General features: G+C 62.0%; 109 protein-coding genes (2 of these 109 cut by a window edge). 44 read left to right on the top strand and 65 right to left on the bottom strand.

Going from position 1 to position 113203, the window contains the following annotated elements:
* On the bottom strand, positions 1-22 hold the 5' end (the start) of the coding sequence (locus tag AB4072_RS14695) for a glycoside hydrolase family 2 protein (protein WP_441969055.1). The gene continues 2729 nt to the left of window position 1, outside the view; the window shows 22 of its 2751 coding nt (coding positions 1-22); it begins with the start codon at positions 20-22; the stop codon falls past the left edge of the window.
* Between the two features lie 577 nt (positions 23-599).
* On the opposite strand from AB4072_RS14695, the gene AB4072_RS14690 reads away from it, so the two are divergent.
* The 3 genes from AB4072_RS14690 to AB4072_RS14680 all read left to right on the top strand — a co-directional run bounded on the left by AB4072_RS14690 (position 600) and on the right by AB4072_RS14680 (position 5655).
* Positions 600-3188 (top strand): DUF3772 domain-containing protein, encoded by a 2589-nt coding sequence (locus tag AB4072_RS14690; RefSeq protein ID WP_441969053.1) that lies wholly within the window; start codon positions 600-602, stop codon positions 3186-3188.
* The gene (locus tag AB4072_RS14685) at positions 3185-3679 is read left to right on the top strand and encodes a CAP domain-containing protein (RefSeq protein WP_441969051.1); all 495 of its coding nucleotides are present in this window, start codon (positions 3185-3187) and stop codon (positions 3677-3679) included. Before AB4072_RS14690 ends, AB4072_RS14685 begins: the two co-directional genes overlap by 4 nt.
* 155 nt (positions 3680-3834) lie before the next feature.
* Positions 3835-5655: a glucan ABC transporter ATP-binding protein/ permease gene (locus tag AB4072_RS14680; RefSeq protein ID WP_441969049.1), complete on the top strand. Its 1821-nt coding sequence runs from the start codon at positions 3835-3837 to the stop codon at positions 5653-5655.
* Here AB4072_RS14680 and AB4072_RS14675 read toward each other — a convergent pair.
* The 3 genes from AB4072_RS14675 to AB4072_RS14665 are packed head-to-tail and all read right to left on the bottom strand — an operon-like array spanning position 5618 to position 8693.
* Complete coding sequence (locus AB4072_RS14675; protein ID WP_441969047.1) at positions 5618-6919, bottom strand: HlyC/CorC family transporter; 1302 nt, start codon at positions 6917-6919, stop codon at positions 5618-5620. The genes AB4072_RS14680 and AB4072_RS14675 overlap by 38 nt on opposite strands.
* A 5-nt stretch (positions 6920-6924) precedes the next feature.
* Complete coding sequence (gene aroB / locus AB4072_RS14670; RefSeq protein WP_441969045.1) at positions 6925-8067, bottom strand: 3-dehydroquinate synthase; 1143 nt, start codon at positions 8065-8067, stop codon at positions 6925-6927.
* A gap of 2 nt (positions 8068-8069) precedes the next feature.
* Positions 8070-8693, bottom strand: coding sequence for a shikimate kinase (locus tag AB4072_RS14665; protein ID WP_441969043.1), 624 nt, complete (start codon positions 8691-8693; stop codon positions 8070-8072).
* Between the two features lie 148 nt (positions 8694-8841).
* On the opposite strand from AB4072_RS14665, the gene AB4072_RS14660 reads away from it, so the two are divergent.
* Positions 8842-8988, top strand: a complete 147-nt coding sequence (locus tag AB4072_RS14660; RefSeq protein WP_441969041.1) for a histidine kinase — start codon at positions 8842-8844, stop codon at positions 8986-8988.
* Complete coding sequence (locus tag AB4072_RS14655) at positions 8985-9917, top strand: site-specific tyrosine recombinase XerD (protein WP_441969039.1); 933 nt, start codon at positions 8985-8987, stop codon at positions 9915-9917. The genes AB4072_RS14660 and AB4072_RS14655 overlap by 4 nt, the downstream gene beginning before the upstream one ends.
* 354 nt (positions 9918-10271) lie before the next feature.
* Here the strand turns inward: AB4072_RS14655 and metW are convergent, their stop codons facing one another.
* Both metW and metX read right to left on the bottom strand, forming a co-directional pair.
* Positions 10272-10892, bottom strand: a complete 621-nt coding sequence (metW, locus tag AB4072_RS14650; protein WP_441969038.1) for a methionine biosynthesis protein MetW — start codon at positions 10890-10892, stop codon at positions 10272-10274.
* Positions 10889-12058 carry a homoserine O-acetyltransferase MetX gene (metX, locus tag AB4072_RS14645; protein WP_441969036.1) on the bottom strand — a complete coding sequence of 390 codons (1170 nt, stop codon included), beginning with the start codon at positions 12056-12058 and terminating at the stop codon, positions 10889-10891. The genes metW and metX overlap by 4 nt, the downstream gene beginning before the upstream one ends.
* Positions 12059-12210: 152 nt before the next feature.
* Here metX and AB4072_RS14640 point away from each other — a divergent pair, with 152 nt between their 5' ends.
* The 3 genes from AB4072_RS14640 (at position 12211) to AB4072_RS14630 (ending at position 15183) form a co-directional block, all read left to right on the top strand.
* Positions 12211-13041, top strand: coding sequence for a chorismate mutase (locus AB4072_RS14640; RefSeq protein ID WP_441969035.1), 831 nt, complete (start codon positions 12211-12213; stop codon positions 13039-13041).
* A 101-nt stretch (positions 13042-13142) separates the two neighbouring features.
* Complete coding sequence (hisC, locus tag AB4072_RS14635) at positions 13143-14246, top strand: histidinol-phosphate transaminase (RefSeq protein ID WP_441969033.1); 1104 nt, start codon at positions 13143-13145, stop codon at positions 14244-14246.
* Positions 14239-15183, top strand: a complete 945-nt coding sequence (locus tag AB4072_RS14630; RefSeq protein WP_441969031.1) for a prephenate/arogenate dehydrogenase family protein — start codon at positions 14239-14241, stop codon at positions 15181-15183. The genes hisC and AB4072_RS14630 overlap by 8 nt, the downstream gene beginning before the upstream one ends.
* Here AB4072_RS14630 and AB4072_RS14625 read toward each other — a convergent pair.
* Positions 15180-16238 carry a DUF2125 domain-containing protein gene (locus AB4072_RS14625; protein WP_441969029.1) on the bottom strand — a complete coding sequence of 353 codons (1059 nt, stop codon included), beginning with the start codon at positions 16236-16238 and terminating at the stop codon, positions 15180-15182. The two genes, AB4072_RS14630 and AB4072_RS14625, sit on opposite strands and share 4 nt — an antisense overlap.
* Positions 16239-16400: 162 nt before the next feature.
* Here AB4072_RS14625 and AB4072_RS14620 point away from each other — a divergent pair, with 162 nt between their 5' ends.
* A complete protein-coding gene (locus tag AB4072_RS14620) occupies positions 16401-16928 on the top strand; it encodes a gamma-glutamylcyclotransferase (RefSeq protein ID WP_441969027.1) in 528 nt (175 codons plus the stop codon).
* Positions 16929-17037: 109 nt separating this feature from the next.
* Here the strand turns inward: AB4072_RS14620 and AB4072_RS14615 are convergent, their stop codons facing one another.
* The 4 genes from AB4072_RS14615 to AB4072_RS14600 all read right to left on the bottom strand — a co-directional run bounded on the left by AB4072_RS14615 (position 17038) and on the right by AB4072_RS14600 (position 20376).
* The gene (locus AB4072_RS14615; protein ID WP_441969025.1) at positions 17038-17802 is read right to left on the bottom strand and encodes a lysophospholipid acyltransferase family protein; all 765 of its coding nucleotides are present in this window, start codon (positions 17800-17802) and stop codon (positions 17038-17040) included.
* 152 nt (positions 17803-17954) lie between these two features.
* A complete protein-coding gene (locus tag AB4072_RS14610; protein WP_441969213.1) occupies positions 17955-18725 on the bottom strand; it encodes a YdcF family protein in 771 nt (256 codons plus the stop codon).
* A gap of 62 nt (positions 18726-18787) precedes the next feature.
* Positions 18788-19747: a cell division protein FtsX gene (locus AB4072_RS14605; protein WP_441969023.1), complete on the bottom strand. Its 960-nt coding sequence runs from the start codon at positions 19745-19747 to the stop codon at positions 18788-18790.
* A 5-nt stretch (positions 19748-19752) separates the two neighbouring features.
* The gene (locus tag AB4072_RS14600) at positions 19753-20376 is read right to left on the bottom strand and encodes a cell division ATP-binding protein FtsE (RefSeq protein WP_441969212.1); all 624 of its coding nucleotides are present in this window, start codon (positions 20374-20376) and stop codon (positions 19753-19755) included.
* 369 nt (positions 20377-20745) lie between these two features.
* Between AB4072_RS14600 and hpt the strand changes: the two genes are divergently transcribed.
* The gene (hpt, locus tag AB4072_RS14595; RefSeq protein ID WP_441969021.1) at positions 20746-21312 is read left to right on the top strand and encodes a hypoxanthine phosphoribosyltransferase; all 567 of its coding nucleotides are present in this window, start codon (positions 20746-20748) and stop codon (positions 21310-21312) included.
* A gap of 3 nt (positions 21313-21315) precedes the next feature.
* Here hpt and AB4072_RS14590 read toward each other — a convergent pair whose 3' ends face one another.
* Positions 21316-21822 carry a TspO/MBR family protein gene (locus AB4072_RS14590; RefSeq protein WP_441969019.1) on the bottom strand — a complete coding sequence of 169 codons (507 nt, stop codon included), beginning with the start codon at positions 21820-21822 and terminating at the stop codon, positions 21316-21318.
* A gap of 73 nt (positions 21823-21895) precedes the next feature.
* Here AB4072_RS14590 and AB4072_RS14585 point away from each other — a divergent pair, with 73 nt between their 5' ends.
* Positions 21896-23041 (top strand): trans-sulfuration enzyme family protein, encoded by a 1146-nt coding sequence (locus tag AB4072_RS14585; RefSeq protein ID WP_441969018.1) that lies wholly within the window; start codon positions 21896-21898, stop codon positions 23039-23041.
* A 322-nt stretch (positions 23042-23363) separates the two neighbouring features.
* Positions 23364-25310 carry a bifunctional 2',3'-cyclic-nucleotide 2'-phosphodiesterase/3'-nucleotidase gene (locus tag AB4072_RS14580; protein WP_441969016.1) on the top strand — a complete coding sequence of 649 codons (1947 nt, stop codon included), beginning with the start codon at positions 23364-23366 and terminating at the stop codon, positions 25308-25310.
* A 164-nt stretch (positions 25311-25474) separates the two neighbouring features.
* Here AB4072_RS14580 and AB4072_RS14575 read toward each other — a convergent pair whose 3' ends face one another.
* Positions 25475-26308 (bottom strand): YihY/virulence factor BrkB family protein, encoded by an 834-nt coding sequence (locus AB4072_RS14575; protein WP_441969210.1) that lies wholly within the window; start codon positions 26306-26308, stop codon positions 25475-25477.
* Positions 26309-26565: 257 nt separating this feature from the next.
* Here AB4072_RS14575 and AB4072_RS14570 point away from each other — a divergent pair, with 257 nt between their 5' ends.
* Positions 26566-27429 (top strand): DMT family transporter, encoded by an 864-nt coding sequence (locus AB4072_RS14570; RefSeq protein ID WP_441969014.1) that lies wholly within the window; start codon positions 26566-26568, stop codon positions 27427-27429.
* 367 nt (positions 27430-27796) lie between these two features.
* Here the strand turns inward: AB4072_RS14570 and AB4072_RS14565 are convergent, their stop codons facing one another.
* The 3 genes from AB4072_RS14565 to clpB all read right to left on the bottom strand — a co-directional run bounded on the left by AB4072_RS14565 (position 27797) and on the right by clpB (position 32959).
* Positions 27797-28885: a TRAP transporter substrate-binding protein gene (locus AB4072_RS14565; protein WP_441969013.1), complete on the bottom strand. Its 1089-nt coding sequence runs from the start codon at positions 28883-28885 to the stop codon at positions 27797-27799.
* 171 nt (positions 28886-29056) lie between these two features.
* The gene (locus AB4072_RS14560; RefSeq protein ID WP_441969011.1) at positions 29057-29932 is read right to left on the bottom strand and encodes an alpha/beta fold hydrolase; all 876 of its coding nucleotides are present in this window, start codon (positions 29930-29932) and stop codon (positions 29057-29059) included.
* A 402-nt stretch (positions 29933-30334) separates the two neighbouring features.
* The gene (clpB, locus tag AB4072_RS14555; RefSeq protein WP_441969009.1) at positions 30335-32959 is read right to left on the bottom strand and encodes an ATP-dependent chaperone ClpB; all 2625 of its coding nucleotides are present in this window, start codon (positions 32957-32959) and stop codon (positions 30335-30337) included.
* A gap of 189 nt (positions 32960-33148) precedes the next feature.
* On the opposite strand from clpB, the gene AB4072_RS14550 reads away from it, so the two are divergent.
* Both AB4072_RS14550 and AB4072_RS14545 read left to right on the top strand, forming a co-directional pair.
* Positions 33149-33400 (top strand): hypothetical protein, encoded by a 252-nt coding sequence (locus tag AB4072_RS14550; RefSeq protein ID WP_441969007.1) that lies wholly within the window; start codon positions 33149-33151, stop codon positions 33398-33400.
* Between the two features lie 50 nt (positions 33401-33450).
* Complete coding sequence (locus AB4072_RS14545; protein ID WP_441969005.1) at positions 33451-34239, top strand: MOSC domain-containing protein; 789 nt, start codon at positions 33451-33453, stop codon at positions 34237-34239.
* A 50-nt stretch (positions 34240-34289) separates the two neighbouring features.
* Here AB4072_RS14545 and AB4072_RS14540 read toward each other — a convergent pair whose 3' ends face one another.
* The 6 genes from AB4072_RS14540 to AB4072_RS14515 all read right to left on the bottom strand — a co-directional run bounded on the left by AB4072_RS14540 (position 34290) and on the right by AB4072_RS14515 (position 41579).
* Positions 34290-35273: a DUF4167 domain-containing protein gene (locus tag AB4072_RS14540; protein ID WP_441969003.1), complete on the bottom strand. Its 984-nt coding sequence runs from the start codon at positions 35271-35273 to the stop codon at positions 34290-34292.
* A 383-nt stretch (positions 35274-35656) separates the two neighbouring features.
* Positions 35657-36502: a peptide chain release factor N(5)-glutamine methyltransferase gene (gene prmC, locus AB4072_RS14535; RefSeq protein ID WP_441969001.1), complete on the bottom strand. Its 846-nt coding sequence runs from the start codon at positions 36500-36502 to the stop codon at positions 35657-35659.
* Positions 36499-36912, bottom strand: coding sequence for a FosX/FosE/FosI family fosfomycin resistance hydrolase (fosX, locus tag AB4072_RS14530; protein WP_441968999.1), 414 nt, complete (start codon positions 36910-36912; stop codon positions 36499-36501). Before fosX ends, prmC begins: the two co-directional genes overlap by 4 nt.
* Entirely contained in the window at positions 36909-37982 is a 1074-nt protein-coding gene (prfA, locus tag AB4072_RS14525) for a peptide chain release factor 1 (protein ID WP_441968997.1), read from the bottom strand. Before prfA ends, fosX begins: the two co-directional genes overlap by 4 nt.
* A complete protein-coding gene (ptsP, locus tag AB4072_RS14520; RefSeq protein ID WP_441968996.1) occupies positions 37982-40249 on the bottom strand; it encodes a phosphoenolpyruvate--protein phosphotransferase in 2268 nt (755 codons plus the stop codon). Before ptsP ends, prfA begins: the two co-directional genes overlap by 1 nt.
* A 91-nt stretch (positions 40250-40340) precedes the next feature.
* Positions 40341-41579 carry an aspartate kinase gene (locus AB4072_RS14515; RefSeq protein ID WP_441968994.1) on the bottom strand — a complete coding sequence of 413 codons (1239 nt, stop codon included), beginning with the start codon at positions 41577-41579 and terminating at the stop codon, positions 40341-40343.
* A gap of 141 nt (positions 41580-41720) precedes the next feature.
* Here AB4072_RS14515 and ubiG point away from each other — a divergent pair, with 141 nt between their 5' ends.
* Positions 41721-42464: a bifunctional 2-polyprenyl-6-hydroxyphenol methylase/3-demethylubiquinol 3-O-methyltransferase UbiG gene (ubiG, locus tag AB4072_RS14510; RefSeq protein ID WP_441968992.1), complete on the top strand. Its 744-nt coding sequence runs from the start codon at positions 41721-41723 to the stop codon at positions 42462-42464.
* On the opposite strand, the gene nhaA is transcribed toward ubiG, so the two are convergent.
* Positions 42437-43636 (bottom strand): Na+/H+ antiporter NhaA, encoded by a 1200-nt coding sequence (gene nhaA, locus AB4072_RS14505; protein WP_441968990.1) that lies wholly within the window; start codon positions 43634-43636, stop codon positions 42437-42439. The genes ubiG and nhaA overlap by 28 nt on opposite strands.
* Before the next feature lie 157 nt (positions 43637-43793).
* Entirely contained in the window at positions 43794-44309 is a 516-nt protein-coding gene (locus AB4072_RS14500) for a metallophosphoesterase family protein (protein WP_441968988.1), read from the bottom strand.
* A gap of 249 nt (positions 44310-44558) precedes the next feature.
* Here AB4072_RS14500 and AB4072_RS14495 point away from each other — a divergent pair, with 249 nt between their 5' ends.
* Positions 44559-45083 carry a DUF4142 domain-containing protein gene (locus AB4072_RS14495; RefSeq protein WP_441968986.1) on the top strand — a complete coding sequence of 175 codons (525 nt, stop codon included), beginning with the start codon at positions 44559-44561 and terminating at the stop codon, positions 45081-45083.
* On the top strand, positions 45080-45409 hold the full coding sequence (locus tag AB4072_RS14490; RefSeq protein WP_441968984.1) for a cupredoxin domain-containing protein: 330 nt from the start codon (positions 45080-45082) through the stop codon (positions 45407-45409). Before AB4072_RS14495 ends, AB4072_RS14490 begins: the two co-directional genes overlap by 4 nt.
* An 88-nt stretch (positions 45410-45497) precedes the next feature.
* On the opposite strand, the gene AB4072_RS14485 is transcribed toward AB4072_RS14490, so the two are convergent.
* From AB4072_RS14485 to AB4072_RS14470, 4 genes are all read right to left on the bottom strand, one after another.
* Positions 45498-45938: a DUF1178 family protein gene (locus tag AB4072_RS14485; RefSeq protein WP_441968983.1), complete on the bottom strand. Its 441-nt coding sequence runs from the start codon at positions 45936-45938 to the stop codon at positions 45498-45500.
* 82 nt (positions 45939-46020) lie between these two features.
* Complete coding sequence (locus AB4072_RS14480; RefSeq protein ID WP_441968981.1) at positions 46021-46881, bottom strand: carbon-nitrogen hydrolase family protein; 861 nt, start codon at positions 46879-46881, stop codon at positions 46021-46023.
* Between the two features lie 19 nt (positions 46882-46900).
* Positions 46901-47158: a glutaredoxin 3 gene (gene grxC / locus AB4072_RS14475; protein WP_441968979.1), complete on the bottom strand. Its 258-nt coding sequence runs from the start codon at positions 47156-47158 to the stop codon at positions 46901-46903.
* Positions 47159-47196: 38 nt separating this feature from the next.
* Positions 47197-47925, bottom strand: coding sequence for a ComF family protein (locus AB4072_RS14470; protein ID WP_441969208.1), 729 nt, complete (start codon positions 47923-47925; stop codon positions 47197-47199).
* A gap of 164 nt (positions 47926-48089) precedes the next feature.
* On the opposite strand from AB4072_RS14470, the gene AB4072_RS14465 reads away from it, so the two are divergent.
* On the top strand, positions 48090-48971 hold the full coding sequence (locus AB4072_RS14465; protein ID WP_441969206.1) for a methyltransferase domain-containing protein: 882 nt from the start codon (positions 48090-48092) through the stop codon (positions 48969-48971).
* A 58-nt stretch (positions 48972-49029) separates the two neighbouring features.
* On the top strand, positions 49030-49395 hold the full coding sequence (locus tag AB4072_RS14460; RefSeq protein ID WP_441968977.1) for a DUF427 domain-containing protein: 366 nt from the start codon (positions 49030-49032) through the stop codon (positions 49393-49395).
* On the opposite strand, the gene AB4072_RS14455 is transcribed toward AB4072_RS14460, so the two are convergent.
* From AB4072_RS14455 to mutT, 3 genes are all read right to left on the bottom strand, one after another.
* The gene (locus AB4072_RS14455) at positions 49385-49876 is read right to left on the bottom strand and encodes an Mpo1 family 2-hydroxy fatty acid dioxygenase (RefSeq protein WP_441968975.1); all 492 of its coding nucleotides are present in this window, start codon (positions 49874-49876) and stop codon (positions 49385-49387) included. The genes AB4072_RS14460 and AB4072_RS14455 overlap by 11 nt on opposite strands.
* A gap of 78 nt (positions 49877-49954) precedes the next feature.
* A complete protein-coding gene (locus AB4072_RS14450) occupies positions 49955-50878 on the bottom strand; it encodes a DMT family transporter (protein WP_441968973.1) in 924 nt (307 codons plus the stop codon).
* A 7-nt stretch (positions 50879-50885) separates the two neighbouring features.
* Positions 50886-51311 (bottom strand): 8-oxo-dGTP diphosphatase MutT, encoded by a 426-nt coding sequence (mutT, locus tag AB4072_RS14445; protein WP_441968971.1) that lies wholly within the window; start codon positions 51309-51311, stop codon positions 50886-50888.
* Between the two features lie 104 nt (positions 51312-51415).
* Between mutT and AB4072_RS14440 the strand changes: the two genes are divergently transcribed.
* Positions 51416-51799: a hypothetical protein gene (locus AB4072_RS14440; RefSeq protein ID WP_441968970.1), complete on the top strand. Its 384-nt coding sequence runs from the start codon at positions 51416-51418 to the stop codon at positions 51797-51799.
* On the opposite strand, the gene argJ is transcribed toward AB4072_RS14440, so the two are convergent.
* Together argJ and AB4072_RS14430 are read right to left on the bottom strand one after the other, a co-directional pair.
* Positions 51800-53041 (bottom strand): bifunctional glutamate N-acetyltransferase/amino-acid acetyltransferase ArgJ, encoded by a 1242-nt coding sequence (gene argJ, locus AB4072_RS14435; protein ID WP_441968968.1) that lies wholly within the window; start codon positions 53039-53041, stop codon positions 51800-51802. It abuts the gene before it with no gap.
* Positions 53042-53239: 198 nt separating this feature from the next.
* Complete coding sequence (locus AB4072_RS14430) at positions 53240-54124, bottom strand: peptidylprolyl isomerase (RefSeq protein ID WP_441968966.1); 885 nt, start codon at positions 54122-54124, stop codon at positions 53240-53242.
* A gap of 247 nt (positions 54125-54371) precedes the next feature.
* Between AB4072_RS14430 and secA the strand changes: the two genes are divergently transcribed.
* From secA to AB4072_RS14415, 3 genes are all read left to right on the top strand, one after another.
* Entirely contained in the window at positions 54372-57155 is a 2784-nt protein-coding gene (gene secA / locus AB4072_RS14425; RefSeq protein WP_441968964.1) for a preprotein translocase subunit SecA, read from the top strand.
* 127 nt (positions 57156-57282) lie between these two features.
* The gene (locus AB4072_RS14420) at positions 57283-57414 is read left to right on the top strand and encodes a hypothetical protein (protein ID WP_441968962.1); all 132 of its coding nucleotides are present in this window, start codon (positions 57283-57285) and stop codon (positions 57412-57414) included.
* Positions 57415-57594: 180 nt separating this feature from the next.
* The gene (locus tag AB4072_RS14415) at positions 57595-58551 is read left to right on the top strand and encodes a transcriptional regulator GcvA (RefSeq protein WP_441968960.1); all 957 of its coding nucleotides are present in this window, start codon (positions 57595-57597) and stop codon (positions 58549-58551) included.
* 28 nt (positions 58552-58579) lie between these two features.
* Here AB4072_RS14415 and AB4072_RS14410 read toward each other — a convergent pair whose 3' ends face one another.
* From AB4072_RS14410 to AB4072_RS14395, 4 genes are all read right to left on the bottom strand, one after another.
* Entirely contained in the window at positions 58580-59377 is a 798-nt protein-coding gene (locus AB4072_RS14410; protein ID WP_441968958.1) for a L,D-transpeptidase family protein, read from the bottom strand.
* 71 nt (positions 59378-59448) lie between these two features.
* Positions 59449-60777, bottom strand: a complete 1329-nt coding sequence (locus AB4072_RS14405) for a L,D-transpeptidase family protein (RefSeq protein WP_441968956.1) — start codon at positions 60775-60777, stop codon at positions 59449-59451.
* Positions 60778-60976: 199 nt separating this feature from the next.
* Entirely contained in the window at positions 60977-62074 is a 1098-nt protein-coding gene (locus tag AB4072_RS14400) for a D-alanine--D-alanine ligase family protein (RefSeq protein WP_441968955.1), read from the bottom strand.
* A 73-nt stretch (positions 62075-62147) separates the two neighbouring features.
* Positions 62148-63101, bottom strand: coding sequence for an acetyl-CoA carboxylase carboxyltransferase subunit alpha (locus AB4072_RS14395; RefSeq protein WP_441968953.1), 954 nt, complete (start codon positions 63099-63101; stop codon positions 62148-62150).
* A 273-nt stretch (positions 63102-63374) separates the two neighbouring features.
* Here AB4072_RS14395 and AB4072_RS14390 point away from each other — a divergent pair, with 273 nt between their 5' ends.
* Complete coding sequence (locus AB4072_RS14390; RefSeq protein ID WP_441968951.1) at positions 63375-63521, top strand: hypothetical protein; 147 nt, start codon at positions 63375-63377, stop codon at positions 63519-63521.
* Positions 63522-63584: 63 nt separating this feature from the next.
* Here AB4072_RS14390 and AB4072_RS14385 read toward each other — a convergent pair whose 3' ends face one another.
* Complete coding sequence (locus AB4072_RS14385) at positions 63585-63842, bottom strand: hypothetical protein (protein WP_441968949.1); 258 nt, start codon at positions 63840-63842, stop codon at positions 63585-63587.
* Between the two features lie 46 nt (positions 63843-63888).
* Here AB4072_RS14385 and AB4072_RS14380 point away from each other — a divergent pair, with 46 nt between their 5' ends.
* Positions 63889-64398 carry a TetR/AcrR family transcriptional regulator gene (locus AB4072_RS14380; RefSeq protein ID WP_441968947.1) on the top strand — a complete coding sequence of 170 codons (510 nt, stop codon included), beginning with the start codon at positions 63889-63891 and terminating at the stop codon, positions 64396-64398.
* Here the strand turns inward: AB4072_RS14380 and AB4072_RS14375 are convergent.
* Complete coding sequence (locus AB4072_RS14375) at positions 64383-65138, bottom strand: class I SAM-dependent methyltransferase (protein ID WP_441968945.1); 756 nt, start codon at positions 65136-65138, stop codon at positions 64383-64385. The two genes, AB4072_RS14380 and AB4072_RS14375, sit on opposite strands and share 16 nt — an antisense overlap.
* An 86-nt stretch (positions 65139-65224) precedes the next feature.
* Between AB4072_RS14375 and gloB the strand changes: the two genes are divergently transcribed.
* Together gloB and AB4072_RS14365 are read left to right on the top strand one after the other, a co-directional pair.
* Positions 65225-65992, top strand: coding sequence for a hydroxyacylglutathione hydrolase (gloB, locus tag AB4072_RS14370; protein WP_441968943.1), 768 nt, complete (start codon positions 65225-65227; stop codon positions 65990-65992).
* Between the two features lie 89 nt (positions 65993-66081).
* Positions 66082-66834: a GNAT family N-acetyltransferase gene (locus AB4072_RS14365; RefSeq protein ID WP_441968941.1), complete on the top strand. Its 753-nt coding sequence runs from the start codon at positions 66082-66084 to the stop codon at positions 66832-66834.
* 53 nt (positions 66835-66887) lie between these two features.
* Here the strand turns inward: AB4072_RS14365 and yddG are convergent, their stop codons facing one another.
* From yddG to AB4072_RS14350, 3 genes are all read right to left on the bottom strand, one after another.
* Positions 66888-67781, bottom strand: a complete 894-nt coding sequence (gene yddG / locus AB4072_RS14360; protein ID WP_441968939.1) for an aromatic amino acid exporter YddG — start codon at positions 67779-67781, stop codon at positions 66888-66890.
* 128 nt (positions 67782-67909) lie between these two features.
* Positions 67910-68635, bottom strand: a complete 726-nt coding sequence (gene phbB, locus AB4072_RS14355; protein ID WP_441968937.1) for an acetoacetyl-CoA reductase — start codon at positions 68633-68635, stop codon at positions 67910-67912.
* Between the two features lie 231 nt (positions 68636-68866).
* Positions 68867-70045, bottom strand: a complete 1179-nt coding sequence (locus tag AB4072_RS14350) for an acetyl-CoA C-acetyltransferase (protein WP_441968935.1) — start codon at positions 70043-70045, stop codon at positions 68867-68869.
* A gap of 260 nt (positions 70046-70305) precedes the next feature.
* Here AB4072_RS14350 and phaR point away from each other — a divergent pair, with 260 nt between their 5' ends.
* Positions 70306-70881: a polyhydroxyalkanoate synthesis repressor PhaR gene (gene phaR, locus AB4072_RS14345; protein WP_441968933.1), complete on the top strand. Its 576-nt coding sequence runs from the start codon at positions 70306-70308 to the stop codon at positions 70879-70881.
* A gap of 5 nt (positions 70882-70886) precedes the next feature.
* Here the strand turns inward: phaR and AB4072_RS14340 are convergent, their stop codons facing one another.
* The 3 genes from AB4072_RS14340 to mtgA all read right to left on the bottom strand — a co-directional run bounded on the left by AB4072_RS14340 (position 70887) and on the right by mtgA (position 73824).
* Positions 70887-72536 carry an EAL domain-containing protein gene (locus AB4072_RS14340; RefSeq protein ID WP_441968932.1) on the bottom strand — a complete coding sequence of 550 codons (1650 nt, stop codon included), beginning with the start codon at positions 72534-72536 and terminating at the stop codon, positions 70887-70889.
* Between the two features lie 190 nt (positions 72537-72726).
* The gene (gene rpmF / locus AB4072_RS14335) at positions 72727-72912 is read right to left on the bottom strand and encodes a 50S ribosomal protein L32 (protein ID WP_441968930.1); all 186 of its coding nucleotides are present in this window, start codon (positions 72910-72912) and stop codon (positions 72727-72729) included.
* A 123-nt stretch (positions 72913-73035) separates the two neighbouring features.
* Complete coding sequence (mtgA, locus tag AB4072_RS14330; RefSeq protein WP_441968928.1) at positions 73036-73824, bottom strand: monofunctional biosynthetic peptidoglycan transglycosylase; 789 nt, start codon at positions 73822-73824, stop codon at positions 73036-73038.
* On the opposite strand from mtgA, the gene AB4072_RS14325 reads away from it, so the two are divergent.
* Both AB4072_RS14325 and AB4072_RS14320 read left to right on the top strand, forming a co-directional pair.
* Positions 73823-74749: a polyprenyl synthetase family protein gene (locus AB4072_RS14325; protein ID WP_441968926.1), complete on the top strand. Its 927-nt coding sequence runs from the start codon at positions 73823-73825 to the stop codon at positions 74747-74749. The two genes, mtgA and AB4072_RS14325, sit on opposite strands and share 2 nt — an antisense overlap.
* 3 nt (positions 74750-74752) lie before the next feature.
* Positions 74753-75262, top strand: coding sequence for a GNAT family N-acetyltransferase (locus AB4072_RS14320; RefSeq protein ID WP_441968924.1), 510 nt, complete (start codon positions 74753-74755; stop codon positions 75260-75262).
* On the opposite strand, the gene AB4072_RS14315 is transcribed toward AB4072_RS14320, so the two are convergent.
* The 6 genes from AB4072_RS14315 to AB4072_RS14290 all read right to left on the bottom strand — a co-directional run bounded on the left by AB4072_RS14315 (position 75238) and on the right by AB4072_RS14290 (position 81789).
* Positions 75238-75795 (bottom strand): GNAT family N-acetyltransferase, encoded by a 558-nt coding sequence (locus AB4072_RS14315; RefSeq protein ID WP_441968922.1) that lies wholly within the window; start codon positions 75793-75795, stop codon positions 75238-75240. The two genes, AB4072_RS14320 and AB4072_RS14315, sit on opposite strands and share 25 nt — an antisense overlap.
* A 39-nt stretch (positions 75796-75834) precedes the next feature.
* Complete coding sequence (locus tag AB4072_RS14310) at positions 75835-77766, bottom strand: potassium transporter Kup (RefSeq protein WP_441969204.1); 1932 nt, start codon at positions 77764-77766, stop codon at positions 75835-75837.
* A gap of 187 nt (positions 77767-77953) precedes the next feature.
* Complete coding sequence (gene ispG / locus AB4072_RS14305) at positions 77954-79240, bottom strand: flavodoxin-dependent (E)-4-hydroxy-3-methylbut-2-enyl-diphosphate synthase (RefSeq protein WP_441968920.1); 1287 nt, start codon at positions 79238-79240, stop codon at positions 77954-77956.
* Positions 79241-79323: 83 nt separating this feature from the next.
* The gene (locus tag AB4072_RS14300; protein WP_441968918.1) at positions 79324-79839 is read right to left on the bottom strand and encodes a Fur family transcriptional regulator; all 516 of its coding nucleotides are present in this window, start codon (positions 79837-79839) and stop codon (positions 79324-79326) included.
* A 142-nt stretch (positions 79840-79981) separates the two neighbouring features.
* Entirely contained in the window at positions 79982-80644 is a 663-nt protein-coding gene (locus tag AB4072_RS14295; RefSeq protein ID WP_441968916.1) for a class I SAM-dependent methyltransferase, read from the bottom strand.
* Positions 80641-81789, bottom strand: a complete 1149-nt coding sequence (locus AB4072_RS14290; RefSeq protein WP_441968914.1) for a glycosyltransferase family 4 protein — start codon at positions 81787-81789, stop codon at positions 80641-80643. Before AB4072_RS14290 ends, AB4072_RS14295 begins: the two co-directional genes overlap by 4 nt.
* 684 nt (positions 81790-82473) lie before the next feature.
* Between AB4072_RS14290 and AB4072_RS14285 the strand changes: the two genes are divergently transcribed.
* The 9 genes from AB4072_RS14285 (at position 82474) to AB4072_RS14245 (ending at position 95384) form a co-directional block, all read left to right on the top strand.
* Positions 82474-84234, top strand: coding sequence for a type I secretion system permease/ATPase (locus AB4072_RS14285; RefSeq protein ID WP_441968912.1), 1761 nt, complete (start codon positions 82474-82476; stop codon positions 84232-84234).
* The gene (locus AB4072_RS14280; protein ID WP_441968910.1) at positions 84234-85556 is read left to right on the top strand and encodes an HlyD family type I secretion periplasmic adaptor subunit; all 1323 of its coding nucleotides are present in this window, start codon (positions 84234-84236) and stop codon (positions 85554-85556) included. Before AB4072_RS14285 ends, AB4072_RS14280 begins: the two co-directional genes overlap by 1 nt.
* A 169-nt stretch (positions 85557-85725) precedes the next feature.
* Positions 85726-87960: a trehalose-6-phosphate synthase gene (locus tag AB4072_RS14275; protein WP_441968908.1), complete on the top strand. Its 2235-nt coding sequence runs from the start codon at positions 85726-85728 to the stop codon at positions 87958-87960.
* Positions 87953-88738 carry a trehalose-phosphatase gene (gene otsB / locus AB4072_RS14270; RefSeq protein WP_441968906.1) on the top strand — a complete coding sequence of 262 codons (786 nt, stop codon included), beginning with the start codon at positions 87953-87955 and terminating at the stop codon, positions 88736-88738. Before AB4072_RS14275 ends, otsB begins: the two co-directional genes overlap by 8 nt.
* Complete coding sequence (locus tag AB4072_RS14265) at positions 88735-90543, top strand: glycoside hydrolase family 15 protein (RefSeq protein ID WP_441968904.1); 1809 nt, start codon at positions 88735-88737, stop codon at positions 90541-90543. The genes otsB and AB4072_RS14265 overlap by 4 nt, the downstream gene beginning before the upstream one ends.
* Before the next feature lie 60 nt (positions 90544-90603).
* Positions 90604-91584 (top strand): glucokinase, encoded by a 981-nt coding sequence (locus AB4072_RS14260; RefSeq protein WP_441969202.1) that lies wholly within the window; start codon positions 90604-90606, stop codon positions 91582-91584.
* Between the two features lie 91 nt (positions 91585-91675).
* Positions 91676-92791 (top strand): deacylase, encoded by a 1116-nt coding sequence (locus tag AB4072_RS14255; protein WP_441968902.1) that lies wholly within the window; start codon positions 91676-91678, stop codon positions 92789-92791.
* Positions 92792-92954: 163 nt separating this feature from the next.
* Positions 92955-93461: a hypothetical protein gene (locus AB4072_RS14250; RefSeq protein WP_441968900.1), complete on the top strand. Its 507-nt coding sequence runs from the start codon at positions 92955-92957 to the stop codon at positions 93459-93461.
* A 339-nt stretch (positions 93462-93800) separates the two neighbouring features.
* The gene (locus tag AB4072_RS14245; RefSeq protein WP_441968898.1) at positions 93801-95384 is read left to right on the top strand and encodes a peptide chain release factor 3; all 1584 of its coding nucleotides are present in this window, start codon (positions 93801-93803) and stop codon (positions 95382-95384) included.
* A 49-nt stretch (positions 95385-95433) separates the two neighbouring features.
* Here the strand turns inward: AB4072_RS14245 and AB4072_RS14240 are convergent, their stop codons facing one another.
* The 11 genes from AB4072_RS14240 to AB4072_RS14190 all read right to left on the bottom strand — a co-directional run bounded on the left by AB4072_RS14240 (position 95434) and on the right by AB4072_RS14190 (position 106989).
* Positions 95434-95781 (bottom strand): DUF3088 domain-containing protein, encoded by a 348-nt coding sequence (locus AB4072_RS14240; protein ID WP_441968896.1) that lies wholly within the window; start codon positions 95779-95781, stop codon positions 95434-95436.
* 27 nt (positions 95782-95808) lie between these two features.
* Entirely contained in the window at positions 95809-96711 is a 903-nt protein-coding gene (locus AB4072_RS14235) for a sugar kinase (RefSeq protein WP_441968894.1), read from the bottom strand.
* Positions 96712-96800: 89 nt separating this feature from the next.
* A complete protein-coding gene (locus tag AB4072_RS14230; RefSeq protein WP_441968892.1) occupies positions 96801-97592 on the bottom strand; it encodes a bestrophin-like domain in 792 nt (263 codons plus the stop codon).
* A 79-nt stretch (positions 97593-97671) separates the two neighbouring features.
* A complete protein-coding gene (locus AB4072_RS14225) occupies positions 97672-98787 on the bottom strand; it encodes a DUF1513 domain-containing protein (RefSeq protein ID WP_441968890.1) in 1116 nt (371 codons plus the stop codon).
* Positions 98774-99823: an imelysin family protein gene (locus AB4072_RS14220; RefSeq protein WP_441968888.1), complete on the bottom strand. Its 1050-nt coding sequence runs from the start codon at positions 99821-99823 to the stop codon at positions 98774-98776. Before AB4072_RS14220 ends, AB4072_RS14225 begins: the two co-directional genes overlap by 14 nt.
* An 8-nt stretch (positions 99824-99831) precedes the next feature.
* The gene (locus tag AB4072_RS14215) at positions 99832-101004 is read right to left on the bottom strand and encodes a di-heme oxidoredictase family protein (RefSeq protein WP_441968887.1); all 1173 of its coding nucleotides are present in this window, start codon (positions 101002-101004) and stop codon (positions 99832-99834) included.
* Positions 101004-102464, bottom strand: coding sequence for a multicopper oxidase family protein (locus AB4072_RS14210; protein WP_441968885.1), 1461 nt, complete (start codon positions 102462-102464; stop codon positions 101004-101006). The genes AB4072_RS14215 and AB4072_RS14210 overlap by 1 nt, the downstream gene beginning before the upstream one ends.
* 4 nt (positions 102465-102468) lie before the next feature.
* Positions 102469-103746, bottom strand: coding sequence for an imelysin family protein (locus AB4072_RS14205; protein WP_441968883.1), 1278 nt, complete (start codon positions 103744-103746; stop codon positions 102469-102471).
* A 240-nt stretch (positions 103747-103986) separates the two neighbouring features.
* Complete coding sequence (locus tag AB4072_RS14200) at positions 103987-104889, bottom strand: N-acetylglucosamine kinase (RefSeq protein WP_441968881.1); 903 nt, start codon at positions 104887-104889, stop codon at positions 103987-103989.
* A 42-nt stretch (positions 104890-104931) separates the two neighbouring features.
* The gene (locus AB4072_RS14195; protein ID WP_441968879.1) at positions 104932-105816 is read right to left on the bottom strand and encodes an N-acetylmuramic acid 6-phosphate etherase; all 885 of its coding nucleotides are present in this window, start codon (positions 105814-105816) and stop codon (positions 104932-104934) included.
* 102 nt (positions 105817-105918) lie between these two features.
* Positions 105919-106989, bottom strand: coding sequence for a serine hydrolase domain-containing protein (locus AB4072_RS14190; RefSeq protein WP_441968877.1), 1071 nt, complete (start codon positions 106987-106989; stop codon positions 105919-105921).
* A gap of 140 nt (positions 106990-107129) precedes the next feature.
* On the opposite strand from AB4072_RS14190, the gene AB4072_RS14185 reads away from it, so the two are divergent.
* Genes AB4072_RS14185 through AB4072_RS14170 form a run of 4 tightly spaced genes read left to right on the top strand, consistent with a single transcriptional unit; the run spans position 107130 to position 110900 of the window.
* Complete coding sequence (locus AB4072_RS14185; protein WP_441968875.1) at positions 107130-108632, top strand: ABC transporter substrate-binding protein; 1503 nt, start codon at positions 107130-107132, stop codon at positions 108630-108632.
* Positions 108633-108686: 54 nt separating this feature from the next.
* Complete coding sequence (locus AB4072_RS14180) at positions 108687-109634, top strand: ABC transporter permease (RefSeq protein WP_441968873.1); 948 nt, start codon at positions 108687-108689, stop codon at positions 109632-109634.
* A 7-nt stretch (positions 109635-109641) separates the two neighbouring features.
* Positions 109642-110466 carry an ABC transporter permease gene (locus AB4072_RS14175; RefSeq protein ID WP_441968871.1) on the top strand — a complete coding sequence of 275 codons (825 nt, stop codon included), beginning with the start codon at positions 109642-109644 and terminating at the stop codon, positions 110464-110466.
* Positions 110463-110900: a GNAT family N-acetyltransferase gene (locus AB4072_RS14170; RefSeq protein WP_441968869.1), complete on the top strand. Its 438-nt coding sequence runs from the start codon at positions 110463-110465 to the stop codon at positions 110898-110900. The genes AB4072_RS14175 and AB4072_RS14170 overlap by 4 nt, the downstream gene beginning before the upstream one ends.
* Before the next feature lies 1 nt (position 110901).
* Here AB4072_RS14170 and nagA read toward each other — a convergent pair whose 3' ends face one another.
* The 3 genes in view from nagA to AB4072_RS14155 are tightly spaced (each overlapping or abutting the next) and all read right to left on the bottom strand, a layout consistent with a single transcriptional unit that may run on beyond the window.
* On the bottom strand, positions 110902-112032 hold the full coding sequence (gene nagA, locus AB4072_RS14165) for an N-acetylglucosamine-6-phosphate deacetylase (protein WP_441968867.1): 1131 nt from the start codon (positions 112030-112032) through the stop codon (positions 110902-110904).
* Entirely contained in the window at positions 112032-113081 is a 1050-nt protein-coding gene (locus AB4072_RS14160; RefSeq protein WP_441968865.1) for an SIS domain-containing protein, read from the bottom strand. Before AB4072_RS14160 ends, nagA begins: the two co-directional genes overlap by 1 nt.
* Positions 113071-113203, bottom strand: the 3' end of a protein-coding gene (locus AB4072_RS14155; RefSeq protein WP_441968863.1) for a GntR family transcriptional regulator. The gene runs 653 nt beyond the window's last position; only the last 133 of its 786 coding nucleotides appear in the window; the start codon falls outside the window, past its right edge; its stop codon occupies positions 113071-113073. Before AB4072_RS14155 ends, AB4072_RS14160 begins: the two co-directional genes overlap by 11 nt.

Genomic DNA, 113203 nt, shown 5'->3' with positions numbered 1-113203 from the left:
GATTGATGCGATTTTCGTGCATGAGACATCGTCCTTGAACAAGTGCTCAAACCACGCGGTCAAAGCGGCGAAAACATGACTGCGACGCGCGCCGTCGCACACGGTTCCGTTTTCGTTCAACGATGTTGGGCGATGTTTGATCCCAACAGCTCAGGCCAGCATGCGCAGCGAGCGGAACCGGGTTCCCGCTTTCGCGTTGCCCGGACATCGGCCCGCAGGGGCGTTGCCGGATTTTCGAGATCTCAGAGATTGGATTGTTATGCCAAAAATCGTGTCGGACAAGCGTGCGCGTCAGGGGCCTCTCGGTCGCCCCGTCCTCGGAGTCCTGCTTGGCGGGCTGATTTTGTGCGCCGTCGCGTTCGGGGGGTACATGGTATGGGTCAAGGTCTCTTCCCCTGAGGAGAACCGCGCAGCCTCGCAACCGCGCACGACCGATCCTTCGGCAACCGGGACGACACCTCGTTAAAATTAAGCCATTTTCTCAAGCCCTACGGAATAAGTCGTGCTGAACGGCCCCTCGCTTGCACTTTGGGGCCTCGGCGGTGACTTTTCTGAAAGTGATTCGCGATAACGATCGCGGGTCGAAAAGGGCCGATTGAATGAAAATCCTTAAGCAGTGGTGGTTTCTGGCGGGGATCTTGATCCTCAGTCTTGGCTTTGGCGGGCTTGCCGAGGCGCAGCAAGGGCCCGTGCAAGTGCCCGTGCAAGTGCCGTCATCGACGGCCGCGCCGCAAAATCCTGCCTCTGCGCCCGTTGCCGCGCCCGCACCGGCCGCGCCAGCCCCGGAAGCCGCCGCGCCGCCCGTGTCGAATGAGACCAAAGCCACGCGGTCGAAGCTTGACGGTTTCAAGGCCGATCTCGATCAGAAGGAGGCGAGCCTGCAAGGGCGCAGGCTTTCCGATGCCGAATTGCAGATCTTGCGCAGCGAGCTCGAACCGCTCGGCGCGAGCATCCGCACGATCATCGACGAGCAGGCCCCCAAGCTTGAGGCGAGCCGCGCCCGTCTGGCTCAATTGGGACCAAAGCCGAAAGAGGGGCAAGACGAGAGCGCCGATGTCGCAAAGGATCGGACCGAGCGCGAACAAGCTGTGGCCGAGCTCGACGAGACGCAGCGCCTCGCGCGCGCCTTGCTCGTCCAGGTCGACCAGATCGGGGCCCAGATCAGCGACCGCCGAAGGGCTTCGTTCACCCGCGCTCTGTTCGAACAGAGCGACGGTTTGCTGAGCCCAAGCCTCTGGATGAACGTCTTGCAGGCGATCCCGCGTGAATTGCGGGTTCAGCGTCTGACGGTTTCCGATACGGCTGAGCATTTCGCGCGCAACGCCACTTTCGGAACCCTGTTCTTCCTTGGCCTCGCCATCGGCGTTGCCGTGGCACTTTACGGTGGACGTCGCTACATCGCGCCGCGCCTCGTGAAGCGCGATCCGGCGATCAGCGAACCCAGTCGCCGCAGTCGCCTGCTCGCCGCGCTCGTTGTTCTCCTCCTGGGCACGCTGCCCGCCGTTGCCGGAAGCTGGATCGTCTGGATCGCGTTCGATTCCGCCGATCTGTTCCCGCCGCGTCTCGAGCAGGTCGTCGCGGCGCTTCTGCGCGGCATTGCCTTCGTGGCCTTTGTCCGCGCCTTGATCGATGCCATTCTTGCCCCCGATCACCCCTCCTGGCGGTTGGTTCCGGTCGGCAACGTTGGGGCAACGCGGATCATGCGGTTCGGCGTGATCCTGGCCTCGGTCATGGTCGCCGGAAAGATGCTCGAATCCTTCAATCAGGCGATTGCGGCGGTGTTGCCGATCACGGTCATGACGCGTTCGATCTTTGCGCTCGCCGGCGTCCTGATTTTCGCGGAACTGCTGCGCCGTTTCGCAACGCGGGATACGAGCGACGAAAACTGCCTCGGGCCTTATGTGGCGACCGAGGTCGATGTCAGCGGCCCGTTGCGGACGCTCGGCTGGATCGTCGGCGGCGTGGTTCTCGTCAGCGTCGTCACCGGCTACGTGGCGCTCGCCTCGTTTCTGGTCGATCAGGTGGTGTGGATTTCGATCCTCATCGCGCTGCTCATTCTCGGCATTGCGCTGGTGGACGAGTTCATCGGCGGCACGCTCACGAGCGACAGCAAATTCGCCACGACCCTGCAGGCGAATACGGGCCTTCGCAAACGCTCCATCGAGCAGATCGGCGTTCTCGCGACGGGTGTTGCGCGGTTGTGCCTCATCGTGCTCGCGATTCTTCTCGCGCTGGCGCCGTGGGGCATCGAATCGACCGACATCCTCGGCTCGGTGCGCGCCGCCTTCTTCGGCTTCAGCGTCGGCGACATGACGATCTCGATTTCGTCGATCCTGATCGCAGCGTTGCTGTTCGCCATCGGCTTTGTCGTCACGCGTGTGATCCAGCGCTGGCTCGACCAGACTTTCCTGCCGGCGACTGATCTCGATGCGGGGTTGCGAAACTCCATCAGCACGGCGACGGGCTATGTGGGCATCATCATTGCGGGCATGGTGTGCTTCACCTATCTCGGCCTGAGCCTGGAGCGCCTGACGCTAGTCGCCGGTGCCCTGTCGGTCGGTATCGGTTTCGGTCTGCAATCCATCGTCAACAACTTCATTTCCGGCCTGATCCTGTTGTGGGAACGGCCGATCCGCGTCGGAGATCTCGTGGTCGTCGGCGATGGTGAAGGCTATGTGCGGCGCATCAACGTGCGCTCGACGGAGATTCAGACCGGCGATCGGTCGACCCTGATCGTTCCGAACTCGAACCTGATTTCGGGCATCGTCCGCAACCGTGTGCGCAACGATCGCACAGGGCGCGTGCTCGTCTCCGTGCCGGTGCCGCGCGCGTCCGATCCGGATCTCGTGGCGGATATCATGCGCAAGGCCGCGCTTGCCCATCGCGAAGTGCTGAGCGAGCCGACCCCGCGCGTGCTCTTCAAGAAAGTGACCGAGAACACGATCGATTTCGATCTCATCTGTTTCGTCGATGAGATCGACACGGCGGGCCGTGTCGCCAGCGACCTCTATTTCGAGATCTTCCGCGACTTGCGAAAAGCCGGGACCGGTGTGCCGGAACCGGCGCAGCCCTCGCTCGCGCTCAAGGGGCCGGATGAGCTCGAAGAGGCGGTGGACAACGTTGCGCACGCGATTCAGAACGAGGATGAAAACGTCCTCGTGATTCCGAAGGACAAGTCAGCCCCATGAAACGCATCGTCACGTTGAGCCTCATGGCAGCAGCTCTCTGCGCCTGCGCGACCGGGCCCCGGCCGTCCAATCAGGTTCCGAGCTTCTACCGCTCCATGGCAAGCGCAAACGCCGTGGTCGATGCCGCGACCGCGCAGGACATGTTCAGCTCCTACCGCCGCAACAAGGGTCTGGGCGTGTTGGCCGTCGATCCGGAATTGCAGGCGCTTGCTGAGGCGGAAGCCGATGCCATGGCGGCCGCCGACAAACCGACATCGGCCGATGCGGTGAAGGCGCGCCTCGCGACTGCCGGCTTTGCCGCCCCCGCCGCCAATCTCTCGGCCGGGTATCACACTCTTGCCGAAGCCTTTTCCGGGTGGCGCGAGAGCGCGCAGCACGACCGGGTCCTGCTCGATCCGCGCGCGACCCGCATGGGCATCGCCACCGCCTATACGCCGAACTCCAAGTACAAGGTCTATTGGGTGCTCGTGGTCGCATCCGCCAAGCGGTGAACGCCTGACAGGCTTGTCCAACGGATCATGGGGCTTAGAACTTGATTTCGCATGATCCGGGCGAACAATCGGTTTCCACTTGTTCTGATCATGTTCTGGCTCTGTAGTAGGATGGCGCAGCAAGCTGAAAAACGCCGATGGATAGGTAATCCTTCATGTGGCTGATCCGCCTTTATGCACGTGTCCTCGGTCAGCTCGGCTCCGATCTGAGAATCGGTGCCGTTCTCGCACTGGCCAACGTGGCGCTGGCGATTTCGGCCTTTGCCGAGCCGATCCTGTTCGGGCGCATCATCGACGTGCTGACGCGGGCGCAGAGCGTCGGCGGGCGGCCTGTGACCTTCGGTGTGCTGACGCCCCTGATCGCGGCCTGGGTCGCCTTCGCTTTCTTTTCCATCGGTGCGGGTGTTCTGGTGGCGCTCTATGCGGACCGATTGTCCCATCGTCGGCGGCTGGCCGTCATGGCGAGTTATTTCGAGCATGTGCTCGAATTGCCGCTCGCTTTTCACACGTCGACCCATTCGGGCCGCGTTTTGAAGGTCATGCTCGATGGGTCGAGCGGCATGGCGTGGCTTTGGCTCGGCTTCTTCCGCGAGCATTGCGCCGCGCTCGTCTCTCTCATCGTGCTTCTACCGCTGACGGTATTCCTGAACTGGCGGCTCGGCCTTTTGCTCCTCGTGCTCGTCGTTGTCTTCGCCGTTCTCACGACGCTGGTGCTCCGCAAAACCGAGAGCCTGCAAGGCCGGGTCGAGCGCTACCATTCGAGCCTTGCCGAACACGCCTCCGACGCGCTCGGCAACGTTCCGGTGATTCAGTCCTTCACCCGCATCGAGGCGGAATCGCGGGCGCTGGGCAGCATCATCCAGCAGCTTCTCCAAGCACAAAATCCGGTTTTATCCTGGTGGGCCATTGCCTCTGTCGCCTCCCGTGCCGCGGCGACGATCACGATCACCGCAGTTTTTCTCGTCGGGACGGGGCTTCACCTGAAGGGCCTTGCCACCATCGGTGAGATCGTCATGTTCATGAGCATCGCGAACATGCTCATTGCGCGGCTCGAGCAGTCGGTGAACTTCATCAACCAGTTGTTCATGCAAGCGCCGAAGATGCGGGAGTTCTTCGAGATCCTCGATACGGCGCCTGCGGTTCACGACCGACCGAACGCCAAGAACATCGAACGCTTCAACGGCGAAGTCGCCTTCGAGAACGTGAGCTTCTCCTATGACGGCAAGCGGACGGCGGTGCAGGATGTCACGTTCCGCGTTTTGCCCGGCGAGAACGTAGCGCTCGTCGGCGCGACGGGATCCGGCAAGTCGACCACGCTCGGTCTTCTTCATCGCGCCTTCGATCCGCAATCCGGCGTGATCCGCATCGATGGCGACGATATCCGCGATCTGACGCTCGCCTCGCTTCGGCGCAATATCGGCGTAGTCTTCCAGGAGCCGATGCTCTTTGCCCGCTCGATCCGCGAGAACCTGCAGGTCGGGCAGCCTAATGCCACGGATGCCGAGATGATTGATGCTCTCGAGCGCGCGCAGGCGGCCGAATTCATCGCCCGTCAACATGATGGGCTTGATACCGTCATCGGCGAGCGCGGGCGCTCTCTTTCGGGCGGCGAACGCCAGCGCCTGTCTATTGCCCGTGCCTTGCTCAAAAATCCGCCCATCCTCATTCTCGACGAGGCGACGAGCGCGCTCGATGCCGCCACCGAGCAGAAGCTGCAAAGGGCACTCGACGAGGTGATGAGGGGGCGCACCACCTTCGTCATCGCGCACCGGCTCGCGACGATCCGCAATGCCGACCGCATCCTTGTCTTCGATCAGGGGCGTGTGGTGGAAACCGGCACCTTCGACGAACTCGTCGCCAGGGGCGGCCGCTTTGCCGAACTCGCCAAGGCGCAGTTCATGGCAACGGCGCAAGCGCCTGCTGCCACGGAATCCGTGGTCAAGCTCGCTTCCGCGGGACAGGCAAAACCGGCGTGATCCGCAAGGCGGTGATGCGGTTGCGGGATTTGCGCAGGACCTGAAAACGGAAGCCGTGGAAGGTGAACGCCTGACCCGTATCGGGAATGGTCTGCGCCTCGTGAATGACGAGACCGGCGATGGTAGTGGCCTCCTCATCCGGCAGGTTCCAGTCCATCACCCTGTTGATATCCCGGATCGGAACCGAACCATCCACGTTCACCGACCCGTTCGGCTGCAGGCGCACACCCTGAACCGAGAGATCGTGCTCGTCCTTGATGTCGCCGACGATCTCTTCGAGGATGTCCTCGAGGGTCACAAGACCCATCACCTCGCCATATTCGTCGACCACGAGGGCGAAGTGGGTCTTCTTGGCGAGGAACGCCTTGAGCTGGTCGCGAAGCGAGGTCGTGTCGGGCACGAACCAGCTCTCCAGTGCGATGTCCTCGACAGTCAGCTTGCCGGCGTCTCCGCCGACCGCGTCGAGCGCGCGTAAGAGATCCTTGGCGTGCAAGACGCCGATGATGTTCTCCTGGCTGCCGCGCCAGAGGGGCATGCGCGTATAGGGTGAGGCCAGGACCTCGCGCACGATTTCTTCCGAGGGCAAGTCGGCGTTGATCGTGCGCATCTTCGTGCGATGGACCATCACGTCGGAGACGGAAAGCTCCTCCAGGTCGAGAAGGCCGCCGAGCATGTCGCGCTCCACCTTCGCGACGCCGCCTTCCTTGTGGAGCAGGTTGACCTGCCCGCGCAGTTCGTCCGCCGCTGAGAGGATCGCCACGTGCTCGCCGATCCGGATGCCGAAGGGGCGCAGGATCAGGCGCACGAGGCGTTCCGTGGCATGTGTGAGGGGGCCGAAGAGCGCCACCGTCCACGAGACCGGGCGCGCGATCAGAAGGGAGAGGCGTTCCGGCGCGCTGATCGCAAGCGTTTTCGGCAACACTTCGGCGAAGACGATGACGAGGATCGACATCCCGATCGTGGCGTAGACCACGCCTTCCTTGCCGAACACGCTGACGAGCACGCTCGTCATGAAGGAGGATGCCCCGATGGCGACGATATTGTAGCCGATCAGCATCGCGCCGATGAAGCGCTCGCGCTGGCTGAGCAGGCGATTGACGATGCGTGCGCGCGTGTCGCCCGCGTCTTCGAGGCCGAGCATTCGCGCGCGAGACGCGGCGGTGAACGCCGTCTCCGCCGCCGCGAAAAACGCGGACAGAACCAGGGAGAGAATGACGATCCCGGCTGCAAGCCAGAGAGAGATGGAAATATGGTCCTCGGACATGGACACTACCGGGCTTGGAGTTGCTCCACCAGGAAGGCGCGAACCTTCTCCGCTTCAACGCCTTTGGCGATGAAGCTCTTGCCGATGCCCTTCGCGAGAATGAAGGTCAGCGCGCCGCCGCTCACCTTCTTGTCCTGCGCCATGGCATCGAGAAGTTCGTCCGGCGTACCGCATCCGCCGGGGACCTGATCGAGACGGGTGGGAAGGCCGACCTCCACGAGATGAGCCTCGACGCGATCCGCATCGGCTTGCGGGCACAGGCCGAGCGCCGCGGAAAAGCGGAAGGCGAGCGTCATGCCGATGGCGACGCCCTCGCCATGGACAAGTCGCGTGGAATCGTAGGCCGTGATGCGCTCCAGCGCATGGCCGAAGGTATGGCCGAGATTGAGAAGGGCGCGGTCGCCATTCTCATGCTCGTCGCGCACGACCACAGCCGCCTTGGCGCAGCAGCTCTGCGCCACGGCCTCGTCACGCTCGGGGCCGCCCGCAAACACGCCGCGCCAGTTCTTCTCGCACCAGCTAAAGAAAGCCTCGTCGTCGATGAGGCCGTATTTCACCACCTCGGCGTAACCGGCGCGCATTTCGCGTAAAGGCAGGCTGTCGAGAAGGGCCGTGTCGGAAAGAACGAGGCTCGGCTGATGGAAGGCGCCGACGAGATTCTTGCCCAAGGGCGAGTTGATACCGGTCTTGCCGCCGACGGAGGAATCGACCTGCGAGAGCAGGGTCGTCGGCATCTGCACGAAACGCACGCCGCGCCGCACGATGGCCGCCGCGAAACCGGAGAGATCGCCGATCACGCCGCCGCCGAGGGCGATCACGAGATCGCCGCGCTCGATCTTCGCCGCAAGAATGGCATCGCAGACTTGTTCCAGCCGGGCATAGGATTTCGTGGCCTCGCCAGGCGGTAATGTGAGAACCGAAGCGTTGAGGCCGCTGGCGCGCAGCGATCCTGCCAGCGCCTCCGCATAGAGCGGGCCCACATGGGCATCCGTCACGATGACGACCGCACGTGCCTTGAGGGCCGCGATGCGCGCTCCCGCTTCGACAAGAAGTCCTCGTCCCACCAGAATGTCATAGGCCCTGTCCCCGAGGGGGACCGGCACGGTGGTGAAGGTTGAGACCGTCTCTCGCGCCGCTGCGCCGCTCATGGTCATGCTTTTCCTGTCCGCTCGAACCAGTCGGTCAAGGCATCGATGACGTCGATGACGACCCGGTCATGGGGCGCTTCGTGCGAATCCACCGTCAGGTCCGCCGTGGCATAGATCGGATGGCGTTCCTCCATGAGCTTCCTCATGGTGCCTTCCGGATCGGGACTTTGCAGCAGCGGCCGGTTCGTCCGCTTGCGCACCCGCTTCATCAGCACATCGAGATCGGCGCGCAGCCAGATCGAGATGCCGGATTGCGCGATCCCGGCGCGGGTTTCCGCGTTCATGAAAGCGCCGCCGCCGGTGGCGAGCACCATCGGCCCATCCTGCAAGAGCCTGCCGATCACGCGCCGTTCGCCATCGCGAAAATGCGCTTCCCCGTGAATGGCGAAGATGTCCGGAATCGTCATGCCCGCCGCGGCCTCGATCTCGTGATCGGCATCGCGGAAGGGAAGGCCGAGTTTTTGGGCGAGCCGGCGTCCGACCGTGCTTTTTCCGGCACCCATCAGGCCGACGAGCACGAGGGACCGCGCGCCGAGACGGCGGCTGATGGGGTGGCCGCCCTCGGGTGTCTCCGTTTCATGCTCGCCGCCATGGTCCAGTGGATTGAAGCGGCTGATATTGTTCATGGACTTTTTCTAGCACGGGAGGGCCGCCCCTGTCACAACCTTCCCTCGGGTTGGCGCGTTCAAGGTAAAGGCGCCAGATCGGGGCAGTTGCAGGACTTGCCTCGGAGAGCCGGTCATGATGTATCGATAGCGAGCTCCTGAGGATCACGTGCCGACCCTGTTCCGGTTTCTCACTATCGTCGCCATTCTCGCCGGTCTCGGTTTCGCGGCGATGTACGCGCTGGCGACCCTTGTTCAGCCCGATACCCGCGAGATGACCGTCACGGTCCCGGCGAACCGTCTGCCGACCAAATGAGCGGAGCCCGCCACGCCGGACTTTTTCTCGATATGCTGGCCGCCGAGCGCGGAGCATCGAAGAACACGCTCGATGCCTACCGGCGCGATCTCGACGATTACCTGGATTTCCTGCGCGAGCAGAAGGCCGAGCCCGCAACGGCGCTTGCCGCCACCGTGCGCGGCTTCATGGGAAGCCTGGAGGAGCGGGGCCTGAAGGCCTCCTCCGCCGCCCGCCGCCTTTCGGCCGTGCGGCAGTTCCACAAGTTCCTCTACGTGGAAGGCTATGCGCCGGAGGACCCGACCGCCGCCGTCTCCGCCCCCAAGCGTGGGCGGGTGCTGCCCAAAATACTCTCCGTCGATGAAGTGGACCGCCTTCTGCGGGTGGCGTTGGAGGGCATGGACAACGCCAAGGCATCCCCCCTCGAGCGCCTGCGGGCGGCGCGCATGGCGTGCCTCCTCGAACTGCTCTATGCGACGGGTTTGCGCGTTTCCGAATTGATCTCGCTCCCCCGCAGCGCCGCCAAGACGCGGGATCGGTTTCTCGTGGTGCGCGGCAAGGGCGCGAAGGAGCGCCTGGTGCCGTTGACCGACGCGGCGCGCGAGGCGGCGGGGACTTACCTTGCGTTACTGGAAGAGAAGGGCAAGGTGAGCGGGCCCTGGCTCTTTCCCGCCGACAGCGAGAGCGGCCACCTGACGCGGCAGGCGTTCGCTCGCGATCTCAAGGCGACCGCCGCCGCCGCGGGATTGCGTGGCGACAAGGTGAGCCCGCACGTGCTGCGCCACGCTTTCGCGAGCCATCTGCTTCAGAACGGGGCGGATTTGCGCGTCGTGCAGGAGCTGCTCGGCCATTCCGATATTTCGACGACGCAGATCTATACGCACGTCCTCGACGAGCGTTTGAAAAGCATGGTGCGCGACCTGCACCCGCTGGCGTCGAAGGCAGGGTGAGAGGCAAGTCCGCATCGCTACGGAATTATCGCTGCCGTCATTCCGGGGCGCGCAACGCGCGAACGGTCCATCCGGAAAGGGCGTAACCCTCTCCCATAGGGAGAGGGAGCGCGTCGCGCATGTGATCCCGGTATTCCACCTCATCCTGAGGAGCCGCGTAGCGGCGTCTCGAAGGAGGGTCCAGCGGGCACTGGAGACGCCTCGCCCTTCGAGACGCTTCGCTCCTCAGGGTGAGGCTGCGTATAGGCTCGTCATTCCGGGGCTGCGCCAGCGGAACCCGGGATCGTCAACCGAGTTTGGCGCTCCTCATCCCATGCGATCCCGGATCGCCTTCGGCGTCCGGGATGACGCGGTTTATCCCCGCTTGAGCAGAAACACCCCCTGTGCTCCGAACAGGTTCCACACCCACCAGGGCAGGGCGACGCGGATCGGGTGTCCGCCGGCGTCGAGGGCGACGGCCTTTTCCATCTTCGCGCCTACCCCGTCGCACAATTCCACGAAGTCGCGGATGGTGCAGAAATGGATGTTGGGCGTGTCGTACCAGGAGAACGGCATGTTCTCCGTCACCGGCATGCGGCCGCGAAAGGTGAGGTCCAGACGCACGCGCCAATGGCCGAAATTCGGGAACGAGACGATGGCGCGGCGGCCGATGCGCAGGAGATGCTCTAAAACTACCTTCGGCTGACGCGTGGCCTGAATCGTCTGCGACAGGATGACATAATCGAAGGCATCGTCGGGATAATCGGCAAGGTCCGTATCCGCATCGCCCTGGATCACCGGCAGGCCCTTGGCGAGACAATCGTTCACGCCCTCGCGGGAAATCTCGATGCCGCGTCCATCGACGTCGCGGCGCTCGCGCAGGAGCTCCAGCAGCGAGCCGTCGCCGCTGCCGATGTCGAGCACGCGCGACCCTTTCGCCACCATGTCGGCGACAAGGAGAAAATCGAGGCGGGGTGTCGCGAATTGATCGGTCATGACAGGCCTCGAACGCGAGCGGCGGCATCGATGAAGCCGCGCGCCGCCGAAAACATTTCCGGCTCCTCGAGCAGGAACGCGTCATGCCCCTTGTCACTCTCGATCTCGACGAAACCGACGGAGGCTGCCGCGGCGTTCAGCGCGTGAACGATGGCGCGGGAATCGGAGGTTGGAAACAGCCAGTCAGAGGTGAAAGAGATAATGCAGAACCGCGTCGCCTTCCCGCGAAAGGCGTTGGCGAGCGAGCCGCCATGTTCGGCGGCGAGATCGAAATAGTCCATCGCGCGCGTCACGTAGAGATAGGAATTGGCGTCGAACCTCTCGACGAAGGAAAGACCCTGGTAGCGCAGATAACTCTCGATCTGGAAATCGGCGTCGAAAGAGAAGGTCGGTGCGGCGCGATCCTGCAGATTGCGTCCGAATTTACGATGAAGCGCCGTTTCCGAAAGATAGGTGATGTGCGCGCCCATGCGCGCCACGGCAAGTCCCTTGGAGGGGCGTGTATCCTCGATGAGATAGCGTCCACCGCGCCAATCGGGATCGGCCATGATCGCCTGGCGGCCAACCTCGTGGAAGGCAATGTTCTGGGCCGAATGGCGCGCGGCTGTGGCAATGGGCAGAGCCGCGAAAACCCGCTCCGGATAGCTCGCGGCCCATTGCAGCACCTGCATGCCGCCCATGGAGCCGCCGACGACGCAAAACAGGCTCTCGATGCCGAGCCGGTCGATGAGAGCGGCCTGCGCCCGCACCATGTCGTGGATCGTCACCACCGGAAAATCGAGGGCGTAAGGCTGTCCCGTCGCCGGGTCGATCGAAGCGGGGCCGGTCGTGCCCATGCAACCGCCGAGGACGTTGGCGCAGATCACGAAAAACCGGTCCGTATCCACCGGGCGACCGGGACCGACCATAGTGGTCCACCAGCCGGGCTTACCCGTCACCGGATTGACGTTCGCCACATGCTGATCGCCGGTGAGGGCATGGCAGATCAGAACGGCGTTGGTCTTGTCGGCGTTCAGCGTTCCATAGGTCTGGTAGGCGATCTGCCAGGGGCCGAGCGGCACACCTGCATCCATCATCAGCGGCTCGTCCGCACCGAAGCGCGCCACAAGGCTCGACGGATCGTCGACCTGACTTCTTGGTTCTGCGGGAACGGATGAGCTGGACATGAATACCGAAATCGTTCGTCCTTTCGAACACCGGTAATTCGCGACAGGGCGGGCGTCAACGAGGATGGATGCAAACCTGCCGGTCGAAGCTCCCTCTTGGCAGCAGGGCGTGGGACTGCGAAAGAAGGGCGGTCTTCGTCAGGATCACGCCTATGACCGCTCAACAGCCCCCCTCGCTTGCCGAACTCCGCCAGGAGATCGACCGGATCGACGAGACGATGCATCGGCTCCTGATGGAGCGGGGCACCATCATCGACCGTCTGATCAAGGTGAAGAAGACTTCCGAATCCGGTTCCGCCTTCCGGCCCGGCCGCGAGGCTTCGATGATGCGTCTGCTCGCCGAGCGGCATGGGGGCCTTCTGCCTCTCGATACGGTGGAGAGCATCTGGCGCGTGATCATCGCGACGTTCACTTATGTGCAAGCGCCCTATACCGTTCATGCGGATGTTTCCGCGGGCGATGCGCCCATGCGCGATTCCGCCCGGTTCCATTTCGGCTTCACGGTGCCCTATGTCAGCCATCCGAGCGCCGGGGCGGTGATCGAGGCGGTTGCGGGTGCGCGGGGCGACCTCGGCATTTTCCGGATCGACCAGGGGGCGTCGAGTGGGGCGTGGTGGCGGACTCTGGCCGCAGCCGACCGACCAAAGATCATTGCTCGCCTGCCCTTCATCGAGCGCCCGGACCATCCGGCGGGGACGCCGGTCTTCGTCATTTCGAAGCCCCTGGCGGATGCGGCGGTGCGGGATGTGGTGCTCTATGCCGCCCAGTTCGAGCGATGGCACAAGGGCGTCAGCACAACCTTGGCCGATCTCGGCGGCGAAGTCGTCGCCAGCGCCGCCGACGCGGAGGGGCTCTCGGCCCTCATGGCCATGCCCGGCCACGTGGAGCGGGACGAACTGCACGGCGCGCTCACGAGAGCCGGAGCGAGCCTCACCGGCCTTACCGAAGTCGGCAGCCATGCCGAACGTTTCCACGTGAAATAAGACCGAACCTGCGCTAGAGCATGATCAGAACAAGTGGAACCCGGTTATTCCTCCGGATCAAGCTCTAGAGCGTTTCCTACCAAGTCCTATCAGGAAGACCCATGTCCATTCGTCCCCAGCCGCGTTCCGGCGTGATGAAGATCGAAGCCTATGTGCCCGGCAAGAGCGCCGCCACAGGGGTTGCGAAGATTCACAAGCTCTCCTCCAACGAGACGCCGCTCGGCCCGTCGCCGAAGGCCATCGACGCGATCCGGCACGCGAACCATTTCGAACTCTATCCGGACGGATCGGCGTCCAAGCTGCGTGAGGCGATTGCCGCGAAATACGGACTCGATCCACACCGCATCCTGTGCGGCGCCGGCTCGGACGAGCTGCTTTCGCTGATCACCAATGCTTATGTGGGGCCGGGCGACGAGGGCATTTTCTCGGAACACGGCTTCCTCGTCTATCGCATCGCGATCCTCGCCGCGGGCGGTACGCCGGTGGTGACGAAGGAGCAGGGCTACAAGGCTGATGTGGATGCGATTCTGGCTGCGGTGACGCCCAAGACCAAGATCGTCTTCCTCGCCAATCCGAACAACCCGACCGGCACCTACATCCCCTTCGACGAGGTGAAGCGCCTGCATGCGGGCCTACCGCCGCACGTGCTTCTCGTGATCGACGCGGCCTATGCGGAATATGTCCGCAAGAACGACTACGAATCCGGTCTCGAACTCGTCGCCACCTCCGAGAACGTGGTGATGACGCGCACGTTCTCGAAGGTCTACGGCCTTGCCAATCTACGTCTCGGCTGGATGGTGGCTCCCGCGCACATTATCGATGCGGTCAACCGCATTCGCGGCCCCTTCAACATCAACGGTCTCGCCATGGTCGCCGGTATCGCCGCGATCCAGGACGATGTCCATCTCGCCAAGGCGCTTGCGCATAACGATCAATGGCTCGCCTGGCTCACCAAGGAAATCGAGGCGCTCGGGCTCACAGTGACGCCGAGCGTCGGCAATTTCCTTCTGATCCACTTCCCGAAGGAAGCGGGCCGCACCTCGAAGGATGCCGATGCGTTCCTGACGAGCCGGGGTCTGATCCTTCGCCGGATCGACGCCTATGGCCTGCCCGATGCCCTTCGCCTCACGATCGGCGACGAAGAGGCGAACCGCCTCGTGGTCGCGACCTTGCGTGAATTCATGAGCGGCAAGCCCAATGCCTGAGCGTCTCGGCCCACCCCGCAAGGAGCCCTTGTTCGACCGCGTCGCCATCATCGGCCTCGGGCTCATCGGCTCCTCGATCATCCGCGCCGCGCGCCATCTCAACCTGGCGCGCGATCTCGTGGCTATCGACGCCAATGAGGCGGTGCTGGCGCGGGTGCGGGAACTCAAGCTCGCGGATGAGGCGACGTCTGACGCCGCTGCCGGCGTCAGACAAGCCGATCTCGTCATCCTGTGCGTTCCGGTCGGTGTGTGTGGTGTGGTGGCTCAGGCCATGAAGAGCGGGCTCAAGTCCGGCGCCATCGTCTCCGATGTGGGCTCGGTGAAAGCTTCCGTCATGGCGCAGGTCGAACCGCATCTGCCGCCTGGCGTGCATTTCGTGCCGGCCCATCCGGTGGCGGGCACGGAGCATTCCGGTCCCGATGCCGGATTCTCCACGCTGTTCTTCAATCGCTGGTGCATCCTCACGCCGGCCGAAGGGACAGACGAGAAAGCCATCGAGCGCGTGCGCGGCTTCTGGGCTGCCATGGGCTCGAATGTGGAAGTGATGAGCGCGCAGCATCATGATCTGGTGCTCGCCATCACGAGCCACGTGCCGCATCTCATCGCCTACAACATCGTTGGCACGGCGGCGGATCTTGAAACCGTGACGCAATCCGAGGTCATCAAATTCTCGGCGGGCGGCTTTCGCGATTTCACCCGCATCGCAGCGTCCGATCCGACCATGTGGCGCGACGTGTTCCTGCACAACCGGGAAGCTGTGCTGGAAATGCTCGGGCGACTGAACGAGGACATCGCGCTGCTCGCCCGCGCCATCCGGTGGGGTGAGGGCGACAAGCTGTTCGACCTCTTCACCCGCACCCGCGCCATCCGGCGCGGCATCATCTCGGAAGGGCAGGACGCGCCCGAACCCGATTTCGGTCGCCGTCGCGAGGGTTAGTAGAGGGGCAGGAGCCTTACGCCCGGAATCACGAACGGTCCCATCGCCAGTTTGCCGTTATCAATCCGCAAGGGTGGCAGGGGTATGAGCTTCGGCTTGTCCCCATTCTGTTGGCGCTGGCCTTGGCCTAGCAGCGCACCGAGCAGCGCTCCTGTCGCCCGGTTACCCGTGGCGTTGCCGAGAAGACCGTCGAGCCCTGCCGCCGCGATCTCGAATTGCCCTGTGGGGCGGTGCAGATCGTCGAGCCGCAATTCGCCCTTGCCTTCGAGCCTGCGATTGCCCTTGGTGAGGGACAGCATCAGGATATCGACCTTGCCGTTCGCCGCTCTCCAACGTTCCAGCTCCTCGATGACGGGGCGTCCGCGAAAACCCTGTGCCTGGGTTGCTGTCGCGTCGAGTTGCAGATCGGTTGGTTCGCCTCCGCCGATGAGGTTGTCCAACGCCGGGATCCGGGCCTGACGGGTGTTGATCGCCACGTCGTAGGCACCTTCGGCTGCCCGTGTCGGGTTGGGCCGTAGATGCGCTTCGAAATGGGCGCTCGACGTGCCGAGTTCCGTCGGGCCGAGGCCGGTGATGGTGAAATTGGGAGCCTCCGCGACCAGAGAAGCGCGCTGCAAGCCGTCCGGCGTGGCATGAACGCTGGTCTGCAACAGATCCCATGTGCCCTTCAATGTCACGATGCCGTCCGTGACGTTGAGCGGACCGTCGATCTCGGTGATCACGAAACGCGGTTGGTAAACCTGCGCCACGGATTCGACTCGGCCCAAGGAGGCGCTCACATTGCCCTGCTTCAGGGACAGGCTTTCGCAGATGATTTCGACGCGGAAGGGGAAGCCGCCGACCTTCCGATCCAGGCAGGTCCATTGCCGTCCGCCTCTCGCCTCAGCAGCGAGCCAGGCGTCGAGGCCATCATTTGTACGATTGCGGATGACGAACCAGGCGATGCTCCAGGCGATGCCGACCAGAACCAGAAGAGCGATGGGCGTGTAGAGCCAAAAGCGGTTGCTGCGGGTGCTCGCGTTGGCTTCCGCTTCCTCCATGCCCACCTCATCCATATCCAACTCTCCTGTTGTCTGGCGCCTTGGTAGCTGTTAGCGCATGATCGGAAAAGCGGAATCCGGTTTTCCGAAAAGGTCGTGCAAAGTCAAAAGTTTAGCGACTAGCCGTATGACCTCTAGCGCCGGAAACAGGCAAGGTTCGGGCAGGTCATCGGCAAAATGACGGACGAAATCGGCGATTTATGGGTTTTCGGATACGGCTCGCTCATGTGGCGACCGGGTTTTCCCTTCGAGGAGCGCCGTCACGCGCATCTTCACGGCTATCATCGCTCGCTTTGCGTTCTCTCCCATGTCCATCGCGGAACGCCGGAAAAGCCGGGGCTCGTGCTCGGTCTCGACCGGGGTGGCCGTTGCCATGGCGTTGCCTTCCGGGTGATGCCGCAGGAGGCCGAAGCGACGGTGGACTACCTGCGCGAGCGCGAACAGGTAACCTCCGTTTATCTGGAGCGGCATTTGCCGGTGCGGCTGGATGATGGCCGCAGCGTCACCGCGCTTGCCTACATCGTCGACCGCAATCATCCGCAATATACGCGCCGCCCGAGGCTGGAAGATGTGCTACCCCTCGTACGACAGGGCCATGGCGTCTCGGGTCCGAATACGGAATACGTGCGCTCGACCCATGACCACCTCGTCGCCATGGGCGTGACAGACCTGCTGCTCGACCAGGTGGTCCGGGCGCTGGCTTGAGAGAGCCTTAGAGCATGATCGGAACAAGTGGAAACCAATTGTTCGTCCGGATCATGCGGCAATAAGGAATCGTGAGTTTGATCGTGTTTCAAGGAGATACGATCAAACTTTAGATCTCCGACAGACTTGTTTGCGAGGTCGCTGCATCGATCCCCAATTCGCGACGACCCTCTTCCAGAATACGGTCGGAGGCCGTTTCGATCTCTTCCTGAACCCGGTTGAAGAAGTCGGTGCGCGAGAGACCTTGCGGGATGAGATCGAGGATTTCGACAATGATCGTTCCCGGCCGACGTATGAATTTTCGGCGCGACCAGAAGAGACCTGAATTCAGGGCGATGGGCAGGCAGGGCGCGTTGAGGCCGTGATAGAGATGCGCTACGCCGTATTTATAGTCGGGCGGAGCGCCCGCAGGGCGGCGCGTTCCTTCCGGAAAAATCAGGATCTGATGGCCCTGCTCGATCGCCTTCTTGGCGCGCGCGGCCATTTGCAGAAGGGCTCTCGAGCCGCCCTTGCGATCGATCGGCACGCAGCCCGCCTTCCACGTGTACCAGCCGAAAAACGGGATCCACATCAGTTCGCGCTTCAGGATGAAGATCGGCGCCTCGAAGAGTGCCAGGAGCGCGAAGGTCTCCCAAAGGGATTGATGCTTGGCCGCGACGAGGAGGCCGCCCTGCGGAATCTTCTCGAGACCGCGGTACTCCACATGCGTTCCGGCGATAACCTTTTGAAGCCAGATGCTGGTCCGCGCCCAGAGCTGCGGCCCGCGAATGAAGAGGCGGCGCGGCAGGACAAATGTCGGGATCAGCACCACCATCCAGAAGACCATGTTGGCATAGAACGCGACATTGAAGAGGAACGAGCGAAGGATCAGCATGAGACCGTGACAGGGTAGGCGGGAGAAACCCGCGAGCGGCCCCTTCTAGAGCATGATCCAAAAAAGAGGAAACCGGTTTGCCGAAAGATCATGCGGCAACACAGCCTGGGCAAAGGCCCCGCTTGGCGGGCCTAGGCTCCGGGTCGTCCTCTCTACCGGGTCGTTGGGTCCGCGATCATCATCGGCGCCCCGCCGCTCATGATCTTGGCGGCAGCGGAGTACTCGGGGTCGCGTTCGAAGCGGGTACGGACCCAGACGGCGACGAACTTCACGTATTCGGAGAAGAGCACCCGGGTAGTGCCAAAGCTGTGCCACCAATTGTGCGGATCGATGGTGGCTGCGACCGAATAGGGGATTTTCTGGATCTTCGGTAAAGCGTGTTCCAGCTCCACCAGCGCGCGTGGCATGTGATAGTTCGAGGTCACGACGATCAGAGAGGCGAAGCGGTTCCGTTCGGTCCAGCGCCGAATCTCGATGGCGTTGCCGATGGTGTTGCGGGCGCGATAATCGAGATCGACGCAGCAATTGAACAGGTGGCGCTGCCCTGGGTTGAGGCGGGAAATCTGCTCCCGGTTCGTTCTCTCGTTGACGCCCGAGATCAGCAGGCGGTTGGCATAGCCCTTGGCCAGAAGGTCGATGGCGTCGTCGATCCGCTGCGCCCCGCCCGTCAGAACCACGATTCCGTCCGCCCTGGTCTGTGGCGACTGCTCGAAGCGATCGAGGGAATAGACGAAGCCGATGAAGCCGAAAAAGCCGATGATGATCGCGGCCACGCTGGAGCAGAATCCGGCGAAAAAGCAGCGTAGCAGCCAGGATTTGCGGGTCGGATTGTCATGATTGGCATGAGCGGCCCAGCCCCAGCCGAAAGCCTCCGAGGCTTCCAGGGTGCTCGTATTTGCCGTTCTCTGCGCGCGAAACATCATCCTGACCGACGATAATGCAGAATAAGGCAAGGCAGAGGCGATCCTTTGAGACCGCTTGAGTATTAACCAGCTTCGTTAAGAAAACGTCTCACTGTCAAGCGGGACACGGCCGCTGTGACGAGGGCGACGATCAGAGCGATGAAAACGACAGTGGCATAGCCGCGCCAACCGATGCTGAAGGACCCGAACAGGGCTTCCAGTTGGTCCCCTGCCGGACTGGCTCGCCACGACCGCGTGAAGAAGCCGAGGACAATCGTCACGATGAGAGCGGCGCCGGCTCCCAGGGCGCTGCCGCGCAGGCCGAGGCGGAAGAAGCGGCGCTGGAACTCGCGGGCGATGTAATCGTCGTTCGCGCCCACGAAATGCAGCACGTCCACCACTTCCCGGTTTCCGGCCATGGCGCCACGGGTGGCGAAGGTCACGGCAAGGCCTGCCGCGACGAGAACGAGGATGACGAGGACGAGACCCACGCCGATGACCGTATTGGCCATGGTCGAGAGCCTGGAGAGCCAGAGCGCATGATCGTCGAGGCTCGCGGTGGGCACCTTGTCCTTCAAAGCCTGTCTGAGGCCTGAGAAATCCGGTTTGGCATCGTCCTGGAGCTTGATCACGATGAGCCGCGGCACGGGCAGATCGCCGAAATCGAGGCCGGTGCCGAGCCAGGGCTCCAGAAGGCGCTCGGATTCCGCCTTGGTGAAGGTTCGAACCTCTTCGACTCCGGGCGCGCGCTTGGCGAGGCTGACGGCCTGATCGATATCCGCGTCGATGGAGCGTTGCGCCTGCGGGCGCACCTGAATCGTCACCTCGCGGGAGACGGCCGATTGCCATTGGGTGGAACTCGCCGCTACCAACTCCGCACCGCCAGCGCAGAGTGCCGCGAGGAAAGTGAGAATTGCGATGACGGCGGCCAACGCCCGTCCACCCGCGGATTCGACCGGGACGAGCGGCGCGTTGCGCCGAAGCGAAGCGGGAAGGGGGCGCTCCGGCGGTGCTCGGTGTTGATTGGAGGAGGAATCGCTCATGCCGGTCACGCGTCGATATGCAGGTGCCCGTCGCCGAGGACGAGGCGACGTACGTTGAGCTGGTCCATCAGCGAGAAATCGTGGGTGGCGATGACGACGGAGGTGCCGAGCCGGTTCAATTCGATGAAAAGGCGAAGCAAACGCTTTGCGAGCGATGGATCGACGTTGCCGGTCGGCTCGTCGGCGAGAAGAAGATCGGGCCGCACGATCAGCGCCCGGGCGATGGCCGCGCGTTGCTTCTCGCCCCCCGAGAGAACGGGGGGCAGCACATGCATGCGGTCGCCGAGACCGACCCAGCGCAGGAGTTCCACCACTTCGGCCCGGTAGCTCGCCTCCTCCTTGCCCTGAACGCGCAGCGGCAAGGCCACGTTCTCGTAGGTGGTGAGATGGTCGAGGAGACGAAAATCCTGAAACACCACGCCCATGCGCCGGCGCAGGTCGGTCAAGGCGTCCTTCGAGATTTTCGAGACATCCTGCCCGAAGAGCGAGACGAGTCCGCGCGTCGGGCGCACCGAGAGAAGAATCAGGCGCAGCAGCGTCGTTTTGCCCGCCCCCGAGGGCCCGGTGAGAAACTGGAAGGAGCGCGGTTCGATGGAAAAGGTGAGGTCGCGAAGCACTTCGGGGCCCATGCCATAGCGCACGCCCACATTCTCGAAATGCACGGAGGGGACGAGACCTTCATCGAATTCGTTTTCGTAAAACGCTTTCACGCGCCGCTGAACCAACCTTGTGACAAAACCAAATTGACGAAAGACATGAGAAGCCGATCCCCGTCTATCCCCGCATGAAGGCTGAGGCAAATGCAATGCGAGCCGAGCCGAAATTCGAATTGATCCTAGACAATATCGGCCAAGGGATGAACACCCTGGATGAACACCCTGGTGGACAGATCGCAACGAGACGTTTGACTTCTCCTGCGCTTTCGTGGTCGTGAGTGTAATCGCATAATGGTTCGCGGGCCGAATGGTGCCGCCCTTTCTTTCTTTGACGGAACGACCATGACCCCTCCTCCCCGCATCCGGGTTCTCTTCGACGAAACTGCCATCGCTCGCCGCAACGAGGAGCTGGCGCAGGAAGTCGCCAAGCAAAAGCCGGAGAACCTGCTGGTCGTCGCCGTGCTCAAGGGCAGCTTCATGTTCGCGGCGGATCTGATTCGCGCGCTCCACAGGGCCGGTCTCGAACCGCAGGTGGAATTCGTGCATCTGTCGAGCTACCTCGATGGTACCGTATCGTCCGGTCAGGTCGCGATCCTGCGCGATGTGGAGAGCGATGTGCGCGGCCGTGACATCCTGCTCGTCGACGACATTCTCGAATCCGGCCGAACGGTGGCTTTCGCCAAGGACCTGCTGATGGCGCGTGGCGCAAAGCGCGTCCTGACCGCGGTTCTTCTGGAAAAGCCGCACAAGCGCGCCGTGACCATTGACGCCGAGTTCGTCGGGTTCACTTGCCCGGATGTCTTCGTCGTCGGCTATGGCATGGATGTGGCCCATTCATACCGTCAACTGCCTTATGTGGGCGTGATCGATCACATGGACACGGAACCCCATCTGTTCGACGAACAATGAGACTCAATTGAGCTCCCAGACGGCGAGATTGAGGGCGGTCGCGAAGACGACCCAGGCGAGATAGGGCACCAAGAGCAAGGCTGCGACGGAATCGAGCGGCTTGAAACGGTAGATCGTGATGACGATCGCCACGATCAGGGCCAGGATCACGACAAGTCCGGCGAGCGGGCTATGGCCTGCGAAAAACGCCCATGACCAAAGGGCGTTGATCGCGAGTTGGACGAAGAAGGCCGCAATCGCCCCTGCGCGTCCCGGTTCCTCACGCGGTAGTGAGAGAATGCGCCAGAGGGCATAGGCCATCAGGGCATAGAGAATCGCCCACGCCGGACCGAAGACCCAGTTCGGCGGCGTGAAGCTCGGCTTTGCAAGGCCCGCATACCAGGTCGGAATATTTGGGATCGTCGCCAGATTGCCGAGAACGGCTACCAGAACGACCGGCAAGATCGTTAACGCGAGGCGTGGCAACGGAGGTGTGGGCAATCCCGTCAAAGACGGCTGGCCAGTAGGCATGATGGGCTAAATCCCTTTAAATAGATGAGCTTCGTCAGCTCCCCGAAAACCCGTTTCGTCCCTGGAGGTTCCCATGTCGCCGCAAAGCTGGTCCAAACGCACCCTGGCCGCGCAGGCGCTCGGGCACGTTGACCCGATCACGAAGGCGGTGGTGCCGCCGATCCACGTGGCGACGACCTATATTCGCGATGAGGACAACGCCTATTCCTCCGGCTACGTCTATGGCCGCCCCGACAACGCGACGATCCGCGAAACCGAAGCTGTCCTGGCGATGCTGGAGGAGGCGGAAGCCGGAGCCCTGCTCTTTTCCTCCGGCATGGCCGCCGCGACGGCCGTGTTCCAGGCACTCGATCCCGGCGATCATGTGGTCGCTTCGAAGGTCATGTACTGGGCGCTCCGCAACTGGCTGATGACGGAGGCGACGCGCTGGGGCCTCAATGTCGATTTCGCGGAGACCGATGATCTCGATGCCTTGCGCAAGGCGGTGATTCCGGGCCGCACCAAGCTGGTCTGGATCGAAACCCCTTCGAACCCCCTCTGGACTATCACCGATATCGCGGGCGCGGCCGAGATCGCGCATAAGGCCGGGGCGCGGCTCGCGGTCGATTCCACGACGGCCTCGCCCTATCACACGCGTCCGCTGACGCTCGGCGCGGATATCGTCATGCACGCCGCCACCAAGATCCTCAACGGCCATTCGGATGTGGTCGCGGGCGTTCTGGCGGGGGCGAAAGTCGATGAGTTTTGGACGAAGGTTTCCGGCATTCGAAAGATGCAGGGGGCCATTCTCGGACCTTTCGAGGCTTATCTGCTCATGCGCGGCATGCGGACCTTTCCCTTGCGGGCAGCCGCTCAGGCCAGAAGCGCTCAGGGTCTCGCCGAGCGGCTCGCTGCTCACTCGAAAGTGGCTCGGGTGCTCTATCCCGGCCTGCCGCAACATCCCGGTCACGATCTCGCGGCCCGGCAGATGGAAAACGGCTTCGGCTTCATGATGTCGATTCAGGTGACGGGCGGAGAAGCGGCGGCCATCAGGGCGGCGGCCCATGTCAAACTCTGGAAGAGGGCGACTTCGCTCGGCGGGGTGGAGAGCCTGATCGAGCACCGCGCCTCCATCGAAGGGCCGGGAACGCCATGCCCGCCGGACCTTCTGCGGCTGTCCACAGGAATCGAGGATCCGGAAGATCTGTTCCGGGATCTGGATGAGGCGTTGAGGGCGTAGCGTAAAAAAGCAGCAGGGGATGCAACGAGACGGTCACTACGTGACCTCCTCAGAATGAGGCTTCGAGACGCGGCTGCGCCGCTCCTCAGGATGAGGTGAGAAGTCGAGCACCCGGTGTCGTTCCCGGCTGCCGGGGATGACACGGAGCGCTATACAGCCTCACCCTGAGGAGGCCATCAGGCCGTCTCGAAGGGCGAGGCGCTTCCGGTGACGCGCGATAGAGCGCAATAACCGTCTTCTTAGATGGCTATTATTGATCTTGTCACAAAACTCGTGTTCCCTCTGCGGCGGCTAATACTGTTTCACCAGGGGAACCAAGAAAATGTCAGGGACTTCCATTACCCGCCGTCGCGCTCTTCAAACCGGCGTGGCCGCGGTGGCCGTCGCGGGGCTGCCGAAATTCGCCTTCGCGGCGGATCCGGTCGTCAAGCTCCGCATCCTCGAGACGACCGATATTCACGCCAACATCTTCCCTTACGATTATTATCGCGACGCCAGCGACGACACGGTCGGCCTTGCGCGCACCGCGAACCTCGTGAAGGCCGCGCGCGGCGAGGCGAAGAACAGCCTGCTCTTCGACAACGGCGATCTGATCCAGGGTTCCCCGCTCGGTGACTTCATCGCGTATCGGCGCGGTATGAAGGAAGGCGACGTTCATCCCATGGTCGCCGCCATGAACACGCTCAATTACGATTGCGGCACGTTCGGCAATCACGAATTCAACTACGGTCTCGATTTCCTGCAGAACGCGATGGGCGCGGCGAAATTCCCGCTGGTCTGCGCGAACGTCATCAAGGCCGACGGCAAGACCCTGCGCCAGCCCTGGATCATTCTCGATCGCGAATTCGCCGATGAGAGCGGCGCGAAGCACAAGATCAAGGTCGGCGTCATCGGCTTCACGCCGCCGCAGATCGTGCAATGGGACAAGGCCAATCTCGACGGCAAGGCGACGACCATCGATATCGTCGATGCAGCGAAAAAGCATGTGCCTGATCTGAAGAAGGCCGGTGCCGATATCGTCGTGGCGCTCTGCCATTCCGGCATCGCGGGCGGTGAGCGTAGCGGCGGCGAGGAGAATGCTGCACTGCATCTCGCCAAGGTCGACGGCATCGATGCCATCCTCACCGGGCACCAGCATTTCGTGTTCCCCGGCGGCAAGGAATTCGCCAACATTCCGGGTGTCGACGTGCAGAAGGGCACGCTTCACGGCAAGCCCGCCGTCATGGCCGGCTTCTGGGGCAGCCACCTCGGCGTCATCGATCTCGAACTCACCAAGGAAGGCAACGCCTGGAAGGTCGCGAACTTCAAGACTGACGCGCGCCCGATCTACGATCGCGTCGACCGCAAGATCGTGCCGAAGGCCGAATCCGAAGCGCTCGTTCTCGCGGCCGCGCAAACGGATCACGACGCGACGCTGAAATACGTACGCGAGCCGGTGGGCCAGACCTCCGTTCCGATCCACTCCTACTTCTCGCTGGTCGCCGATGATGCGTCTGTGAAGATCGTTGCCGAGGCGCAAGCTTGGTATGTGGCCGATCTTCTCAAGAACACGCCTTACAAGGATCTGCCGCTTCTCTCGGCGGCTGCTCCCTTCAAGGCAGGCGGACGCGGCGGCCCGAACTACTTCACCGAGATCAAGCCCGGTCCGCTCGCGATCAAGGACATGGCCGATATCTACATCTATCCGAACACGGTGCGCGCGGTGAAGGTGACCGGCGCGCAGGTGCGCGAATGGCTGGAGCGCTCGGCCGGCATCTTCAACCAGATCGACCCGACGAAGAGCGGTGAACAGGATCTCATCAATCAGAAGTTCCCGGCCTATAACTTCGACGTCATCGCGGGCGTGCAGTACAAGATCGATCCGACCCAGGCCTCGCGCTACGACGACAACGGCAAGGTCATTGCGCCCGATGCTCACCGCATCAAAGATCTGACCTATAACGGCAAGCCCGTTACCGACGATCAGGTCTTCATCGTTGCGACGAACAATTATCGCGCAGGTGGCGGCGGCAATTTCCCCGGCGCCGACGGCAAGACCATCGTGTTCGAGGCTCCCGATCTGACGCGCGACGCGATCATGCGCTTCATCATCGAACGCAAGACCGTCGCGCCGAAGGCCGACGGTTCGTGGACGCTCGCGGTGCCTTCGAGTGTCGTTGCGACGTTCACCACCGGCCCGAACGCCGCCGCTTATCAGCCGGCCGGCATCAAGGCCGAGAAGATGGGCGATGCGCCGGAAGGCTTCGTGAAGTATCGCATCGCCAACTAGAGCGTGATCAGAACAAGTGGAAACCGGTTGTTCGCCCGGATCATGCGACAATAAAGAATCGAGAGTTTGATCCTGTTTCGATCTGAAACGATCAAACTCTAAGCGAGCGCATTTCTAAATCGAGAGAACGGCCGGGCTCGACCCGGCCGTTTTCGTTTGCGCACTCAGCCTTCCTTCACGCTGTCGTCGAAGGCCACGACTTCTTCTTCCTTGTGCCAGCGTCGTCGCTTGATGATGCGCATCGTGCCGTTCAGCTCACCGCCGAACAGGAAGATCGCACCGAGCGTGTACAGAAAGATCAGCACCACCATTGCGGTGGCGAGGCCCCCGTAGGTCGAGGCGTAGGAACCTGGATAGAACTCCAGATACCAGCCGAAGCCGATGCCGCCGAGGAGCCAAAGAATGAGCGTGACGCCGATTCCCGGCAGGATCGAGAGGAACGAGCGTTGGCCGGCCGGAAGAAACCGATGCGCGCCGATCAGACCGGCGACGATGATCAAGGTCGCGACGCCGAGACGGAGAAGATCGGCGATATCGCCAAAGGCGTTGAGCGCCGGGAAGACACGGACCATGCCACGCCAGATGAAGGGGCCGAGCACGACGAGAAACGCGAGCGCTAGAATGACGAAGGCTCCGCCGATGACGAAGGCGATGGATTCAAGGCGTGTCAGCCACCAGGCCCGTGTTTCGCGCACGCCATAAGCGCGGTTGAGGCCGACGCGCAGGCTTTCGACCCCGCTCGACGCGAAATAGAGCGAGAGCACGAGGCCGAGCGTCAGCACGCCACTGCGCCGCCCAGTCAGGATGCGGTGCACCTCGCCGGCAATGGGCTCCGCTACTTCGCGCGGCCACGAGTCGAGGATGAGATCCGCCGCCTCGTCCGAGAGCGATGCGGTGCCGAAAAGGCTTGCCAGGGCGGTCAGCAGGATGAGAAAGGGAAAGAGCGAGGTCAGGACCGAGAGCGCGATATGGCTCGATATGGCCCAGGCGTCATGCATGATGAAGCGCCGGACGGTGAGGCCGAGAATCTCGAAGATGGTCCACAAGCGCTTCAAACAAGTTCTCCGACGCACCTGACATGGCGCGGAACAGATGATCGGCAAGCTACCTTCGTTTTGGACCTTGCGGGTAAACATATTCTTCTCATGGTTCTTCCCATACTTGGCCCCTCTAACGATGGCACGGTTGGTCCGCCGGTCGGAAATGCGCTATGGCGATGATGCGTCTTCCCTATCGAAGGCTTCGGCTCTCTTTCATGACATCCTCTCTTTTGACACGCCTTGCGCCGCCGCTCTTCGTCGTGATCTGGGCGACTGGCTTCATCGTGGCGCGAACCATCGCGCCCTATGCGGAGCCGCTGACCTTCCTCCTTGTCCGTTACCTGCTTGCCATTCTGGTGCTTGTCCTCGTCGTCCTGGCGATGCGGGCGTCCTGGCCGAAGACGGGCCGGGAATGGCGCGACGGCTTGGTCGCTGGCGTTCTTCTGCATGGGTTCTATCTCGGCGGGGTGTTCTGGGCCGTGAAGCATGGCCTGCCGGCCGGGATCATGGCGCTCGTCGCGGGACTTCAGCCGCTGGTGACGGGCGTTCTCGCGGAGCCGCTTCTCGGAGAACAGGTTTCGCAGCGCCGTTGGATCGGCATCGGCCTCGGCTTCATCGGAGCCGGGCTCGTGGTGCTGCCTAAACTCGGGGCCGGTGTTCCACCTCTGGCGCTTGGCGTCGGCCTTCTCGCCATGCTTTCGATCACGCTCGGCACCATCTGGCAGAAGCGCACCGGCGCCAGCGCCGATCTGCGCGTCAACGCCCTCGTGCAATATATCGGCGCGGCGGTCGTGACCGTACCGATGATGTTGCTGAGCGAGCAGGGACACATGGAATTCACGCTCCCGCTCTGGCTCTCGCTGATCTGGGCCGTGCTCGGCCTTTCCATCGGCGCCATCGGGCTTCTGCTTTATCTCATCCGCCACGGGGCCGTTGTTGGGGTGGCGACGCTGCTTTACCTCGTGCCGCCGGTCTCCGCGCTCATGGCCTATGCCCTGTTCGGCGAGACCTTGAGCGCGATCCAGATAGTTGGCATGGGTTGCGCCGCGCTTGGTGTCGCGGTCGCCAGCCGAACGTGAAAAAGGGTATCGCTCCAGCCACCTTGGGTGGCGAAGCGATACCAAAAGCGGCTGCTTCTATTTCGTGATTTTTACGGATACCGGATCGCTCGCGGGAAAGGATTCTTCCCCGGCTTCATCGAGTTTCCGGTCAAGATTTTCTTTTGTGTTCTCGGGCAACTTACGATCCTTCTCGCCGGCCTTCTTATGCTCCGCGTCGCGATGTCGATTATGTTCCTTCATGCGGTGTCTCCATTGCTTCGGGGCTCGATTGGAACCCACTCGATGAGGACAACGCCTACGCTCAAGCCTTGATCCCGATTTTCATGAAAAAGGCGGCGCGCCGGGATGACACGCCGCCTTCGCTGATGAAAATTCGCCTTTTATATCAATTCTTTTGCTGGTTCTGCGTCGTGGTGAAGATATCGAAGGGAAGTTCGGCGATGCGGAACCAAGTGTTCTCCTTTTCGCGGAACGCATTCCACGAATCGTAGATTTTCTTGAATTTGGGATTCGATGCCGCGATCTCGTTGTAATGGGCGTAAGCTGTCTTGTAGCTCGCCTCCATCACATCTTTGGGGAAAGCGCGCAGCAACGCTCCCTGAGCGACGAGACGGCGGATCGCCTCCGCATTCTGCGCATCGTATTTCATCACGCATTGCGCGTTGGCTTCCGCGCAGGCTGCCTCCAGAATGGCTTGATAGGCAGGTGGCAGCGAATTCCATTTGTCGAGGTTGATGTAGAGTGAGGGTTGCGCCGAGCCCTCCCAGAAACCGGGATAGTAATAGTACTTGGCGACCTTCACGAAACCGAGCTTCTCGTCGTCGTAAGGTCCGGAGAACTCCACCGCGTCGAGGGTGCCACGCTCCAGCGCCGGATAAATGTCGCCGCCGGCGAGCACCTGAGGCACCACGCCGAGCTTCGCCATGATCTGGCCGCCCATGCCGGCGATGCGGAATTTCAGGCCCTTCAGATCTTCGACGGAATTGATTTCTTTGCGGAACCAACCGCCCATCTGCGCGCCGGTCTGTCCGGCCTGGAAGGTCTGGATGTTGTAGTCCTTGAGGAATTCGCGCACGAGATCGAGGCCACCGCCGAAATTCATCCACGCATTGTGATGGCGCACGTTCATGCCCCACGGCACGGAGGTCTCGAACATGAAGGTCGGATCCTTGCCGATATAGTAACTCGACAAGGTGTAGCCGCATTCGACGGTGCCGTTCTGCACCGCGTCCATGACCTGCAGGCCGCTGACGATCTCGCCCGCCGCGAAAACCTGGATCTGGAACTTGTTGTCGGTCGCCTCCGCCACGCGCTTGGCGATCTGCACGCCGGCGCCATAGAGCGTATCGAGGCTCTTGGGATAGCTCGACGGCATGCGCCAGCGGATCTCGGGCTGCGATTGCGCGATGGCGGGAGAGGCCACGCCTGCGGCTGCCGCGAGACCGGCGCCCTTGAGCATAGTTCTTCTATCCATGGGTGTTTCCTCGAAATGTTATGGCCGACGATGCGGTGCACAATGGATAGGGCGAAAAACGCGAAAGGACATCTGATCCAAGGTAGGGTGAGCCATACCGTGGTTGCTTGGATTTGGTCCGGGGAGCCAAATGAAAGGCCGCCAACGGCGGCCTTTCCCGGTGAGACCCCGCTATTGGCGAGACGAGAGCCATCCCAACAATTCGGAATCGAACACGTCGGACTCCTCGAATTGCGGCGTGTGGCTGCTTTTGTCGAAGATCCGCACAGTCAGATCGTGGAAATGTGGCCGATAGGCGTCCCATGTGGGGGAGGGCGCGACGAGATAATCGAACCGGCCGAGCCCGAGGAACACGGGAGCGTTCAGCTTGTCGAGACCTTTCGCAATATCGATGTCGCGAAAGACCTCGCCCCACATGAAGTCGAACAGGGGCATGTTCACGTGAACGCCGTCCCATAGCGGGCCTGCATCGAAGGTGTGATCGAACCAGCTGCGCGCGCCCATCTTCACGCAATAGGCGATGAAGCGCCTTTCAGGTGTGGCGGCGATGGCTGCACCTAGCGTCGCCATGTCCGCATCGAGCCGCGCCTTGCGCTCCGGGCACGCGGCCTCCTGCCAGGAACGCTCCAACACGGCCATATGAGCTGCGCTATGGCTTGGCCCGGTCGCGAGCATGACCACATGCGACACATGCTGTGGATACGCCTTGGCGTACTCCAGCGCCATATAGCCGTGGCCGGAATGGCCGAGGATCACGATCTTGTCGAGGCCGAGGCGGGACCGTACCAGATCGATATCGGCAAGCACGCGCTCAAGGGAATAATCGGGGTTTTCCTCGCCGGATGAGGGCGCAAAACCGCGATGATCGGCAAAGATCAGTTTGAGCGAGCGCCGCAGATCCTGCGAGAACACGCGCGGATAATAAACCGCGCTCCCGATCACGAGAACGGGTGTACCCGCCCCTTCGATGGAATAGCCGAGAGAGAAGGATCCGGATTGGATCGTGCCGCGCTCGATCGTGAGCGGCATCTGTTCGAGATGAGACATTCTTTTGTCCTGACATGCGTTAGCTTTGGCCGAAGCACAGGCGCTTCGGCGCGCAAAAAGACATGACGCTCCGGCCGCTGGGTGCGGGTCGGTCGTCTTCAAATTCTTCTTGCGAGAGCGTCGCTAACGAATGAGCTTCACGGGAATGTTCTCTGTGTGGCGAACTGGGACGAGAGCTTTTGCCAGAATTCTGTCCGAATGGGAACAGGCCGACGTCGTTCCGGCGTGCGCCTTGGCGCGAGTCCGAAACCCATACCCTGCCATTGCAATGTAAGGCGCATCTACGGAACCGTTGCGGTATGGATTCCGCGCTCCGGAATGTCGGCGGGGAGGGTTCCTCTTCAAATGAATATGGCCGGGGCGAACCCGGCCATATCGCAATTTACTGTAAGGCGGTGCGGCTCAATTCAGCCGCACACCCTCCGGAGCCCGTTCCGCCTTCCGGTTCGCCGTGAAATCTCCGATCATCAGACCTTCCGGCCCGACGGTGACACGCACGGTTTCACTATCATGGATCTCGCCGCCGAGAATCAGTTCGGCGAGCGGGTCCTGCACGTTCTTCTGGATCACGCGTTTCAAGGGCCGCGCGCCGTAAGCCGGATCGTAGCCTTTGTCCGCGAGCCAGTCGCGGGCTTCCGGTGCGAGTTCGAGGGTGATCTTGCGATCGTCCAGAAGCTTCTGAAGGCGCTTGATCTGGATGTCGACGATGGCGCCCATCTCACTGCGCTTCAGACGGTGGAACAGGATGATCTCGTCCACGCGGTTGAGGAATTCCGGACGGAAATGCGAGCGCACCACCGCCATCACCTCGCCGCGAACGGCGTCGGTATCCTCGCCCTCTTTCTGCGTCACGAGATATTCCGCGCCGAGATTCGACGTCATGATGATCAGCGTGTTGCGGAAATCGACCGTACGGCCTTGGCCATCGGTGAGACGTCCATCGTCGAGCACTTGCAGCAGCACGTTGAACACGTCCGGATGCGCCTTCTCGATCTCGTCGAACAGCACGACCTGATAAGGCCGGCGCCGCACTGCTTCCGTCAACGCGCCGCCTTCCTCGTAGCCCACATAGCCGGGAGGCGCGCCGATGAGGCGGGCAACCGAGTGCTTCTCCATGTATTCCGACATGTCGATGCGCACGAGCGCAGTGTCGTCGTCGAACAGGAACGCGGCAAGCGCCTTCGTCAACTCGGTCTTGCCGACGCCGGTGGGGCCGAGGAACATGAACGAGCCGATGGGCCGGTTCGGATCCTGCAAGCCCGCGCGCGCACGACGCACGGCAGTCGAGACGGCTTCCACCGCCTCTCGCTGACCGATGACGCGCTTGGAGAGTTCCTGCTCCATCTGGAGGAGTTTTTCGCGCTCGCCTTCGAGCATCTTGTCGACGGGAACGCCGGTCCAGCGGGAGACGACCTGCGCCACGTGGTTCGGCGTCACCGCCTCTTCCATCATGCCGCCGCCATCGGCGTTCGCTTCCGTTTCAGCGAGCTCCTTCTCGAGTTGCGGAATGACACCGTAGGCGAGCTCACCCGCGCGCTGATATTGGCCTTGCCGTTGAGCGGAGGCCAATTCGTTGCGGGCATCGTCGAGTGATTTCTTCAGCTTCGCCGCGTGGCCGAGCTTGTCCTTCTCCGCTTTCCAGCGGGTGGTGATGGCGTCCGAGCGCTCTTCAAGATCCGCGAGCTCCTTTTCGAGCCGCGCGAGACGATCCTTCGAGGCGCTGTCGGTTTCCTTCTTGAGCGCTTCCGCTTCGATCTTCAGGCGGATGATTTCGCGATCGAGCGAGTCGAGTTCCTCAGGCTTCGAATCCACCTGCATGCGCAGGCGCGAGGCGGCTTCATCCACGAGGTCGATGGCCTTGTCCGGCAGGAAGCGGTCGGTGATATAGCGGTTCGACAGAGTCGCAGCGGCGACAAGCGCCGAATCGGTGATGCGCACGCCGTGATGCTGCTCGTACTTTTCCTTGATGCCGCGCAGGATCGACACGGTATCCTCGACCGAAGGCTCGTCCACGAAGATCGGCTGGAAGCGCCGCGCGAGCGCCGCGTCCTTCTCCACGTGCTTGCGATATTCATCGAGCGTCGTCGCGCCGACGCAATGCAATTCGCCGCGCGCCAGCGCAGGCTTGAGCAGGTTCGATGCATCCATCGCGCCATCGGCTTTACCCGCGCCCACGAGCGTGTGCATCTCGTCGATGAAGAGGATGATGCCGCCATTCGCGGAGGTCACTTCATTGAGCACGGCCTTCAGGCGCTCCTCGAACTCGCCGCGATATTTCGCGCCTGCGATCAGCGCGCCCATGTCGAGGGCGAGCAATTGCTTATCCTTCAAACTTTCCGGCACGTCGCCGTTGACGATGCGCAGGGCAAGGCCTTCCACGACGGCGGTTTTGCCGACGCCGGGCTCGCCGATGAGGACCGGGTTGTTCTTCGTGCGACGTGAAAGAACCTGGATCGTGCGGCGAATTTCCTCGTCTCGGCCGATGACCGGATCGAGCTTGCCCTCGCGAGCGGCTTCCGTCAGATCGCGGGCGTATTTCTTGAGCGCATCATAGGCGTTCTCCGCCGTGGCGTTGTCGGCGGTGCGGCCCTTGCGGAGCGTATTGATGGCGGCGTTCAACCCTTGCGGCGTCACGCCGGCCTGAGCGAGAATCTTGCCTGCTTCCGAATCTTTTTCGAGCGCCAGCGCCAGCAGCATGCGCTCGACGGTGACATACGAATCGCCCGCCTTCTCAGCCGTCTGCTCGGCACTATCGAAAAAGCGCATGAGATCGCGCGTCGCCTGTGGTTGTGCGGCGGAGCCGGACACCTTGGGTTGTTTGGCGAGCCATTGCTCGACCGCGGCATGGGCCTCGCGGGAGCGGCCGCCGGCGCGGTCGATCAGCCCGGCGCAGAGGCCTTCCGGATCGTCGAGCAGAACTTTCAGGATGTGGCCGGGTGCGAATTGCGGATGGCCTTCCCGCATGGCGAGGTTCTGCGCAGCCTGCACGAAGCCACGGGCGCGCTCAGTATATTTCTCGAAATTCATCAGTCACCCCTTCTGAGGCTTGCCCGTCCTCTTCGAGGCCCGGCCACGCCCTGTGATGTCGGACCCTCCAGCGAGGCATCCGCTCGGCTTAAATTGGTGTGACGACGCGGCCGCAACAAGGGGAACGGGGGAGGGAACCGCGCTTTTCCAACGGCATTGACCCTTCGTTCGATGCAGGAGGCGTTCCCCATGGCTGGCAAAGCCCACGACCCGCGTTCCGAAGCCGAGAAGGCGCGTGCCGATCTCGCCCGCAACGATGCTATCGGCGGGGCGGTGCCCGAAAGCCCGCTGGAGCGCGGCCCTTCGGTGACGCCTGAGACCTTTGGCGATACCTCTGAGAAAGCGCGCAAGAGCGAAGAGAATCAGGGTGTCGAAGCCGGCGGCAAGGCTCCCGCCCGGCAAGGCGACGACGAGGACGTGCTTTCGCGCGGACAGAAATAGCTCTCGGGCTCGCGCTTGTGACAGGGGCGTGGATTCTTTATCCCTGAAGCATGAGCATTCGTATCGCTTCTCTTTACCGCTATCCGGTCAAGGGCCTGTCGCCTGAACGTCTCGAACGGGCGACCTTGACACCCGGGGAATTTTTCCCCGGCGACCGTCTCTACGCCATCGAAAACGGTCCCTCGGGCTTCGATCCGGCAAAGCCCGAACATCAGCCCAAGATCAAGTTTCTCATGCTGATGCGCAACGAGAGCCTGGCTCGGCTGAAAACGCACTATCTCGACGAGACGACGACCCTCGTCATCGAAGAGGGCGGCCGCGAGGCAGCGCGGGGTAATTTGGCGACTAGGCAAGGACAGGAAGCCATCGAGACCTTTTTCGCGCGCTTCATGCCGAATGAGTTGCGCGGAGCGCCCAAGGTGCTCGCAGGCCCCGACGGCTTCCGCTTCACCGATTCGCGGCGGGGCTTCGTGTCGCTCATCAATCTCGCGAGCGTGCGGGACGTGGAAAATCTGGTCGGCGCGCCGGTCGATCCCTTGCGCTTTCGCGGCAATCTCCATCTGGAGGGCCTCCAGCCCTGGGTGGAGTTCGGTCTCGTCGGGCAGGTTCTCACGACCCCTTCCGGGGTTCGCTTGCGGGTCACGAAGCGCATTGAGCGCTGTGCCGCGACCAATGTCGACCCTGCGACGGGACTCCGCGATCTCACAATTCCCAAAAGCCTGATGCAGGCCTATGGCCATTTCGATTGCGGCGTCTATGCCGAGGTTCTGGCCGGGGGCGATCTGATCGAGGGCGAGATGTTCGCGGCGGAACAGGGCAGTCTGCCGTTGAGCCAATAAAAAAGGGAGGGCGTAGGCCCTCCCTTGATCGGGTTTGCGATGACTTTCGCTTATTCCGCGGCGGGTTCGATACCTTCCGGGGCGAAATCCGTGCCCTCGGGGCGGCCTTCCTCGAAATCCTTGCGGACGCGACGGCGGCGGCGCGGGCGAGCCTCTTCGGCTTCGCCGGTCAGGCTCAGGCTTTCCTGCACAGGAACGACCTTCTCTTCGCTCTCCACCGTGATCGGCGCACGCACCGGGTTCGTCAGGAATGCGGGAAGGCTTGCGGCCTCGGCAGGTTCGCTCTCGTCCTGGCGGCGGCGGTTCGAGCGGAACTCGCCACGCTCAGGCCGGTCCTGACGCTCCGGGCGATCTTGACGCTCGGGACGATCCTGACGCTCAAAGCGTTCGGGCCGGTCTCCCCGCTCGGGGCGATCCTGACGCTCAGGGCGATCCTGGCGCTCCGGACGATCCTGGCGCTCGAAGCGGTCTGAACGCTCCTGACGCGGCTGGTCATCGCGGTTGAAGTCCTGGCGAGGGCCACGGTCGCGCTGGAACCGTTCACGGCGGTCTCCCCGCTCGGGGCGATCCTGGCGCTCGGGACGATCCTGGCGCTCGGGGCGATCCTGGCGCTCAGGGCGATCTTGGCGGTCGCCGCGGTCGTTCCGATCACCGCGATCGAACCGCGATGGGCGCTCGAAGCGCTCGCCTTCGGAACGCTGCTCGTAAGGCTGCGGCTGCGAGGCGGGATCCGTATCCTCCCCACCGAAACCGCCTGCGCCCTCTTCGTCGCCCTCGTCATCGAAGCGGCCGTATTGCTCGCGCAATTGCTCCTGGGCGGCGGCGATGATGCGGTAATAGTGCTCGGCGTGCTGGTGATAGTTTTCGGCAGCTACCGGGTCGCCGCTGGCCTGCGCGTCGCGGGCGAGCTGGCTGTATTTCTCGGCGATATGCTGAGCGGTGCCCCGAATCTTCACGTCCGGCCCGTTCGACTCGTAGCTCCGCGTCAAGGGATTTGGACCCTTGTTATTGGTGTTGCGGTTACGGCCGCGCATGCGCCTGTTTTGTCCTGGTCTCATGGTTGGTCTACGACCCTCGCTGATTCTCGAAAAACCCGCGCGATTCAAAGCCTGCCTTCAGCGAACGGGCGATAGCACACCATTCGCGCGGCTGGCCGTCTGTCGTTCAGCTCCAGCGTCCTTCAAGAAGCTTGGCCGTCCTTCAGTGTCGGGTTCAAAAGATCGCGCCCGGCCGTTCAAGAGCCCCTGCCTGCGCGATTGATATCGTTTGGTCTTCCGGCGTGCGTCCTAATTGGGTTTTTCGCCGATTTGTTCGGACCGAGGACGATCTCTAACCTGAATCTAGCCGGTTCCGCTCGGTCCAACAAGCGATTTTTCAGGTTTTGCTCTCTTCGTGAAGAACCATTTATCCCCCGCGATCATGTCCGTTTGAGGGCGACACAACGGGGATTGCCCGAGAGATCATGGACAAGGTCCAGGAATTCAAGGGCGTGGGCCTGCGACAAGTCTTTCAGAGATTCGCCTTGATCGTAGCCGATCTCGAGCACCAGCAGACCACTCGGCGTCAGTAGTCTTTCAGCCTCCTTCAAGAGGATCCGGTAGGCGTCGAGGCCATCCGCGCCGCCGTCGAGCGCAAGACGGGGATCATGCTCTCGGACCTCCTCGTCCAGCCCGGAAATGACGGAAGAGGCGATGTAGGGCGGGTTCGAAACAATCAGATCGAATCGCCCGGCGATGGCCGAGGCCCAGTCGGAAGCTACGAATCCCGCTCGCGCGCCGACCCCGTTCAGCCAGGCATTGCCTCGAGCGGCCCGCAGCGCGCCAAACGACCGGTCGACCCCCAGGCCGAACGCGTTCGGCAATTCGTGAAGCAGTGCGACCAGAAGGCAACCCGAGCCTGTTCCGAAATCGGCGATCCGTAATGGGGCCTGCCGGCTTGGTAAAAGCCGAAGCACCGTTTCGATAATGGTTTCCGTGTCCGGCCGGGGCACGAGGGTCTCGGGACTGAGCCTGAAGGGCAGGCCCCAGAATTCTCGTTCTCCTAGAATTCGCGCCACCGGCTCATGAGCGAGGCGGCGCTCTTCGAAGGCGCGAAGGGCTTCTGTCTCACGCTGCGTCAGAGCTTCGTCCGGCCGCAGGGTCAGGTCGGTCGCGGAAATCCCGAGCGCAGCCAGAAGCAGAAGCCGCGCATCAAGCGCGGCGGTCTCGAAACCCGCCTCGCCGAGGTGCTGGCGAAGATCTCGCAAGGCTTCAGAACGGGTCACGTGGGGCGACCTCGTTCATACCGATTCAAACGCTCCTCGAGCGTTCCCGTATGCAGCTCGAACAGATGGTTGTCGTCGTCGTAGAAGTAGAGGGAGTGACCTTCACCTTCAATGCGAGGGCGCGATTCACGAATGTGAAGGCCGAGACGCTCGATCCGCCCGCGATAGTCGGCAATGGAGGCGGCATCGATCTTGAAGGCGATGTGGTTGTAGGTCTGTGTGGGCAGGCTCTCGCCTTCCATGATGGCGATCCATAAGCCGGCGACGTCGAAGAATTTTTCTCGCGAGAGGGAGAAGGTCGCGTCTCCCGAGGTATAGATTTCGCGGCCTTCGAAGACAGTCTCGATGATCGCGCTCATGCGCTCGAGATCGCGGGTGATCAGCGTGATGTGGCTCAGGCCCTCGATCACGCCATGTCCTGCGCCGCGAGTTGGGCGGCCTGATGCTCGGTGATGAGCGCGTCGACGATCTCATCGAGGGCGTTGCCGCTCATGATTTCTTCGATCTTGTAGAGCGTCAGGTTGATGCGGTGATCGGTGACGCGTCCTTGCGGGAAATTGTAGGTGCGGATGCGCTCGGAGCGGTCGCCGGAGCCGACCTGCGACTTGCGGTCGGCCGCGCGGACAGCGTCCTTTGCGGTGCGCTCGGCGTCGTAGAGGCGGGCGCGCAGGAGCGCCATGGCGCGGGCGCGGTTCTTGTGCTGGGAGCGCTCGTCCTGCACGAACACCACCATGCCGGTCGGCATGTGGGTGATGCGGATGGCGGATTCGGTCTTGTTGACGTGCTGGCCGCCGGCTCCTTGAGCGCGCATGGTGTCGATCTTGAGGTCCGCATCGTTGATGACGATGTCCACGTCCTCCGCTTCAGGCAGCACTGCGACGGTGGCGGCCGAGGTGTGGATGCGGCCTTGCGTTTCCGTATCGGGCACGCGCTGCACGCGATGAACACCGCTTTCGAATTTCAGGCGCGCGAACACGCCGCGCCCCTTGATCTCGGCGGAGATTTCCTTGTAGCCGCCAGCCGTGCCCTCGCTCTCAGAGAGCACCTCGACCTTCCAGCCCTTCAACTCGGCATAGCGCGCATACATGCGGAAGAGATCTCCCGCGAAAAGCGCCGCCTCGTCGCCGCCGGTGCCGGCGCGTACTTCGAGGATCGCGCTCTTCTCGTCAGCTTCATCCTTGGGAAGAAGCATGATGCGCAGGTCCTGCGCGGCCTTTTCCAGAGACGCTTTCGCCTCAGGCAACTCGTCCTCGGCGAGAGCCTTCATGTCGGGGTCGTCGAGCAGCGCTTCGAGACCTTGCAGGTTCTCTTCCATGGCTTTGTACGCGCGGATCGTTTCGACCACGCCGTCGAGCTCCGACAATTCACGCGAGAGCGCGACAAAGATTTCCGGTTCGGGCCCGGCATTGAGCGTCGCCATAATGATGTCATGGCGCGCAAGAATGGCGTTGAGGCGGTCGACAGGAGGCGCAATCGTCATCAGATCGGAATACCGTGGCTTTCAGCGAAGCGGGTGAGCAGAGGCCGCAGACTATCGCCGCTTCCGGCGTGCTCCAGCTCTTCGTGAATGAGGGAAGCGACCTGGCCGGCGTTGAGTTCCAGAAGCATGGCCTTTACGGGGCCAAGGGAAGCGGGCGACATGGAGAGCGACCGGAAGCCGAGGGCGATGAGCGCCATTGCTTCGAGCGGCCGGCCGCCGATCTCGCCGCAAACCGTCGCCTTGCAACCACCCTTCTGCGCCTCGTCCGCGACAAGCCGGAGCGCGCGCAGCATGGGCACGCTCAACGGATCGAAGCGGTTCGCCACGCGCCGGTTCTCCCGGTCGATGGCGAAAAGGAACTGCATCAGGTCGTTGGAGCCGACGGAGATGAAATCGGCGACGGCGCAGATCTCGCGGATCTGGAACAGGAGGGAGGGCACCTCCAGCATCGCGCCGAGTTCGAGATCGGATGGCAGCACATGGCCGTGGCGGGAGAGATGCGCCTTCTCGCGCTCCACGATTTCCTTGGCGCGGATGAATTCGTCGCAGGTCGCGATCATGGGGAACATGATCTTCAAGGGGCGTCCGGCGGCGGCCTTGAGCAGGGCGCGCAACTGCATCCGCAGGAGACCCGGCCGATCGAGGCCGATGCGAATGGCGCGCCAGCCCAGCGCCGGGTTCTCTTCCTCGATCGACTGCATGTAGGGCAGAATCTTGTCGCCGCCGATATCGAGGGTGCGGAAGGTGATGGGCAGATCGCCCGCTTCCGCGAAGGCGGCGCTGTACAGCGCCTGCTGCTCGCTTGCGGTCGGCATGCGCTCGGCGACCATGAACTGCAATTCCGTGCGGAAGAGGCCGACGCCCTCGGCTCCGGTCTCGGCGAGATGCGGCAGATCCACGAGCAGGCCCGCATTGAGCTGCAATTTGATCGCAACGTCGTCTTTGGTCACGGAGGGCAGGTCGCGCAGTTTGCGGTACTGCTCCTGCCGCCGGGCGCGCAGGCGCGCCTTCTCGGCATAGGCTGCTTCCACGTCGGAATTCGGCCTGATCTGCACATCGCCCACGGAGCCGTCGACGATCATGGCATCGCCCGGATCGGCCAGCGACGTGGCGTTCGCCACTTCGCCCACGGCAGGCAGGCCAAGGGCGCGGGCGACGATGGCGATATGGCTCGTCGGTCCGCCTTCTTCCAACACGATACCGCGCAAGCGCGACCGGTCGTAATCGAGAAGCGCCGCCGGACCCATGGACCGGGCGACGAGGATCGCGTTATCGGGAAGCGAGGTCCGCTCGGCCACCATGTCGCGGCCGACAAGCCGGTGCAGCATGCGATTGGCGAGATCGTCCAGATCGTGCAGACGCTCGCGCAGATACGGGTCCGTCTGGCGCAGCATCCGCGCGCGGTTGTCCGATTGCACGCGCTCGACGGCCGCTTCCGCCGTCAGGCCCGAAGTCACGGCTTCACGCATGCGGCGAAGCCAGCCCTGATCGTGGGCGAACATGCGGAAGGTTTCCAGCACCTCTCGGTGTTCGCCGTGGTGGGCGACATCGCCGCGTTCGATCAACTCGTCGATGGAGGCGCGCACTTCAGCGATAGCCTCCTCAAGTCGTTCCAATTCTGCGTCGATATTCTCGGCGATGAGGTTTTTCACCACCACACGGGGTTCGTGGAGCACCACATGGCCGAGGCCGACGCCATCCGACAGCGACACGCCGCGCTGGCTGACGGGACGGCGCAGGGCACTGCCGGTCTCGACCGGGGCGAGAGCTTGCAATTCGCCTGTCGCGACCAGTTCGGCCAGCACCATCGCGGTGATTTCGAGCGCCTCGATCTCCTCTTCCGTATAGATTCGGTGGGTCCGGTTCTGGACCACGAGCACGCCGAGGGTATTGCCCGCGCGCAGCAGGGGCACGCCGAGGAAGCCGTGATAAATCTCTTCGCCGGTCTCGGGCTTGTAGGAGAAGGACGGGTGGCTTTGGGCGTCGGACAGAGCCAGCGGCTCCGCGGTTGAGGCGATGAGGCCCACAAGACCTTCGCCCGCGCGCATGGTGGTCAGGTGGACCGCCTCGCGTTTCAGACCTTCGGTCGCGAAAAGCTCAAGCACGCCATCGCCGCGCAACACGTAGACGGAGCACACCTCCGCCACCATGTTTGCAGCGATCAAGACGACGATCTTGTCGAGGCGGTCCTGGGCGCCGACCGGCTCCGCCATGATCTCGCGGAGGCGGCGCAACAGGAGGCGCGGACCGCCGGGAGCGCTAGGCATGAGCTTGACTGTTCCCGTCCTTGGATTGACCGACGGGTTCGCCCCCACCGGCATTATGAGAAGTGTTGCAGCCTCATAGACTGGCCGTCAATCAGGCTTGGTCAAGGCCGTATAGCGAGTGGAGCGTGCGGACCGCAAGCTCTGTATACGCGGAGTCGATCAAAACCGAAAATTTAATCTCAGAAGTTGTAATGGCCCGGATGTTGATGCCCTTGTCGGCCAAGGCTTTGAAGGCCTTGGCGGCAACGCCCGCATGGCTGCGCATGCCCACCCCGATGGCCGAGACTTTCACTACGTCGGTCGCGCCCTGGAGGTCCCGGAATTCGATCTCCGCCCTATGCTGGTTCAGAACCGCGACGGCCCGGTCGTAATCGGCCGTGGGGACCGTGAACGTGATGTCCGTGGTGGTGGTGTCGTCGGACACGACCTGGATAATCATGTCCACGTTGATGTTGGCGTCCGCCAAGGGCACGAAGATCGAGGCCGCAATGCCCGGCTTGTCGGAGACGTTCCGCAGCGTAATTTGGGCTTCGTCTCGGGAATAGGCGATGCCGGTGACGACCTGCTGTTCCATGATGTCTTCCTCGTCGCAAATGAGGGTGCCGAGCTGCGGATCGGCGGGATCGTCGAAACTGGAGCGCACGTAGGTCGGCACCCGGTGCATCATGGCAAGCTCGACCGAGCGCACCTGAAGCACCTTGGCGCCGAGCGACGCCATTTCCAGCATTTCTTCGTATGAGACCTTATCCAGGCGGCGGGCCTTGGGCACGATGCGCGGATCGGTGGTGTAGACGCCGTCCACATCCGTATAGATGTCGCAACGTTCGGCCTGAATGGCGGCGGCGAGGGCAACCGCGCTCGTGTCCGAGCCGCCGCGGCCGAGCGTCGTGACGCGCTGTGTCGGCTGGTGCATGCCCTGGAAGCCCGAGACGACGGCGACTTCGCGGTTTTTGGTGAAACTTTCAATGATTCCCGCGCCATCGATACCGGCTATTCGCGCCGAGCCATGGGCTTCCGAGGTCAGGATGGGGATCTGCCAGCCCTGCCAGGAGCGGGCCTTCACGCCCATTTCCTGCAGCGCGATGGCGAGCAACCCGGAGGTGACCTGCTCTCCCGAGGCCACGACCACGTCGTATTCCTTGGAATCGTAAAAGGTCGAAGCGTCTTTCACCCAGCCGACCAGTTCGTTGGTCTTACCCGACATGGCCGAGACGACGACGGCAACGTCATAGCCGGCCTCGACCTCGCGTTTGACATGCCGCGCCACGTTGCGGATGCGCTCAACGTTGGCGACGGATGTACCGCCGAACTTCATGACAAGACGAGGCATGTGTGAAGGAGGCCGTTCGATAAAGGGGAAATTTGCCCCTTCGCGAAGCGAAAAGGCGCGTATACATGACGGCGAGGGCGCGCCGTGTCAACGCGGCCGATTGCATTTACCTTCCCATACGGGAAGGGGCGGGAGTTCTTTATGGCGGACGCTAAGACGACAACCATCGATCCGGAAGAGGTCGCCCGTTTCGAGAGCATCGCGGAGACCTGGTGGGACCCGAAGGGCGCGATGAAGGTGCTCCACCGGTTCAACCCGGTGCGATTGGCCTATATCCGCGATGAGGCCTGCCGCCGGTTCGGGCGCGACCCGCGTTCCGCCCGCTCACTGGAGGGGCTCACCATCCTCGACGTCGGTTGCGGCGGCGGAGTGCTCTCAGAGCCGCTCGCCCGGCTCGGAGCCAAGGTGACGGGGCTCGATCCTGCGCCGACCAATATCGCGGTCGCGAAACTCCACGCAGAGCGCTCCGGCGTTCCCGTCGATTATCGCAACGAGACGGTGGAGTCCGTGGTCGCCAAGGGGGACACCTTCGACATGGTGCTTGCCATGGAAGTGGTGGAACACGTGGCCGACGTGCAGGCCTTCGTGAACGCCTGCGGACAAGCGGTGAAGCCTGGCGGTGGGCTCGCCATGGCGACCTTGAACCGGACCATGCGGTCCTTCGCGCTCGCCATCGTCGGGGCGGAATATCTCCTGCGCTGGCTGCCCAAGGGCACCCATGACTGGGACAAGTTCGTGACGCCGGATGAATTGGCGGCGGCGCTGGCGAAGGCGGGCTTCAACGTCACGGATGAGAAGGGCGTGACCTACAATCCGCTCACCGGTATCTGGTCGTTGTCGGGGGATATGGCGGTCAATTATATGCTCCTCGCCGAACGGGCCTGAGCCCGGTTGTCGGTGAAGACCAGGATAAGCCAGCCCGCAAGCGCCGAGAGGAAGGAGCCCGCGAGCACGCCGATCTTGGTCGCGCTCATCAGCTCCGGGGTTTTCTCGAAAGCCAGCGCGCCAATGAACAGGCTCATGGTGAACCCGATGCCGCACAGAAGGGCGACGCCGTAGAATTGCGTGATCGTGGCACGAGCCGGAACATCGGCGAGGCGCAGTTTCACGGCGAGCATCGAGAAGCCGAACACCCCGACCTGCTTGCCAATGATGAGCCCGAGCGCGATGCCGAGAGGAAGCGGGCTCAGCAGGCTGTCCATTGTCAGATTTCCAAGAGGCACGCCGGCATTCGCGAAACCGAAGATCGGAATGATGGCAAAGGCGACCCACGGCTGGAGCGCGTGCTCCAGCTTGAGAAGCGGCGAAACCGCCTCTGGGTTGGGATGGAGAGGCACGGTCAGGGCGAGAACGACGCCCGCCAGCGTTGCGTGGATGCCCGATTTCAGAACGAAGAACCAAAGCAGCGCGCCGGTGATGAGATACGGCGCGAGTCGGACGATGCCGAGGCGGTTAAGAGCGATGAGCGCGGCCACGCACACGGCGGCGGCCCCGAGCATCGGCAGATTGAGACCTTCCGTGTAGAAAAAGGCGATGATGATGATCGCGCCCAGATCGTCCAGAATGGCGAGTGCGGTGAGAAAGATCTTCAACGAAGCCGGTACGCGCGAGCCGAGAATCGCGAGGACGCCGAGGGCGAAGGCAATGTCGGTCGCGGCGGGAATCGCCCAGCCTCGACGAAGCGACGGGTCGCTCCACGTGACCACGAGAAAGACGAATGCCGGAATGACCATGCCTCCGAAAGCGGCGATGCCCGGCAACATCCGTCGGGACCAGGTCGACAACTGACCGTCAAGGAATTCGCGCTTGATCTCGAGCCCGACGAGCAGGAAAAACAGCGCCATCAGCGCATCGTTGATCCAGTGCAGAATGCTGAGACCGAGAACCTCGATGTGGAGCGCGTGGAAATAGGCGTCGGCGAGGGGTGAATTGGCGACGATCAGGGCAAGAACTGTCACTCCCATGAGGATGACGCCGCTCGCCGCCTCGCTGCCCAGGAATGTGCGTAAGAGGGAAATGTGCCGCGCAGGCTTGGCGGAGCCTTGTTCGTGATCCACACGTCTCTCCTTTGAAGCTGACTTTCTTTAAGTCGCGCAGTCGTCGGGGGAAAGGTCTAGAGTTTGATCGTATCAGATTGAAACGATCAAACTCTCGATTCTTTCGATGCCGCATGATCCGGGCGAACAACCGGATTCCACTTGTTCTGATCATGCTCTAGGAGGCCGATTTCTGCCGCCGGCGGGTTGTCCGCAGGGTCTCCAACGTCACAGGGCGATAATCCCAGACATCGACCCCGACATCGTATTGGCGCGTCTGGTGCGAGAGCCGACCATGGGAGTGCCCGTGCAGATCGATCCAACCCTTCGCGTTGTTTTTCCAGGTTCGGAAGGCGTAGTGGCAGAGCACCAGATCTTTGTCCTCGAGATGCAGTTCGGCATAGGCCTGAACGCTCTTCCACCCTTTCGCGGCAACCGTGTCAGGGCCATCGTTGTTGCCAGTAATCAGATGCTTCTCGCCATGGAGGCGAGCCAGTAACTCCACGATCCGCTCCACCGTCACATGCAGAGCGAAATCGCCAAGATGCCAGATCGTATCCTTATCCGAGACTGCCTCGTTCCAGAGCGCAATCAACGCCTCGTCATGTTCGGCGACGGTCCTGAAGGGGCGATGATCCTTGGTCAGAACGCGCGGGTCGCCGAAATGCGTGTCGCTGGTGAAGAAGACTGTCAAACAAATCTCCAAAGCTTTGCCGCTGGAACGGAAATGGAGCGCTAACGCACGAAGAAAAGCAGCTGCGGGGGAGAGGTCTCATGAGACTCGGCCGTTGGAACGGCGCAAGGAAATCGCCATTGGTGTTCAGGAATTAAATTTCACGCAAGGGACGGTCTTTTCCGACGTGTGATCCATTTCACTCACGGCGTACAGGACCATTTCACTCACGGCGTACAGGACTTGGGGGCTTCAACGACGGAGGAAATCATGTCGTTCATTCGAGGAAGCGTCTTGTTGGCGGGACTTCTGTTGTCATCGATGGGCGCGACGGCTCAAACCGCTAAGCCAACGGATCCGCAGATCGCACACATCGCCTACACGGCCGGCGTCATCGACATCAATGCGGCCCAGCTGGCCCTGAAGAAATCGAAGAATAAGGATGTTAGGGCCTTTGCAAACGACATGGTGCGCGATCACAAGGCCGTGAACCAGAAAGCGCTGGCACTCGTTAAGAAGCTCAACGTTACACCGCAGGATAACGACACCAGCAAAGCTCTCGTCAAACAGGCGAACGAAGAGCACGCCAAGCTTTCGAAACTGAATGGCGCCGCTTTCGATAAAGCCTATGCGGAGAACGAGGTCGCTTACCACAAGACGGTCAATGGCGCGCTGCAAGACACTTTGATTCCGTCAGCGACCAATGGCGAGTTGAAGGACTTGCTTTCCACCGGCCTCAAGATCTTCGAGGGCCACCAGCAGCATGCGGAACAACTGACGGCAACGCTCAAATGATGCCCGCCCGGCTGCGTTTCTGGAGCAGCATCGTCGCGGCCGCGCTCTCACAGTCGAGCGCGGCCGCGCATGCCGAAGTCTTTCGGATCCGCGTCGACAAGCTCACTTTTTCACCCGAGCAGATCTCAGCGCATGTTGGCGATATCATCGAATGGACCAATGCGGATTTTATCGCTCACACCGCGACGGCAAGAATGGGTGATTGGGATGTGTTGCTCGCGCCCGGCAAGACTGGCCGCATCGTCATCAGGAAAGCCGGTACGATCGATTACTTCTGCCGCTTCCACCCGAACATGATCGGGCGGATCAGCGTCACGCAAAAATAGGCGCTAGAGCTTGATCGTGTTTCAAGCAGACATGATCAAGCTCTAGGTCTATTGCCGCATGATCCGGGCGAACAACCGGTTTCATGCTCTAGTTCCTGTCGTCGGGAATCAGCGGAAGCGGCAATACGTCGATCCCTTCCTCCAGAAGGGCCTTGGCCTCGCTGTGATCGGTCTCGCCATAGATGGAGCGCTGTTCGGCCTCGCCGTAATGCATCTTGCGGGCTTCTTCTGCAAAGCCCGTGCCGACATTCTCCGCATTTTGGATCACCTGCTCGCGCAGGGCGCGCAGCATGGCGCGGATCTCGCGCTCCTTCTCGGTCAGTGCCGCGACCGGTTGCGGCTCGGTCGACACAGGCGCCTTGTCTTTACGGGCGATGGACGGCGCCATGATCTGCTTTTCGATCTTGTCCGAATGGCAGAACGGGCAAGTCACGAAGCCGCGCTTGCGTTGAGTCTCAAACGCCTCGCTCGAGGGGAACCAGCTTTCGAAATCGTGGGCCTTCTCACAGGCCAGGGCGTATTTGATCATGTCTTCGAAATAAGGATTGGACGGCGCGAGGCCAAGGTGGAAAACGGCAAGTGGAAAACGAATGACGCTGTCTCTTGCCCGATCAAGCTTTCTTGGCCTGCGTCGCGAGGACATGTGAAGCGCGCTCGAGGGTGAAGGGCCGTGCGTTCTTCAATGTCGGAATGCGCGAGCGCGCGTCGATTACAAGCGCCGGATCGATCTCGGCGAGAATGACGCCGGGCTCGGAGCCCGCTTCCGCGAGAACGCGGCCCCAGGGATCGACGATGATCGAATGGCCGAAGGTCTCGCGTCCGTCCTCATGCAGACCGCCTTGCGCTGCCGAGATCATGAAGGACCCGGTCTCGATGGCGCGCGCCCGGTGCAGGATGTTCCAATGGGCCTCTCCTGTCTGTTTCGTGAAACAGGCCGGAGCCGAGAGGAAGGACGCGCCCGCTTCCGCAAGAGCGCGGTAGAGCGCGGCGAAGCGCACGTCGTAGCAGATCGTCAGCCCGAGAAGGCCCCATGGGGTTTCGGCGAGAACCGCCTTGTCGCCGCCGGTATAAGTGGCCGATTCGCGCCAGTTTTCACCGTTCGGCAGGTCTACATCGAACAGGTGGACCTTGTCGTAAGAGGCTACGATCTCACCGTTTGCACCGATGAGAAAGGCGCGATTGGCGACCTTGTCGCCGGCCTTCACGGCAATGGAGCCGACCTGAATGACCGTGCCGCGTTCACGGGCGACTTCGCGCAGGCTCGCCAGGGTCGGGTCGGTCTCCTGCGGGCCGACCTTCGCCAGCATGTCGCCGCGGGTGCGCTCGACAAGGGAGGTCATCTCCGGCGTCTGAACGAAATCGGCCCCGCGCGACGCAGCCTCACGGACCAAGGCGACCGCCGAATCACGGTTTTTCAGCGGATCGCGTCCCGAACGCATCTGGACGCAGGCGGCGGTGAAACGGGTGGTCATGGGGCTCTCGGCTCCTGATTTACGCTTGTAGAAGGGGCTCCAACCCACCCTTGTCGTCAAGGGCATAGAGATCGTCGCAGCCACCCACATGTTGTGTGCCGATAAAGATCTGCGGCACGCTGGTGCGGCCGCCGGCCTTCGCGATCATCTCCGCGCGGGCTTCCGGTGTCTTTTCGATGTCGATTTCGGTGAAGGCTGCGCCTTTCTCGCCAAAAAGCGCCTTGGCGGATGTGCAATAGGGGCACCAGCTTTTTGTGTAGATCGTGATGGGTGGCATGGGGGCTCTTTCAAACTCGTTCCGACATATAGGAAGCCTTAGCCCTCCGCGACAACTCTCGCGAAGGCGAGGATATCCACCTGGGCCGCTCCGGCTTTCAGCAGCGCGCGCGAAGCGGCGTTCGCCGTCGAGCCCGTGGTGAGCACGTCGTCGATGAGAAGAATCCGCTTGCCTTTGACCGCAGGGCGAGCCTCCTCCGGGACGCGAAAAGCGCCTTGCAGGTTTTCCTGGCGCTGGGTCTTGGTGAGACCGACCTGCTGGCGCGTGTGCTTGACGCGGGCAAGAAGGGATGGATTGCAAGGAATGTCGTTTTGGCGCGCGACCACGTTTGCAAGCGCCATTGCCTGATTGAAACGCCTTTGCCAGAGCCGCCAGCGGTGAAGCGGCACCGGCACGATCACATCGGTCTCCCGCAACAATTCCGCTCCGGCGCGGGTCATCATCGTGCCAAGCGCCCGGGCGAGTTCTGGCCGGTCCGCATATTTGAGGCGGTGGATGAGGGCGCTGGCCGTGCCATCATACTGAGCGACCGCCCTGGCGCGGGCGAAAACGGGAGGATCGGCGATAGCTGCGGGCGACAGAAGCGGCGTGCCGAGATCGACGGCGAACGGCGTGCCCAGCCGCTCGCAATAGGGCCGCTCGATGAAGCGAATGCCTGACCAGCATGCGGCGCATAGGCTGTGCGGTTCGCCCGTGGCCGCGTGGCAGGCAATACAGGTCGGTGGATAGAGCAGGCCCAATGCGGCGCGCGCAACTCCATGCGCCATATGCAAAAGGCGCAAGCTGTGCTGCGTGGGCTTTGTCGTCTCGTTCATATGACGAGCTTAGCCGAAGGATCGCGCGGAGGCGACTAGTGCCGATCCCCGTCTTGGCCAAGCCCTGTCACTACCCTCTTGGCGCTGCCCTTATTCCGCGCCATACCGGGCATGCCATGACAGCGCCCCTCGTTTTCGACCGACCGCTCGCCCGCCAGCGACTTCAGCGCGCCCTCAACGCGGGATACGCGGATTTCCTCCTTGCCCGCGTCGCGGAAGATCTCGACGAGCGGCTTTCGACCGTGTTGCGGCAATTCTCGCTCGCTCTCGATGTGGGAACGCCGACCCCGCTCGCGGCAAAGATGTTACTTCGGACCGGGCGGGCCGAACAGGTGGTGCGGCTGTCCCCGGTCGCCGAGGAAGGCGCCATTCTCGGCGACGAAGAGAGTTTGCCTTTCAGCGATGCGCGGTTCGATCTCGCGATCTCCCTTCTCGCCTTGCAAAGCGTCAACGATCTGCCCGGCGCGCTGGTGCAGATCAGGCAGGCCTTGAAGCCGGATGGGTTGTTCGTGGCGGCCCTTTTCGGCGGAGCGACCCTGACCGAGTTGCGACAGGCCTTCACGACGGCGGAGGCGGAGATCGAGGGCGGAGTGAGTCCGCGCGTTGCGCCCTTTGCCGATGTGCGCGATCTCGGCAGTCTGCTCCAGCGGGCCAAGTTTGCATTGCCTGTCACGGATTCGGAAACGATCCGCGTGCGCTATGCCGACCCGTTTTCGCTCATGCGGGATTTGCGCCGCATGGGCCTGACCAACGCGTTGATCGACCGTCGCAAGACGCCGTTGAAGCGGCGCACCTTGATGCGCGCGGCGGAAATCTACGCGGAACGGTTCGCCGATCCCGATGGGCGTATTTTCGCGACCTTCGAGATCGTCTGGCTTCTGGGTTGGGCGCCGCACGAAAATCAGCAGAAGCCGCTGCGTCCGGGCAGTGCACGCATGCGGCTTGCTGACGCGCTTCACGTGGAGGAACGTAAAACCGGAGAGAAACCGGAGCCTTGAGCCTTGGGGACGGTTCCAAAATGTTCTAGTCTGCAGACGTCGCTCAAGGAGCGCACCCATGAGAGAACCCAGCCCGGACCACCCGATTACGATCGTGCCCAACTCGCATCGAGTCCGTGTCGTTCTTGGCGGTTTCATCGTTGCCGAGACCACCGAGGCGCTGGCTTTGCACGAAGCGACGCTGCCGGTCGTGCAATACATCCCGCGCAAGGACGTGCGGATGGACCTCTTGGACAAGACGAGTCACCACACCCATTGCCCTTATAAGGGCGATGCGACCTATTACACGGCCAATGCCGGCGGTTTGGTGTGCGACAACGCCGCCTGGAGCTATGAGAAGCCGTTTGCAACCGTTGCCGCCATTGCAGGCTACATCGCCTTCTACCCCGGAAAGGTGGACGCCATCGAGGTGTTCAAGGATTGATCTCGGTAGTGCGTTGAAGGTCACGGCGCAGGCCGAGCATCATCAAGAGTTCGGCCATGATGAACATGGGCCCGATGAAGGCCTGAAAGAGATTGTCGGCAAGGGCCGGGCGTCGTCCCTCGAAGACATGTCCGACGAGTTGAAGCACCCAACCGCCGACGAAGAGAACGCCGAACAGCCACCAGGTCGGCACCACGCCGTAAGCGCTCACGAACCACTCGGAAAACGCGACCATGGCAACGACCAAGATCGCCATGGCGGCGCCGATTCCCTTGTCGAGCGCAATCCAGCCCAGAACGGCCAGAGCCCCGACGATCCAGGAGGTGGGGATGCCATGCTGCCCAATCGGGATTTTCCAGAGCGACAGCACCAGCAAAATCGAGAGGATGATCGCCGGGATGCCGATGAAATGCGTGAAGCGATTCCGGTGGTCGCGATGATAGGTCGAATAAGTCGCGAGTTGGCGTTCGAACAAGGTCATCCTGGGCTCTCCCGTCTGCCGCTATCGAAGGAATTTAGCTGGTCATGAGCGGGAGGGAAGGGGTGGGTGAGTTCGACTCTAGCCGGATGCCGGTTTCAATCGGCCACTGAGCGACACCAATGCGACGCCGGTAAGCACCACCGCGCCGCCGATCATCTCTCGACCACCGATCTTCTCACCGAGGAAGATGACAGCAAGAATCGCCGTCCAGACGGGCATGAGATAACCCACCATCGAGGCCCGTGTCGGCCCGGCGCTGCGGATCAGGCGCATGAAAAGAAGAATCGGCAAAGCCGTCGCCATGACGCCTAGCGCCAGGAGCGGCCCGAAGTGGGATGGAACGGCGGCAAAAGAGGATTGACCGACGAGAACGAGGGCGAGGATCGACGCCGGAATGCCGGAGCAGATCTGCTGGCCAAGCGCCAGGCGCGCGGGATCGGCCTGCCGGACGGAGCGGACATAGAGATTGGCGCAGGAATAGCTCAATGCGCACCCGATCATGGCAAGCGCACCCCAGGGACTGACACCGCTCTCGGGAAGGGCGGCAGGGCCGATGAGAATAGCCATGCCGACGAAGCCGAGTGCGACGCCGATCATACGTCTGCGGGTCAGGCGCTCATCCGCGAAGAGGAGATGCGACAGCACGGCGACGATGAGGGGAGCGGATGCCTGAATCATCGCAGCCGGGGCCGTGGTGATTTGTGTCAGCGCATAGGCCAGGAGCACGTTCGGGATCCAGCCGTTGAACGCGCCGAGAAAAAGCCAGCTCCGCCATTCGCGTCCATGGGGGAGCGGGCTCTTGCGCAATGCCGCGAACCAGAGGGCGAGAGTGATCGCGCCAATCAATCCGCGCATGGCGGCGAGAGCGAAGGGATTCACGTCGCCGCTCAGTTTCACGAACAGGAAGCCGCTCGCCCAGAGGATTGAGCAGGCCAGAAGATTCGTGACGAGAAAGCCTCGCGTCGGCGCGGGGAGGGCGGAAATGATGGCGCTGTCGGTCATGGTAGGTTCAAGGGCCGACAAGATCGACGAGGAAGGGCAGCAGCGGCTCATCTGCCGGAGGCATCGGGTACTGGCGCAATTCCTGCGGCTTCACCCATTTCAGCGCCTGCCCTTCGAGCGGTTGCACAAACCCTTCCCAACGACGGCAGATGTAGAGCGGCATCAGGAGGTGGAAGCTCTCATAGGCGTGGCTCGCGAAAGTGAGCGGCGCGAGGCAGGCTTCCTTGACCTCGATCCCCAGCTCTTCCCGCAATTCGCGGATGAGCGCATCCTCCGGCCGCTCGCCCGGCTCGAGCTTGCCGCCAGGAAATTCCCATAAACCCGCGAGCGATTTCCCTGCCGGGCGCTGCGCCAGGAGGATGCGGTTATCCGTGTCCACGAGGGCGACGGCGACGACAAGGGTCAGCTTGAGAGGGGGCGGGTTCGTGGTCATGGCAGTTTCCCCTCTCAACAGATTCGGCGGCGAAAGACAACTCGCGGCGGTTGTGCAACTGATAGTAACGATATAAGTATATATTCTCGTAAGGGGTGAGATTCATGCTTAAGCAAAAGAGTATATTCGGGGCCTCATTGATCCTGGCCTGTTCAGGATTCGCAGGCGCGGCGCAGGCCGGCTGCGACGGGCCACCCTTCTACATTCCCTCGAGCATCGCCGAGCTTGAGGCTCCGATCACGGTCGAGGCGGGAACAGGGTGTGCTTTCGGACTCAGCGGCATTCCTGGAGCCATCAACGAGGTCAAAATCACCCAAGCCCCCAAGATCGGTCGGGCCGGCGTGCAGAACCTGAACGCCATCTACGTCGCCAAGCCCGGCTACCAAGGTTCCGACGAGTTCGCTTATGCGCTCATCGGAACGGATCAGTACGGCGGACCGATGCGCGTGATCATCAAGCGGAAAGTGACCGTCGTTCCCAAGCTGTAATCAGCTGCGGTAATCACCGTTGATTTCCACATAGGCCTTGGTGAGATCGCAGGTCCAGGCCCGCGCCTCGCCACGGCCGAGGCCGAGATCGACGCGGATCACGATCTCGTCGCCCTTCATGTAGGCGGTCGTCTTGGCCTCGTCGTAAGCCGGATCGCGCGCGCCCTTCACGGCGACGCGGATATCGCCGAACCAGATCGCGAGCTTGTCGCGCTCGGCGGGTTCGCCGGCTTTGCCGACAGCCATGACCACACGGCCCCAATTGGCGTCTTCACCCGCGACCGCCGTTTTCACGAGCGGCGAATTGGCGATCGCCATGGCGATGCGTTTGGCGGAGGTCGCGCCGGTCGCGCCCGTCACTTTCACGGTCACGAACTTGCGCGCGCCCTCGCCGTCGCGGGCGACCTGCTGCGCGAGATCGCAGAGAAGATCTTCCAGCGCCTGACGGAAACCGGTCAGGCGGCGGTCGCTCGGCAGCGAGATCGCGGGCGCGCCGCGTTGAGTGGCGGCGCCTGTCGCGAAGAAGAGCAGGGTGTCGGAGGTCGAGGTATCGCTGTCGACCGTCACGCAATTGAAGCTCTTGTCGGCACCCTTTTTCAAAAGCGCCTGCAAGACCGGCGCGGCGATGGGCGCGTCGGTGAAGATGAAGGAGAGCATGGTCGCCATGTCGGGCGCGATCATGCCCGCGCCCTTGGCGATGCCGTTGATCGTCACCTCAACGCCGCCGATGGTCGCCTTGCGGGTCGCCACTTTGGGGAAAGTGTCGGTGGTCATGATGGCCTTGGCGGCATCGACCCAATTGAGCGGCTTCGCCTGCTTCTGGCACTTGTCGAGAACGCCCTGGAATTTCGTGGCGTCGAGCGGCTCGCCGATCACACCGGTCGAGGCGATGAAGACCTGGGAGGCCCGGCAGCCGGCGGCCTTGGCCGCAATGTCGGCGGTGAGTTTCACCGCTTCGGCGCCCTTCTTGCCGGTAAAGGCATTGGCGTTGCCGGAATTGACCACGAGCGCCCGCGCGACACCCTTGTCCAGGTTCTTGCGGCACCAGTCCACAGGGGCGGAGGGACACTTGGAGCGGGTGAACACCCCCGCCACCGCCGTGTCCTTGGCGAAGGTCATGTAGAGAACGTCGGTTCGGTTCTTGTATCGGATCCCGGCCTCCGCGGTCGCGATCTTCACACCCTCGACAGGCGGAAGGGTCGGATAGGATTTCGGCGCGAGCGGGGAGACGGTCTTGGACATGGATTGAGCCGGTAAGGGACAAGAAGCCGAGGATTGCGCGAACTGAGGCTGTCCAAGGATTTTGTCAAGCCCAAGCTTAATCTTGGGGAGGCCGACCGGCCCTGAAATCCGATTCACCCGTATGTCCGGCCAACGAGGAGGCGTTGTCCGGATATTGAGCCGAGCGAGGATCTGCCCGCTCGGCTCTTGTCGAAAGGCTTACTGCTTCTTCTGCTCGACGAGGTTGCCCTTGTCGTCGAGGCGCTCGATCTTGGCGTCCTTGCGCAGATTCAGGATCAAGTCCTGTTGGGTCTTGCGTTCCAGGTAGTTGTTCACCTGCTCCTTCATCTCCTCGAAGGAAGGGGCGGGCTTGGTGCGCTTTTCTTCCAGCTTGATGATGTGCCAGCCGAACTGGGATTTCACCGGCTCGGAGATCTGGCCGGGTTCGAGCTTGAAGGCGGCCTCGGCGAAGGGTTCGACCATGCGGTCCTTGGAGAAGAAACCGAGGTCGCCGCCATCGGTCTTCGATCCGGGATCCTTGGAGACCTCTCCGGCGACCTTCGCGAAATCCTCGCCGCCTTTCACCCGGGCATAGACCTTCTTCGCCTCGTCCTCGTTTTCGACCAGGATGTGGCGGGCGCGCACTTCCTGCTCGGGCGTGACGCTCTTGACGGTCTCGTCATAGAGCTTCTTTGCGGCTTCCGGCGTGACGCCCTTCTTGGCTTCCTGGCTGAGATACTCGTCGAGGAGGGTCTTATCCTGGTTGTAGGCGAGCTTGCGGGCAAAATCCGGCGTATCGCCGACCTTGGCCGCCGCCGCTGCCTTCGCACCGAGCTTCAGATCGATCATATAGCCGATCAAAAGGTCACGCTTCTGCGCGTCCGAGACGTTGGGAAGTTGCAGGGCCGGGTCGGCTTCCGCGATGGCGAGGTCCGCTTCGGTGATGTCGACGCCGTTGACCCGGGCGACAACCTTGTTGCTTTTCGCAGCGGAAGCGGCGGGTGCCGCGGGAGCTGGCGTCTGAGCCGAAGCGAAGCCTACGCTGAGGGGCAGAGCCACACCAAGCGCAAGAACGCTCTTAAGAAGGGATGATGAAACTGACATTTTGAAGTCCTCTGACGGGCCTTAAACGGCCGACGCTCGGTGTGGATCGATGGCTGAGTTCCTTGCAGTTTGCAAGCGATAGCCTATCTGTGGCAGACCTCCGTCCGATTAAGCTTAAACGGTCAAGGTTGTGGAAGCGCGACTGCGCCGGAGTGGCGCAGCCTTTTAGATGCGTCTCCGCATAATTAAGTCTATAAGGCGGCCCAAACCGCTTTTTCTCCTGAATTCTGGAATTCGAAGGCTTTCGATGTTTGGTTCTTTCGCCAAGAAAATCTTTGGCTCGGTCAATGATCGCCGCTTGAAGTCATATCGGCCTAAAGTGGCCGCGATCAACGCACTGGAGGCGGAACTCGAGGCCCTGTCCGACGAGGACCTGCGCGCCCGCACCGAGACCTTCAAGGCCGAGGTCGCCGCCGGCAAGAGCCTGGACGACCTCCTGGTTCCCGCCTTCGCCACGGTCCGCGAGGCAGCGAAGCGCACTTTAGGACAGCGCCATTTCGATGTGCAGCTCATCGGCGGCATGGTCCTCCATGAGGGCTCGATTGCCGAAATGCGCACTGGTGAAGGCAAGACGCTGGTCGCGACCCTCCCGGTCTATCTCAACGCGCTCTCAGCCAAGGGCGTTCACGTGGTTACGGTGAACGACTATCTCGCCCGCCGCGATAGCGAGTGGATGGGCCAGATCTACAAGTTCCTCGGCCTGTCCGTCGGCGTGATCGTCCACGGCCTCGACGATGCCGAGCGTGCCCAGGCTTATGCCTCGGACATTACTTACGGCACCAACAACGAATACGGCTTCGACTATCTTCGCGACAACATGAAGTACGAGATGGCGCAGATGGTCCAGCGTGGCCACAACTTCGCCATCGTGGACGAGGTCGACTCGATTCTCGTGGATGAGGCGCGCACGCCGCTCATCATCTCCGGTCCCCTCGACGACCGCTCGGAGCTCTATCTGGCGGTCGATCAGGTGATCCCGCGCCTGTCCAGGAGCGACTACGACCTCGACGAGAAGCAGCGCAGCGTGTCGCTCACCGAGGACGGCACCAGCAAGATCGAGGAGCTTTTGCGCGAGGCCGGTCTGCTGACCGAGGGCGATCTCTACGACGCCCAGAACGCGACCCTCGTTCACCACATGAACCAGGCCTTGCGCGCACACACTCTGTTCCAGCGTGACAAGGATTATATCGTCCGCAACGACGAAGTGGTCATCATCGACGAGTTCACCGGCCGCATGATGCCGGGCCGTCGCTATTCGGAAGGCCTGCATCAGGCGCTCGAAGCCAAGGAACGCGTGCAGGTTCAGCCCGAGAACCAGACGCTGGCCTCCATCACCTTCCAGAACTATTTCCGCCTCTACGACAAACTCGGCGGCATGACCGGCACCGCATCGACGGAAGCCGACGAATTCCTGGAAATCTACAATCTCGACGTCGCCGAAATTCCGACGAACCGTCCTGTCTCGCGTATCGACGAGGATGACGAGGTCTATCGGACGGCGGAAGAGAAGTACAAAGGCATCATCCGCGAAATCGAGGCCTCCTCGAAGCGCAGCCAACCGATCCTCGTCGGCACGACTTCCATCGAAAAATCGGAGACGCTGGCCGAGCTTCTCATCAAGGACGGCTACACGCTCATCGATTTCGAGAACCCGCTGGCTCTGGAGCCGCTCTACAAGGCGGCGCGCGCAGGCACCGGCACCAAGCACTTCGCCGTGCTGAACGCGCGCTTCCACGAGCAGGAAGCCTTCATCGTCGCGCAGGCCGGTGTGCCGGGCGCGATCACCATCGCCACCAACATGGCCGGTCGCGGCACCGATATTCAGCTCGGCGGTAACGCCAAGATGCGCGTCGAGCGCGAGCTTGCCGGTATCGAGGGCGATGAGCGTGCGGCGAAGGAAAAGACGATCCTCGAAGAGATCGCCGCGTTCAAGGAACAGGCGCTGAAGGCGGGCGGTCTCTACGTGCTCGGCACCGAGCGCCACGAATCCCGCCGCATCGACAACCAGCTGCGTGGCCGCTCGGGCCGTCAGGGTGATCCGGGCCGCTCCAAGTTCTACCTGTCGCTTCAGGACGACCTGATGCGCATCTTCGGTTCCGACCGCATGGACGGCATGCTGTCCAAGCTCGGGCTGAAGGAGGATGAGGCCATCATCCATCCGTGGATCAACAAGGCCATCGAGCGCGCGCAGGCGAAGGTCGAGGCGCGCAACTTCGACATCCGCAAGAACATCCTGAAATACGACAACGTCATGAACGACCAGCGCAAGGTCGTGTTCGAGCAACGCAAGGAGTTCATGGCGGAAGAAAGCGTGCGCGACACCATCGACGACATGCGCCACGGCGTCGTCGAGGATCTGGTCGCCCGTTCCATTCCCGAACATGCTTATGCCGAGCAATGGGATGTGGTCGGTTTGAAGGAGGGCGTCGAGCGCTTCCTGGCTCTCGACCTGCCGATCGCCGATTGGGCGAAGGAAGAGGGCATCGCCGACGACGAGATCCGCGAGCGCATCCGCAAGGCCGCCGACGAATCCTACACCCAGCGCATCGAGGCGAATTCGCCGGAAGTGATGACCTATGTGGAGAAGCAGGTTCTGCTCCAGAGCCTCGACCATCTCTGGCGCGAGCACCTTGTGACCCTCGACCATCTGCGTCAGGTCATCGGTTGGCGCGGTCTCGCTCAGCGCGATCCGCTCAACGAGTACAAGGCGGAAGCCTTCGATCTGTTCAACAGCCTGGTCGGTCACCTGCGCGAGCAGGTGACGGGACAGCTCATGCGCATTCAGGTGGTGTTCCAGCAGCCCGAACCCGCTTCGCTGCCGCCCATGTTCGGCCAGCATCTCGACCCGGCCACGGGCGAGAACGAGATGGCTTTGCCGGATGGTGTATCGGCTTCAGGTCTTTCCGCGACCGCTGCTCAGAACCGGGACCCGAACGATCCTTCGACCTGGGGCCGGGTCGGTCGCAATGAACCGTGCCCGTGCGGCTCGGGCAAGAAGTTCAAGCATTGCCACGGACAGCTCGTGGCGTAAGGGGTTCTCACGCTTTGCCGAATGAAAAAGCCCGCCTCGATGGCGGGCTTTTATTCGGCGCCAGTGCTCATTTTCAACGAAAACCCCGATCTCTCGGCGCAACCAGAATGTCCGGCCAGGCGGGGGAATGGTCGTATCCTTCGACATCTGTCCGCCTGAGGCCGAGATCGGCGAGGCCGCGATCATCCACGCCATACAAGGACCGGCGGCTCGCACGATGATCGAACCATGCTTCCAGCCTCAGCATGAGCTTGAGTAGGAGACCGGTTCTCAAAGAAGTTGCTTTCTGCGATTCCCGAAGATTTCCTATGGCGATACCGATGGTCATGACATTTCCCTTTCTTTCGCGCTTTTGATAGGGAAAGGATGCTCTCGCCTTGGGTGGCAAGCAAACGAGAAGTCCTTGACTTCAGCCCAAGCTATTCTTGGTCAAGACACGATGTCCCGTCGCCGACTTCCGCCTCTCAATGCCTTGCGCGCCTTCGAGGCCGCCGCCCGTCATTTGAGTTTCGAACGTGCCGGAGATGAGATCGCCGTCACGGCAAGTGCCGTCGGGCAGCAGGTGAAGGCGCTCGAAGCCTGGCTCGGACGCCCGCTCTTCGTCCGCCTGCCGAGTAAGGGCGTCGCCCTGACGAGTGTGGGCGAGCGCTATGCCGCGACCGTTTCAGAGGCGCTGGATCGACTTCACGAGGCGACCGCGCGAGCGTTGAAGCCTGAAAATACAAAGGTCCTGACCGTCGGCACCATGCCGAGTTTTGCCCTGAGCTGGCTCATTCCACGTCTCGGTTCACTGAAAGAGCGTCACCCGGACCTGGAGGTCCGCATTTCGGTTTCGACCACGCAAACCGATTTCGCCCGCGAGGATATCGACGTCGTGATCCGGTTCGGTCGGGGTGGCTATCCGGGCATGAGGACGGATCTCTTGATGGAAGAGAACTATTTTTCCGTCTGCAGCGCAGCGCTCCTCGATGATCCGCAGCGGCCTCTGCGCGTGCCCGAAGATCTTCGTCATCACACTCTTCTGCACGAAATTCCGGAAGGGGTGCCTGACTACGTGACATGGTCCCGCTGGCTGAAGGAGGTGGGCGTGGACGGGGTCGATACGACACGCGGCCCACGTTTCTCTCATACTTTCATGGCTTTACAGGCTGCCGCATCGGGGCAGGGGGTGGCGCTGGCGACCAACGTGCTGATCGGGGATTATCTTGATGCCGGTCGTCTCGTGCGCCCGTTTCCGCAGCAGGTGAAGGGTGCCTACCAATATTACGTGGTCTGCCCTGAAGCTTACGCCGAGCGGCCCGCCGTCGCAGCTTTCCGAACCTGGCTTTTGGATGAGGCGAGGGGGCAAATCGAAACGGAGACCCCGTGGCCCGACTCGTCGCGAACGGGAGCCTAATGAAGCCCGGTCAGGGGCATGCGCTTGCCTACTGCGCTGTAACCCGCTGGCATTGGCTAGAGACAGCCGCACCGAATGCATAACGGCCACCACAGACCGCCGCGAGGGGTGGGGTCCGTGTTGCCTCGAATAGGTCGTAGCCTTCCCTGAGCTCGGCCCAATGGGCCGCCCAACGATGGCCGGCCATGGCGCCCAGCTTCTCGCTCGTCATGCGGAATGGAAAGACATGGACCGGGACCTCGCGTTGGCCTTCGCGCAGGGCCGCCTCGACGATTCGATAGATATCGTCGATCCCTCGGTCGGTCATGGCATAGCAACCGATGGACAGGCAATCGCCGTGGACCATTACGAGCGACCCGGTGCGGCCATGAGCGCGATCATAGGTGTTCGGGAAGCCCAGATTGAAGGCACGGTAATAGGCGCTGTTCGGATTGAGCTGATTGAGACCGACCGCATAAAAGCCCTCGGGGCTCTGGCCGTCACCCTCCGCGATCTTAGGGCCGAGTGTGCCCGACCACGTGCAGATCGGGTACGTCGCGAATAGTTCATAAGTCCCGTTTCGCGAGAGCCAGACTTCGAGAGCGTTCTCCTCCTTGAAAATGCGCACGAAGGCTGGGGCGCCCAGGCGGAAACCCTTCTCCTCGAGCTTCGCGGCAAGCGGCTTATCCGAGCCATGGCGCAGGTCCGCTGCAATTCCGGGGGCCACCCGAGCGATAGCCCTGATCGTACGATCCGAGGCGCTCTGGCGGAGATTGGGTCGAACGACGGCGACACCGACCAATGCGGCGATAACGACGAGAACGAAGGTGAAGAATAGCCGCCGCATGGGTGCGCGTCTCATGGAGCATGAAAAAACCCGCCATCAGGCGGGCTTTTGATTCTGAAACTCGTCGCGGATCAGTTGATCGCGACGTTGACCGAACTGGGGGCCTCGACGCGGCGCTGGGGCTTCGCCGGAGCGGCCGGCATGCCACGCTGCGGGGGCAACGGGGTCGCTGTGGGTAGGGTCGAGGTGGCCTGGGCCGTTTCCGCGACAGGTGCCGAGGCGGACGAGGTGTTGAACAGGTCGCCGATTCCGCCGAACATCTTCTTGTAGAAAGGCGTTTCCTGTGAACCGCCCGCAGCTGAGGCCTGGACAGGAGTGCTCACAGCCGGAGCGGCCGGGGGAGCCGCGGCAACCTTCGCCTCGGGTGCGGGAGCCGCCTGAGTCGACGCGAAAGCCAGGGCTGCTGCCGGGACAGGAGCTTCCTTCGGCTTGCCGGAGGCATCGAGAGCGATGACCTGCGGACCGGAGGCAAGGCCCTCCGGACGGCTCACATCGCCGAATTTGTCACGCATGCGGGCGTCGACCACGAGCGAGCCGCCTTCCACGGTGCCGGCAAGGGCCTGACGGAAGGATTCATGCGAACCGCCGTCGTTATAGACGAGCTTGACCGGTTGTACGCCCGGAGCCAGTTGCGCAACCTCCTGCTCATCACGCTGACGCTTCTGCTCGACGGCGGAAACGACGGTCTCATCGGTCACGTTGAAGACATAGTGCTTGTCGGCAACGGAGATCCGGGGCTCCTCGCGCGCAATTTCGAAATAATCCGAACCTTCCTTCAGGTTTTTCCAGAAGACGATGTTGGGATCGAGACGGTGCTGGGCCATATTCAGCGCCGTCATCCGGAACGGATAGGACTGGAACTGGAAGCCGCGCTGGCCGCTCGCAAGCGCCTCACGCGCAATCGCATAGATCTCGGCGATGTTCTGGTCCGTCATGGCAAAACAGCCGCGTGACGAGCACGAGCCGTGGACCATCAGGTTGCCGCCTGTCCGACCGAAGGATCGATCATAGGCGTTCGGGAACCCGGTATCGAAGGACAGATAATAGGCTGAATTCGGATTCATCTGGCCGGGGGTGACGGTATAGAAACCCTCAGGCGCCTGACGGTCGCCCTCGCGCACCTTCGGTCCGAGCTGACCCGACCAGCGGCAGATGGGATAGGTCTTGAGCAGCGCATAACGCCCGTCGCGTCCGCGCTTCCAGATTTCCATCTCCGACTCCTTTTTGAAGGAGCGGATGAGAATCGGGTCGGACTTCGACATTCCCTTGTCGGCCATCAAGGACATGGTGGCCTGCGGAATGGGCGAAAGATGGCGTGTGGAGCTTCTCCGGAAGCTCTCATCCTGGCAGGCAGCCAGAGCGAGCGCCAAGCTCGCCGCCACAGCGAAACGCTTCATCATGGGGGACCCCGCAATTGTTGATCCGTCCGGTCCCTTGTGTCCGAACGGTTCCCCGATATCATTAAAGCGTTAGCGTTAACTCGGCCTTACCGCAAGCGGGGCCGTATCGGGGTTATGATTAATGGTCGCTTAACTCGGGAAAAAACTCACAGAAACCGAGGGTTTTCCCGTAAGATGCGACCGAGAAAGCCGCTGGCGCTCATAACTGCTTCAGCGCGCTCCTGCGTTCATGCCGGGCCAGGGCATGGGCAATCAGGGCGTTCATGAGGTCGCGCTGAGGCAATCCGCCGGCTTCCCAGAGCTTTGGGTACATGCTGATGGCCGTGAAGCCGGGAAGGGTATTGATCTCGTTGACGAAAAGGCTCTCCTCGTCGAGCGGATCGATGAAGAAATCGACCCGTGCCAGACCCTCGCAGCACAGGACTCGGAAGGCTTCGATGGCAAGCTCCTGTGCCCGCCGGACCTGCTCGGCGGTGAGAGAAGCCGGAATGCGCAGGTCCGCGCCCGCCGCGTCCTCATATTTCGCATCGTAGCTATAGAAGCCGTGACTGCTCGCGGGGGCAATTTCGCCGAGGGGCGAGGCGCGAAGCTCACCGGAGGCCTCTTCCAGAACCGAGCATTCGATCTCGCGCGCACCCGCCACGCTGCGCTCGACAAGGATCTTGCTGTCGTAGCGAAGGGCGAGCTCGCAGGCCTGATCGAATTCTCGCGCCGATCTGGCCGGAGAGACGCCGACCGAGGAACCCATATTCGCGGGCTTGATGAACAATTCCGTCGTCCCGAGCACGACCGTCGCGGATTCATAATCCGCCCGATCGAGATCGGTCATGGTCATGAAGGGAACGATGGGTAGCCCGCTGTCGCGAAGAAGGCGCTTGGCCACATCCTTGTCCATGCTGGCGGATGAGCCCATCACGCCCGAACCCACATAAGGAACGCCGGCCAGTTCCAGAAGGCCCTGGACCGTCCCGTCCTCCCCGTTTGGCCCATGCAGGACAGGGAAGACGACATCGAGATGGATGGGAGCTGAGCCGCCATCGAGAACGATCAGGTCGCCGTTCCGTCCCGGCGGCAAGACCACTTCAGGTGCGTCAGTCGGGATCTCGAGGGACTTGGCTTCCGGTGAGGCGGAATTGCCCAAAAGCCAGCGCCCGTCCCGGCGGATGCCGATGGGGACGACCTCGTAGCGGGCGGGATCGAGAGCGCGAAGGATGTTTGCGGCCGACATTCTGGAAACATCGTGTTCCGCCGAGCACCCTCCGAACAGGAGCCCGACCGTCTTGCGCGCATGATTCATTTCTCATCCTCCGCCATATTCGCAGTATGGCGGAAGAGATTGAAGCATTGTTAACGCGGAAGCTTGCCGGATCTTAAAGCTTGCGGCCGATGGCCAGGAACTTGGCGGCACGGTGATCGCGCAGCTCCGAGGGGCCCATATTGCTGAGATCGTGCAGGGCTTCCTCGACCGCGTTGCCGGTTGCGGCGATGGCGGCCTGGGAGTCACGGTGTGCGCCGCCGACAGGTTCGGTGATAATGCCGTCGATGACGCCGAGGCGCATGAGATCCTGTGCGGTGATCTTCATGTTGGTGGCGGCATCCTGGGCGCGCGTCGAATCACGCCACAGGATCGAGGCCGCGCCTTCCGGCGAGATCACGCTGTAAATGGCGTGTTCGAGCATCAAAACCTTGTTGGCGGTGGCAATGGCAATCGCGCCGCCTGAGCCGCCTTCACCGATGATGACGGAGACGCTCGGCACACCGAGGCCGAGCTGCGCGTCGGTCGAACGGGCGATGGCTTCCGCCTGGCCGCGCTCTTCCGCCTCGATGCCGGGATAGGCGCCCGCGGTATCGACGAAGGTGATGACGGGCAGTTCGAACCGGTCGGCCATCTCCATCAGGCGGACGGCCTTGCGATAGCCTTCGGGCCGCGCCATGCCGAAATTGTGCCGGATGCGAGTCTCGGTGCTGTTGCCCTTCTCCTGCCCCATGATGCAGACCGGCTGGCCTCGGAAACGCCCGAAACCGGCGACGATGGCCTCGTCCTCGGAGAATTTGCGGTCGCCCGCGAGAGGCGTGAAATCGGTAATCAGGCCAGCGCAGTAATCGATGAAGTGAGGCCGCTGCGGATGGCGCGCGACCAGCGTCTTCTGCCAGGGCGTGAGCTTGCCGTAGAGATCCTTGAGGGCATCCGCCGCCTTGTTCTCCAGGCGGGTGATGTCTTCCGTGATCGAAACTGCATCGCGGCTTTCGCCGAGAGCCCTCAGTTCTTCAACCTTGGCTTCCAGTTCGGCGACCGGCTTTTCGAAATCGAGATAGCTGCGCATCGGACTCTATAAAAACGAAAACCGGCGCTGAACCAGACTTTTGACTTTCCTCAAAAGTCCGCCCCGCCGGGCGGGCGGAAACTGGCGATTTGAGGGACACAAGTCAAGTTGCGGCTGGAATTACTCCCCGAAGACGATGTGATGCAGCAGGCGTCTAGGCATGGGAGTGAACAATCCGGCGATGATGAGCCCCCGAAGAAGAGCCCTTTCATCGTTGAACGATGGCCGGCGATGCGCCCGCGCTTCGCATGAACGACGGCCAGAGGCAGCGTCATGATCGTCAATGCCGACAGTCCATGGATCGGCCCGAAATGCCCGGCGATGGACCAACTCGACGCGATGCCGATCGAACTCATGGCGACGAGGCCCATCAACCCGACCCAGATCCACCGGCGCGACGGTGAGCTTGCGTGCCTTTGACAGCGAGCATCTGATAGCTGCCGAGAAAGAGGGCCGCCACTGCCGCCCCGGCATGAATCAGAATCAGGTGCGGCGAGCAGAGGAGCCAGAGACATGGGATCGTCCGTTTTCGGGGATCTGTTTTTCCAGGGGTCTGTTTTTCCAGGGAATGATTTTTCCAGGGAAATGATTGCCGGGGGAAATGATTGCAATATGTTGACATCGACAACATAGAAGAATGTTGATGATGCCAACATCTGATGCCTCGGGATCTGGATCCGATACCTCCAGATCCGATATCTCCGGATCCGATATCTCCAGCTCCAGCTCCAAATCCGACACCTCCGGCTCCAGGCCGTATCACCACGGCGACTTGCGGAGGGTTCTTGTGGCGACAGGGCGGGAGCTTGTCGCACGCATCGGGCCGGCTGCGCTCAGCCTGCGCGAGGTCGCGCGGGCCGCCGGGGTGTCCCACAACGCCCCCTATCGTCATTTCGTGAGCCGTGAAGCTTTGCTTGCAGCCATCGCGGCTGCGGGTTTCGTCGCTCTTAAGGAGGCGTTGCTCGCCGCGGCGCAAACGGAGCCGGAGTGGCGTCTTCGTGCGTTGGGGAAAGCCTATGTGCGGTTTGCGCTGGACCATGGGTCCGACTTCCTCCTGATGTTCGGCTCGGCGATTCAGAAGGAGGATTACCCAGAATTGAACGAGGCCGCGGCCGCCGCGTTCAATGCGTTACGCCAGAATGTGGCGATGCCTCCTGTGGGGGACCCGGAGATCGGGGCGCTCGGCGCCTGGGCGATTGCCCATGGATTGGCGAATCTTGTCGCCAACGGACAATTGCCGCTGGAGCGCGCCTTTGCGGTTCTCGATGGGGCTGGACCGAATCAGGGCTCAGGTTGAGCAGAGACCCGTGATGCCGGAGCCGGAGCCGGGACGAAAACCGGTGAAAACCGGCGGGCGCGGCGCGGCGCGCGCACGGCGACGGGGTGGTAGAGTTGTTTCGTCGCTTCCACGATGTGAAGTCCTGCGAAGGGGAGGGCGCAGCTGGCGCCGACCCGCTCCCAGGCTTGCGCGGTCTGCAGAAGGACGCGGCTGCCGAGCGGTGGCACATAGAGGGTTTCGGCCCAGCCCTCCGGCGAAAACCAGGTCTGGCGCATGAGCGCCTTCAATTGTGAGCGGCTGAAGGGCTGGCCGTAGCCGAAGGGGGTCGTGTCCATCCGGGCCCATAGGCCTCGCCGGTTGGGGACGACGACGATGATCCGCCCGCCCGGGGTTAGGATGCGCCAGATCTCATGCAGAAGCTCGCTCGGGCTTTCCACCGTCTCGAGGGCGTGAATGACGAGAACCCGGTCGATGGAAGCATCGGGCAGGGGCATCATCAAAGGGTCGACCAGGGTCGAAGCGGAGGCCCCGGAGCGCGGCCAGTTCACCACGCCCTGGTTTGCCGGCATGAAAGCGAGCGCCCGTTCGCATTCATCGCGAATGGCGCCGAGGTAAGGCGGCGCATAGCCGAGGCCGAGCACTCTCAGGCCGGTCAACGGTCCCCAGAAACGGCCGATGGCACGCCCCACGTAGCGGCGCGTCACATTGCCGAGCGCGCTGGCATAGAAACTCCGCAGATCCGTGATGTCGACGCTCATGTCATCCTTTGTTCTTCACGGCGGGGCTGGTTTCAGGGGCGGACTGTTCCATGATAGATCGTAGAGTATCAAGCCAAGGTTTTTGTATGCCAGCCCAGATCCACGTCTTCCGCTGCCTCTCCGATAATATCGGAGCGCTCGTCTACGATCCCAATACGGGAGCGTGCGCTGCCATTGACGCGCCGGAGGAAGGGCCGATCATGGCCGCTCTGGCCCAGATGGGTTGGCGCCTGACCGATATTCTCATCACCCACCGCCATTTCGATCACGTCCAGGCGGCGGCGGCGATCAAGGCCAAGACCGGATGCCGCGTCGTAGCGCCCCTCAAGGCGCGCGAGGCGGTGCCCCATGCCGACGCCTATGTCCGCGAAGGCGATACGGTGAAGGTCGGTGACCTCGAAGCGCATGTGTGGGAGACGCCGGGGCATTGCTCCGATCATGTCTCCTACTGGTTTGCGCCGGAGCGGGCTGTGTTTGCCGGCGACACGTTGTTTACGCTCGGTTGCGGGCGTGTGCTCGATGGAAGCTATCCGGATCTCTGGTCTTCGCTTCAACGGCTGATGGCCTTGCCTGAGGAGGCGCGGGTCTATTCCGGTCATGATTACACGCTCTCGAACGGACGGTTCGCTCTTGCCGCCGACCCCGACAACGCCGCTTTGCAAGCGCGCGTGGCGGAGGCCGAGGCTGCGGCCAAGGAAGGACGTTTCCTCGTGCCCAGCACCATCGGCATGGAGAAGGCGACGAACCCGTTCCTGCGCGCAGGCGAGCCGACACTCGCCAAAGCGGTGCAGCAGGAAGGAGCGGATGCGTTCGGCGTGTTTCAGGCTTTGCGCGAATGGAAGAATCGTTTCTGATCGCGTGCGCTGTGCGAGCGTGATCCGATGCTGGACATTGGCGTTGGGCTGAGGTTTAGCATCGCGCTCCTTTTCCGGAGCCTTTTTCCATGAATGACGCCAGCCTGATCCTCGGTCTCGAGAGTCGCCTTCTCAATGCGTGGCCCTCGTTCGACTATCAGATTTACGATGGCTGGATTTTGCGCCTCGCGAAGGGCTATTCGAAGCGCGCCAATTCTGTGACGCCGTTCGCTCAAGGCGCGTCTCTCGACGATGCGCTTCTCGATCATATGATCGCGCAATTTCGTGCTGCCGACGTGACGCCGACGTTCAGACTCTCCGGTCTGGAGGCCGATGGTGTCGATGCTTTGTTGCAAGCGCGCGGGTTCATGGAACGCGAACCGACTCTTGTCTTGCAGGCGAGGATCAACGGTGACGCCGATCTCGATCCCGAAGTGCTGATCGAGCTTGCCGCGACGAAAAGATGGGTGCGAGAAGCGGCCCATTCCTATGGTGGCGATAAGGCCGACGAGGACGCGCTGTTCGAAATCGTCACGCGCATTCGCCAGACGACGGCGTTCGCAACGCTTCATCTCGACGACCGGGCCGTGGCCTGGGGACTTGGCGTGGCGGAGCGTGGCTATCTCGGTCTCTACGATATCGTCGTCGCGCCGGACCTCAGAGGCATCGGCCTTGGCCGCCGTGTTGTGGGAAGCCTGATCGCCTGGGGCCGCGCGGTCGGCGCGCATACGGCCTATCTGCAAGTGCGCGAGGAAAATGCCGTCGCGCTCGCTCTCTATACCGGCCTCGACTTCACGCCCGCATACCGCTACCGGCACCGCATTCTGTCGCCTGGCTTCTAGGGGGCGATCGTTCGCCCGGATCATGCGAATGAAAGAATTGCGAATGAAAGAATCTAGAGCTTGATCCGGGAGAACCGAATTCCCCTCATTCTGGAGCCGAAGGTCGCAACCAGCGCTCCGACGACGATCAAGCCGCAGGAAAGCGCCAAGGTCGTGGTTGCCTCGGCATAGCCGGCGAGAATGAGAAGCAAAGTGGACAGAACCGGCGTGGCGTAGGACGCGACCCCGAGAAAGCGGATGTCGCCACGCTTCATGCCGATATCCCAGACATAGAACGCTACACCCACCGGCCCGAGGCCGAGTGCGATAACGCAAATCCATTGCAGCGTTGTTTCCGGCCAGACGGTCGTCTCGAAAATGAGATGACACACAAAGCTCAGCAGCGCCGTGGCGAGACAGAACCCGGCGACGGCATCGGTCGGCACCTGCCCGAAGCGGCGCGAGAGAACCGAATAGGACGACCACACGAACGCAGCGATGAAAGCGCAGATGTAGCCGGGCACGTATTCAGCCCGCGCATCCAGCGCACCGCGCCCGACGATGAGAACGATCACTCCCGCAAATCCCAGAAGCGCGCCGACGATATGCGCGGGCTTCAGACGTTCGCCTGGAAGAAATGACGAGAACAGCACGATCAGAAGCGGCCAGAGATAGTTGAGCAATCCAGCTTCGGCCGGAGGGGCCATGCGTAAAGCCGCGAAATAGAGCGCGTGATAGCCGAACAGGCCGCCGAGCCCAAGCGCCCAGACGATAGGTGTCTGACGCAGCGCCTTGATGCCCTCCGGCCGCACGACCCAGCTTGTTACGCCGACAAGGCCGCCGACGAGAAAGGTCATGGCGGCGAGTTGGAACGGCGGAATCCTGCCCGTGGCCGCTGTGAACACGGCGAGAAGGGACCAGAGCAGAATGGCGGTGAAGCCGATGGATGTGGCAGTGCGCGTTGTCATGGAATTGCGCATACCGGAAAGCCACGCGCCTGGGGAGGGCCTCCCTTAGGCTAAGATCGGGACCGGAATTCGATCAGGTCTCGCTGAGTCATGATCGAATCCGTTTCCCGATCGAGCGCCGGCGCGCATTAGACCATGTATTGCCCGCCATTCATCGAGAGTGTCGAGCCTGTGATGAAGCCCGCTTCGTCGCTTGCAAGATAGACGACGCCACGTGCAACCTCGTCCGCCTCGCCGAGGCGACCGACCGGGATCAGCGGCAAGATCTTTGTCTTGAGCACTTCTTCGGGAACCGCCTGCACCATCTCGGTTGCGATATAGCCCGGCGCGATCACGTTTACTGTCACGCCCTTGGCCGCGTTTTCCTGTGCCAGTGCTTTTGCGAAACCGACCACGCCCGCCTTGGCGGCGGAGTAGTTCGATTGTCCCATCTGGCCTTTCTGGCCGTTGATGGAAGAGATGATGACGATGCGCCCGAAGCCGCGTTCGCGCATGCCCTCGATCACGGGGCGGGTGCACGCGAACATGGAATCGAGATTGGTGCGTATGACCGCCGACCATTGCTCGAAGGTCATGCGATGAAACATGCCGTCGCGGGTGATGCCCGCATTGTTCACGAGAATTTCGATGGGGCCGAGATCGGCTTCGATCTTGCGGATCGATGTCTCGCACGCAGACGCGTCGCCGACATCGAATTTGTAGACGGGGATTCCGGTCTTGTTTTTGAAGGTATTCGCGGCTTCATCGTTGCCGCCGTAATTGGCGGCGACCGTGTAGCCCGCTTTTTTGAGCGCTTGTGAAATCGCGGCGCCGATCCCGCGAGTGCCACCGGTAACCAAAGCGACGCGCGCCATGCTTTCCTCCTTCGCGAAGCCGTTTCCTTAGGGCAAGTCTCTTACGGACCTGTCCCATGTCGGTCGATTCGTTCGACGAACCGTCCTATTGCATAGCTTAGCGCGCGTTTCGGAGATGCCTAGCAGGATCACTGCCATATTGAGCGGCTGAGTGATCCTTCTTTAGGCGATGCTGCCGAACCGTAATCGGTCCGGCGGCTCACGCTCTCGATTAGCGTTCGACGCACACGATTAGCGCTCGACGCACATGGCGACGCCCATGCCGCCGCCGATGCAAAGCGTCGCGAGACCTTTCTTGGCGTCGCGACGGCCCATTTCATGAAGCAGGGTGACGAGCACGCGCGCACCCGATGCGCCGACCGGGTGACCGATGGCGATGGCGCCGCCGTTCACGTTCACGATGGCAGGATCCCACCCCATGTCCTTGTTCACGGCCAGTGCCTGCGCCGCGAAAGCTTCGTTCGCTTCCACGAGATCGAGATCCGAGATCTTCCAGCCGGCCTTTTCCAGGGCCTTGCGGGAAGCCGGGATCGGGCCGGTGCCCATCACGGCCGGATCGACGCCTGCCGTTGCCCAGGACACGATACGGGCGAGAGGTGTCAGGCCGCGCTTCTTGGCTTCCTCGGCGCTCATGAGCACGAGGGCCGCGGCGCCGTCATTGATGCCGGACGCGTTGCCCGCCGTCACCGTGCCGTCCTTCGAGAAGGCGGGCTTGAGCTTGGCGAGCGCGTCAATGGTGGTGCCGGGGCGGATGTATTCGTCCTGATCGACGACGATGTCGCCCTTGCGGGTCGAGATGGTGACGGGCACGATCTCGTCTTTGAATTTGCCGGCCTTCTGTGCAGCTTCGGCCTTGTTCTGAGAGGCGGTGGCGAATTGATCCTGCTCGTCGCGGGTCAGTTGCCAGCGCTGAGCCACGTTCTCGGCGGTGTTGCCCATGTGGTAGCCATGGAACGCGTCGGTCAGGCCGTCCTTCAGCATCGTGTCGACGAGCTTGAGATCGCCCATCTTGGTGCCGCCGCGCATATAGGCCGCGTGCGGTGCCTGGCTCATGGATTCCTGTCCGCCCGCGACGATGATGTCGGCATCGCCGTTGGTGATCTGCTGCAGGCCGAGGGCGACGGCGCGAAGACCGGAGCCACAAAGCTGATTCAGGCCCCAGGAGGTCTTTTCCTGCGGGATGCCGGCTGCCATCGCGGCCTGACGGGCCGGGTTCTGGCCTTGAGCGGCGGTGAGAATCTGGCCGAGAATCACTTCGTCCACGTCGTTCGCATCGACCTTCGCGCGCTCGAGAGCGGCCTTGATCGCGACTGCGCCGAGCTCGTGAGCGGAGGTGTTGGCGAAGGCGCCGTTGAAGGAGCCGACGGGGGTGCGAGCCGCACCGACGATGACGATCTCTGTTTGGGCCATTGCGATCTCCTTGGCTGCGTATCTGGCGACGTTCATAACTGGTGTCGATGATAGGGTGATGAAAGCCGTGGAGTAGGGGAAGTCAAGCTCGCCAAACGGCTCAGAGGCTCGACGCCGCGCGGAAACGTCATCGTAAGACTTTTGATGCTTTGCCGCCTTGCTGGAACGCCTATAATCTGGGCATGATTGCCGTGCTTCCTTCTTATCCGTATCGGAAGCGCGTGCCGCGTCGAGATTTTCAGGGATCGTTCAGGGACCAAATGGCGACGGAAAAGCAACAGACTGTCATCAAGAAATACGCCAATCGACGTCTCTATCATACGGGCACATCCACCTACGTGACCCTTGAGGACCTCGCCACCATGGTTCGCCAAGGGGAGGATTTCCTCGTCTACGACGCCAAGTCGGGCGAGGACATCACCCGCTCGGTCCTGACCCAGATCATCTTCGAGCAGGAGAACAAGGAAGGGCAAAACCTTTTGCCCGTCACGTTCCTGCGCCAGCTGATCCGCTTCTACGGCGACAGCCTGCAATCGCTGGTGCCGAGCTATCTGGAATTCTCCATGAACAATCTCTCCCAGGAGCAACAAAAGCTCAGGGAGCAGATGTCTCAGGCCTTCGGCCCGTCCGCATTCCAGGCCATGGAGGAGCAAGTGAAGAAGAACATGAGCTTCTTCACCGATGCCATGCGGATGTTCGCGCCCTTCGCCCCGCATCCGGGTGGGGCTTCTCCGTCCGAGGGCGACGAAAAGCCTGCCGAGGCGAACGATCTCGAGACCTTGAAGAAACAGATGGCGGACATGCAGTCGAAGCTCGACACGCTCTCCCGCAAATAACGGCGTCAGGCGATCCTGGCCTGACGCTCCCCGGTTCGAGACGCCGCTTTTTGAGCCACGCCGAACAGACTGCCCTGGAGATAATCCACGCCCCATTCGGCAAGAAGGTCCGCAGTCGCCTGATCCGCGACCCATTCGGCGATGATCGCGATGCCGCAGGAATGTGCCTGCTCGATCAACTTCCGCACGAACAGGCGATCATCCGGCGAACGATGAAGCGTCTGGATGAAACGACCGTCGATGGTTGCGAGATCGACCGGGAATTCATGCAGCCGCGTGGATGAAAGGTGACCGGTTCCCAAACCATGAATGGCCAAGCCGATCCCGAGCGCCTTCATGGCATCGAGCCTGCCTCGCGCAGCCACAAAGCCGAGGGCGCTTTCCGGTACGGAGACGATGAGTCGTGAGGCGATGCCGGGGCGCATGCCGAGATGAGCGGCGAGCATGGTGAGCCATTCACCATCCTCAAGCGTCGCATGCGAGATCGGAAGGAGCATACCCTCATCGCGCGTTGCGACGAGATGATCGGCGACGAGTTCGAGCATGCGTCCGTCGAGAAGCAGGGACAGGCCCGCTGCTTCCATCCGGGGTGCGAGATCCTGCGCGGGGCCGAAAGTCTCGTTTATCGTGACCAGCGGTATGGCTTGGGAGAGAACCGCCTGTCCCGTCCGCGAATCGACGAGAGGTTTCCGGGCGAAAGCCAAGTCTCGGCTGTTGAGTGAAGCGATGATATCCGGAACATCCGTGCCGCAAGACGCGCTCGCCGGAATCGTCAGGCGCTTGCGGTAGGAAACAGTGCGCTCGCCCTTGGCGACGGCGTGGTCGAGTGCCTTTTCCGCGCGGCGCAACAGGTCGGCGGCATTGGTGGCGTGATCGGGCGCGCCAGCCATGCCGAGGCGCACGGAAATCTCACTCAAGGAGGGATTGGCGGCGATTACCTGCAAAAGGCGGCTCATGGCGTTCGGCCCATCGGTCACGGCACAGGAATTCAAGGCAAGGGCGAAGCGGTTCGGCGCGTATTGCGTGAAACGGTCTTCCCGGCGCAGCAAGGAACGGGCGGACCGGCGGATTTCGGCGATAGTGGTTTCGTCATCGGCCGAGTCTTCCACCGTGCCGACGATCAGGGTCAGGGTGTGACGGGCGCGGCCGGCATCGGAAACGTTATCGCGGATCTCATCGAGGAAATTGGTCCGCATTTCCACGCAGACGGGCGGCGGGACCCGGTTTTCCCGAACTTCCTGGGCCCGCACGACGCCACGCACGAAAGCCGGGTGGTCTTTGGCATCGGTGAGAAAGCGACCTGTGTCGTCGACCATCACGATCCGGTCCGGCGAAAGCCGCAGGGTGTAACGAGCCACGAAAGGAGTTCCGTCATCGTCGGGCGCGGGGTCGGTAGCAAGAATTGCCGAGAGGCGATCTTGTCCCCCATGACGCTCGGTCAGATCGATGAGGGCAGCACCTGTGAGGGGGAGATCCTCGGGAGCAAGACCGAGCGCATCCGGGGCGTAGGGTCCCCAGGCCAGGGCATCGGTCGAGAGATCCCAGGTGTAGGTGGCGCTGCCGGAGGTCGGTGCCGGGGTGTCGACGGATCGCGCAAAATTGAGGGTATCCCACAATACGCCGCCAAAAAATCCTGCCCGGCTCCGCTTCGCCATAACCTGTCCTCAAACATCAGGGGCAGGGGGCGGTGCGCCACGCATAATCGATCCCCCGCGAAAAATCAGGGTCAGGATCGGGGGACGGCGTTAACGAAGGATGAAGTTCAGCCGGCAATCTCGATGTGGAGGCAATAAAAAACCGGCGCTTGTGACGCCGGCTTTTGGATCTTCAAAGATCGTGTCGCTCTCAGGCGTCCGACTTCACCTTAAGAACCTGACGGCCACGGTACATGCCGGACTTCAGGTCGACGTGGTGCGGACGGCGGAGTTCGCCGGAATCCTTGTCCTCGATATAGGTCGGGGCTTTCAGGGCATCGGCGGAGCGACGCATTCCGCGCCGCGAGGGCGACGTTTTTCTTTTTGGAACGGCCATTTTTCGTCTCCGGTCAAAGGCTGAGCACCCGTTAAAACCGGGAAAAGCTCAATACGCAATCTGATAAGGTGGGCCTAATACAATGTCTTCCGCTAAATATCTAGCCCCAAAACCGTGCCTCGGTCAGTCTTTCAGGCAGCCGCTGTGAGGGGCGGCGGATTCCATCCTCGCCATCATGGTTCCCGCCAGAGCCGAGTGGCGGCGGGTGGGGCGCGTTGGGTTGCGCACCAGGGGATTCGGCAGGGCGGTGGCGAGAAGGGCTGCCTCGCGACGGGTCAGATCCTTCGCCGATTTATGAAAATAGGCTCGGGCAGCAGCCTCTGCGCCGAAGATACCGTCGCCCCATTCGACGATATTGAGATAATTTTCCATCATCTTCGTCTTCGACCAGACGAGGTCGAGATAGAGCGCGATGGGCAGTTCGAGCCCTTTGCGGATGTATGAGCGGCCGGGCCAGAGAAACAGATTCTTGGCCGTCTGCATGGGAATCGTCGAAGCGCCACGGGCAGGGCCGTCCTCGTCGGCAGCCTCGACCACCTCGCGAATGGCGTCCCAATCCACGCCCGCATGCTGGCAGAACAGGCTGTCCTCGGAGGTCATGACCGCGAGCGGCAGATGGGGAGACATCTCCGCGAGCGACACGAATTTGCGCTCGACCGGCTGAAAGGTCAGCCAGCGCCCGAGCATCAGAGTCGAGACCGGCGGTACGAGGGCATAGGAAAGGCCTAGCCAAAACACCGCCGCCACCCATAAGAGAATTATCCAGGAGCCGATTCTGACGAGGCGGCGGAACAGGTGCGAGGCGGTCATCGGCTTCCTCCCCCGCTCCGGCCGGATCGATCCGGGCTTGAGGCTCACCACATCGCTCTCCTCGGGCGGAAGCTTGGCTTCGTCCGAATTCAGGCTGAACATGATGCCATCCAACAGCTCTTTCGTGATGCGACTGGCAGAGGTCGCGCGGGATATTGAGGCAACCCTCACATCCTTGCTATCAGACGAAGCGCGCTCCGGCGAGATTGCAAGACCGCTCCGCCTGATGGCGGCCATGAGGCATGCGGTGCTGGCGGGCGGCAAGCGCTTGCGGCCATTTCTCACCATTGAGACTGCGCGGATGCTGGGTGTCGAAGGCAAAGGTCCTCGGTTCGCAGGAAGCGGCATCGAACTTCTGCATTGCTATTCCCTCGTCCATGACGACCTGCCGTCCATGGACGATGACGATCTGCGACGCGGGCGTCCGACCGTGCACAAGGCTTTCGATGAGGCAACCGCGATCCTGGTGGGCGATGCCTTGCAGACGCTGGCCTTCGAGATCCTGGCGAGCCTTGAGACGGATCCGGACCCCGCGATCCGCTCCGCTCTCGTTCTCGGCCTCGCCCGTGCCTCGGGCCTCGGCGGTATGGTCGGTGGGCAATTGCTCGATCTGGCGGCCGAGGGGCGATACGGCGCGGCAAATTTGTCCGAGGCCGAGATCCGCCGCCTTCAGATGATGAAGACCGGCGCGATCCTCACCTTTTCCGTCGAAGCGGGGGCGATCCTGGGGCGCGCCGATGATGGCGCTCGGCAAAGCCTCACCGCCTACGGCCGCGCGCTCGGCGCCGCCTTTCAGGTGGCCGACGACATTCTCGATCGTGAATCTTCCACGGAGGCGCTCGGCAAGCGCACCGGCAAGGATCAGGAAAAGGGTAAGGCGACCCTCGTCGATCATCTCGGGCTCGAAGGGGCGCGCCGCGAATGCGCCCGTCTCGTTGCCGAGGCAAACGACGCACTCGCTCCTTTCGGCGCGCCCGCCGACGTGTTGCGCGAGGCGGTTCGTTTCGTGGTCGAGCGGCAGGTGTAAGCGATGCTTATTCGCACGAGACAGGGCCGTGTCGACGATATCCCCTTCGTCATGGCGACGGAGCGTCTGCCCGGCTTCGATGCGTTTATCGGGCGTTGGGACGAGGAGCACCACCGGCAGGAAATGACGCTCGCGGGCAGCGCGTATCTTATCGCCGAGCGCCCGGGCGGAGCACCGGCAGGCTTTGCCATTCTTCAAACTCTCGACGATCCGTTCGGCAATGTTCTCCTGAGGCGCATTGCCGTGAGCGAACCCGGCAATGGCTTGGGCCGCACTCTTCTCCACGACACGATGGCATGGGCCTTCGCGCGACCAAAGACGCATCGGTTCTATCTCGATGTGCTTGCGGGGAACGAACGGGCGCATCGCGTCTATCGCAGTGTGGGCTTTCAGGATGAAGGCATCTTGCGCGAGATTTACACGAGAGCGGATGGAACGCGCGTGTCGGCAATGCTGATGTCGATCCTGCGGCCCGAATGGGCCGCGCGTCACAGTGACGTCGCCACCCAATAGGTGAACTTCACGTGGTCGAGGCGTGTCTCGTGCGGCCTCTCGCCGGCGAAAGTTCCGCCATTGGCGAGGATTACTTTTTGCGACCCCACATTGTCGTCGTCGCAGGTGATGAGAACCCGCGCTAGTCCCTCGGATTGTGCGACCGGCAGGATTTGGCGAAGCGCCTGCGTTGCATAGCCCCGACCTCGTTTCCAGGGCACGACGGAGTAGCCGATATGGCCTGACACGCGGGGCGGCAGGTCCTCCGTGCCGTGTTGGAAGCGAAGGCCGATGCGGCCGCAGAACTCCCCGTCGCTGATCCAGAAATCATGCGCGGGCAAGCGCTCCATATCGGAACCGTCCGGCATGCGGACCGTCGGGCTCCGATAGATCTCGTAGAGAAAACCTTCGGGATCATCTCTCAGCTTTTCGAGCCGCTCGAGATGCGCCTGGCTCACGTTCCGATCGGTGTTGGGCGACCACCCTTGACGGAGGGCGCCCTCGTAAGCCGGAAGAAAGTCGGAGTTGGGTCGAATGAGCGTGATTGTTGTCATGGCGGCCCGAATGTATCCCGGACCGCCCGAAAGGCAATGTCAGACGGTGACCTGGGTGCCGACTTCCACCACGCGCCCGGTGGGGATCTGGAAGAAGTCCGTGGCGTCGCTCGCGGATTTCGCAAGGCTGATGAAGATCTTGTCCTGCCACATGGGCATGCCGGAACGGGTCGCGGGCCTGATCGAACGGCGTGACAGGAAGAACGATGTCGCCATGATATCGAACTTGAAACCCTGCTTGCGCAGGATCGCGAGACCGCGCGGAATGTTCGGCGTCTCCATGTAGCCGTAGGTCATCTGGATACGCCAGAACGAGTCGCCCACATGCTCGATCTTCACGCGCTCGTCGTCGCTGATGCGGGGAACGTCGACGTTGCGCACGGTGAGAATTGCATTCTTCTCGTGCAGTACTTTGTTGTGCTTGAGGTTGTGGAGAAGCGCCGCAGGGGCGGTGTCCGGATCGCTGGTCAGGAACACGGCGGTTCCCTTGACCTGATGCGGTGGGCTTTTCTCGAGCATGCTGACCAACTCGACCAACGGCACGTCGATCTTGCGGGTCTTCTCGAAGAGAATGTGCGTGCCCTTCACCCAGGTCCGCATGAGAATCACGAGCGCGCCCGCAAGCAGCAACGGCACATAGCCGCCTTCGAACACTTTCGTGAGGTTGGCGATAAGGAACATGCCCTCGATCAACACGAAGGGCAGGATCACGAGGGTTGACGCCAGCGCGGACCATTTCCACACGCGGCGCAGAACGATGTAGGCCATCAGCGACGTGACCAGCATGGTTCCCGTCACCGCGATGCCGTAAGCCGAGGCGAGGGCGCCCGACGTGCGGAACAGAACCACGAGCAGAATGACGCCGATCATCAACAGCCAGTTGATCTTGGGGACATAGATTTGGCCAGAGTGCGATTCCGACGTATGGCGCGCCTCCAAGCGCGGCAGGAGCCCGAGTTGCACCGCCTGACGGGACAGGGAATAGGCTCCCGTAATGCCGGCCTGGCTCGCGATGACCGTCGCGGCGGTCGCCAGAATGACCATGGGTAGAAGGCCCCACTCCGGCACCAGAAGGAAGAAAGGATTGTCGGCCGTGCTGGGATCCTGAAGGACGAGGGAGGCCTGCCCGAGATAGTTGAGGATCAGGGCCGGGAAGACGAGGCAGAGCCATGCGATCTGAATGGGGCGACGGCCGAAATGGCCGAGATCGGCGAAGAGGGCCTCTGCGCCCGTCACCGCCAGGAATACGGCGCCGAGCGCGACGAGGCCCGATGCGCCGTGATGGCCGAGGTAGTTGACCGCATAATAGGGGTTCAACGCGAGGAAGACGTCGGTGCGAACTGCAATATGAGGCACGGCGGCGACGGCGATGGCGATGAACCAGACGATCGTGATCGGCCCGAAGAAGGCCGCGATGCCGCCGGTTCCCCGGCTCTGCACGGCGAACAGCACGATGATGATCGTGAGCGTGATCGGGACGATGTAATGATCGAGCGCCGGGGTCACGAGCTTCAGACCCTCGATGGCCGAGAGAACCGAGATGGCCGGGGTGATGATGGCGTCGCCGTAAAACAAGGCCGCGCCGAGGAGGCCGAACCCGAAGACGACCGCGCCGCCGCCCATCGCCTTTCGGGCAAGCGCCATGAGCGAGAGCGTGCCGCCTTCGCCCTTATTGTCCATGCGCAGGACGAGAATGACGTATTTCACCGTCACAATGAGTGTCAGCGCCCAGATGATGAGCGAGGTGACGCCGTAAACCTCGATGGGCTCGATGAGATTGTCGCCCCGCGCGGTCGCGAGCGCTTCGCGAAAGGCATAGAGCGGGCTCGTGCCGATATCGCCGTAGACGACGCCGATCGAACCGATCAGCAAAGTCCAGAATCCGGCCTTGGCATGAACTTCGGAAGGAGTGGCGTCGGTCGCGGTTGCCGGATCGGATTGTCCGGACGCGATGGCGTGTTGATCTGCCATGGTCTCTCTTGGTGTATAGAGCGCGTCCGCGTCCACCTTCGATCCGCCCGCGTTCCAGCGGATGGCGATGGGCTTTACCTCGAACGCGGCGGCCATATGTACCGGCGCGGCGCGGTCTCTAGCACATCGCGTGGGCGCTTAAAACGGAAACTGAACGCAAGTTCCACGAAGGTCGTGTACGAACGCGTTATTCTGAAGCATTTTGGGAACCCTGCCCATAGCGCTTTTCAATGTAGTCCTGGACGAGTTTCTGGAAATCCTTGGCGAGCGTCGGTCCGCGCAAGGTTACGGCTTTACGGCCGTCGATGAACACGGGCGCGGTCGGTTGCTCGCCCGTGCCCGGAAGCGAAATGCCGATATCGGCATGCTTGGATTCGCCGGGTCCGTTCACGATGCAGCCCATGACGGCGACGTTGAGCTCTTCGACGCCCGGATAATGTTCCCGCCATTTCGGCATCGTGGTCGAAATCCAGGTTTGGATGTCGCGGGCGAGTTCCTGGAAAACGGTCGAGGTGGTTCGACCGCAACCGGGGCAAGCTGCGACAAGCGGCACGAAGGTGCGGAAACCCATGGTCTGGAGCAGTTCCTGGGCTGTGCGCACCTCGACGGTGCGGTCCCCGCCCGGTTCCGGAGTCAGGGAATAGCGGATCGTATCGCCGATCCCCTGCTGCAACAGAATGCCGATGGCGGCGGAGGACGAGACGATGCCCTTGGAGCCCATGCCGGCCTCCGTCAGGCCGAGATGGATGGCGTAGTTCGAGCGCCGGGCCAATTCCTGATAGACCGCGATCAGATCCTGCACCGCGGAAACCTTGGCCGATAGGATGATCCGGTCACGGGCCAGGCCGATCGCCTCGGCGCGGGCCGCAGAGAGAAGAGCCGATTGCACCATCGCCTCCCGGGTGACCCATCGCATGTCGCGCGGATGCTCGGAGGCGGCGTTCTCGTTCATCAGATGGGTCAGAAGCTCCTGGTCGAGAGAGCCCCAATTGGCGCCGATGCGCACGGCCTTGTCGTGGCGGATCGCCAATTCGACGATAGCGCCGAACTGCCGGTCCTTCTTCTCCTTGAAGCCGACATTGCCCGGATTGATGCGATATTTGGCCAGCGCCTCGGCGCAAGCCGGGTGATCGGCGAGCAACTGGTGGCCAATATAGTGAAAGTCACCAACGAGCGGGACCGTGATACCGAGCCGGTCGAGCCTTTCGCGAATCTTCGGAACGGCGGCGGCCGCCTCGTCCCGGTCGACCGTGATGCGAACGAGTTCCGAACCGGCCTGGGCGAGAGCCGCGACCTGAGCCACGGTGGCATCCGCATCCGCGGTGTCCGTGTTGGTCATGGACTGGACCACGATCGGTGCGCCACCGCCGACCATGACATCGCCTACACGAACCCCGACGGTCCGGTGCCGGCGAGCAGGGCCCGCGACATCGTCGGTGTCGGCAACGGTCGAGTTCAAGGAAACGGAGGTCATACGGCTATCCACGACGGCAGGTCCTTGCTGCCGTCGTTTAGCTGAGGCCTAATCGCTCTTCCGTCAAGCGGAGCGCTCGGCGACTAATGCGCTGCCCCCTGACAATGGGAGCAACGACCGGTGATTTCGACCACCTTCGCCTTGGATTGAAAGCCTTCCTCACCGAGCAGACTCGTCAGGCTGCGGGATAGATCCTCTGACACAGCCTCATCGACTCCTCCGCATTCTTCACAGATGAGAAAAGCGATCGTTTCTTTCTCTCCGCCGCTCTGACTCGCGATATAGGCGTTCTGGCTCGCCAGGCGATAAGCGAGGCCCTGCTCGATCAAGAAGTCGAGAGCCCGGTACACCGTGATCGGCGCAATGCGACGGCCGCCGGGAGTCAGTATTTCCGCCAGATCGTAAGCGCCCAGCGGCTTGTGCGTGCTGTAGAGGGCTTCGAGGACGTTACGGCGAATCGGCGTCAACCGTGTGCCGTTCGAAAGACAAATAGCCTCAGCTTGGGCGAGTGCGCGGGGCGCATGCTCGACTTGCCGGGTAGCGTGGGCACAAGCGCCCTCCTGCCGTGGATGCTCTGCATAGGCGAGATTGCTGGACACGTTGAAACCTGTCGTTTTACTGCGCAGCCTTCAGAACGAAGGGTTGCTGTGAATTCCCACCCATACATATAGGTAATGTACTACCCTTTCATAGGGGGTGTGGCGCAATGAAATATCAAATCAAACTTGCAAATACGCAAAATTATCCTCGGCGACTGCCGGGTTTGAAGCGCCAGACATTCGTCCGTTTGATCTCGGCGTCCTCCAGGGTCCGCGTCACTGGAACCTCGTAGCATGCAAGGGATTCAAGACGGTCTTTAGGAAGGTAACGACGGCCGGGATCGCCGATGAGAACCGTGGCTCCCCGCCGGCTCAAGGAAAGAAGCCAGTCGGCGACCCGAGCGGCCAGATCGCGCTCGTAGCAGATGTCGCCGGCAAGGACCGTGTCCCATCCTTCATCCCGGCCCACGAGGTCGGCCTTCATCGGCGATACGTGAACGTCATTCGCTTGCGCGTTCAATGTGATCGCCGTGATTGAAAAGGGATCGATATCGCAAGCGATCACCTCGGCCGCTCCCGCCTTCGCGGCAGCAATGGCGACAAGCCCGGATCCTGACGCGAAGTCGAGGACGCGGCGTCCGCGCACGGTTTCGGGATGATCGAGCACGTAGCGGGAGAGCGCCTGTCCGCCGGCCCAGGCGAAAGCCCAGAAAGGAGGCGGCAGGCCGATCTCGCCCAATTCCTCCTCGGTCCTTTTCCAGAGTTCGGTGGCCTCGTCCGCCACATGCAGGCTGATCTCGGGCGCATGAGGCACGGGTTGGAGCCGCGTTTCCTCGCGAATGAAGGTCGCGGCATCTGTGATCATCCCTTCAGCACGTCCCGGTAGAGCGTCGCGACGGTGTCCATGACATTCCGCTCGGTGAAACCGTCGAGAACGCGTTGGCGCGCCGCATCTCCCATCTTCGCGACCAGAGCGAGGTTCGCCGCGAGCTCAATGAAGATCGTGGCGAGCTGAGACGCGTCGTCGACAGGAGCGATGCGGCCTTCGATCCCGTCGCGCACGAAATAGCGGCAACCCGGTACATCGGTCGTGACAATGGCGCGTCCGCACGCGGCGGCTTCAAGAAGCGTTCGCGGCAGGCCCTCGCCACCGCGCGAGGGTAGGCAACCGATGTGATGGTCGCGGTAGACGGCGGCAACATCCGTTGTCGGACCGTGCCAGACGATGCCCGGCTCGGCGCTCCAGAGACGTAGAGTCTCTTCCGGTATCGCCTTCGGGTTGGAGGAGTCCGGGGTGCCGTAGAGAGACAGTTCCACCTTCGCGCCCGCAGCTGTCGCCTCCTTCACCGCCTCGACAGCCAGATCGACGCCCTTGGACCATAGCATCCTGGCGACGAGAGCGATTTTCAGGGGCGGTTGCGCCGGGAGTGGAGTGGGTTTGAGCGCCTGGGGGTCGATGCCAGCGCCGCCGGCGATCGTGACGCGTTTGTCGAGCGGATCGAGGCCGAGCATTCGCGGATCGTCCGGGTTCTCGAAAAGATAGCGCGTCTGCCGGGTCTCCAAGCCCCGCACGAGAAAACGCACGGCTTTCTGCGCCAGTCTTCCGACAAGGTCTCGTCGCGCGCCGAGAAAACCGAGACCCGTGAGAGCGTAGATTCGGCGTGGCACGCCCGCGAGAGCGCAGGCGAAGCCGCCGATCAGGATCGCTTTCAAAGCAATACAATGAACGAGGTCAGCTTTTTCGGCTTTGAGGATCGAGGCGAGCTGACCCGCTGCGTAACCTGCCGCCATGGGGTTCAGGCTACGGCGCTCGGCCTCCAGTGGGATGACGCGGGCGCCGGCGGATTCGATCATTTCTCGATGGCGACGAACACGTGTGACGACGCACACGTCGAGACCTATTTCTCGCGCCGCCCGCGCCATGGGCAGAAAATGCGATGCGAAAAACCAATCCTCGGTAACGACGAAGACGAGCTTGCGACCTGAGCGAATGGAGGACGAAGAGGGCACGGTTTTTCCAGAACGAAACCTTCGGCTCGCAAAATATGCCGGTGATCTTGCAGGCGAACCGGAATCCGTTTCACCGGGTCCTGCTATAGACGGCAGACCAAGCCGAGGAAACCTCCGTTTTGCCCCTCGCCGGAGGATCGCGCGGGCGCGGCGGATGGCCACAGGCTGGGCCTCTTTAAATGGATAGGGAAAGCAAAGCTGTAAGGTCCCATAGAGGCATCGCGATGAGGGAGGCCTGGGATGCGGTTCCCCAAAATCGACATATTGTCGGGGGACCTCTGCCGCGCAAATGGGCCGCTTTGCAACGCTTGGCCCTGAGAGGCGCACAGCGTCCGGTTAACCTAATTTGCTTACCCTTCAGTGACCCCAACGCAAGAGTCCTGATGAAATCGTCGCGTCGCGTTCATTGTCTTATTGTACGATAACGTTGACACAGTTACATGGAATATGGTTACAAAAGATAGTTGCGTTACGTAAGCTGCGATTGATGGGGGCCCATCGATTGAAGTGGCAAGATCCCAGATTTCATCCCGGACGGATGGATTTAGGACACGCTCACTTCTATTTCCCTGAGCCTCGACCGTCGTCCCCGTTAGGAAGCGCGCCCGCTTCTCCGAGCTTCACCTGCCGTGCGCGGGTGATCCTCAAAGGAGCGATCGCCGCAGAGTCGTCTAGGAACGTGAAATGAAGCAGGCATCAAGACCAAGAGAAGACAGCACGGAAGTTTCCGACGCTCTGAAAACATGTCTCCCGTCTTTCGGCGGCGTGGCCATTTTCTCAGCCATCGTCAACATCCTGGCGCTGACCGGTTCTCTGTACATGCTACAGATCTACGACCGGGTTCTTTCCAGCCGGAGCATATCGACACTCGTCGGCCTCTCCCTCATCTGTCTTGCAGCCTATGTGCTGTCGGGCGCCCTCGACACCATTCGCGGCAAGATGCTCGCTCGTATCGGCGCACGGTTCGACGAGTTGTTGGCGCGACGCATCTTCGACCTTGTGGCGATGATGCCGCTCAAGGGGGCGAAGTCCTCCGAGAGCATGCAGCCCATCCGCGATCTCGACCAAGTCCGCAACTTCCTGTCCGGCATGGGACCGACGGCTCTGTTCGACATGCCGTTCATGCCGATCTTCTTCATCGGCTGCTTCGTGATCCACCCCTGGCTCGGCATCTTTTCGGTCATCGGCGGCATCGTGATCATCCTGCTCACGCTCTACACCGACAAGAAGAGCCGCGAGCCGATGTTCGAACTCACCAAGAGCGGCGCCGAGCGTCACGCGCTTGCTGAAACGAGCCGCCGCAATGCCGAAGCGGTTCGCGCCCTCGGCATGATCGGGTTCCTCGGCGACCGTTACGACGAGGTGCATACCCGCCACGTGAACGACGGTCTTCGCCTCAGTGAGGCGTCATCGGTCATGGGCGCCTTCGCCAAGATCTTCCGTATGGTCCTGCAGTCCGGCATCCTCGGTCTCGGCGCGTTGCTCGTGATCGATGGCCATATGTCGGCAGGCTCCATGATCGCGGCATCCATCATGATGTCCCGCGCTCTCGCTCCCATCGAAATCGCGATTGCGAACTGGAAGGGTTTCATCGGCGCGCGTCAAAGCTATCATCGCCTGGAGCGCATCCTTTCGTTGATCCCGGCGCAGGGCAAGCGTCTGCCGCTTCCCGCGCCTGTCGCCACTCTTCTGGTGGACGATATCTATGTTGCGGCTCCAGGCTCCAACCAGCCCATCGTGCAGGCTGCGGCCTTCGAGTTGAAAGCCGGCCAAGGTCTCGGCCTGATCGGGCCCAGCGCTTCGGGCAAGTCGAGCCTTGCGCGCGCTCTCGTGGGCGTGTGGCCGACATTGCGCGGTGAAGTTCGCCTTGATGGTGCTGCTCTCGATCAATGGGAATCGAACAATCTCGGCCGCCATGTGGGCTACTTGCCGCAAGACGTCGAACTGTTTGACGGCACGGTCGCTGAGAACATCTCGCGCTTCCAGCCGGACGCTTCGCCGGAGGCGATCATCTCCGCTGGCAAAAAGGCGGGCGCGCATGAGCTGATCCTCAATCTGCCGGACGGTTACGACACCCATATCGGCGAAGGCGGCGCTTCGCTGTCCGGTGGCCAGCGTCAGCGCGTCGCCCTGGCGCGCGCGCTCTACGGCGATCCCTTCATTGTCGTGCTCGACGAGCCCAATGCCAGCCTCGATGGCGCGGGCGATGAAGCCCTGAACCAGGCGATCCTCTCCGTGCGTGAGCGCGGCGGTGTGATCGTCATCATCACGCACCGCCCCGCGGCGCTCGGCAATGTGGATCTCGTCGCGATCATGGAAGAGGGCCGCGTCAAGGCCGTCGGACCGCGTGACGAAGTTCTGCAAGCCGTCATGAAACGCAACAACGCGCAACCCGCGCGTCCGCAAGGAGCTCCTCAAGGTGCTTCTCTGAGGGAGGTCGGCTAATGTTGATCCTGCAAGCTGCCCCGAAGCCGTCTGCTCATCAGAAGAAGCTTCGTTATCTCAATCGACTCGGACTTTCGGTGATTGCGCTCTTCGGGGGCACCATCGGACTTTGGGCCGCGACAGCGAACCTGTCCGGCGCCGTTGTCGCCGGTGGCCAGTTCGTCATCGATTCCAGCGTCAAGAAGGTTCAGCATCCGACCGGCGGCATCGTCGGCGAGTTGAAGGTGCGTGACGGCGACCGCGTGAATGCTGGCGATCTTCTGGTCCGTCTCGACGAGACGGTAACGAGGGCAAACCTCCAGCTCGTGTCCAAGCAGCTCGACGAGTTGCTGGCGCGTCAGGCTCGCCTCGACGCGGAGCGCGATGGCGCGCCGGCAATCGAGATTCCGGCAGAGTTCGCCAGCCGTCTGGAGGAGCCCGGCGTCAAGAAAATGCTGGCCTCCGAGAAGACCTTGTTCGAGGCGCGCAAGGCGAGCCGCGAAAGCCAGAAGGACCAGCTCAAGAAGCGCATTTCTCAGTTCCAGGATGAGATCCGCGGCCTTCGGGCACAGCAGGAATCGAAGGCTCGCGAAGCTGAGTTCATTGCTGAGGAACTGAAGGGCGTTCGCGATCTCTACCAGAAGAACCTCGTGCAGCTTCCACGCTTGAATGCTCTCGAGCGCGATGGCGCCTCCATTGAGGGTCAGCGCGGCCAGCTGATTGCGGCAGTTGCCCAGTCCGAGGGACGTATCGCGGAAACTTCGCTTCAGATCATTCAGGTCGATGAGGAGACGCGTGCGAACACTCTCAAGGAGTTGCGCGATACGCAGGCTCAAATCAACGAGTATACCGAGCGGCGTGTAGCGGCTGAAGATCAGCTCAAGCGCACGGACATTCGCGCGCCGAGCACTGGTTTCGTGCACCAGCTCAATGTTCATACGGTCGGTGGCGTGATCTCGCCCGCCGAGCCGGTGATGCTTATCGTCCCGGCGAACGATACTCTCGATCTCGAAGCGCGTGTGCAGCCGAACGAAATCGATCAGTTGGCCGTCGGCCAACCGGCAACGATCCGCGTTCATGCGTCCAACGCGCGTTCGACGCCCGAGTTGCACGGAACGCTTTCGCGCATCTCGGCCGACGTGACGCGTGACCAACAGACCGGCGCGTCGTTCTACACGATCCGCGTGGCGATTCCCGCGGACGAGCTCAAGCGCCTCGGCCAGCTCAAGTTGATCGCGGGCATGCAGGCGGAAGTGTTCGTCGAGGTCAATGAGCGCACACCGTTCCAATATCTCATGAAGCCGATTCATGAGCAGTTTGCTCGCGCGTTCCGCGAACACTAGACGACTTAGTCACATTCAAAATGAAAGGGCCCGGTTCTTCGACCGGGCCTTTTTCGTTTGTCACGTGCTTGCGAGATTTGCGCGCAGGCATGAAACCTTGCGCGTCCTTGCGAGTTTAAAGCTTAGCCGTTCGGCATAGCGTGACAACTTTCAGTGAGGGTAAAGGGTTTTGAGAATCATCCTCCGCTTCGGTGGGATAGCGCTTCTGGTCGCCGCCATCGTCATTCTGGCGGTACTGCCATTTGCGACCTCGTTTGTGGAACAATGGTCTCGCCGCGACGTGGAATTGCGTTCCCGGCTTCTGTTCAACTCGGCTCGCGATCAAGTCGCAAGCCTTCTGCAAAAGAACGACGCCACCGATCTCAACGCTTTGTTCGACAGGATTACATCCGACGAACGCGTGCTCGCGATAGGATATTGCGATGTGAGCGGTTTGCGCTTTCCCACCAAGAATATGCCGGCATCGTTTTCCTGCGAGCAGGCGGCGCGGTCGAACACCGAGACTTTCTCGACCCTTCTTGAAGAGAACCGCAACATTCTGGTGAGCGCATTCCCGTTGCGAATCGGCAACGGCCAAATGGGCCACCTCGTGATTCTGCACGATCTAAGCTATGCCGATCGTCGCGGCTGGGAGGCGCGCAACTATCTCTTTCTCGCATTGACCGGGGTCGCATTCGGAGCGGCGGCGCTCGCCTCGATCATCGCGACGCTGGTGATGCGGCGTTGGCTCGCTTCAATCCGGCAGGCCATCGAGAGCGCACGCACGGGAACGGCGGGGGCGCCTGCCGATGACGAGCTGATTCCCATCGGCCAGGAAATTCGCGACGTGTTGCAGGAGCTTGAATCCTCACGTCGCACCATCGATGCGGCTCACACGGACTGGAATCCGGAAACGCTGCGCGCGGCCCTGTCGAACGAATTGTCCGGTTCTGAAGTGATTGTGGTATCGAACCGCGAACCTTACATCCACAACAAGACCGAGGATGGCAGCATCGTGCTGCAGATTCCCGCGAGCGGGTTGGTTGCGGCGCTCGAACCCGTGACGCGCGCCTGCGGCGGCACCTGGATCGCACACGGCAGCGGCACGGCTGATCGCGAAACCGTCGATGTCAACAATCGCGTCGCGGTTCCGCCGAGCCATCCGTCCTACACGCTGCGGCGCGTCTGGCTGACGGAAGAGGAGCAGGACGGCTACTATTACGGTGCCGCCAACGAGGGTTTATGGCCGCTCTGTCACATCGCCTTCGTACGGCCGGTTTTCCGCGAATCCGACTGGCGCATGTATCGCGCCGTGAACGAAAAGTTTGCGGACGCAGTCGTCGCTGAAGCCAAGCGCGAAGACCCGATTGTGCTCGTGCAGGATTATCATTTCGCGCTGCTGCCGCGCATGATCCGCGACCGCCTTCCGCGCGCCACCATCGTCACTTTCTGGCATATTCCCTGGCCGAACGCGGAAACCTTCGGCATCTGCCCGTGGCGGGAGGAAATCATTGACGGCCTTCTTGGTTCGTCCATCCTCGGGTTCCACACGCAGGCGCATTGCAATCACTTCCTCGACGCGGTCGATACTTACGTGGAAAGCCGCATCGACCGGGAAAACGATTCCGTCACCTTCGGCGGAGAGGAAACGTTGATCCGGCCCTATCCGATCTCCATCGAGTGGCCGCCGACCGCATTGGAAGGGCAAAAGCCCGTATCGGAGTGTCGTCGGGTGGTGCGCGAGCGTCTCGGCTTGCCGGAGGATATCCGTATCGGCGTCGGCATCGAACGGTTCGACTACACGAAAGGCATCGTCGACCGTTTGCAAGCCATCGACACCCTGCTGACGGAAAATCCTGAATGGAAAGGGCGTTTCACCTTCATCCAGGTCGCGGCGCCGACGCGCAGCAAGCTCGCGAACTATCGTCTTCTCCAGGATGAGGCGGAAGCATTGGCGAGAGAGATCAACGAAAGGCACGGCTCGGAGAGCTATGAACCGATCAAGCTTCTGGTCCGGCATCATCAGCCCGATCAGGTCTTCGAACTCTTTCGCGCGGCGGATTTGTGCATCGTGTCCAGTCTCCATGACGGCATGAATCTCGTCGCCAAGGAATTCGTCGCCGCGCGCGACGACGAGGAGGGCGTCCTGATCCTGTCCGCTTTCGCTGGCGCATCGCGTGAGCTGTCGGAGGCGTTGATCGTCAACCCGTACAACGGCCACGCCATGGCCCAGGCCATCGATCGCGCGCTGAGGATGTCGCAAAACGAGCAGCGTGAGCGCATGCGCCTGATGCGCGATCAGGTCCGCGAGCGAAATGTTTATCGCTGGGCGGGACAAATGCTTCTTGCGGCATCGCGCTTGCGCAAGAAGCAGCGTATCCGCCGCTTGATCAAGGCGGGGAGGCGCGCGGCGGCCAATGCATGAAACCTCGACACATCGAACTGTGCCGTTAGTCAACGAGACCGATTGGGCGTTGTTTCTCGATTTCGATGGAACACTGGTCGATATCGTCGAGCGGCCCGATGCGGTCGCTGTCGATCCTGGGCTTTGCGACGTTCTTCATCGTATCCAGATTCGGCTGGGCGGGGCGCTCGCCATCATCAGCGGTCGGCCTATCGCATTTCTCGATGAAAAACTCATTTCGGATCGCTTCGATACCGCCGGGTTGCACGGGCTCGAATATCGTATCGGCGAGAATGTGTTTCTCTGTCAGCCGGAAGACCATCCACGCCTGCGCGATATCGTCCCTCGCCTCGATGAGACTGTTTCGCAGAAGCCCGGGGTGCTGATCGAGGATAAGGGTTGCTCGGTCGCCGTGCATTGGCGCCTCGCACCACAGGAAAAGGATTTCGTGCTCGCGACCGTCAATGCAGCCGTCGAGTCCCTCGGGCCTGAGTACCGCGTTCAGTTCGGCAAGGCCGTGGCGGAAATTGTGCCGGCCGCAGCCGGAAAGGGAAAAGTCATCGAAGCTTTCCTGCGCCAAGAGCCCTACCTCGGCCGCAAGCCGATCTTCGTTGGAGACGACCTGACGGATGAGAACGGATTCAAATCCGTGAATGCTCATGGCGGCGTGTCGATCCGCATCGGCGCGGGCGAAACCGTTGCACAACGAAGATTGGAATCGCCTACCGATTTGAGACGGTGCTTGTCCACATGGGCTGCGGGAGGCGCATTACCTCGATTGGAGACCGCTAACGTATGACTTCGCTCGACCTTGCCGTCATCGGCAATTGCATGATCTCAGCACTTGTGGACCGCCGTGCGCAGATTGTCTGGAGCTGCTTTCCGCGCTTCGACGGCGACCCGGTCCTATCGGCTCTGCTCGATAGTCCGGAAGGACAATCCGATGCCGATCAACGAGGCGTTTTCGCCATCGACATGATCGGTATGCAGAGTTGTGAGCAGGCCTATATCGAGAATACGGCGGTTCTCGTTTCGACCATGATGGACGCCTACGGCAATGTGGTCGAGATCACCGACTTCGCGCCGCGCTTCAAGAATTTCGACCGGATGTTTCGGCCGCCGGAACTGATCCGTCGTGTGCGGCCCGTGAAGGGTCGCCCGCGGATCCGCGTGCGCCTTCGGCCTCATTTCGAATGGGGATCGCAGCAGCCCACCCTGACGCGCGGCAGTAACCACCTGCGTTTCGTGGGAGATAACAGGTCGTTGAGGCTCACCACCGACGCGCCAATTTCCTACGTGTTCGCGGAGCGCCCCTTCGTGGTCGACAAGCCGATTTCCTTCTTCTTCGGCGAGGACGAACCCTTGCGCGCCGAGGCCGATGCGACGGCGCGCGAGTTTCTCGACAAGACTGTGGATTTCTGGCTCGACTGGGTGCGGTCGTTGTCGATCCCGTTCGATTGGCAGGAAGCGGTTATTCGCGCCGCGATCACTCTCAAACTTTGTAACTATGAGGAAACCGGCGCCATCGTCGCGGCGCTTACCACGTCGGTTCCCGAAGCTCCGAACACCCGTCGCAACTGGGATTATCGTTATTGCTGGCTGCGCGATGCCTATTTCGTGATTCATGCGCTCAACCGCCTGGGCACCACGCGCACGATGGAAGACTACCTCAACTACATCGCCAATATCGTGGACGACGTGGAGGCGATCCCCGATCAGAAGGACATGCCGCCGCTGTTCAGCATCACGCGTTCCATGCGGCTCGATGAATACGAGGCAGAGGCGCTTGCGGGATACCGCGGCATGGGGCCGGTCCGCGTCGGTAACGCGGCCTACACCCAGATTCAGAACGACGCCTACGGCAGCATCGTTCTCGCCTCCACCCACGCCTTTTTCGACCGCCGCCTGATCCGCACCGGCAATCGCGCCTTGTTTGAACATCTGGAAAAACTCGGCCAGCGGGCGGTCGAAGTCTTCGATCAGCCGGATGCGGGCCCCTGGGAGCTTCGCACCAAGGCCTCCGTCCACACATTTCCGAGTGTCATGTGCTGGGCCGCCTGCGACCGTCTGGCAAAGATCGGCAAGATGCTGAAGCGGGAGGATCGGGCCGCCTACTGGCGGGAGCAGGCCGACCGCATACATGCGGTCATCGAGGTGCGCGCCTACAGCCCCCAAAGGGGAACTTTCGTTTCGAGTTTCGATGGACAGGATCTCGACGCCACCCTGCTTCTTCTCGCGGAATTGAATTTCGTGAAACCCACGGATCCGCGGTTCGTGGCGACCGTCGAGGCCATCGGCAAGACCCTTCGGCGTGGCGATCTCTTTCTGCGCTATGATACCGAGGACGACTTTGGGCTCATGCACACGGCCTTCATGATCTGCGCTTTCTGGTATGTGGATGCCCTCAATGCCATTGGCCGCAAGGACGAGGCGCGGGATCTGTTCGAGAAAATTCTGGCCTTACGGAATTCCTTCGGTCTCTTTTCTGAGGATGCGGACTTCACGACAGGGGAATTATGGGGCAATTTCCCGCAGACCTATTCCATGGTCGGTCTTATCAATTCTGCCGTACGCCTGAGCCGGAGCTGGGAGGATGCATTCTGACCGGCAATGGCGAGAAAGAGCAGACAAGGTGCATAAGGTTTGATGTTCGCGTTTCCTGTTCTGCTCGGTGATATCGGGGGCACCAACGCCCGTTTCGCGGTACTGCCCGCCCCCGGAGAGCCCATCCATTTCCTGCCCCGCACGCTCACGGCCCAGACACCCGACCCCGTGGCGGCGATCAAGGTCGCGCTGAAAGGCTATGCGGGGGACGCCCCGAAATCGGCGATCATCGCGGTCGCAACACGGGTCGACCGGTCGGTCATCCGACTCACCAACGCCCATTGGACCATCGACGCGAAAGCCATCGGGACGACGCTCGGCCTCGAACGCGTGACCCTCGTCAATGACTACACGCCGGTTGCGGCCTCGGTGACGGTACTCGATGCCGCCAGAGGTGACATCGCACCCCTCGGCAATGGCGGGGCCCCCGGAGCAGGCGCGCGTCTCGTGCTCGGGCCTGGAACGGGCTTCGGCGCCGCAGCTCTCGTGCCGGTGGAGGATCGGTTCGCGATTCTGGCGACGGAGGCGGGCCATGTGGAGTTCGGCCCGACCACCGACGAGGAAATGGCTCTGTGGCCTCACCTCGAGCGGGTCGGCGGACGCATCACGGCGGAAGTCGTTCTTTCCGGGCCTGGACTTTTTCGGCTGTCCCGGGCGCTTGGCATCCATCGCGCCGTGGATTTTACCTTCAAGGTCCCGAATGACATTCTCGCCGCGGCGCGGGAAAACGATGCTTTGGCAACCGAGACTCTCGATTTCTTCGGGCGCTGGCTCGGGCGCTTCGCCGGGGATCTCGCTTTGACCTTCGAGGCGAGCGGTGGGGTTTTCATCGGCGGAGGCATTGCGCCCCGCATGGTCGACATTCTGCAAAAAGGCGGCTTTCGCGGTGCCTTCGATCGCAAGGCCCCTCACGAGAACTGGGCGCGCAACGTCCCGGCTTTCGTCATCACGAATCCAGAGCCGGCCCTTGAGGGGCTGTCGGCGCTCGTGACCCATCCGCAGCGTTTCATTTATCACGCGCAGGGTTGGCAAGCGGCTTGAGGTTGTTCAAGGCTTCCAGCGATTGGTAGGGCGGCTGGAGCACGATGAGACACTGGCCCCTGCCGCGTTCCACACATTCCGTCAGTTGGTCATGAAAACAGAACAGATTTCCCTTTCGCCTCTCGCTCCCGGCGCGAACCTTGCTCTGACCGTGCATCGCTTCGGCGAATTGGGGGCGCGGCCGCGCGTCTACATCCAGGCCGCGCTCCATGCCGACGAGATTCCCGGCATGATCGCAGCCCACCACGTGCGTGAGCGGCTTCTGGCGCTCGAAGCGGAAGGCAAGATCAAGGGCGAGATCGTCCTCGTGCCGTCGGCCAATCCAATCGGTCTGACACAGCGCATGCTCGGCACGCCGGTTGGCCGCTTTGATTTTTCGAACGGCGTTAATTTCAACCGGGGCTATCCCTATCTCGTCCCGAAGGTGGCCGAGCGTGTGGCGGACCGGCTGACGGATGACGGTGAGGCGAATGTCCGGACGATCCGCGCGACGCTTCTGTCCGAACTCGACGCGTGGCCTGCGAACACGCCCGCCGAGGTCTTGAAGAAGACTTTGCTGCGCCTCGCTATCGATGCCGATGTGGTGCTCGATCTGCACTGCGATTCCGAGGCGGTGATGCACCTTTATACGCATACTCGCTCGGCGGATGAGTTCGCGCCGCTTTGCGCGCTCCTCGACATGAAGGTGGTTCTGCTGGCGGAAGAATCCGGCGACGATCCGTTCGACGAGGCTTGTAGCCGTCCGTGGGGCGAGTTGGCGGATCGCTTCCCCGACCGCCCGATTCCGTTCTCATGCCATTCGACCACGGTGGAATTCCGTGGCGAGGCCGACGTGAACCACGAATACGCCAAGGCCGATGCGAAGGCCTTGATCGACTACATGATTTTGCGCGGCGTGATTGCGGGCGAGGCTCCGAAGGTGCCGGCGGCTTCCTGCAAGCCGACGCCGCTCGCCGCATCCGAGCCTGTCGCCGCACCGGCCTCCGGCATCGTCGTATTCCGGGTGCAGCCAGGCGCGCAGGTGAAGGCGGGAGATGTGATCGCCGATATCGTCGATCCCCTGACCGGCACCGTGACGCCGGCCAAGACCGGTTCGGACGGGATCATGTTCGCGCGCATTCTCGCCCGCTTCGCGGGAGCGGGGCAGCGCCTCGCCAAAGTTGCGGGGACAACCGTTCAGCGAACAGGGAAATTGCTTGGCGCCTGACGGCGACACGCTCGAGATAAGAAAGGCCGCCTTCGAGGCGGCTTTTTTTATGCGGAACGGCGTGGGAGGAAGACAACCTTTGCCGTGGAACGGCTCGCGCTTATGTTTATGGTGTTTCGCGACGTTTCGGGAACGCAGCCGCTCTCTGAAACGGAGACCTGTCATGATCGTCAGCCTAGCGACCTACACCTTCATCCACACGGCTCTGAGCCTTATCGCGCTTTTCGTGGGGTTCGTGATCATCGCCGATCTGTTCGCGGGGCGCATTCGACCCGTTCGGACGGGAGTATTCCTCATCACCGCGATCGCCACCAGCGTCACGGGTTTCGGCTTTCCCTTCACTGGCGTACTGCCCTCGCATGTGGTCGGCGTGATTGCCCTCGTCATCCTCGCGGCGGTGCTTTTCGCGCGCTACGGCGGGTATCTCGCCGGTTCATGGCGGTGGATTTATGCCGGCGGGATCGTTGCGAGCGTGTATCTTCTTGCCTTTGTCGCCATCGCCCAGGCTTTCACGAAGATCCCGCTTCTCAAAAGCGCAGCCCCGACGCAGGCGGAATTGCCGTTCGTCCTGTCCCAGGGCGTCGCACTGGTGGTGTTCGTCCTTCTCGGAATCGTTGCGTCTCGGACATTTCAGGGCAGGGTGGCGCAAGGAATTCGGCTTAGAGCATGATCAGAACAAGTGGAAACCGGGTTGTTCGCCCGGATCATGCGAAATCAAAGAGCTAGACCCTCTTAATAAAACACGCCGGAGACGAATCGCCCCCGGCGTGGCCTTAAGCATTATCTCGCCGTGCGGTACGCCATGGGCGTTTCCACGGAGCCAAAGCTAAATCAATGACTTAGCGGATGCCCACGGCGAGGCGACGACAGTGACAATGAGACACTGGATCACCTCCTTTTCGTTGTTGACGGATACCCCCACTATGGTGTGTGAGGCCAAATGACGTAAAGAGGGTTGCGCTGCGGCGTCTTGCCCCCGCCTCGTGATCTTGAGTAGAACCTGGACACTATGACCGATCTTCCGGCTCCCGTGAGACGCCGTCGCACGTTTGCGATCATCTCCCACCCCGACGCGGGTAAGACCACGCTCACCGAAAAGCTGCTGCTTTTCGGCGGCGCGATTCAGCTCGCCGGTGAGGTGAAGGCCAAAAAGAACCGGGTTTCGACCCGCTCCGACTGGATGGGCATCGAAAAGGAACGCGGCATCTCCGTCGTCACCTCCGTGATGACCTTCGAATACGGCGATTGCGTCTTCAACCTGCTCGACACGCCGGGCCACGAGGACTTCTCGGAAGATACCTATCGCACGCTTACCGCCGTCGATTCCGCGATCATGGTGATCGACGCCGCGAAGGGTATCGAGGCGCGCACGCGCAAGCTTTTCGAAGTCTGCCGCATGCGCGACATTCCGATCGTCACCTTCGTCAACAAGATGGACCGCGAGACGCGCAATCCCTTCGACCTTCTGGACGAGATCGAAAAGACGCTCGCCCTCGACACGACGCCCGTCACCTGGCCCATCGGGCAGGGCCGCAGTTTCGCGGGCACTTACGATCTCCAGCGCAACCTCGTGCGCCGCATCGACACCGATGACGAGCCGCAGAGCGTTTCCGGACCGTATGATCCGCTGATCGACAGCCTGTTGCCCGCGCATGAGATCGAGGCGTGGCGGGAGGAAGTCAGCCTTGCGAAGGAGGCCTGCAAGCCGTTCGATCTTCAGTCCTTCCGCGAAGGGCACCTGACGCCTGTGTTCTTCGGCAGCGCGTTGCGCAATTTCGGCGTGCGCGATCTCATCGACGCCATGGCCGCCTATGCCCCTCCGCCACGTGGGCAGGACGCGGACAAGCGCCAGGTCGAGGCGGGCGAGCCGAAGATGACCGGCTTCGTGTTCAAGATCCAGGCCAACATGGATCCGAATCATCGCGACCGCATCGCCTTCATGCGCATCTGCTCGGGCAAGCTCGCGCGCGGCATGAAGGCGAAGCTCGTTCGCACCGGCAAGCCCATGAGCCTGAATGCTCCGCAATTCTTCTTCGCGCAGGATCGTGCGATCGCGGACGAGGCTTGGGCGGGTGATGTGGTCGGCATTCCGAACCACGGCACCTTGCGCATCGGCGATACGCTGACCGAGGGCGAGGACATCGTGTTTCGCGGCGTGCCGAGCTTCGCACCGGAAATCCTGCGCCGCATCAAGTTGCAGGATGCGATGAAGGCGAAGAAGCTGCGCGAGGCCTTGCAGCAGATGGCGGAAGAGGGCGTGGTTCAGCTCTTCATCCCGCAGGATGGATCGGGCGCCATCGTCGGCGTGGTCGGCGCGCTGCAGCTCGATGTGCTGAAAGAGCGCCTGCTTGCCGAATATGGCCTGCCCATCGATTACGAGCCCACGCGGTTTACGATCTGCCGCTGGATCACGGCGGCCGATCGCATCGAACTCGACCGCTTTGTAGATAGCCATCTCTCGTCGATGGCTCATGACCTCGATGGCGCGCCGGTCTTCATGGCGGCGAACAATTTCAATCTTCAATACGAGGTTGATCGCGCCAAGGGCATCACGTTCTCGGACGTGAAGGACTATCAGAAGAAGGCGGCTTAAAAAGTTGCGTCGCAGCGGGCGGAAGCTGTGAAAGCTCTCCCCGCTGCGACTACGGATGCGGCTCGGGAAAGCCGTGGCGCAGGCTCAACGCGCGCAGGATCGCGTCCTTGTCCGAAATGAAACGCCGTCCATTGTAGGATTGTGCGGCCAATTCCGTTGGTGCGTCATCCGCGAGAACAAGAAGCGGCAAGGACTGGTTTTCTTCACCGACCATGTCGATCACGCGCGCACGTGGGCGCGACCACGCCACGCGCTCCACATCGAGCTTTGAAACGAGGTCCGGAAAAGAGACGAGAACGCCCTCTATCAACGCGCAATGCCAGCAATAGAAGCGCTTGCCTGGATAAGCGGGATCCTCGAAATCGGGCTTGAGGATAAACAGCTTGTCGCGTTTCATTGCGATCCGTTTTCTGATTGCGATGCTTCACGCGGCGAGCTTGCGCTCTGCAAATTTCGTCTGCGTCGCCGTGATGTCGGACAGCATCGGCAGGCTCGCCTCGTTGCCGAGATGTTGAATGGCGTAGCCCGAGGCCGCGCGGGCGAAGGTGAAGTGTTCGCGCCAGGGCATTTCCGGCCGAGCCATGGCGGAATAGACGTAAGCGCCGTGGAAAATATCGCCTGCGCCATTGGTGTCGACCACATCCTCCGGCGGCACGGCAAGTGCCGGCAGAACGCTTTCCGTGCCCGTCTCGTCATACCAGACGAGGCCGCGCTCGCCCAAGGTAACGCCACCGACCTTGCAGCCACGTCCCTTGAGGTAGGTGAGCATTTCCTTTGGCGTCAGATTCATCTGCTCGCACAAGCGCTCGGCCACGATGGCGACATCGATGAATTCGAGGAGTTCGTGCGTATTGGAACGCAGCCCTCCACCGTCGAGCGAGGTGAGAATACCGGCCTCACGGCAGGTCTTCGCGTAGTGCATGGCTGCATCCGCCTGGTGACCGTCGAGATGCAGCGCCCGACAGCCCTTCAAGTTCAGGGGCGGGACGGGGTGCAGATAGTGGTCGTCGCGGCAGCGGACGATAGCGCGCTTGCCGCCATGAGGCATGATGAAGGAGAGGGACGATTCCGTGACCTTTCGATGGTGGACGGAAATGCCGTATTTCGCGGCCATGTCGATGAACATGCGCCCGAGCCAGTCATCGGCGATCGAGGTGAGCAGATCGGGCACGATGCCGAGCTTGGCGCAGGCAAAGGCGGCGGTGACCGCATTGCCGCCGAACGAGATCGCATAATCGCGTGCAACGGTCTTCTCGTCTCCGGTCGGAATTTCATCCGCCAGGAATGTCACATCGATGTAGGTCTGACCAACGAAGAGAGCTTGCATGTAAATACACTATCGTGAGGGTGGGGAATGCGATTCGGCGCCAAGCTTTGGCCGGGCGCCCACGATTGTGCAAGTTATCTCGGCCAAGCTCAAGGCTTCGACGGCTCTGTCATGGTCGTCAAAGCCTCTACAAGGGGTTCTGCCGAAAACCGCAAGACTCCGTCGAAGGGCCGTTCGCGAATAGCGACGAGGCCGAGTGCGGCTACGGCTGCGGCTGTGAATATCGACAAAGCCGCCGCTTGTGCGCGCGGACGCTCCAGGTGGACGACAGCGATAGCGATCTGGGTGATGACCGCAAGGACAAGCACCGTCTCCCATTTTGTGCGGTCCGTGCTGTCTCCGCTCAGCGCCAGCCGCTCGGAGCGGGCCTTTCGAAGAGCAAGGACCGTATCCAGCAGGGCGCCTTGCGTAGCTTGCCCCGCCTCGATCCCGATTTTCGGGGCGGAGACATGGGCGAGTAGTGCGAGGATGGCTCTCTCGGCCTGGGGAGAGCTCTCCTGGTCCATCATGAGCGGCCATTCCTCGTCGATGAGAATACGAACATAGTGCCGGATTGCATCACGAACCTCCTCCATGTCGGAAACATTGGTGACGGTCATGGCATTCAGGGCCAGAAGCCCGTCCCGTTCGTCAAAGACAACCCGGGCGGCCTGACGATTGCGATCCCAGACCTCGTTCGCGAGAAAGCCCATGAGCAGGGCGAAGAGAATGGCGACCGAGCCGAAGAACGGCGCAACCACTCCTCCGAAGCTCGACGCTATCCGCCGGCAGCGTTTTCCGAAGCAGAGCCAATAAACAAGCAAGCCCGAGGCCGCGAGGAGAACGGCCAGGCTTGCAAAGACTCCCCACACCGGCAGACCGAGCCACGTATCGAAAACCACCGGATTTCCTCTATCGATCTCAGGTCATCGAGAATATAGGACGGTCTGGCCGCTTGTCGCCTCGTGCGCATTGGAGAAATTAGACGCGTCGAAGGTGATTGTCCCAGATCCAACGGTCGAGTTCGGTTCCACCAAGACGGCTCAATTCCTGGGATGCAACGGGGGCGAGCTTCACACCGGCGTTGCCCGATGTCGCAAGAAAGACGCCGTTCATAGGGGCCGCTGCTACGCCGCAGACATCCGACATGCGGCGTCGGTCGAGATAGCGTCCGCTCGTCAAATCCCAGAACGCGATGGTGTTGCCGCGCGGGCTCGTCGCCGCCGCAATGGTGCCGGAAGCATCGAGCGTGACCGAACCGACATAGTTCTTGAGAGCGTCGAGATCGTCTTCCGGCATTTCCAGCAAACGGGTTTTGCCGTCCGGCGTCAGGGTGCCGACGAGAGACGGCATCTCGTTCGGATCGCCCTCGAACTGACAACCGAAAACTGCCTCACCTGTCGCGGTCACGGCGAGGTGCCGGATGCTCAGGCCCTTGAGCGCCGCGCCCAGATCGGTCTTGACGAGAACTGTACCGCTTTGAGGATCGACGAGGGCGAGGCTTGGCTCCATCTCGTCCTTGTTGAGAATTTCGCGGCCCGTGCCGGGGTGCGTTTTGATGCCGCCATTCGCCACCACGATGTGGCGGTGGCCGGGAAGAAACGCGAGATCGTGTGGGCCGATGCCGAAGCTCGGCATTTCGCCGACGCGCCGATAACCGGCTTTTGCATCATAGATGCCAAGCAGCCCGTCACCTGTCGTCATCGCGTTCTCGGTGGCATAGAGCAGGCCGCCATCGGCTGAGAAGACACCGTGGCCGTAGAAATGGCGACCGGGCGGAGACGTGATCACTTTCGCGACGATGCCCGTATTGCGGTCGATGATCGCCGCCCAGTTGCCGGGCCGCCGCGCAAAGACCACAAGGTCGTCCGAGGATGGCCGCATGGCGATGTCATGCCCGCGATCCGGCAGGCGCGTGTTGAAAAGCATATGCCCGTCGAGCGAGAACACGGCAACGGAAGCGGCATCCGACGCGTCGAAACAGGCGGAAACGAAAAGCGGTTCGGGCGTACCGGCGAGCGCGAGACGCGAGCCTAAAGGCGCGGCAATCGCCGCGCTCAAGGCCGCAAGGAAAGAGCGCCGATCAATCCCCGTCACGACTGCTGAATCCTATGGTCACGCCAAGGGCGGACGGCACCGTGTTGCCGGCCACTTCGCGCAGTGAATGAATAGCATCACGCAGAAGAACGATTTGCGCGCGAGTCTTGGGGTCGGCGGCTATCTTGCCGATATCGATCTGCCCGAGTGTTGCCGCCATCGTGCGTGGCGTGCGTAGTGCGTAGAGGAGCGATGCGCCTTCATCGGTGTTCGGGTCGACAAGAAGCTTGCCCATTGCTTCCCCCGCTTCCAGATTGACGGCGATGGCGCGCATGGAGCGATTGCTGCGCCATCCCTCGGCCAGCATCGGGCGCGCGTCGTCTGGCTTTTTGCCCATGGGCACGCCAAGTTTCTGATCGTCGATGATGTCGAAGAGACCGGAATAATCCGTGGCGAAGCGCGTTGCCGCATCTTCGATGACACCGGCATCGCCATTCTCGATTTTGGCGAGCGCTCCATCCGGGCGGCGCCATTCATCGAGCACTTGAGCGCTTGTGGTTGCGAGCCCGCGTGCGATGGCGCTGCCGACCGCGCAGCGGCGCTTGGCTGTGTCCGAACCATCTGTGAAAGCTTTCGCCGCATCCTTTTCGAAGAGAAGCCGCTCAACAGCGGTCAGTCCCTGCGCGGCGGCGCTCGCTTGCGAAAACCGTTCCGGGCTCAGATCGTCGGTGCCGGAGCGCGACAAGAGGTTGGCGAGCGCGCGGTTGACCGTGTTCTGGCGCTCGGGCCAATGCGCCATGCGCTCGAAACGAAAATCGATTGAGATTGGGCCGTAGAGAACGAACTCAATGCCGGCCCACGCGTCCGCGGCCTTTTGATAGGCCTCTTGCAAGGACGCGACAGCTTCCGCCTTCGGCGTGCCGCAAAAAGCTTCCCAGGCGGTTTGCTGCACCTTCGCCGCCTGAGCCAGGGTTTCATAACGCGGGATGATGAAGTCTCGCGAGACTTTCACCAACGTATCGCGGGGCGTCTCGGCTTGCGCCGGAAAGATCAAAGCGCAAAGTGTCAGCAGGGTGGCGATGGGCAAACGGAACATGCTCGTCCTCACAGCGACTTCAGGAACTCGACCAGTTTTAGTCGCTCCAGCCTCGTTAAAGACTCGAATCGTGTCCGGGATCGGGCAGCCTCGCCACCGTGAAGGCGGATAGCGTCCTCAAGAGTTCCGGCGCGCCCGTCATGCATGAGGCCCGATCCGTTCGCAAGAGTGTGCGAAAGTCCCCAGAGTGGCGCGGTGCGCCATTCGCTTGCGCGAATGCCGGGTTCGGTCGCGCCGCCATCGAGTTGCGGGCCCATTTCGTGGAGAAGCAAATCGGTAAAGGCCGGCACGGGGCCGTCCTTTCCGGGGAGCGTCGGGCGATGGCAGATAGCGCAGCCGATTGTCGCGAAAAGACGTGCGCCGTCGCTCTTCGTTGCTGCGATCGCTGGCGGTTCGATTGAGACGAGATAAGTGACGATGCGAGAGGTGATCTCGCTGGAAATCTCAGGTGCGCTGGCATCGCCCCCATGAGGCGCGGAGAGGCACGCTCCCTGCGCTGCCGAGCAATCGCCCGCAAGGGCAGGGCGACCCACCGTGGACAGACCGAGATCGAGATGGAAGGCGTGTTCCACCTGCTCCGATAAGGAAGCGATCGAGGCTTTCCATCCGAAGCGTCCAACGCGCCTTTGACCGTTGCTGTCGGTGACCCAATTTACGCGTCCGCTCACGCCATCGGCCTTTGCTTCCTGCGCTATGGCGATGATGGAATCATCCGGTACGGACTCGATCAGGCCGAGACCGCGCAAGCCTGGCGCGAGCAAAGCGCCTGTGCGGGTGTCGGGATGAAGCGAGCCGTAAGCGAGCGCATCGGGCTTGTAGAGCACGCGCTCCTTGACGATGCGGCCTTCGGGCTCGACGCCGGGCACGGCTGATGTTTGCAATTGGCGTCCGTAGACGGGATCCGGCTCGCCGAGAGCGTTGCTGAACCGCAAGGCGAGATTGTCGCTGGTGACGACGCCTTTATCGTTCGTCTCGACCTTCGAACGGTCGAGCGTTGCATGACAGGCGGCGCAGGAGCGGGCGTTGAAGAGCGGGCCCAATCCGTCGTTGGCGAGGGTCGACGAGGGGGCAGGCACCCAGGCGCGACGAAACAGGGCGCGTCCGATGGCTTCATCGAGGGCGTGGCTTTGCGTTGGGAGGAGCGCAAGTCCGAGAAAAGCCGCGATGGCGAGGCGTTTCATCACGCGACTCGCAGGTAGCCCATCATGCCGTATTCGAGATGTTCGAGCAGATGGCAATGAAACATCCAGTCGCCCTCTCGCGCCACGAATGCGATCTCGATCCGCTCCTTCGGTTGCAGCAGCACCGTATCGGCGAAGTGCTTGGGCCGTGCGAGGCGCGAAGTGCTGAGCACTTCGAAGGTGTGTCCGTGAAGATGAATCGGATGGTGGTGCGGCGTCGCGTTCATAAGTTCGAACACGTATGACTTGCCGACTTGCAGCACGCCGAGAGGCGCGGGCAACTGACGGTGATCGCTTGTCGGCCACGACGCCTTGTTGATCGCCCAGAAGGTTTTGTCGCGCACGCATAGGCCGTCGAGCAAAATCTTTGAAAGGGGATCGTTCGGTTCGAGCTTCGTCGCCATGTCGGCGGCGGAGCCGGATGAGGCGGAGAACGTGAAGCTCATGCGCTCTGCTTCAGCCAAATTGGCGCGTGGAAGATCGGTTGCGTAGAGGATGGCGGGATCGAACGCACGCGCCTTTTGCGCGGACGCGATGGAACGGTAAGTGCCGAGCGTCCACGGCTCGGAGGAATAGTAGTCGATCACCTTGAAGCTTTGTCCGGCCTTCGGCGCGCGCACCAGAAGGTCGAGCCGCATGGCGGATCCCATGCGCCATGTCTCAAGCGGAAAAGGCGCGACCGCATTGCCGTCGATGGCGATGACGAAAGCCTCCGCACCATCGACGCCGATTTCGAGAACGCGGCTGCCGTCGAGATTGAGGACGCGTAGGCGAATATCGCCGCCAGCCGGAACATCGCCGCTGGCTGAACCTATACCGTTGACTGCGCGCACGGTGCCGAAAGTGCCTGCACGGCTTGCGCCCTCCGTCGTCTCGAACGGAAGCCAGCTTCCGTCCTCCGCGAGCCGCCAGTCCTTGTAGGCGAGTACGAGATCGGCATCGGGCTCACGGCGCTCGTCGCCTTCCACGATCAGCACGCCGGTCATGCCACGGCCCGTCTGGCCGGATTCGTTGCAATGCGGATGAATGAAGAAAGTGCCGGGGTCGGGCAGGGTGAATTCGTAGGTGAAGCTCTCGCCCTTTTTCACGGGGCTTTGCGTCAGAAAAGGAACGCCGTCCATGGCGTTCGGCACGCGAATGCCGTGCCAGTGGATCGCCGTATGCTCAGTGAGATCATTGTCGAGCCGTGCGCGAATGGTGTCGCCGACGTGGGCGCGCAACACCGGCATGAGATCATCGGTGTAGGTCCACACACGTGTCCCGGGGCCGCTCGGCCCGAGAAGACGCGCGGAACGTTCCCTCGCCGTGAAATGCCAGTCGAGAACGCGCCCACCCTTGAGAGGTGGGCGCGCGATGAGCGGTGCAATTTTGGCCGGTCGCGCGCGAAGTCCCGAGGCGCCGGTCGCGGAGGCGAGAGCCGTCGCGCCGATGCCTTTGAGAATGCCTCTGCGACCGATCATGACGTCAGCTTTTACCCACGGATTTGGGATCGTCCAGGCTCTTGGAACCTTCCATCTTGATGGTCAGGCCGAGCTTCTTCACCAGGGCCTCGACGGCGCGGGCCTGCGCGACAAGGGCATCGACACCCTCCTGCACGACCTTGTTTCCTTCCGCGTTGCCCTCGGCGATCATCTGGTCATAGGCTTCCTTGCCGGAATCGGCGCGATCCTTGATGGCGCGCAGTTTCGCGGTGGCGTTCGCCATGGCGGCCTCGAGCTTCGCAGCTTCTTCCGGAGCCTTGGCCTTTGCATAATCGGCAAAGCCCGCGCCCTGCACCACCTGCCCGTCGGGGCGCGTGTACTTGCCCTGATAGATCGAGACCATGCCGATCTGGTCGTTGTAGTGCGAGTTGTGCGTGTTGTCGGAGAAGCAATCGTGCTCCTCTTCCGGATCGTGCAGGATGAGGCCGAGCTTCATGCGCTCGCCCGCAAGCTCGCCGTAAGAAAGGCTGCCGATGCCGGTGAGGATGGTGGCAAGGCCGCTATTGGCATCCTTCTTCAACACGTCCTGGCGTGCCTTGCCCTTGGCATCCCACAGCTTCGTCATGTCGGAAAGGTCGTCCACGAGAAGGTCCGTCGCGGCCTTCAGGTAATCGCGACGGCGGTCGCAATTGCCGTTGGTGCAATTCTGCAGCGAGTAGTCGCTTGCGGCGCGCGCGCCCGCGCCAGCGTTCGTGCCGTTGAGATCCTGACCCCAGAGCAGGAATTCAATGGCGTGGTACCCCGTCGCCACGTTCGCTTCGACACCGCCGGCTTCATGCAGGCTCTCGAGCACTTTTTTGGTGATCTTTGACGCATCGATCTGTTTCTTGCCGACGCGGATCTTCTTGTTGGCAATGATGTTGGCGCGATAGAGCGGATTGCTGTCGGAAGCCTCGCCGTAGCTCTTGGCATCGACGTAATCGATCAAGCCCTCATCGAGCGGCCAGGAATTGACCTTGCCTTCCCATTGATCGACGAGCTTGTTGCCGAAGCGAAAACCTTCCGTCTGCTGATAGGGGACACGCGCTTTGGTCCACGCAGCGCGCGCCGCCTTCAAGGTCTCGTCGGTCGGGTTGGCGAGAAGCGCATCGACTGCTTTGGACAAATCCTTCGCCGCATTCAGCGCATCGCTGTACGTGGCATACGCGATGGTCGCGTAGTTCTCGACGATGGCTTTGGGTTGCGGCGCATCCGCGCGTGCCATCGTTCCGATGGACGTTCCGGCCATCAAGACCGCCATCGCGATCAATTTCAGTTTCATTTTATGAGCTCCCGTTGCTGGCATCGGCAGCGGGGCGCAAATCGGCCTCCATGCCGTCTGATGCCATGCCTAGGCCTACGCAAAACGAGATGCAATAGACATGCAAAAGAATAGAACTCTTCCAAAGAGACAGTTTAGAAGTATTGAAAACTATTATGCTTCAAATCCCTTGACGTCATTCTGGCCCGAAACGTGATCGTCGAGTCGTGATCTGGTGATTTCTACCGAGGTTCGCGTTTTCTATTCGACTGTCGCGGCAAGGCGAGCGGCCGTCATCGCCGCATCGACGTCGTTGGTCACGACTTCGACCGGTGGCGAGAGCTTGGCGCGGAACGTATCCGCGACAATCGGATGCAAGCGCGAGCCGCCACCGACGAGGGCGACGGGGCGTGGCCCGACACGTTTGATCAAACTGTTGGCGAGGCGCGCCAACTCTTCGCCCGCGTCGCGCAGAATAACGAGCGAGACTTTGTCGCCGAGTTGTCCGGCTTCCGCCACCGCGCGGGCAAGCGTGCCGATCTTGCCGCGATCCCCGCCATAGACATAGGTGCGCACCGCGTTCCAATCGGTGCCGCCGAGCGCTTTCGCAAGAGCCTGCCCGAGCGGCGTTGCCCAGCCTTCGCCGGGGCTCTCTTCTTCCTCCCGCAAAACGGTCTTCAGAGCTTCGCGCGCGATCCAGAAGCCGGAGCCTGCATCGTCGATCAGATTGCCGCGCCCACCGACGCGAAGCACGGTCTTGTCCTCGGTCAGATAATAGCCGATGGAGCCGGTGCCGCTATAGACGAGGATGCCTTCACCGAGTGCGAAATAGGACAGGTAGGCGATCCACATATCCTCGGCGACGAAGATCTTTTCGCCCGGCACCTCGAAGGCGTCCGCCAGCATGTCGCGCACCAGGATTTCGGCAGGCGTTTCACGGGTGAGACCCGTAATGCCTGCGACGATCCCAACGGGCTTGCCGCTGAGCGCAACGGCCTTGGCGATTTCGGCGATGACGCCGCGTGCGCGCTCTTCGGCCGCGGCGGAAAAGAGATGGCCGGAAAGAGGGTCGGCAGCGCCTTGCGCGATGCATTCGCCCTTCTCGTCAGCCAATCGCCAGCGCGTGGCGGTGCCGCCCGCGTCGATGCCCAACCCCAGCGCCATCTCGCCTTGCTTTCTTCCGTCCCGGCTTATTGCGGCCAGAGGCTACTTCGAGAGATTGGAAAGCGCTACTCGCAAGTTGTCGTTGCTCGTCTCCAAGCGCTCCTTGGCTTCCGTGAGGCCGATGCCGAGCGCAACGAGGACAGCGGTCTTCACGTCGCCATCGGCTTCCGCCAAAGCCTTTGCGGCCGTGTCTTCGTCGCAGCCGGTGATCTGGATGACCATGACCGCGCTGCGGCGGCGCAATTTCGCGTTCGTGGCGCGCATATGCACCATCAAGCCGCGATAGACGCGGCCGAGGCGGATCATCACGAGCGTGGAGAAAAGATTGAGAATGATCTTCTGCGCGGTGCCCGCCTTCATGCGGGTCGAGCCTGCCACGACCTCTTCGCCCGTATCGGCGAGAATCGGATGGGAGCAGGCCGAGAGTATCTTCGCGCCGGGATTGTTCGAGATGCCGATGGTCTGCGCGCCACGGGCCTTCGCTTCTGTCAGCGCGGCGATCGTGAATGGCGTATTGCCACTGGCGGCGACGCCGATCACGATATCGTTCGGGCCGACATTGGCGCTCCGAATGCCGGCAACGCCTTCCTCGACCGAATCCTCTGCGTTTTCGACCGCATGCATCAAAGCGCCGTGGCCGCCTGCCATGAGATAGACCAGCTTATCGTCCGGCCAGTTGAAGGTCGGCGGAAGCTCCGTGCCATCCTGCACGCCGATGCGGCCCGAGGTTCCGGCGCCCGCGTAAACCAGACGCCCGCCGCGCTCCAGCCGCTTCACAGCCTCTTCGGCGGCGGCCTCGATGGCCGGCAACGCCTCACGCACGGCGGCGACGGAGGCGAGCTGGCCTTCATAAAGAGCCGAGAGAATTTCACTGCTGGGCCAGGAATCGAGATCCTGGAAGCGGGCGCTGAATTGTTCGGTTGACATGATGCCTCTTTCTTGCAGACCAATATAGGTCCACTTTGAAGCCTGAGCAATGGGAGAGACGCGCCGCAACTGAAAATTCGCGCGCCTACAAGATGGATACGATCAGGCGCTCGCGGCGTCGAAAAGAGCGATCACCTTGTCGCCTGTCACGCGGCGCAGCGGGATGATTCCGCTGTCCTTGTGACGGGTTGGATGCACGCGATTGGTCAGAAGCGACCATGCGACCCCGCGCTCGAAATCGATCCACAGGCCCGTGCCGGTGAAACCTGTGTGACCAATGGTGGAATCCGAGCAGGCATCGCCGCCGGACCACCCGTCATAGCGGCCTTCCCAGCCGATGGTGCGCTTCTCCGATTGCCGCTCGCGGATGACGGCTAGGCTCTCCGGCGAAAGGGCGGTGCCGTCGAGAAGCGAGCGTGCGAAATCGAGCACGCCGTCAATGGTGCCGAACAATCCCGCATGACCCGATGCACCGCCGAAAGCATAGGCATTTTCGTCATGCACCTCGCCGCGCATGACGCGCCCGCGCCAGGTGCATTTTTCGGTCGCTGCGCATTGTTGTGGAGCGGGCTTGAACGTCAGGCCCGGCGCGAGCGGCTGCTCCATCAGCGGCTTGCCGGTCATGCGCTCGAGGGCGATGCCGAGCATCATGAAATTGTTGTCGGAATAGACCGCAGGGCCTGGCTGCCAGACGCGCTGGAGAATGAAGGCGCGAAGCGTCTGCGGGTCCTGCCCATAGGTATAAAGTGGCTCGACCGCCGGCAGGTGGGTGTTGTGGGCGAGGCATTGCCGGAATGTCAGACGTCGCTCGGCCGCGTTCATATCGTATTGGCGCAAATCCGGAATGACTTTGACGAGGGGATCGTCAAGGGCGATCCGACCCGTCTCGACCAGCCGAAGAATCGCCGTCGTCGTGAAGATTACCTTGGTGAGGGAGGCGAGATCGAACCACGTCTCGCGGACAAGCTGCTCCCGCGTCGGCTCGATCTGCGCGGAGCCGGCGAGGAGAACCGCGCGTGAGCCCACTTTCGTGATGACGCCGAGGGTTGCGCCGGGGATAGAGCCGTTCTCGACGGAGGCGCGCGCGGGGGCGAAGGCTGGGGCGACCAGATTTTTCAGGGACAATGTTCCGTCGTCGACACCGATCGTTCTGATCACAGGCTGCTCCGCCATGACGTCCTTCCCAGAGGCGCTTTCCACGGACCATACTTTAGATCCTGCCGCGTGGTCCAGAGTGGTATGTTATTGGACCATGACAGGCACACCGCGATCCCCTATAATTCGGCCACTGCCAGAGAGGGAGATAAGGCATCATGCTCAAGATAAAGCTGCGCGGGATCATCGGCGCGGGATTGATGATGGCGGCAACGTCCGCATCGGCTCAGGTTCTCGAAATCGGATTGGATCAGAACCCGACGGGTCTCGATCCGCACCTCATCACCGCCTTCCCGAGCTTCATGGTCGTGAACGGCAATATTTATGAAGGCCTCACAGCCGTCGACAAGGACCTGAAGGTCAACCCCAGCCTCGCGGAATCCTGGACGGTTTCGCCGGACGGCAAGACCTATACCTTCAAGCTGCGTCCGAACGTGAAATTCCACGATGGCTCGGCCATGGAGGCCAAGGACGTGGTCTCCACGATCAGGCGCGTGCAGAGCACCGCCATCGCCTCGCCTTTGGCAAGCCGCCTGTCCGCCATCGAGACGGCGACCGCCGTCGATCCGATGACGGTTGAATTCAAGCTGAAGGAGCCCTCGGCTCCGCTCCTGACGTCGCTTGCGACGATCGCCGTCGTTCCGGCCTCGGTCGAAGCCGACAAGGACATCCTCCAGAAGGCACCGGACGGCACCGGCCCGTTCAAGTTCAAGGAATGGCAGCCGAACGGTTTCATTCTTCTGTCCAAGCATGACGGCTATTGGCAATCCGGCCTGCCGAAGCTCTCCGGCTTGAAGTTCAACCTCGTGCCGGAATCGGCGACCCGTCAGGTCGGCCTCGTGAACGGGCAATACGCGCTCCTGCCGAACATCGACGCGGCGACAGCCCTTCAGGTCAAGGGCAAGCCGGGCGTGAAGCTCGGCGAAACGCTGGATCTCGCCTACACCCTCATCGGCATGAACGTGTCGAAGCCGCCCTTCGATAATCCGAAGGTGCGCGAGGCAGTGAACTACGCCATCAACCGCCAGGAAATCGTCGATGCGGCGCTCTTCGGCGCTGGTGTCCCCGGCGGCCCGCTGTCGCCGGCCCTGAAGTCCTGGGCTGTCGATGTGAAGGACTACGCCTGCTACAAGCCCGATCCGGCGAAGGCCCAGGCGCTTCTGAAGGAAGCGGGCGTCGCGACGCCGCTTGCAGTGACCATGAATGTTCTGCCCCGTCAGGACATCAAGGACATTGCGCAGGTGGTGCAGGAGCAGCTCAACAAGGCGGGCTTCAAGGTCGAGTTGAAGAACCAGGAGCAGGGCCAGTTCATTCAGGATTGGCGCAACAGCAACTTCGAACTGTTCGCCTCCATCAACTCGGGCAGCCCCGATCCGGATGACTACTTCTACCGCACCTTCCGCACGGGCGGTTCGACCAACGTGTTCAAGTACTCGGACGCGAGCGTCGACCAGTTGCTCGACAGCGCTCGCAGCACGCAGGACCAAGCCGCGCGCAAGAAGGCCTATGACGACGTGCAGAAGAAGCTTGCTTGCGCGGGCCCTGTCGCGCACCTGACTTACGGCACGCTCTTCTCGGCCATGCGCGACAAGCTGCAAGGCTACGATGTGATGCCGAACCGTTCGCTCTCCACCCTGCGCAGCACTTCGCTTCAGCCCTGATACAAACGCGGCGTCGCTCTCCGGGGCGGCGCCGCTTTATAATGAAGTTTTCTTATGAGCCGTGTCCTCGCCACGCGTATCCTCGATCTGATCCTCGTGCTTGTCGGGGTTTCGATCATCGTCTTTCTCATGATCCGCCTCATCCCGGGCGATGCGGTCGCGATCATGCTCGGCGCCAATACCGAGATCACGCCCGAGCGCATGGCGGAGCTGAAAAGCCGCGTCGGGCTCGACCGTCCGATGATCGAGCAATATTTCGTCTGGGCGTCTGCGGCGCTACGCGGCGATTTCGGAACGTCTCTCTGGACCGGACGGCCGGTGGCGCAGGAGATTGCGATCCATCTCTGGCCGACCCTCGAACTGACCTTGCTCGCCCTGATCGTCGGCGCGGGCCTTGCGGTGCCTGTCGGCTGCCTGATGGCGCGCACGCGTGGCGGCGCGGCGGACGTCGCCATGCGCATCGGCGCGATTGCAGGCCTCACCATTCCATCCTTCTGGCTCGGAATCGTTCTCATTCTACTTCTTGCGCAATTCGCACCGAGCTTCGCTTCGCTCGGCTATGTCCCGTTCTCGGAAGATCCGCTCGGCAATCTCGAGCGCCTGCTCTTGCCAGCTTTTGCACTGGCTCTGCCGATTCTCGCCAATCTCTCCCGCCTCGTGCGCTCGGCCATGCTCGACGCTTTGGGGCAGGATTACATCCGCACGGCGCGCGCTAAGGGCGTGAGCGAGCGCTCCGTGGTCTACAAGCATGCGCTTCGCAATGCGCTGATCCCGTTCATCACCAGCGTCGGCATCATGACGGGCTATCTTCTGGGAGGCGCTATCGTGGTGGAGCAGGTTTTCGCGATTCCGGGTCTTGGACGGCTCATTCTCGGGGCCATTGCCGAGCGCAATTATCCGTTGATCCAAGCCACCATCCTGGTGGTCACAGCGGGCTTTGTCTTTGTGAACTTTCTTGTCGATTTTCTCTACATTATCATCGATCCGCGCGTGAGGGCCTGAAAGTATCATGTCGCGGTTTTTCAAGAACAAGCTGCTCGCCTTCGCGACCATCTTCGTCGCGATCCAGATTTTCCTCGCATTGTTCGCGCCGCTGATCGCGCCTTACGATCCTATGGCGCAAAGCGTCGTCGCGCGCCTCAAGGGCCCGAGTGTCGCCCATTGGCTCGGCACGGATCAATTGGGGCGCGATGTTTTCGCGCGCATCCTCTACGGCTATCGCACGTCGTTGATGGCCTGCCTCGTGGCGGTCGGCATCGCGCTGGTTCTCGGCGGTACGCTCGGCCTCATGGCCGCCTATTATCGCGGCTGGCTCGACCGCATCATCATGCGCGTCATGGATATCCTGTTCGCCTTTCCCGTCATGCTGCTCGCCATCGGCGTGATCGCGGTTCTTGGGCCGCAGACTTATAGCGCGGCGATTGCCATTGCCGTGGTCTATACGCCGATCTTCGCGCGCCTCCTGCGCGGACCGGCGCTCGTTTTGTGCGAAAGTGAATATGTGGCGGGCGCGAAGGCCATCGGCGCGTCGGATCCGCGCATCATCTTCCTGCACATCCTGCCCAATCTCGCCTCCGTCATCCTGGTGCAGACGAGCCTTCTTTTGTCCGCCGCCATTTTGGTCGAAGCATCGCTCTCTTTCCTCGGCCTCGGCACGCAGCCGCCGACGCCTTCGCTCGGCTTGATGTTGTCGGAAGGCCGCAACTTCCTGCTGCTCTCGCCGTGGAACGCGGTCTTCGCAGGCTTTGCGATCCTGTTCCTGTCCTTCGGCTTCAACCTTCTGGGCGATGCCTTGCGCGATACGCTCGATCCTCGCCTGCGAGGACAATCGTGAAATCGCGCCGCGCGACACGGGATGATATCGCGGCACTCGCCGTCATCGCCGAACGATCCTATCGCGCCGCTTTCGCGACGATCCTCGAAGAGGACGTGTTGGCAACCCGTGACGCAGCGTTCTTCGCGACGCGCTTTACCGAAACCTGGGAGCGCATGACGGTTGCGGAATCAGAAGGAAAGCTTCTCGGCTTTCTCCTCCTGACCGATGGCCATATCGATATGCTCTTCATGGATCCGAACGCGGCTGGTAAGGGCGCGGGCACCTTACTCTTGCGAGACGCCGAGGCGGCGGGCGCCACAACCCTCGAATGCTTCCGAGACAATCACGCCGCGCGCGGCTTCTATGAACGCAACGGATGGGTACTGTCGCGCGCTTACGAGCGCGATTTCGCGGGCAAGAGCCGGGGCTTCGTGTTCTACGAGAAGGCCTGAACTAGCCTTCTCCACCGATCCAGGTTTGCCGAACGTTCAACGCGTCGTCGAGAAGAACGAGATCGGCGCGATAGCCGATGGCGATACGGCCTAGTTCGTGATCGAGCCCGAGGAAGGTTGCCGGATTGAGCGAGGCCATGCGCAGGGCCTGCGGCAACGACAAGCCGAGACGCTCCACGATGTTTCGCACGCCGCTCGCCATGTCGAGATCGGAACCCGCAAGCGTGCCGTCGGCCGTCGAAAGCTTGCCGTTCTCACGATAGACGGTCTTGCCGAGAAGCTCGAACGTGGTGAGATCGGACCCGACCGAGGACATGGCGTCGGTGACGAGCATCATGTTGTCGAGGCCCTTGGCGGCGATGGCAGCGCGCAGGGATGCATCGCTCACATGAAGGCCGTCGACGATGAGACCGCACCACGTGCCGCTGGAATCGAGCGCTGCGCCGACCGGCCCCGGATCGCGCCCCGCAAGCGGCGGCATGGCGTTGAAGAGATGTGTGAAGCCGCGCAGGCCGTGACGGATCGCTTCCATGATCGTGGCGTAGTCGCCCGCCGTATGTCCCGCGCTCACAAGGATGCCCGCCTGCGTGAGGCGCGCGATGTCGGCGAGGTTGTTCTTTTCCGGCGCGACGGTCACCATGTTGCGCCCGGCCTTCAGCGAGGTGAGGATCGCGACATCTTCGTCATCGAGCGGGCGCATATAGGCCGGGTTGTGCACGCCCTTGCGTTCCGGATTGATGAACGGGCCTTCCACATGGAAGCCGAGCATGCCGGGAACACGTTGATCCAGCGCTTGTCCGGCAGCCTTCACGGCTTCCGCCATGCGCTCGCGCGTGTCGGTGATGAAGGTCGGCAGGAGGCCCGTGGTGCCGTAGGCTCGATGCGCTTCACAGATGGCGCGAATGCCTTCGACGTTGCGCTCGTCGTTGAAGAGAACGCCGCCACCGCCATTGACCTGGGTATCGATGAAACCGGGCGCGAGCAGGCCCTCGATACGCTGTGTCCTGATGCCGGGACCGAGATCCTTCTCATGAGGCAGGCCGACGATGCGATCATTTTCGATCACGACCGCCCGGCCTTCCAACATATGGTCGCCGTCGAAGATGCGCGCGCCGACGAGTGCGGTTACCATCAGACCGTCTCCGTCACCTTGCGCAGACGCGGCGGCGCGTCGGGATTGCGGCCGCGCGCCTGTGCGACGGCGTTGACGAGCGGGTAGAAGCTTTGAATCAGTGCGATGGGTGCGATGAAGGGATGGATGCCGTCGACGAAAGGCAGCATGGCGCGGGCCGGGCCGTCTGCAGCACCCGCGACGATTACGGGAACGTTCTGTTCGTTCAAGCGCGTCACGAGATCATTGACGCCGGCCAGAGTTTCATCGCGCTGGCTCATGACGAGGATCGGGAAATGCTCGCCTGCGAGCGTCCAGGGGCCGTGCATCAATTCAGCTGCGCTCATCGCCTCCGCGTGAATGCCGGAGGTTTCCTTTAGCTTCAATGCAGCTTCCTGCGCGACAGCAAAGCCAAGGCCGCGCCCGACGACGAAGAGATTGTCGGATTGGGCCAGGAGCGGAAGCGCTGCCGACCAATCCTTCTGCGAGGCCTGATGCAGGATTTCCGGCAGCTTTTCGAGCGCCGCGAGAAGAACCTCGTCCGCCGACCAATGGGCGACGAGCTGCAATCCGGCGGCGAGCGCGGCGATGAAGGATTTCGTCGCCGCCACGCTGTGTTCTTTGCCCGCATGAAGCGGCAGAACCACTTCGCAAGTGGAGGCGAGAGGAGAGGTCGTGTCGTTGACGAGTGCCACGGTCAGTGCGCCGTCGTCTCGGCCAGCCTTCGCGAGATCGAGAATGTCCGGGCTGCGGCCTGATTGCGAGACGGCGAGAAACAGCGCATTACGCATGCGCGGGCGCGCCGCATAAACGGATGTCACGGACGGGCCGACGGAAGCCGTGACGAGCCCTGAATGAATTTCCAATAGATATTTCGCGAAGGTCGCCGCGTTGTCCGAACTGCCGCGCGCGCAGGTCACCGCGAAGGGCGGCGGCGAAGCGCGAAGGCGCGAACCGAGATCGCGACAGAGCGCAGCGTTGCTGGAGAGAAGACGCGCGACGACCTCCGGCGCTTCCTGCGCCTCCCGCAGCATGGCGGTCGAGGAGGATATCTGCGGGTCATTCGTCATCGTTCTGATTCCGTTCGGGTTGATTGATGGTCAGTTCGGCGACGAAGTCATAAGCGTCGCCCCGGTAATAGGACGAGGTGAATTCGACGACTTCGCCGGCATTGGTGAAGGAGCGACGCTCG

The sequence above is a fragment of the Microvirga sp. 2MCAF38 genome (assembly GCF_052115485.1).
Lineage (GTDB): Bacteria > Pseudomonadota > Alphaproteobacteria > Rhizobiales > Beijerinckiaceae > Microvirga.
This window is presented reverse-complemented; position numbering and strand designations above follow the sequence as displayed.

Bases quoted from the DNA above. Each gene is read 5' to 3' on its own strand.
- AB4072_RS14590 (WP_441969019.1), bottom strand. From the start codon at position 21,822: ATGCCTACTGGCCAGCCGTCTTTGACGGGATTGCCCACACCTCCGTTG.
- grxC (WP_441968979.1), bottom strand. From the start codon at position 47,158: ATGCCACCCATCACGATCTACACAAAAAGCTGGTGCCCCTATTGCACA.
- AB4072_RS14405 (WP_441968956.1), bottom strand. From the start codon at position 60,777: ATGATGAAGCGTTTCGCTGTGGCGGCGAGCTTGGCGCTCGCTCTGGCT.
- AB4072_RS14235 (WP_441968894.1), bottom strand. From the start codon at position 96,711: ATGCAAGCTCTCTTCGTTGGTCAGACCTACATCGATGTGACATTCCTG.
- AB4072_RS14630 (WP_441969031.1), top strand. From the start codon at position 14,239: ATGCCTGAGCGTCTCGGCCCACCCCGCAAGGAGCCCTTGTTCGACCGC.
- AB4072_RS14540 (WP_441969003.1), bottom strand. From the start codon at position 35,273: ATGCGCGGCCGTAACCGCAACACCAATAACAAGGGTCCAAATCCCTTG.
- AB4072_RS14495 (WP_441968986.1), top strand. From the start codon at position 44,559: ATGTCGTTCATTCGAGGAAGCGTCTTGTTGGCGGGACTTCTGTTGTCA.
- AB4072_RS14610 (WP_441969213.1), bottom strand. From the start codon at position 18,725: ATGATGTTTCGCGCGCAGAGAACGGCAAATACGAGCACCCTGGAAGCC.
- AB4072_RS14640 (WP_441969035.1), top strand. From the start codon at position 12,211: ATGACCGCTCAACAGCCCCCCTCGCTTGCCGAACTCCGCCAGGAGATC.
- metX (WP_441969036.1), bottom strand. From the start codon at position 12,058: ATGTCCAGCTCATCCGTTCCCGCAGAACCAAGAAGTCAGGTCGACGAT.
- rpmF (WP_441968930.1), bottom strand. From the start codon at position 72,912: ATGGCCGTTCCAAAAAGAAAAACGTCGCCCTCGCGGCGCGGAATGCGT.
- AB4072_RS14565 (WP_441969013.1), bottom strand. From the start codon at position 28,885: ATGGATAGAAGAACTATGCTCAAGGGCGCCGGTCTCGCGGCAGCCGCA.
- AB4072_RS14265 (WP_441968904.1), top strand. From the start codon at position 88,735: ATGACTTCGCTCGACCTTGCCGTCATCGGCAATTGCATGATCTCAGCA.
- AB4072_RS14485 (WP_441968983.1), bottom strand. From the start codon at position 45,938: ATGATCAAATACGCCCTGGCCTGTGAGAAGGCCCACGATTTCGAAAGC.
- AB4072_RS14180 (WP_441968873.1), top strand. From the start codon at position 108,687: ATGAGCCGTGTCCTCGCCACGCGTATCCTCGATCTGATCCTCGTGCTT.
- AB4072_RS14190 (WP_441968877.1), bottom strand. From the start codon at position 106,989: ATGGCGGAGCAGCCTGTGATCAGAACGATCGGTGTCGACGACGGAACA.
- hisC (WP_441969033.1), top strand. From the start codon at position 13,143: ATGTCCATTCGTCCCCAGCCGCGTTCCGGCGTGATGAAGATCGAAGCC.
- AB4072_RS14210 (WP_441968885.1), bottom strand. From the start codon at position 102,464: ATGATCGGTCGCAGAGGCATTCTCAAAGGCATCGGCGCGACGGCTCTC.
- gloB (WP_441968943.1), top strand. From the start codon at position 65,225: ATGCCAGCCCAGATCCACGTCTTCCGCTGCCTCTCCGATAATATCGGA.
- otsB (WP_441968906.1), top strand. From the start codon at position 87,953: ATGCATGAAACCTCGACACATCGAACTGTGCCGTTAGTCAACGAGACC.
- AB4072_RS14195 (WP_441968879.1), bottom strand. From the start codon at position 105,816: ATGTCAACCGAACAATTCAGCGCCCGCTTCCAGGATCTCGATTCCTGG.
- hpt (WP_441969021.1), top strand. From the start codon at position 20,746: ATGACCCCTCCTCCCCGCATCCGGGTTCTCTTCGACGAAACTGCCATC.
- AB4072_RS14690 (WP_441969053.1), top strand. From the start codon at position 600: ATGAAAATCCTTAAGCAGTGGTGGTTTCTGGCGGGGATCTTGATCCTC.
- AB4072_RS14415 (WP_441968960.1), top strand. From the start codon at position 57,595: ATGTCCCGTCGCCGACTTCCGCCTCTCAATGCCTTGCGCGCCTTCGAG.
- AB4072_RS14470 (WP_441969208.1), bottom strand. From the start codon at position 47,925: ATGGCGCATGGAGTTGCGCGCGCCGCATTGGGCCTGCTCTATCCACCG.
- AB4072_RS14310 (WP_441969204.1), bottom strand. From the start codon at position 77,766: ATGGCAGATCAACACGCCATCGCGTCCGGACAATCCGATCCGGCAACC.
- nagA (WP_441968867.1), bottom strand. From the start codon at position 112,032: ATGGTAACCGCACTCGTCGGCGCGCGCATCTTCGACGGCGACCATATG.
- AB4072_RS14160 (WP_441968865.1), bottom strand. From the start codon at position 113,081: ATGACGAATGACCCGCAGATATCCTCCTCGACCGCCATGCTGCGGGAG.
- AB4072_RS14400 (WP_441968955.1), bottom strand. From the start codon at position 62,074: ATGAATCATGCGCGCAAGACGGTCGGGCTCCTGTTCGGAGGGTGCTCG.
- AB4072_RS14175 (WP_441968871.1), top strand. From the start codon at position 109,642: ATGTCGCGGTTTTTCAAGAACAAGCTGCTCGCCTTCGCGACCATCTTC.
- AB4072_RS14465 (WP_441969206.1), top strand. From the start codon at position 48,090: ATGACAGCGCCCCTCGTTTTCGACCGACCGCTCGCCCGCCAGCGACTT.
- AB4072_RS14245 (WP_441968898.1), top strand. From the start codon at position 93,801: ATGACCGATCTTCCGGCTCCCGTGAGACGCCGTCGCACGTTTGCGATC.
- AB4072_RS14560 (WP_441969011.1), bottom strand. From the start codon at position 29,932: ATGTCTCATCTCGAACAGATGCCGCTCACGATCGAGCGCGGCACGATC.
- AB4072_RS14440 (WP_441968970.1), top strand. From the start codon at position 51,416: ATGCTTAAGCAAAAGAGTATATTCGGGGCCTCATTGATCCTGGCCTGT.
- AB4072_RS14680 (WP_441969049.1), top strand. From the start codon at position 3,835: ATGTGGCTGATCCGCCTTTATGCACGTGTCCTCGGTCAGCTCGGCTCC.
- AB4072_RS14665 (WP_441969043.1), bottom strand. From the start codon at position 8,693: ATGAACAATATCAGCCGCTTCAATCCACTGGACCATGGCGGCGAGCAT.
- AB4072_RS14625 (WP_441969029.1), bottom strand. From the start codon at position 16,238: ATGGATGAGGTGGGCATGGAGGAAGCGGAAGCCAACGCGAGCACCCGC.
- AB4072_RS14395 (WP_441968953.1), bottom strand. From the start codon at position 63,101: ATGCGCAGCTATCTCGATTTCGAAAAGCCGGTCGCCGAACTGGAAGCC.
- AB4072_RS14410 (WP_441968958.1), bottom strand. From the start codon at position 59,377: ATGCGGCGGCTATTCTTCACCTTCGTTCTCGTCGTTATCGCCGCATTG.
- AB4072_RS14200 (WP_441968881.1), bottom strand. From the start codon at position 104,889: ATGGCGCTGGGGTTGGGCATCGACGCGGGCGGCACCGCCACGCGCTGG.
- AB4072_RS14315 (WP_441968922.1), bottom strand. From the start codon at position 75,795: ATGACAACAATCACGCTCATTCGACCCAACTCCGACTTTCTTCCGGCT.
- AB4072_RS14455 (WP_441968975.1), bottom strand. From the start codon at position 49,876: ATGACCTTGTTCGAACGCCAACTCGCGACTTATTCGACCTATCATCGC.
- prfA (WP_441968997.1), bottom strand. From the start codon at position 37,982: ATGACGATTGCGCCTCCTGTCGACCGCCTCAACGCCATTCTTGCGCGC.
- yddG (WP_441968939.1), bottom strand. From the start codon at position 67,781: ATGACAACGCGCACTGCCACATCCATCGGCTTCACCGCCATTCTGCTC.
- AB4072_RS14550 (WP_441969007.1), top strand. From the start codon at position 33,149: ATGGCTGGCAAAGCCCACGACCCGCGTTCCGAAGCCGAGAAGGCGCGT.
- argJ (WP_441968968.1), bottom strand. From the start codon at position 53,041: ATGTCCAAGACCGTCTCCCCGCTCGCGCCGAAATCCTATCCGACCCTT.
- AB4072_RS14685 (WP_441969051.1), top strand. From the start codon at position 3,185: ATGAAACGCATCGTCACGTTGAGCCTCATGGCAGCAGCTCTCTGCGCC.
- AB4072_RS14185 (WP_441968875.1), top strand. From the start codon at position 107,130: ATGCTCAAGATAAAGCTGCGCGGGATCATCGGCGCGGGATTGATGATG.
- AB4072_RS14420 (WP_441968962.1), top strand. From the start codon at position 57,283: ATGGTCGTATCCTTCGACATCTGTCCGCCTGAGGCCGAGATCGGCGAG.
- AB4072_RS14215 (WP_441968887.1), bottom strand. From the start codon at position 101,004: ATGAAACGCCTCGCCATCGCGGCTTTTCTCGGACTTGCGCTCCTCCCA.
- AB4072_RS14615 (WP_441969025.1), bottom strand. From the start codon at position 17,802: ATGCTGATCCTTCGCTCGTTCCTCTTCAATGTCGCGTTCTATGCCAAC.
- AB4072_RS14430 (WP_441968966.1), bottom strand. From the start codon at position 54,124: ATGTCAGTTTCATCATCCCTTCTTAAGAGCGTTCTTGCGCTTGGTGTG.
- AB4072_RS14450 (WP_441968973.1), bottom strand. From the start codon at position 50,878: ATGACCGACAGCGCCATCATTTCCGCCCTCCCCGCGCCGACGCGAGGC.
- AB4072_RS14585 (WP_441969018.1), top strand. From the start codon at position 21,896: ATGTCGCCGCAAAGCTGGTCCAAACGCACCCTGGCCGCGCAGGCGCTC.
- AB4072_RS14620 (WP_441969027.1), top strand. From the start codon at position 16,401: ATGACGGACGAAATCGGCGATTTATGGGTTTTCGGATACGGCTCGCTC.
- AB4072_RS14240 (WP_441968896.1), bottom strand. From the start codon at position 95,781: ATGAAACGCGACAAGCTGTTTATCCTCAAGCCCGATTTCGAGGATCCC.
- AB4072_RS14365 (WP_441968941.1), top strand. From the start codon at position 66,082: ATGAATGACGCCAGCCTGATCCTCGGTCTCGAGAGTCGCCTTCTCAAT.
- ptsP (WP_441968996.1), bottom strand. From the start codon at position 40,249: ATGCCTAGCGCTCCCGGCGGTCCGCGCCTCCTGTTGCGCCGCCTCCGC.
- AB4072_RS14545 (WP_441969005.1), top strand. From the start codon at position 33,451: ATGAGCATTCGTATCGCTTCTCTTTACCGCTATCCGGTCAAGGGCCTG.
- clpB (WP_441969009.1), bottom strand. From the start codon at position 32,959: ATGAATTTCGAGAAATATACTGAGCGCGCCCGTGGCTTCGTGCAGGCT.
- AB4072_RS14600 (WP_441969212.1), bottom strand. From the start codon at position 20,376: ATGGGCCCCGAAGTGCTTCGCGACCTCACCTTTTCCATCGAACCGCGC.
- AB4072_RS14480 (WP_441968981.1), bottom strand. From the start codon at position 46,881: ATGACCACCCGTTTCACCGCCGCCTGCGTCCAGATGCGTTCGGGACGC.
- AB4072_RS14515 (WP_441968994.1), bottom strand. From the start codon at position 41,579: ATGCCTCGTCTTGTCATGAAGTTCGGCGGTACATCCGTCGCCAACGTT.
- mutT (WP_441968971.1), bottom strand. From the start codon at position 51,311: ATGACCACGAACCCGCCCCCTCTCAAGCTGACCCTTGTCGTCGCCGTC.
- AB4072_RS14325 (WP_441968926.1), top strand. From the start codon at position 73,823: ATGATGCCATCCAACAGCTCTTTCGTGATGCGACTGGCAGAGGTCGCG.
- AB4072_RS14580 (WP_441969016.1), top strand. From the start codon at position 23,364: ATGTCAGGGACTTCCATTACCCGCCGTCGCGCTCTTCAAACCGGCGTG.
- ubiG (WP_441968992.1), top strand. From the start codon at position 41,721: ATGGCGGACGCTAAGACGACAACCATCGATCCGGAAGAGGTCGCCCGT.
- AB4072_RS14320 (WP_441968924.1), top strand. From the start codon at position 74,753: ATGCTTATTCGCACGAGACAGGGCCGTGTCGACGATATCCCCTTCGTC.
- AB4072_RS14255 (WP_441968902.1), top strand. From the start codon at position 91,676: ATGAAAACAGAACAGATTTCCCTTTCGCCTCTCGCTCCCGGCGCGAAC.
- AB4072_RS14605 (WP_441969023.1), bottom strand. From the start codon at position 19,747: ATGAGCGATTCCTCCTCCAATCAACACCGAGCACCGCCGGAGCGCCCC.
- AB4072_RS14575 (WP_441969210.1), bottom strand. From the start codon at position 26,308: ATGCATGACGCCTGGGCCATATCGAGCCATATCGCGCTCTCGGTCCTG.
- AB4072_RS14460 (WP_441968977.1), top strand. From the start codon at position 49,030: ATGAGAGAACCCAGCCCGGACCACCCGATTACGATCGTGCCCAACTCG.
- AB4072_RS14250 (WP_441968900.1), top strand. From the start codon at position 92,955: ATGATCGTCAGCCTAGCGACCTACACCTTCATCCACACGGCTCTGAGC.
- metW (WP_441969038.1), bottom strand. From the start codon at position 10,892: ATGACCGATCAATTCGCGACACCCCGCCTCGATTTTCTCCTTGTCGCC.
- mtgA (WP_441968928.1), bottom strand. From the start codon at position 73,824: ATGTTCAGCCTGAATTCGGACGAAGCCAAGCTTCCGCCCGAGGAGAGC.
- AB4072_RS14375 (WP_441968945.1), bottom strand. From the start codon at position 65,138: ATGAGCGTCGACATCACGGATCTGCGGAGTTTCTATGCCAGCGCGCTC.
- AB4072_RS14220 (WP_441968888.1), bottom strand. From the start codon at position 99,823: ATGTTCCGTTTGCCCATCGCCACCCTGCTGACACTTTGCGCTTTGATC.
- AB4072_RS14280 (WP_441968910.1), top strand. From the start codon at position 84,234: ATGTTGATCCTGCAAGCTGCCCCGAAGCCGTCTGCTCATCAGAAGAAG.
- ispG (WP_441968920.1), bottom strand. From the start codon at position 79,240: ATGACCTCCGTTTCCTTGAACTCGACCGTTGCCGACACCGACGATGTC.
- secA (WP_441968964.1), top strand. From the start codon at position 54,372: ATGTTTGGTTCTTTCGCCAAGAAAATCTTTGGCTCGGTCAATGATCGC.
- AB4072_RS14340 (WP_441968932.1), bottom strand. From the start codon at position 72,536: ATGGCGAAGCGGAGCCGGGCAGGATTTTTTGGCGGCGTATTGTGGGAT.
- phaR (WP_441968933.1), top strand. From the start codon at position 70,306: ATGGCGACGGAAAAGCAACAGACTGTCATCAAGAAATACGCCAATCGA.
- AB4072_RS14350 (WP_441968935.1), bottom strand. From the start codon at position 70,045: ATGGCCCAAACAGAGATCGTCATCGTCGGTGCGGCTCGCACCCCCGTC.
- AB4072_RS14390 (WP_441968951.1), top strand. From the start codon at position 63,375: ATGATCGTCAATGCCGACAGTCCATGGATCGGCCCGAAATGCCCGGCG.
- AB4072_RS14675 (WP_441969047.1), bottom strand. From the start codon at position 6,919: ATGTCCGAGGACCATATTTCCATCTCTCTCTGGCTTGCAGCCGGGATC.
- AB4072_RS14205 (WP_441968883.1), bottom strand. From the start codon at position 103,746: ATGAAACTGAAATTGATCGCGATGGCGGTCTTGATGGCCGGAACGTCC.
- aroB (WP_441969045.1), bottom strand. From the start codon at position 8,067: ATGAGCGGCGCAGCGGCGCGAGAGACGGTCTCAACCTTCACCACCGTG.
- AB4072_RS14655 (WP_441969039.1), top strand. From the start codon at position 8,985: ATGAGCGGAGCCCGCCACGCCGGACTTTTTCTCGATATGCTGGCCGCC.
- phbB (WP_441968937.1), bottom strand. From the start codon at position 68,635: ATGGCGCGCGTCGCTTTGGTTACCGGTGGCACTCGCGGGATCGGCGCC.
- AB4072_RS14285 (WP_441968912.1), top strand. From the start codon at position 82,474: ATGAAGCAGGCATCAAGACCAAGAGAAGACAGCACGGAAGTTTCCGAC.
- AB4072_RS14570 (WP_441969014.1), top strand. From the start codon at position 26,566: ATGACATCCTCTCTTTTGACACGCCTTGCGCCGCCGCTCTTCGTCGTG.
- AB4072_RS14295 (WP_441968916.1), bottom strand. From the start codon at position 80,644: ATGATCACAGATGCCGCGACCTTCATTCGCGAGGAAACGCGGCTCCAA.
- AB4072_RS14490 (WP_441968984.1), top strand. From the start codon at position 45,080: ATGATGCCCGCCCGGCTGCGTTTCTGGAGCAGCATCGTCGCGGCCGCG.